113 protein-coding genes and 1 riboswitch (1 of these 114 running past the window's edge) are annotated in these 112,329 nt (G+C 73.2%); of the genes, 46 read left to right on the forward strand and 67 right to left on the reverse strand.

Annotation, left to right across the window (positions count from 1 at the left end; genetic code table 11):
- Nucleotides 1-10: 10 nt before the first annotated feature.
- Both E8D34_RS02805 and ybaK read left to right on the forward strand, forming a co-directional pair.
- Nucleotides 11-676, forward strand: a complete 666-nt coding sequence (locus E8D34_RS02805; RefSeq protein WP_136593076.1) for an LON peptidase substrate-binding domain-containing protein — start codon at nt 11-13, stop codon at nt 674-676.
- Nucleotides 677-741: 65 nt separating this feature from the next.
- Nucleotides 742-1,233, forward strand: a complete 492-nt coding sequence (gene ybaK / locus E8D34_RS02810; RefSeq protein ID WP_136593363.1) for a Cys-tRNA(Pro) deacylase — start codon at nt 742-744, stop codon at nt 1,231-1,233.
- On the opposite strand, the gene E8D34_RS02815 is transcribed toward ybaK, so the two are convergent.
- From E8D34_RS02815 to mraZ, 25 genes are all read right to left on the reverse strand, one after another.
- Nucleotides 1,196-1,948: a hypothetical protein gene (locus E8D34_RS02815; RefSeq protein ID WP_136593077.1), complete on the reverse strand. Its 753-nt coding sequence runs from the start codon at nt 1,946-1,948 to the stop codon at nt 1,196-1,198. The genes ybaK and E8D34_RS02815 overlap by 38 nt on opposite strands.
- An 11-nt stretch (nt 1,949-1,959) precedes the next feature.
- Nucleotides 1,960-5,526 carry a DNA polymerase III subunit alpha gene (gene dnaE, locus E8D34_RS02820; protein ID WP_136593078.1) on the reverse strand — a complete coding sequence of 1,189 codons (3,567 nt, stop codon included), beginning with the start codon at nt 5,524-5,526 and terminating at the stop codon, nt 1,960-1,962.
- Nucleotides 5,527-5,714: 188 nt separating this feature from the next.
- Nucleotides 5,715-6,260, reverse strand: a complete 546-nt coding sequence (locus tag E8D34_RS02825; protein ID WP_136593079.1) for a GNAT family N-acetyltransferase — start codon at nt 6,258-6,260, stop codon at nt 5,715-5,717.
- Nucleotides 6,247-7,167, reverse strand: coding sequence for an RluA family pseudouridine synthase (locus E8D34_RS02830; protein WP_206056550.1), 921 nt, complete (start codon nt 7,165-7,167; stop codon nt 6,247-6,249). The genes E8D34_RS02825 and E8D34_RS02830 overlap by 14 nt, the downstream gene beginning before the upstream one ends.
- An 8-nt stretch (nt 7,168-7,175) precedes the next feature.
- Nucleotides 7,176-7,787 carry a signal peptidase II gene (gene lspA / locus E8D34_RS02835; RefSeq protein ID WP_136593080.1) on the reverse strand — a complete coding sequence of 204 codons (612 nt, stop codon included), beginning with the start codon at nt 7,785-7,787 and terminating at the stop codon, nt 7,176-7,178.
- Nucleotides 7,760-8,395, reverse strand: a complete 636-nt coding sequence (locus E8D34_RS02840; protein ID WP_136593081.1) for a TraR/DksA C4-type zinc finger protein — start codon at nt 8,393-8,395, stop codon at nt 7,760-7,762. Before E8D34_RS02840 ends, lspA begins: the two co-directional genes overlap by 28 nt.
- A 289-nt stretch (nt 8,396-8,684) precedes the next feature.
- A complete protein-coding gene (locus E8D34_RS02845; protein ID WP_136593082.1) occupies nt 8,685-9,443 on the reverse strand; it encodes a DivIVA domain-containing protein in 759 nt (252 codons plus the stop codon).
- A 183-nt stretch (nt 9,444-9,626) separates the two neighbouring features.
- The gene (locus E8D34_RS02850) at nt 9,627-9,917 is read right to left on the reverse strand and encodes a YggT family protein (RefSeq protein ID WP_136593083.1); all 291 of its coding nucleotides are present in this window, start codon (nt 9,915-9,917) and stop codon (nt 9,627-9,629) included.
- A gap of 67 nt (nt 9,918-9,984) precedes the next feature.
- A complete protein-coding gene (gene sepF / locus E8D34_RS02855; RefSeq protein WP_136593084.1) occupies nt 9,985-10,476 on the reverse strand; it encodes a cell division protein SepF in 492 nt (163 codons plus the stop codon).
- A gap of 51 nt (nt 10,477-10,527) precedes the next feature.
- Nucleotides 10,528-11,241, reverse strand: coding sequence for a YggS family pyridoxal phosphate-dependent enzyme (locus tag E8D34_RS02860; protein WP_346763603.1), 714 nt, complete (start codon nt 11,239-11,241; stop codon nt 10,528-10,530).
- Nucleotides 11,232-11,927: a polyphenol oxidase family protein gene (locus tag E8D34_RS02865; protein WP_136593085.1), complete on the reverse strand. Its 696-nt coding sequence runs from the start codon at nt 11,925-11,927 to the stop codon at nt 11,232-11,234. Before E8D34_RS02865 ends, E8D34_RS02860 begins: the two co-directional genes overlap by 10 nt.
- 3 nt (nt 11,928-11,930) lie before the next feature.
- Nucleotides 11,931-13,151 (reverse strand): cell division protein FtsZ, encoded by a 1,221-nt coding sequence (gene ftsZ / locus E8D34_RS02870; RefSeq protein WP_136593086.1) that lies wholly within the window; start codon nt 13,149-13,151, stop codon nt 11,931-11,933.
- A 266-nt stretch (nt 13,152-13,417) separates the two neighbouring features.
- A complete protein-coding gene (locus E8D34_RS02875; protein ID WP_136593087.1) occupies nt 13,418-14,167 on the reverse strand; it encodes an FtsQ-type POTRA domain-containing protein in 750 nt (249 codons plus the stop codon).
- Complete coding sequence (murC, locus tag E8D34_RS02880; protein WP_136593088.1) at nt 14,160-15,605, reverse strand: UDP-N-acetylmuramate--L-alanine ligase; 1,446 nt, start codon at nt 15,603-15,605, stop codon at nt 14,160-14,162. Before murC ends, E8D34_RS02875 begins: the two co-directional genes overlap by 8 nt.
- On the reverse strand, nt 15,602-16,699 hold the full coding sequence (gene murG, locus E8D34_RS02885) for an undecaprenyldiphospho-muramoylpentapeptide beta-N-acetylglucosaminyltransferase (protein WP_136593089.1): 1,098 nt from the start codon (nt 16,697-16,699) through the stop codon (nt 15,602-15,604). Before murG ends, murC begins: the two co-directional genes overlap by 4 nt.
- Nucleotides 16,700-16,805: 106 nt before the next feature.
- Nucleotides 16,806-18,176 (reverse strand): putative lipid II flippase FtsW, encoded by a 1,371-nt coding sequence (gene ftsW, locus E8D34_RS02890; protein ID WP_276606570.1) that lies wholly within the window; start codon nt 18,174-18,176, stop codon nt 16,806-16,808.
- Nucleotides 18,115-19,647: a UDP-N-acetylmuramoyl-L-alanine--D-glutamate ligase gene (gene murD, locus E8D34_RS02895; protein WP_136593090.1), complete on the reverse strand. Its 1,533-nt coding sequence runs from the start codon at nt 19,645-19,647 to the stop codon at nt 18,115-18,117. The genes ftsW and murD overlap by 62 nt, the downstream gene beginning before the upstream one ends.
- A complete protein-coding gene (gene mraY, locus E8D34_RS02900) occupies nt 19,629-20,699 on the reverse strand; it encodes a phospho-N-acetylmuramoyl-pentapeptide-transferase (RefSeq protein ID WP_136593091.1) in 1,071 nt (356 codons plus the stop codon). The genes murD and mraY overlap by 19 nt, the downstream gene beginning before the upstream one ends.
- Entirely contained in the window at nt 20,696-22,162 is a 1,467-nt protein-coding gene (gene murF, locus E8D34_RS02905; protein ID WP_240771059.1) for a UDP-N-acetylmuramoyl-tripeptide--D-alanyl-D-alanine ligase, read from the reverse strand. The genes mraY and murF overlap by 4 nt, the downstream gene beginning before the upstream one ends.
- Before the next feature lie 5 nt (nt 22,163-22,167).
- Entirely contained in the window at nt 22,168-23,682 is a 1,515-nt protein-coding gene (locus E8D34_RS02910) for a UDP-N-acetylmuramoyl-L-alanyl-D-glutamate--2,6-diaminopimelate ligase (protein ID WP_240771092.1), read from the reverse strand.
- A 92-nt stretch (nt 23,683-23,774) separates the two neighbouring features.
- Entirely contained in the window at nt 23,775-25,571 is a 1,797-nt protein-coding gene (locus E8D34_RS02915) for a penicillin-binding protein 2 (protein WP_240771060.1), read from the reverse strand.
- 22 nt (nt 25,572-25,593) lie between these two features.
- The gene (locus tag E8D34_RS02920) at nt 25,594-26,169 is read right to left on the reverse strand and encodes a hypothetical protein (RefSeq protein WP_136593094.1); all 576 of its coding nucleotides are present in this window, start codon (nt 26,167-26,169) and stop codon (nt 25,594-25,596) included.
- On the reverse strand, nt 26,169-27,164 hold the full coding sequence (rsmH, locus tag E8D34_RS02925) for a 16S rRNA (cytosine(1402)-N(4))-methyltransferase RsmH (RefSeq protein ID WP_136593095.1): 996 nt from the start codon (nt 27,162-27,164) through the stop codon (nt 26,169-26,171). Before rsmH ends, E8D34_RS02920 begins: the two co-directional genes overlap by 1 nt.
- 7 nt (nt 27,165-27,171) lie before the next feature.
- A complete protein-coding gene (locus tag E8D34_RS02930; RefSeq protein ID WP_136593096.1) occupies nt 27,172-27,363 on the reverse strand; it encodes a hypothetical protein in 192 nt (63 codons plus the stop codon).
- A 337-nt stretch (nt 27,364-27,700) separates the two neighbouring features.
- The gene (gene mraZ, locus E8D34_RS02935) at nt 27,701-28,126 is read right to left on the reverse strand and encodes a division/cell wall cluster transcriptional repressor MraZ (RefSeq protein WP_136593097.1); all 426 of its coding nucleotides are present in this window, start codon (nt 28,124-28,126) and stop codon (nt 27,701-27,703) included.
- A gap of 552 nt (nt 28,127-28,678) precedes the next feature.
- Here mraZ and E8D34_RS02945 point away from each other — a divergent pair.
- From E8D34_RS02945 to E8D34_RS02955, 3 genes are read left to right on the forward strand one after another with little or no spacing between them, the layout of a single operon-like run.
- Entirely contained in the window at nt 28,679-29,650 is a 972-nt protein-coding gene (locus E8D34_RS02945) for a MoxR family ATPase (protein ID WP_136593368.1), read from the forward strand.
- A 48-nt stretch (nt 29,651-29,698) separates the two neighbouring features.
- Nucleotides 29,699-30,949, forward strand: coding sequence for a DUF58 domain-containing protein (locus tag E8D34_RS02950; RefSeq protein WP_136593099.1), 1,251 nt, complete (start codon nt 29,699-29,701; stop codon nt 30,947-30,949).
- Complete coding sequence (locus E8D34_RS02955) at nt 30,949-33,258, forward strand: DUF3488 and transglutaminase-like domain-containing protein (RefSeq protein WP_136593100.1); 2,310 nt, start codon at nt 30,949-30,951, stop codon at nt 33,256-33,258. Before E8D34_RS02950 ends, E8D34_RS02955 begins: the two co-directional genes overlap by 1 nt.
- 91 nt (nt 33,259-33,349) lie before the next feature.
- Here E8D34_RS02955 and E8D34_RS02960 read toward each other — a convergent pair whose 3' ends face one another.
- From E8D34_RS02960 to E8D34_RS02980, 5 genes are all read right to left on the reverse strand, one after another.
- A complete protein-coding gene (locus tag E8D34_RS02960; RefSeq protein WP_136593101.1) occupies nt 33,350-33,796 on the reverse strand; it encodes a DUF3040 domain-containing protein in 447 nt (148 codons plus the stop codon).
- Nucleotides 33,797-33,900: 104 nt separating this feature from the next.
- The gene (gene dinB, locus E8D34_RS02965) at nt 33,901-35,106 is read right to left on the reverse strand and encodes a DNA polymerase IV (protein WP_240771061.1); all 1,206 of its coding nucleotides are present in this window, start codon (nt 35,104-35,106) and stop codon (nt 33,901-33,903) included.
- A gap of 108 nt (nt 35,107-35,214) precedes the next feature.
- Complete coding sequence (locus E8D34_RS02970) at nt 35,215-35,934, reverse strand: methyltransferase domain-containing protein (protein ID WP_136593102.1); 720 nt, start codon at nt 35,932-35,934, stop codon at nt 35,215-35,217.
- Between the two features lie 42 nt (nt 35,935-35,976).
- Nucleotides 35,977-36,465, reverse strand: coding sequence for an SAV_6107 family HEPN domain-containing protein (locus E8D34_RS02975; RefSeq protein ID WP_168929313.1), 489 nt, complete (start codon nt 36,463-36,465; stop codon nt 35,977-35,979).
- A 205-nt stretch (nt 36,466-36,670) separates the two neighbouring features.
- Nucleotides 36,671-37,105, reverse strand: a complete 435-nt coding sequence (locus E8D34_RS02980; protein ID WP_136593103.1) for a hypothetical protein — start codon at nt 37,103-37,105, stop codon at nt 36,671-36,673.
- Between the two features lie 47 nt (nt 37,106-37,152).
- Here E8D34_RS02980 and E8D34_RS02985 point away from each other — a divergent pair, with 47 nt between their 5' ends.
- On the forward strand, nt 37,153-37,623 hold the full coding sequence (locus E8D34_RS02985) for a YbaK/EbsC family protein (protein WP_136593104.1): 471 nt from the start codon (nt 37,153-37,155) through the stop codon (nt 37,621-37,623).
- A 4-nt stretch (nt 37,624-37,627) separates the two neighbouring features.
- Nucleotides 37,628-38,956 (forward strand): FAD-dependent oxidoreductase, encoded by a 1,329-nt coding sequence (locus E8D34_RS02990; RefSeq protein WP_136593105.1) that lies wholly within the window; start codon nt 37,628-37,630, stop codon nt 38,954-38,956.
- 39 nt (nt 38,957-38,995) lie between these two features.
- On the opposite strand, the gene E8D34_RS02995 is transcribed toward E8D34_RS02990, so the two are convergent.
- Nucleotides 38,996-39,877, reverse strand: coding sequence for a hypothetical protein (locus tag E8D34_RS02995; protein ID WP_136593106.1), 882 nt, complete (start codon nt 39,875-39,877; stop codon nt 38,996-38,998).
- Nucleotides 39,878-39,957: 80 nt separating this feature from the next.
- On the opposite strand from E8D34_RS02995, the gene E8D34_RS03000 reads away from it, so the two are divergent.
- The gene (locus E8D34_RS03000) at nt 39,958-40,650 is read left to right on the forward strand and encodes a hypothetical protein (protein ID WP_136593107.1); all 693 of its coding nucleotides are present in this window, start codon (nt 39,958-39,960) and stop codon (nt 40,648-40,650) included.
- A gap of 22 nt (nt 40,651-40,672) precedes the next feature.
- Here the strand turns inward: E8D34_RS03000 and metF are convergent, their stop codons facing one another.
- On the reverse strand, nt 40,673-41,560 hold the full coding sequence (gene metF, locus E8D34_RS03005; protein WP_136593108.1) for a methylenetetrahydrofolate reductase [NAD(P)H]: 888 nt from the start codon (nt 41,558-41,560) through the stop codon (nt 40,673-40,675).
- A gap of 37 nt (nt 41,561-41,597) precedes the next feature.
- Between metF and E8D34_RS03010 the strand changes: the two genes are divergently transcribed.
- Entirely contained in the window at nt 41,598-42,686 is a 1,089-nt protein-coding gene (locus E8D34_RS03010; RefSeq protein WP_240771062.1) for a polyprenyl synthetase family protein, read from the forward strand.
- Nucleotides 42,687-42,738: 52 nt separating this feature from the next.
- Nucleotides 42,739-43,134 (forward strand): VOC family protein, encoded by a 396-nt coding sequence (locus tag E8D34_RS03015; RefSeq protein WP_136593110.1) that lies wholly within the window; start codon nt 42,739-42,741, stop codon nt 43,132-43,134.
- Between the two features lie 176 nt (nt 43,135-43,310).
- Here E8D34_RS03015 and E8D34_RS03020 read toward each other — a convergent pair whose 3' ends face one another.
- The 3 genes from E8D34_RS03020 to E8D34_RS03030 are packed head-to-tail and all read right to left on the reverse strand — an operon-like array spanning nt 43,311 to nt 44,600.
- The gene (locus tag E8D34_RS03020; RefSeq protein ID WP_136593111.1) at nt 43,311-43,727 is read right to left on the reverse strand and encodes a barstar family protein; all 417 of its coding nucleotides are present in this window, start codon (nt 43,725-43,727) and stop codon (nt 43,311-43,313) included.
- The gene (locus E8D34_RS03025) at nt 43,724-44,218 is read right to left on the reverse strand and encodes a ribonuclease domain-containing protein (protein ID WP_168929314.1); all 495 of its coding nucleotides are present in this window, start codon (nt 44,216-44,218) and stop codon (nt 43,724-43,726) included. Before E8D34_RS03025 ends, E8D34_RS03020 begins: the two co-directional genes overlap by 4 nt.
- Before the next feature lie 7 nt (nt 44,219-44,225).
- The gene (locus tag E8D34_RS03030; RefSeq protein ID WP_136593112.1) at nt 44,226-44,600 is read right to left on the reverse strand and encodes an Rv2175c family DNA-binding protein; all 375 of its coding nucleotides are present in this window, start codon (nt 44,598-44,600) and stop codon (nt 44,226-44,228) included.
- Nucleotides 44,601-44,837: 237 nt separating this feature from the next.
- Between E8D34_RS03030 and pknB the strand changes: the two genes are divergently transcribed.
- The 5 genes from pknB (at nt 44,838) to E8D34_RS03055 (ending at nt 51,318) form a co-directional block, all read left to right on the forward strand.
- The gene (gene pknB / locus E8D34_RS03035; RefSeq protein ID WP_136593113.1) at nt 44,838-46,982 is read left to right on the forward strand and encodes a Stk1 family PASTA domain-containing Ser/Thr kinase; all 2,145 of its coding nucleotides are present in this window, start codon (nt 44,838-44,840) and stop codon (nt 46,980-46,982) included.
- Nucleotides 46,983-47,118: 136 nt separating this feature from the next.
- A complete protein-coding gene (locus E8D34_RS03040; protein ID WP_136593114.1) occupies nt 47,119-48,000 on the forward strand; it encodes a deoxyribonuclease IV in 882 nt (293 codons plus the stop codon).
- A complete protein-coding gene (locus E8D34_RS03045; RefSeq protein WP_136593115.1) occupies nt 47,993-48,895 on the forward strand; it encodes a DMT family transporter in 903 nt (300 codons plus the stop codon). The genes E8D34_RS03040 and E8D34_RS03045 overlap by 8 nt, the downstream gene beginning before the upstream one ends.
- A 130-nt stretch (nt 48,896-49,025) precedes the next feature.
- Nucleotides 49,026-50,090 carry a 3-deoxy-7-phosphoheptulonate synthase gene (aroF, locus tag E8D34_RS03050; RefSeq protein WP_136593116.1) on the forward strand — a complete coding sequence of 355 codons (1,065 nt, stop codon included), beginning with the start codon at nt 49,026-49,028 and terminating at the stop codon, nt 50,088-50,090.
- 505 nt (nt 50,091-50,595) lie between these two features.
- A complete protein-coding gene (locus E8D34_RS03055; protein WP_136593117.1) occupies nt 50,596-51,318 on the forward strand; it encodes a hypothetical protein in 723 nt (240 codons plus the stop codon).
- A 52-nt stretch (nt 51,319-51,370) separates the two neighbouring features.
- Here the strand turns inward: E8D34_RS03055 and E8D34_RS03060 are convergent, their stop codons facing one another.
- The 3 genes from E8D34_RS03060 to E8D34_RS03070 form a co-directional block, all read right to left on the reverse strand.
- Entirely contained in the window at nt 51,371-52,708 is a 1,338-nt protein-coding gene (locus E8D34_RS03060) for a 3-deoxy-7-phosphoheptulonate synthase class II (RefSeq protein WP_136593118.1), read from the reverse strand.
- 93 nt (nt 52,709-52,801) lie between these two features.
- Nucleotides 52,802-53,827 (reverse strand): 6-phosphofructokinase, encoded by a 1,026-nt coding sequence (locus E8D34_RS03065; RefSeq protein ID WP_136593119.1) that lies wholly within the window; start codon nt 53,825-53,827, stop codon nt 52,802-52,804.
- 134 nt (nt 53,828-53,961) lie between these two features.
- Nucleotides 53,962-54,882 (reverse strand): hypothetical protein, encoded by a 921-nt coding sequence (locus E8D34_RS03070; RefSeq protein WP_136593120.1) that lies wholly within the window; start codon nt 54,880-54,882, stop codon nt 53,962-53,964.
- A gap of 184 nt (nt 54,883-55,066) precedes the next feature.
- On the opposite strand from E8D34_RS03070, the gene E8D34_RS03075 reads away from it, so the two are divergent.
- Nucleotides 55,067-56,302 (forward strand): oxygenase MpaB family protein, encoded by a 1,236-nt coding sequence (locus tag E8D34_RS03075; RefSeq protein WP_136593121.1) that lies wholly within the window; start codon nt 55,067-55,069, stop codon nt 56,300-56,302.
- 21 nt (nt 56,303-56,323) lie between these two features.
- On the opposite strand, the gene E8D34_RS03080 is transcribed toward E8D34_RS03075, so the two are convergent.
- Nucleotides 56,324-56,836, reverse strand: a complete 513-nt coding sequence (locus E8D34_RS03080) for a flavin reductase (RefSeq protein WP_136593122.1) — start codon at nt 56,834-56,836, stop codon at nt 56,324-56,326.
- Nucleotides 56,837-56,866: 30 nt separating this feature from the next.
- Nucleotides 56,867-57,571 carry a lysophospholipid acyltransferase family protein gene (locus E8D34_RS03085; RefSeq protein WP_136593123.1) on the reverse strand — a complete coding sequence of 235 codons (705 nt, stop codon included), beginning with the start codon at nt 57,569-57,571 and terminating at the stop codon, nt 56,867-56,869.
- 121 nt (nt 57,572-57,692) lie between these two features.
- On the opposite strand from E8D34_RS03085, the gene E8D34_RS03090 reads away from it, so the two are divergent.
- Nucleotides 57,693-58,469 carry an alpha/beta fold hydrolase gene (locus E8D34_RS03090; protein ID WP_206056528.1) on the forward strand — a complete coding sequence of 259 codons (777 nt, stop codon included), beginning with the start codon at nt 57,693-57,695 and terminating at the stop codon, nt 58,467-58,469.
- Between the two features lie 9 nt (nt 58,470-58,478).
- Complete coding sequence (locus E8D34_RS03095; protein ID WP_136593124.1) at nt 58,479-58,961, forward strand: hypothetical protein; 483 nt, start codon at nt 58,479-58,481, stop codon at nt 58,959-58,961.
- 221 nt (nt 58,962-59,182) lie between these two features.
- Here the strand turns inward: E8D34_RS03095 and E8D34_RS03100 are convergent, their stop codons facing one another.
- The 5 genes from E8D34_RS03100 to E8D34_RS03120 are packed head-to-tail and all read right to left on the reverse strand — an operon-like array spanning nt 59,183 to nt 63,232.
- Nucleotides 59,183-60,091: an ROK family protein gene (locus E8D34_RS03100; protein WP_136593125.1), complete on the reverse strand. Its 909-nt coding sequence runs from the start codon at nt 60,089-60,091 to the stop codon at nt 59,183-59,185.
- Nucleotides 60,092-60,104: 13 nt separating this feature from the next.
- On the reverse strand, nt 60,105-61,055 hold the full coding sequence (locus tag E8D34_RS03105) for an ROK family glucokinase (protein ID WP_136593126.1): 951 nt from the start codon (nt 61,053-61,055) through the stop codon (nt 60,105-60,107).
- Nucleotides 61,052-61,540, reverse strand: a complete 489-nt coding sequence (locus E8D34_RS03110) for a hypothetical protein (RefSeq protein ID WP_136593127.1) — start codon at nt 61,538-61,540, stop codon at nt 61,052-61,054. Before E8D34_RS03110 ends, E8D34_RS03105 begins: the two co-directional genes overlap by 4 nt.
- Nucleotides 61,537-62,736 (reverse strand): ArsA family ATPase, encoded by a 1,200-nt coding sequence (locus E8D34_RS03115; RefSeq protein WP_136593128.1) that lies wholly within the window; start codon nt 62,734-62,736, stop codon nt 61,537-61,539. Before E8D34_RS03115 ends, E8D34_RS03110 begins: the two co-directional genes overlap by 4 nt.
- Before the next feature lie 37 nt (nt 62,737-62,773).
- Nucleotides 62,774-63,232: an SRPBCC family protein gene (locus tag E8D34_RS03120; RefSeq protein ID WP_136593129.1), complete on the reverse strand. Its 459-nt coding sequence runs from the start codon at nt 63,230-63,232 to the stop codon at nt 62,774-62,776.
- Between the two features lie 100 nt (nt 63,233-63,332).
- On the opposite strand from E8D34_RS03120, the gene E8D34_RS03125 reads away from it, so the two are divergent.
- The 9 genes from E8D34_RS03125 (at nt 63,333) to E8D34_RS03165 (ending at nt 73,604) form a co-directional block, all read left to right on the forward strand.
- Nucleotides 63,333-65,126, forward strand: coding sequence for an AMP-dependent synthetase/ligase (locus E8D34_RS03125; protein WP_136593130.1), 1,794 nt, complete (start codon nt 63,333-63,335; stop codon nt 65,124-65,126).
- A gap of 253 nt (nt 65,127-65,379) precedes the next feature.
- Entirely contained in the window at nt 65,380-66,096 is a 717-nt protein-coding gene (gene cpaB / locus E8D34_RS03130) for a Flp pilus assembly protein CpaB (RefSeq protein ID WP_136593131.1), read from the forward strand.
- A gap of 10 nt (nt 66,097-66,106) precedes the next feature.
- Nucleotides 66,107-67,285: an AAA family ATPase gene (locus tag E8D34_RS03135; protein WP_136593132.1), complete on the forward strand. Its 1,179-nt coding sequence runs from the start codon at nt 66,107-66,109 to the stop codon at nt 67,283-67,285.
- A complete protein-coding gene (locus E8D34_RS03140) occupies nt 67,285-69,015 on the forward strand; it encodes a CpaF family protein (RefSeq protein ID WP_136593133.1) in 1,731 nt (576 codons plus the stop codon). Before E8D34_RS03135 ends, E8D34_RS03140 begins: the two co-directional genes overlap by 1 nt.
- Nucleotides 69,015-70,091, forward strand: a complete 1,077-nt coding sequence (locus E8D34_RS03145) for a type II secretion system F family protein (RefSeq protein WP_136593134.1) — start codon at nt 69,015-69,017, stop codon at nt 70,089-70,091. Before E8D34_RS03140 ends, E8D34_RS03145 begins: the two co-directional genes overlap by 1 nt.
- Entirely contained in the window at nt 70,091-71,014 is a 924-nt protein-coding gene (locus E8D34_RS03150; RefSeq protein ID WP_136593135.1) for a type II secretion system F family protein, read from the forward strand. The genes E8D34_RS03145 and E8D34_RS03150 overlap by 1 nt, the downstream gene beginning before the upstream one ends.
- Nucleotides 71,015-71,018: 4 nt before the next feature.
- Nucleotides 71,019-72,551: a sensor histidine kinase gene (locus tag E8D34_RS03155; RefSeq protein ID WP_136593136.1), complete on the forward strand. Its 1,533-nt coding sequence runs from the start codon at nt 71,019-71,021 to the stop codon at nt 72,549-72,551.
- A gap of 25 nt (nt 72,552-72,576) precedes the next feature.
- Nucleotides 72,577-73,230 (forward strand): response regulator transcription factor, encoded by a 654-nt coding sequence (locus tag E8D34_RS03160; RefSeq protein ID WP_136593137.1) that lies wholly within the window; start codon nt 72,577-72,579, stop codon nt 73,228-73,230.
- Nucleotides 73,231-73,412: 182 nt separating this feature from the next.
- A complete protein-coding gene (locus E8D34_RS03165) occupies nt 73,413-73,604 on the forward strand; it encodes a Flp family type IVb pilin (RefSeq protein ID WP_136593138.1) in 192 nt (63 codons plus the stop codon).
- 42 nt (nt 73,605-73,646) lie between these two features.
- Here E8D34_RS03165 and E8D34_RS03170 read toward each other — a convergent pair whose 3' ends face one another.
- The 5 genes from E8D34_RS03170 to E8D34_RS03190 form a co-directional block, all read right to left on the reverse strand.
- Entirely contained in the window at nt 73,647-74,975 is a 1,329-nt protein-coding gene (locus E8D34_RS03170; RefSeq protein WP_240771063.1) for a M48 family metallopeptidase, read from the reverse strand.
- A gap of 4 nt (nt 74,976-74,979) precedes the next feature.
- Nucleotides 74,980-76,203, reverse strand: coding sequence for a hypothetical protein (locus E8D34_RS03175; RefSeq protein ID WP_136593139.1), 1,224 nt, complete (start codon nt 76,201-76,203; stop codon nt 74,980-74,982).
- A 67-nt stretch (nt 76,204-76,270) separates the two neighbouring features.
- On the reverse strand, nt 76,271-77,272 hold the full coding sequence (locus E8D34_RS03180; protein WP_240771064.1) for a C40 family peptidase: 1,002 nt from the start codon (nt 77,270-77,272) through the stop codon (nt 76,271-76,273).
- Nucleotides 77,273-77,296: 24 nt separating this feature from the next.
- Nucleotides 77,297-77,446, reverse strand: a riboswitch (cyclic di-AMP (ydaO/yuaA leader).
- Between the two features lie 150 nt (nt 77,447-77,596).
- On the reverse strand, nt 77,597-77,800 hold the full coding sequence (locus E8D34_RS03185; RefSeq protein WP_136593140.1) for a hypothetical protein: 204 nt from the start codon (nt 77,798-77,800) through the stop codon (nt 77,597-77,599).
- Between the two features lie 67 nt (nt 77,801-77,867).
- Nucleotides 77,868-78,098 (reverse strand): hypothetical protein, encoded by a 231-nt coding sequence (locus E8D34_RS03190; protein WP_136593141.1) that lies wholly within the window; start codon nt 78,096-78,098, stop codon nt 77,868-77,870.
- 55 nt (nt 78,099-78,153) lie between these two features.
- On the opposite strand from E8D34_RS03190, the gene E8D34_RS03195 reads away from it, so the two are divergent.
- The 3 genes from E8D34_RS03195 (at nt 78,154) to E8D34_RS03205 (ending at nt 81,735) form a co-directional block, all read left to right on the forward strand.
- On the forward strand, nt 78,154-79,902 hold the full coding sequence (locus tag E8D34_RS03195) for a DEDD exonuclease domain-containing protein (protein WP_136593142.1): 1,749 nt from the start codon (nt 78,154-78,156) through the stop codon (nt 79,900-79,902).
- Nucleotides 79,903-79,992: 90 nt separating this feature from the next.
- The gene (locus E8D34_RS03200; protein ID WP_136593143.1) at nt 79,993-80,271 is read left to right on the forward strand and encodes an Lrp/AsnC ligand binding domain-containing protein; all 279 of its coding nucleotides are present in this window, start codon (nt 79,993-79,995) and stop codon (nt 80,269-80,271) included.
- A 6-nt stretch (nt 80,272-80,277) separates the two neighbouring features.
- Nucleotides 80,278-81,735 carry a hypothetical protein gene (locus E8D34_RS03205; RefSeq protein ID WP_136593144.1) on the forward strand — a complete coding sequence of 486 codons (1,458 nt, stop codon included), beginning with the start codon at nt 80,278-80,280 and terminating at the stop codon, nt 81,733-81,735.
- Between the two features lie 79 nt (nt 81,736-81,814).
- Here the strand turns inward: E8D34_RS03205 and trpD are convergent, their stop codons facing one another.
- Entirely contained in the window at nt 81,815-82,864 is a 1,050-nt protein-coding gene (trpD, locus tag E8D34_RS03210) for an anthranilate phosphoribosyltransferase (RefSeq protein ID WP_240771065.1), read from the reverse strand.
- Nucleotides 82,861-83,262: a hypothetical protein gene (locus E8D34_RS03215; RefSeq protein ID WP_206056529.1), complete on the reverse strand. Its 402-nt coding sequence runs from the start codon at nt 83,260-83,262 to the stop codon at nt 82,861-82,863. Before E8D34_RS03215 ends, trpD begins: the two co-directional genes overlap by 4 nt.
- Nucleotides 83,263-83,422: 160 nt before the next feature.
- Here E8D34_RS03215 and E8D34_RS03220 point away from each other — a divergent pair, with 160 nt between their 5' ends.
- From E8D34_RS03220 to E8D34_RS03235, 4 genes are read left to right on the forward strand one after another with little or no spacing between them, the layout of a single operon-like run.
- Nucleotides 83,423-84,076, forward strand: a complete 654-nt coding sequence (locus E8D34_RS03220) for a heme-copper oxidase subunit III (protein ID WP_136593145.1) — start codon at nt 83,423-83,425, stop codon at nt 84,074-84,076.
- Nucleotides 84,077-84,122: 46 nt separating this feature from the next.
- Nucleotides 84,123-85,004 carry a cytochrome c gene (locus tag E8D34_RS03225; protein ID WP_136593146.1) on the forward strand — a complete coding sequence of 294 codons (882 nt, stop codon included), beginning with the start codon at nt 84,123-84,125 and terminating at the stop codon, nt 85,002-85,004.
- Nucleotides 85,001-86,125, forward strand: coding sequence for a Rieske 2Fe-2S domain-containing protein (locus E8D34_RS03230; protein WP_136593147.1), 1,125 nt, complete (start codon nt 85,001-85,003; stop codon nt 86,123-86,125). The genes E8D34_RS03225 and E8D34_RS03230 overlap by 4 nt, the downstream gene beginning before the upstream one ends.
- A 40-nt stretch (nt 86,126-86,165) precedes the next feature.
- Nucleotides 86,166-87,821, forward strand: a complete 1,656-nt coding sequence (locus tag E8D34_RS03235) for a ubiquinol-cytochrome c reductase cytochrome b subunit (RefSeq protein WP_240771094.1) — start codon at nt 86,166-86,168, stop codon at nt 87,819-87,821.
- A gap of 565 nt (nt 87,822-88,386) precedes the next feature.
- Here E8D34_RS03235 and E8D34_RS03240 read toward each other — a convergent pair.
- The 4 genes from E8D34_RS03240 to coxB all read right to left on the reverse strand — a co-directional run bounded on the left by E8D34_RS03240 (nt 88,387) and on the right by coxB (nt 92,627).
- Entirely contained in the window at nt 88,387-89,598 is a 1,212-nt protein-coding gene (locus E8D34_RS03240) for an Ig-like domain-containing protein (protein ID WP_206056530.1), read from the reverse strand.
- A gap of 124 nt (nt 89,599-89,722) precedes the next feature.
- Nucleotides 89,723-90,139: a cytochrome c oxidase subunit 4 gene (locus tag E8D34_RS03245; protein ID WP_136593149.1), complete on the reverse strand. Its 417-nt coding sequence runs from the start codon at nt 90,137-90,139 to the stop codon at nt 89,723-89,725.
- On the reverse strand, nt 90,139-91,821 hold the full coding sequence (gene ctaD, locus E8D34_RS03250; RefSeq protein WP_136593378.1) for a cytochrome c oxidase subunit I: 1,683 nt from the start codon (nt 91,819-91,821) through the stop codon (nt 90,139-90,141). Before ctaD ends, E8D34_RS03245 begins: the two co-directional genes overlap by 1 nt.
- A 68-nt stretch (nt 91,822-91,889) precedes the next feature.
- Entirely contained in the window at nt 91,890-92,627 is a 738-nt protein-coding gene (coxB, locus tag E8D34_RS21005; protein ID WP_136593150.1) for a cytochrome c oxidase subunit II, read from the reverse strand.
- Between the two features lie 292 nt (nt 92,628-92,919).
- On the opposite strand from coxB, the gene E8D34_RS03260 reads away from it, so the two are divergent.
- The gene (locus tag E8D34_RS03260; RefSeq protein ID WP_240771066.1) at nt 92,920-94,062 is read left to right on the forward strand and encodes an aminotransferase class V-fold PLP-dependent enzyme; all 1,143 of its coding nucleotides are present in this window, start codon (nt 92,920-92,922) and stop codon (nt 94,060-94,062) included.
- Nucleotides 94,059-94,292, forward strand: coding sequence for a sulfurtransferase TusA family protein (locus E8D34_RS03265; protein WP_136593152.1), 234 nt, complete (start codon nt 94,059-94,061; stop codon nt 94,290-94,292). Before E8D34_RS03260 ends, E8D34_RS03265 begins: the two co-directional genes overlap by 4 nt.
- Before the next feature lie 19 nt (nt 94,293-94,311).
- Here E8D34_RS03265 and E8D34_RS03270 read toward each other — a convergent pair whose 3' ends face one another.
- A complete protein-coding gene (locus tag E8D34_RS03270; RefSeq protein ID WP_240771095.1) occupies nt 94,312-95,244 on the reverse strand; it encodes a carbohydrate kinase family protein in 933 nt (310 codons plus the stop codon).
- Nucleotides 95,245-95,374: 130 nt separating this feature from the next.
- Between E8D34_RS03270 and E8D34_RS03275 the strand changes: the two genes are divergently transcribed.
- The gene (locus E8D34_RS03275) at nt 95,375-95,587 is read left to right on the forward strand and encodes a hypothetical protein (protein ID WP_136593154.1); all 213 of its coding nucleotides are present in this window, start codon (nt 95,375-95,377) and stop codon (nt 95,585-95,587) included.
- A gap of 118 nt (nt 95,588-95,705) precedes the next feature.
- On the opposite strand, the gene erpA is transcribed toward E8D34_RS03275, so the two are convergent.
- The 4 genes from erpA to E8D34_RS03295 all read right to left on the reverse strand — a co-directional run bounded on the left by erpA (nt 95,706) and on the right by E8D34_RS03295 (nt 99,067).
- Complete coding sequence (erpA, locus tag E8D34_RS03280) at nt 95,706-96,131, reverse strand: iron-sulfur cluster insertion protein ErpA (protein ID WP_240771067.1); 426 nt, start codon at nt 96,129-96,131, stop codon at nt 95,706-95,708.
- Nucleotides 96,132-96,260: 129 nt separating this feature from the next.
- Nucleotides 96,261-97,367, reverse strand: coding sequence for an NAD(P)-dependent alcohol dehydrogenase (locus E8D34_RS03285; protein WP_136593155.1), 1,107 nt, complete (start codon nt 97,365-97,367; stop codon nt 96,261-96,263).
- A gap of 52 nt (nt 97,368-97,419) precedes the next feature.
- Complete coding sequence (locus E8D34_RS03290) at nt 97,420-97,887, reverse strand: DUF4334 domain-containing protein (protein ID WP_136593156.1); 468 nt, start codon at nt 97,885-97,887, stop codon at nt 97,420-97,422.
- A gap of 94 nt (nt 97,888-97,981) precedes the next feature.
- Complete coding sequence (locus E8D34_RS03295) at nt 97,982-99,067, reverse strand: glycerate kinase (RefSeq protein WP_136593157.1); 1,086 nt, start codon at nt 99,065-99,067, stop codon at nt 97,982-97,984.
- Between the two features lie 41 nt (nt 99,068-99,108).
- Here E8D34_RS03295 and E8D34_RS03300 point away from each other — a divergent pair, with 41 nt between their 5' ends.
- The 4 genes from E8D34_RS03300 (at nt 99,109) to E8D34_RS03315 (ending at nt 102,628) form a co-directional block, all read left to right on the forward strand.
- Complete coding sequence (locus tag E8D34_RS03300) at nt 99,109-99,987, forward strand: GNAT family N-acetyltransferase (RefSeq protein ID WP_136593158.1); 879 nt, start codon at nt 99,109-99,111, stop codon at nt 99,985-99,987.
- 92 nt (nt 99,988-100,079) lie between these two features.
- Complete coding sequence (gene nadA, locus E8D34_RS03305; RefSeq protein ID WP_136593159.1) at nt 100,080-101,255, forward strand: quinolinate synthase NadA; 1,176 nt, start codon at nt 100,080-100,082, stop codon at nt 101,253-101,255.
- A gap of 64 nt (nt 101,256-101,319) precedes the next feature.
- Nucleotides 101,320-101,904: a DUF3043 domain-containing protein gene (locus E8D34_RS03310; RefSeq protein WP_136593160.1), complete on the forward strand. Its 585-nt coding sequence runs from the start codon at nt 101,320-101,322 to the stop codon at nt 101,902-101,904.
- Nucleotides 101,905-101,953: 49 nt separating this feature from the next.
- Nucleotides 101,954-102,628: an EthD domain-containing protein gene (locus tag E8D34_RS03315; protein WP_136593161.1), complete on the forward strand. Its 675-nt coding sequence runs from the start codon at nt 101,954-101,956 to the stop codon at nt 102,626-102,628.
- A 42-nt stretch (nt 102,629-102,670) separates the two neighbouring features.
- On the opposite strand, the gene E8D34_RS03320 is transcribed toward E8D34_RS03315, so the two are convergent.
- Nucleotides 102,671-103,681, reverse strand: a complete 1,011-nt coding sequence (locus tag E8D34_RS03320; RefSeq protein ID WP_136593162.1) for an aldo/keto reductase family protein — start codon at nt 103,679-103,681, stop codon at nt 102,671-102,673.
- Between the two features lie 53 nt (nt 103,682-103,734).
- On the opposite strand from E8D34_RS03320, the gene E8D34_RS03325 reads away from it, so the two are divergent.
- The 4 genes from E8D34_RS03325 to E8D34_RS03340 all read left to right on the forward strand — a co-directional run bounded on the left by E8D34_RS03325 (nt 103,735) and on the right by E8D34_RS03340 (nt 106,020).
- Nucleotides 103,735-104,268, forward strand: coding sequence for a GNAT family N-acetyltransferase (locus E8D34_RS03325; protein ID WP_136593163.1), 534 nt, complete (start codon nt 103,735-103,737; stop codon nt 104,266-104,268).
- Between the two features lie 26 nt (nt 104,269-104,294).
- The gene (locus tag E8D34_RS21010; RefSeq protein ID WP_136593164.1) at nt 104,295-104,996 is read left to right on the forward strand and encodes an AzlC family ABC transporter permease; all 702 of its coding nucleotides are present in this window, start codon (nt 104,295-104,297) and stop codon (nt 104,994-104,996) included.
- Complete coding sequence (locus E8D34_RS21015; RefSeq protein ID WP_206056532.1) at nt 104,993-105,313, forward strand: AzlD domain-containing protein; 321 nt, start codon at nt 104,993-104,995, stop codon at nt 105,311-105,313. The genes E8D34_RS21010 and E8D34_RS21015 overlap by 4 nt, the downstream gene beginning before the upstream one ends.
- 428 nt (nt 105,314-105,741) lie before the next feature.
- On the forward strand, nt 105,742-106,020 hold the full coding sequence (locus tag E8D34_RS03340) for an antibiotic biosynthesis monooxygenase (RefSeq protein WP_206056533.1): 279 nt from the start codon (nt 105,742-105,744) through the stop codon (nt 106,018-106,020).
- Nucleotides 106,021-106,051: 31 nt separating this feature from the next.
- Here E8D34_RS03340 and E8D34_RS03345 read toward each other — a convergent pair whose 3' ends face one another.
- Together E8D34_RS03345 and dapB are read right to left on the reverse strand one after the other, a co-directional pair.
- A complete protein-coding gene (locus E8D34_RS03345) occupies nt 106,052-106,414 on the reverse strand; it encodes a hypothetical protein (protein ID WP_136593165.1) in 363 nt (120 codons plus the stop codon).
- Between the two features lie 7 nt (nt 106,415-106,421).
- Nucleotides 106,422-107,165 (reverse strand): 4-hydroxy-tetrahydrodipicolinate reductase, encoded by a 744-nt coding sequence (gene dapB, locus E8D34_RS03350; RefSeq protein ID WP_240771096.1) that lies wholly within the window; start codon nt 107,163-107,165, stop codon nt 106,422-106,424.
- A gap of 139 nt (nt 107,166-107,304) precedes the next feature.
- On the opposite strand from dapB, the gene E8D34_RS03355 reads away from it, so the two are divergent.
- The gene (locus E8D34_RS03355; RefSeq protein WP_136593167.1) at nt 107,305-107,823 is read left to right on the forward strand and encodes a class I SAM-dependent methyltransferase; all 519 of its coding nucleotides are present in this window, start codon (nt 107,305-107,307) and stop codon (nt 107,821-107,823) included.
- Here the strand turns inward: E8D34_RS03355 and E8D34_RS03360 are convergent.
- The 3 genes from E8D34_RS03360 to E8D34_RS03370 all read right to left on the reverse strand — a co-directional run.
- Nucleotides 107,807-109,510: a BCCT family transporter gene (locus E8D34_RS03360; RefSeq protein WP_206056534.1), complete on the reverse strand. Its 1,704-nt coding sequence runs from the start codon at nt 109,508-109,510 to the stop codon at nt 107,807-107,809. The two genes, E8D34_RS03355 and E8D34_RS03360, sit on opposite strands and share 17 nt — an antisense overlap.
- A 158-nt stretch (nt 109,511-109,668) precedes the next feature.
- The gene (locus E8D34_RS03365) at nt 109,669-111,057 is read right to left on the reverse strand and encodes a pitrilysin family protein (RefSeq protein WP_136593169.1); all 1,389 of its coding nucleotides are present in this window, start codon (nt 111,055-111,057) and stop codon (nt 109,669-109,671) included.
- 7 nt (nt 111,058-111,064) lie between these two features.
- Nucleotides 111,065-112,329, reverse strand: the 3' portion of a protein-coding gene (locus E8D34_RS03370; protein WP_206056535.1) for a polyribonucleotide nucleotidyltransferase. It continues 955 nt past the right edge of the window; only the last 1,265 of its 2,220 coding nucleotides appear in the window; its start codon lies off the right edge, out of view; its stop codon occupies nt 111,065-111,067.

Below are 112,329 nucleotides of genomic sequence, written 5' to 3' on the forward strand. Positions count from 1 at the left end.
GCCTCGGTGCGTGACCGACGAGCTCCCGATGTTCCCGCTGAACGCGGTGCTGTTCCCCGGGATCAGCCTGCCGCTGCGGGTCTTCGAGGACCGCTACCGGGCACTGGTCCGGCACCTGCTGACGATCGAGGACCCCGCCGAGCGGCTGTTCGGCTCGGTCGCGATCCGGGAGGGCTACGAGGTCGGTGACCACGGGGCCCAGTCCCTGTTCCGGACCGGCGTGCGCCTGCAGCTCACCGAGGTCGAGGAGAACCCCGACGGCACCTTCGACGTGATCGCCGTCGGTCGCGACCGGATCCAGCTCGACGGCCTCCGGGCCGGCAGCGACTACCCGGTCGGCCAGGTCACCGTGCTCACGGAGCCGCGGGCGCAGGTCACCCCCGAGGTGGCGGCGCGTGCCCGCGCCACCTTCACCGCCTACCGCGCGATGGTGAGCGAGATCGCCGAGGACCCGCTCTCCGGCGACCTGCCCAGCGACCCGGAGTTCCTGGCCTGGACCCTGTCGGCGGTGGCGCCGCTGCCGATGGCCGAGCGCCAGCAGCTGCTGGAGGCCACCGACGCCGAGGAGCGCCTGGTCCTCGTCACCGACCTGCTGCGCGGCGAGCTGGAGGCGATGAACGTGATCTCCTCGCTGCCTGCCACCGAGGTGGCCCGCACCCGCTGGTCCCCCAACTGATCCGCCCAGGCCCTCCACGCCAGCAGCGCCCACCAGCCCGCACCGACATGAGAGTCCCGAGCACGATGGCGAAGAAGAAGTCCCCCGGCGGCACGCCGGCGACCAGCGCGGTGACCAGCGCGGGGGTGCCGTTCGTGCTGCACAGCTACGACCACGACCCGCGGTCGACGTCGTACGGCGAGGAGGCGGCCGAGGCGCTCGGGATCCCCGTGGAGAGGGTCTTCAAGACGCTGCTGGCCGACGTGGACGGGGCGCTGACGGTGGCGGTGGTGCCGGTCTCGGGCCAGCTGGACCTCAAGGCGCTGGCGAAGGCGGTCGGCGGCCGGAAGGCGGTGATGGCCGACCCGCGCGACGCCGAGCGCGCGACCGGCTACGTCGTCGGCGGGATCTCGCCGCTGGGCCAGAAGCGGCGCCACCCGACCGTGGTCGACGAGAGCGCGCTGGGGCATCCGACGGTCAACGTCTCCGCCGGGCGCCGCGGGCTGGAGCTCGAGCTCGCGCCGGGCGACCTGGTCGCGCTCACGGGTGCGGTGACGGCTCCGATCGGTCGGGGCTGACCCCCGACTCCCCCGGCTCGCCCGGCTCCCCCGGCTCCCCCGCCGGAGTCTCGATCGGCGCCTCGGCCTCGACGTCCGCGGCGCTGCCGCTCGCGCCGCCGGTCTCGTCGCCGACGGCCCCGCCGTCGACCGCCCGCCGGTGGGCGGCGCGGTCGGAGGACATCGTCGAGACCATCACCACCAGGAACCCGAACAGCGCGCCGACCGGCCAGGCCAGGTAGGGCGTCCACCCCGACACCTGGAGGTGACCGGGCAGCTGGTCGCCGGCGGCGGCGTCACCGAGGAGCGTGGCCGGGTCGGCAGGGCTGGCCGCGATGCCGGTGCGGTAGGTGATCACCAGCCCCAGCAGGCTGCCGACCACCACCGCGACGAGGCCGAAGATCGCCCTCTGGCGAGTGACCAGGCCACCGAGAAGGCCGAGCAGCAGGCCCGCGGCGAAGCCGATCACCACGAACTGCGCGGTGCCGCTGAACACGTGGGCGAAGCCGGGGTCCAGCGGGTCCGGGTACCAGGCCAGGCCGTCGACGGTGTCGTAGACGCGCCCCGGCATCGCCGGCGACCACCAGGCCCACCACAGCCGTCCGGCGACCACGCCGAGGATGAGCGCCACCGCGAGCAGTCCGACCGCGGCGCGCGTCGCCGCCAGCACCGCGCCGCGGCGGCGGGCGGGCCGCTCGACGGTCCCCTCCGCGCGGGTCTCCGGTCCGGTCTCCATGCGGGGCCCCCTCAGGTCAGGCACCCCGGGCCGAGCAGCTGTTTCAGATCGGCGAAGAGCGCAGAGCTCGGCGTGACCCGCAGACGGTCGTCCAGCTTCATCAACTTGACGGAATCACGCGTGAGCAACCGTAGCCGCACCTCGGTCAGACCCGGGTGGGTGCCCAGCACCTCGCGCAGCTGGGCCACGACCGGCCCCGTGCACCGGGTGGACGGCAGGCTGATCACCACGGGGCCGTCGGCGGCGACGTCCAGGTCGGGGACGGTCACCTCCTGGCCGCGCAGCTGGGCGGTCTCGCGGTCCTTGTCGAGCTGGCCGCGGACGCGGATGATGGCGTCCTCCGTGAGGTAGGGCGAGGCCAGCCGGTAGGAGCTCGGGAAGAGGAGCACCTCGACGGCGCCCTCCAGGTCCTCCAGCGTGACCGTCGCCCACGGGTCGCCGTTCTTGGTGATCTTGCGCTGCACCGACGTGACCAGCCCCGAGACCGTCACCGTCGAGCCGTGCGGCCGGTCCTCGTCGGTGACCAGCTGGCCGATCGTGCAGTCGGTGCCGGTGGAGAGCACGTGCTCGAGGCCGAACAGCGGGTGGTCGGAGACGTAGAGGCCGAGCATGTCGCGCTCGTGCCCGAGCAGCGTCATCTTGTCCCACTCGTCGAGCTCGGGGATCGCCACCGTGACGCCGAACCCACCGCCGCCACCGTCGCCGTCGTCGAGGCCGGCGAAGAGCGAGTCCTGGCCGATCGCCTCGTTGCGCTTGATGTCGACGTACTGGTCCACCGCGGTCTCATGGATCGCGACCAGCGCCCGGCGCCGGTGCTTCATGTCGTCGAAGGCGCCGGCCTTGATCAGCGAGTCGATCACCCGCTTGTTGCAGACCTGCGCGGGCACCTTGCCCAGGAAGTCGTTGAAGTCGGCGTACCGGCCCTTCTCCTCCCGGGCCGCCACGATGCCCGCGACGACGTTGCCGCCGACGTTGCGGATCGCGGTGAGGCCGAACCGGATGTCGCGACCCACGGCGGTGAAGTTGCTCGCCGACTCGTTGACGTCCGGCGGCAGCACCTGGATCTTCATCCGGCGACACTCGTTGAGGTAGATCGCCATCTTGTCCTTGTCGTCCTTGACGGACGTCAGGAGGGCGGCCATGTACTCGGTCGGGTAGTTCGCCTTGAGGTACGCCGTCCAGTAGGTGATGACGCCGTAGGCGGCCGAGTGCGACTTGTTGAAGGCGTAGTCGGAGAACGGGAGCAGGATCTCCCACAGCGTGCTGATCGCGGCCTGCGGGTAGCCGCGCTCGAGCATGCCGGCCTGGAAGCCGGCGTACTGCTTGTCCAGCTCCTCCTTCTTCTTCTTGCCCATCGCGCGGCGCAGGTTGTCCGCGGCACCCAGGGTGAAGCCGGCCAGGACCTGGGCGATCGCCATCACCTGCTCCTGGTAGACGATCAGGCCGTAGGTCTCGCCGAGGACCGGCTCGAGGGCCTCCTCCAGGGCGGGGTGGATCGGCTCGATCGGCTCCCGGCCGTTCTTGCGGCGCGCGTACTTGTTGTGCGAGTCCGCGCCCATCGGGCCCGGCCGGTACAGCGCGGAGACCGCGGTGATGTCGGCGAACTTGTCCGGCTGCATCGAGCGGAGCAGCGCGCGCATGCCGCCGCCATCGAGCTGGAACACGCCGAGGGTGTCGCCCCGGCCCATCAGCTCGTAGGTCGCCCGGTCGTCGAAGGGCAGCTCCTCGAGGACGACGTCCTCGCCGCGGTTGGCCTTGATGTTGACCAGCGCGTCCTCGAGGATGCGCAGGTTGGACAGGCCCAGGAAGTCCATCTTGACCAGCCCGAGCGACTCGCACATCGGGTAGTCGAACTGGGTGATCACGGCGCCGTCGGCCGGACGGCTCATGATCGGCACGACGTCGATCAGCGGCTCGCTGGACATGATCACACCGGCGGCGTGCACGCCCCAGTTGCGGATCTGCCCCTCGAGGCCGAGGGCGGTCTCGTAGATGGTGCGGACGTCCGGGTCGGAGTCGTGCAGTGCCCGGAACTCGCCGCCCTCGCCGTACCGCTTGTGCTCGGGGTTGAAGAGCTCCTTCAGCGGGACGCCCTTGCCCATCACGTCGGCCGGCAGGGCCTTGGTGATCTTGTCGCCGATGGCGAAGCCGTGGTCGAGCACGCGGGCGGCGTCCTTGATCGCAGCCTTGGCCTTGAGCCGACCGAAGGTCGCGATCTGGCAGACGCGCTCGGCGCCGTACTTCTCGGTGACGTACTGGATCACCTCGCCACGGCGGGCGTCGTCGAAGTCGATGTCGAAGTCGGGCATCGACGGACGCTCGGGGTTGAGGAACCGCTCGAAGAAGAGGCCGTGCTCCAGCGGGCACAGGTCGGTGATGCTCAGCGCGTACGCCGCGATCGAGCCCGCACCGGAGCCTCGACCCGGGCCGACCCGGATGCCGTTGCGCTTGGACCACTGGATGAAGTCGGCGACCACCAGGTAGTAGCCGCAGTAGCCCTTCTGCGAGATGACCGCGAGCTCCATCTCGACGCGGTCCTTGACCGCCTGGTCGAGCCGGTCGCCCGGGTAGCGCGCCTCGATCCCGCGCCAGACCTCCTTGCGGAACCAGGACTCCTCGGTCTCGCCGGCCGGCACGTCGGCACGTGCCATGTAGCCGCCGGTGGACTCGGTGAAGGAGACGTCGCAGCGCTCGGCGATGGCCAGGGTGTTGTCGCAGGCCTCGGGCATCCCCCACTGGCCGGCCCACAGCTCGCGCATCTCGGCGGCCGACTTGATGTAGTAGCCGCCGCCGTCGAACTTGAGCCGGTTGGTGTCCGAGAGCCGCTTGCCGGAGGCGACGCAGATCAGGGCGTCGTGGGCGGCGGCGTCCTCGGGGTTGTTGTAGTGCGAGTCGTTGGTGGCCAGCGGCGGGATGCCGAGCTGCTTGCCCAGGCGGAGCAGGTCGTCGCGGACCCGCTTCTCGACCGAGATGCCGTGGTCCATCAGCTCCAGGAAGACGCTGTCGGCGCCGTAGATGTCCTGCAGCTCGCCGGCCTCCTGGACCGCCTCGTCCCACTGCCCGAGGCGGAGCCGGGTCTGGATGGCGCCGCTGGGGCAGCCGGTCGAGACGATGATGCCCTCGCTGTGCTCGGCGAGGATCTCCTTGTCCATCCGCGGCTTGAAGTAGTAGCCCTCGAGGCTGGAGCGCGAGGTGAGCCGGAACAGGTTGTGCATGCCGGCGTTGTTCTCGGCCCACATCGTCATGTGGGTGTAGGCGCCGCCACCGGCGACGTCGTCGCCGCCCTCCTCGGCGGCGTCGCCCTTGCCCCAGCGGACCCGGCGGCGCTCGCCGCGCGCGGTGCCCGGCGTGATGTAGGCCTCGATGCCAATGATCGGCCGGACGCCGTACTTCTTGGCCTTGCTGTAGAAGTCGTAGGCGCCGTGCATGTTGCCGTGGTCGGTCATCGCGATCGACGACATGCCCAGGTCTGCGGTGCGCTGGAACAGCCCGTCCAGCAGGGACGCCCCGTCGAGCATCGAGTACTCGGTATGCACGTGGAGGTGGGCGAAGTCCCCGCCCGATCCGGCTGCGGCCATCGGTTGCTACTGACTCCTCGCGGCGATGGTGGACGGACGGGTGGGCGTGCTCACCGCGGACCGGAGGGCCGGCCGCCGAGCAACGCCGGGGAAGGCCCTCAGCCTACGCGACGGCTCCGACGGATCGTCGAACCCCCACCGCCTGTCCGGCAGGTTCGCGACCGGTTCGCGACCGGTTCGCGGCAGCCTCAGGGCTCGCCCGCGGCGGCGCCGCGGACGGCTGCCCGGGCGCCCCGCCACACGACGTGGATGTCGGGTGACCGCTCCTCGTTGTCGGAACCGTCCGTGCGCTCGACCTCGACCAGCCCGTGCCGGGCGTAGAACCTCCTGGCCGGGGCGTTGGACTCGAACACCCAGAGCCCGAACCCACGCGGGCGCAGCCCCTGGACGAGGCCGAGCAGGGCCGACCCCACGCCCTCGGACTGCGCCTCCGGGCGCACGTAGAGGTGCTCGAGCCAGTCCTCGCGCACGACGGCGAAGCCGACCAGGCCCCGGTCGTCCTCGGCGACCCACGCCTCCACGCCGGGGGCGGCGAGGTCTAGCGCGGCGAAGTGCGCGATCACCTCGGCGCGCGGGTGGGCCGGCGGCGGCATCGTCGGCACCGCGGCGACGCGCGCGGCCCAGTGCAGCTCGCCGAGCTCGGTCAGGTCGCCGGAGTACGCCGGCCGCAGCACGACGTCGAGCTCGCGCCCGTGTGCCCGCCCGGGGTCGCGACCGGGGTCAGTGGAGGTCACGCACGACGTCCAGGGCGTGCTGGAGGTCGTCGGGATAGGGCGACTCGAACTCGACGTACTCGCCGGTATCGGGGTGCTCGAAACCGAGCTTGACCGCGTGCAGCCACTGCCGGGTCAGCCCCAGCCGGCGGGCGAGCACCGGGTCGGCGCCGTAGGTCAGGTCACCGGCACAGGGGTGCTTGAGCGCGGACATGTGGACCCGGATCTGGTGGGTCCGTCCGGTCTCCAGGTGGATCTCCAGCAGGCTGGCGAAGCGGTGCGCCTCGAGCGTCTCGTAGTGGGTGACGCTCGGCCGCCCGCCGTCGACGACCGCGAACTTGTAGTCGGCCCCCGGGTGCCGCCCCAGCGGCGCGTCCACCGTGCCCACGAGCGGGTCCGGGTGTCCCTGGACCAGCGCGTGGTAGGTCTTGTCCACCGTACGGCGGCGGAAGGCGTTCTTGAGCACCGAGTAGGCGTGCTCGGACTTGCAGACCACCATCACGCCGGAGGTGCCCACGTCCAGGCGCTGCACGATGCCCTCGCGCTCCTTGGCGCCGGAGGTGGAGATCCGGAAGCCGGCGCCGGCCAGGTGTCCGACGACCGTCGGGCCACGCCAGCCCGGCGAGGGGTGCACGGCGACGCCCACCGGCTTGTCGATCACCACGATCGACTCGTCGTCGTAGATGATCCCGATGCCCTCGACGATCTCGGGGACCACCTCGAGCGGGTCGACCTCCTGCGGGATCTCGACCTCGAGCACCGCGCCGGAGAGGACCCGCTCGCTCTTGGCGACGACGGAGCCGTCGAGCCGGACCCGGTCGCCCGCGATCAGGTCCGCGGCCTTGCTCCGGGAGACGCCGAAGAGCTGGGCCATCGCGACGTCAACGCGCTCGCCGTCGAGGCTGTCGGGAACCGGCAGCGTGCGCAGGTCCACGCTCACTGCTTCGGATCCTCGTCGCGCCTGGCGTCCAGCGCCTCGTCGCCCGTCGCGCGCGAGCCGTCGAGACCGACCCCACGGAAGACCTGGACCAGCACGAGCGCGGCACCGAGGTTGATGCAGATGTCGGCCACGTTGAAGATCGGCCAGTTCGGCAGCATCAGGAAGTCCACGACGTGACCGTGGAACGCCTGCGGCTCGCGCAGCAGCCGGTCGGTGAGGTTGCCGGCGATGCCGGCCAGCAGCAGGCCGAGCGCGACCGCCCAGACCCGGTCACGCAGCCGCAGGCTGATCACCAGCACCGTCACGGTCGCCACCACCGCGAGGCAGGTGATCGCCACGGTCAGGTCGGTGCCCAGGCTGAACGCCGCGCCGGGGTTGTAGGTCAGGCGCAGCTGCAGCAGCTCACCGATCAGCGGCTTGTCCGGGGCGCCGTCGAGGTGCTCCACGGCGAGGTACTTGGTGAGCTGGTCCGCTCCGTACATCGCGGCCGCGACCAGCACGAAGAGCAGCCACGGGCCGCGCCGACCGCGTCGGGCCACCTCCGGCGCCTGCTCGCTGTCGGGACGGCCGCTGTCCTCGCCTACCGGCGTTCCTCGCGCTGCTTGCATGTCATGCACAGTGTGGCACGGGGGAATGCCATGAGCCGCATCTTGCCGATCGGGTTGCCGCACGACTCGCACACGCCGTAGCTACCCGCCTCGATCCGGGCGAGGGCGCGGTCGATCTGAGCCACCTTCTCCCGCTCGTGGTTGACCACCGTGAGCTCGTGGTCCCGTTCGAAGCTGGTGGCGCCGACGTCGGCCTGGTCGTGGCCCGCCCCGTCACCCGCGTCCCGCAGCAGGCCGGAGAGGTCCGCCTCCTGGTCGGCCAGGATCGCCGAGCTGTGTCCGCGCTGCTCGTGCAGCTCCGTGACGACCTCGGCCAGCTCCTCGGCGGTCCACGGCTCCTCGCCGTCGCGGACCACGAGCTCGGCGGAGGTGAGGCGCGCGGTGGCCTTGCGCACCGCCGCCCGCTCGGCCGCGGTGGCCTTCCTGGCAGTGGCCTTCTTGGCGGCGGTCCGCTTCGCCGGCGCCTTCTTGGCCGGCGCCTTCTTGGCCGCGGGGGCGACCGGGGCGGCCTTCTCGGCCGTCGCCTTCAGGGACGGCGCCTGCGCGGCGGGCGGGTTCTTGGCTGGGGCGGGCTTCTTGACCACCGGGGCGGCCTCCTCCGTCGTCATGGCTTCCTCCATCAGCGCGGCACTTCCGGACGACACCGGAGCCTCCGCCGGGTCAGCATCCGCCCTCGCGCGGGGCCTGATCACCCGACGCGCGGTGGTGGCGGCCTGACCGGCCAGCGACTTCTTCGGTATCCGAGCCATGGGCGACGTCTCCTCCGGATCCCCGTCGCCGAGCCGACGGGCTGGGACGGAGGTTAGCCGCTGTGCGCAAGGTCACCAAGGACAAAACACCGGCCGACCCGAATCGGGTCGGCCGGTGTCGGCGTCGATCGAGCGCTGACGGCTCGGATCAGCCCTCCTCGCCGAGGATGGAACGGAGCCGCTTGGGCGCCGGCGCCTCCTCGTTCGGGGCGATGGTGTCGCCCGGCGTCTTGAGGGCCTCGAGCTGCTGGTTGAAGTAGCTCTTGAGGCGGGAGCGGTACTCGCGCTCGAAGGAGCGCAGGTTCTCCACCTCGACACTCAGCTTGTCGCGCTGCACCTCGAGCTCGCCGAAGAGCTGCGTACGACGCTCGGCGGTCTCGCTGTCCAGCATCTCGGCGCGGGTCCGGGCGTCGGACTCGAGGCGGTCCGCCTTGCCCTTCGCCTCGTTCTCCAGACGCTCGGCCTTGGTCTTCGCCTCGCCGATGATCTTGTCGGCCTCGTTCTTGGCGTCCTCGACCAGCTCGTCGGCGTTGCGCGTCGCGATCTCCAGCAGGCGCGCCGCGGCGTTGGACGCCTCGGGCACCGTCTCGACGCGGATCGTCTCCACGCCGCCCGCAGCGATGGGCGTGGGCGCCGGGGTCACCGCGACGGGCGCAGGAGCGGGGGCCGGGGCCGGGGTCGGCTCAGGCACCGGAACCGGAGCCAGCGTCGGCGCCTCGAAGGCCGCCGGGGAACCGGACTGGGCAGCGGCGAGCTTGGCGCGCAGGTCGTCGTTCTCCTGCGTGAGCCGCGCGAGCTCGGCCTCGACCTCGTCCAGGAACTGGTCGACCTCACCCATGTCGTACCCCTCACGGAGCCGGACGGGAGTAAAGCGCTTGTTGCTCACGTCCTCGGGCGTCAGCGGCATGACCTCACCTATCTTTAACGAGCGGATGGTCCTATCTCAGCGAACTTTAGCGCCTGCCCCACCAGTACCGTGACTCGCCAACCGACACGGGGCGCTCCCACGCCTGACAGCGGCGTGTCGTGGGCCCTCCGGCACCGCCTCACGGGCCCCTCGCGACCCGCTGACGCGGCATCGCGACCGGGCTCAGAGCAGGTAGGAGCGGTTCACCCAGAGCAGCACGTAGGCCAGGATCATCACCAGGATGAAGCTGAGGTCCAGCGCCACGCTGCCGATCCGGATGGGGCGGATCACCTTGCGCAGCGCCCGGATCGGCGGATCCGTGACGGTGTAGGTGATCTCGAGCAGCACCAGGATCACTCCCGAGGGCTCCCAGGAGCGGGCGAACACCTGCACCCAGTCGGCGATGAACCGGACCCAGAGCAGTGCGATGAAGGTGAAGAGGAAAGCCTCGATGATCCAGCCGACAGTCGTCACGCGGCCAACCTAGCGTCGGCCTTCGCGCCGCCGCGCACCGACCTCGCCACTGCTCGCCGCCCCGGGGTCAGCTCTGGTTGAAGAAGCCGCCGTCGGCGATCCGCTGCTTGTCCTCGGCGGCGACGGTCACGTTCTGGGGCGAGAGCAGGAAGACCTTGTTGGTCACCCGCTCGATGCTGCCGCGGGTCGCGAAGATCAGCCCGGCCGCGAAGTCGACGAGCCGCTTGGCGTCGGCGTCGTCCATCTCCGAGAGGTTCATGATCACCGGAGTGCCGTCGCGGTACTGCTCGCCCACCGTGCGCGCCTCGTTGTAGGTGCGGGGGTGCAACGTGGTGATCCGGGACAGCTCGGCCACCGTGGACGTGGCGGCCGTCGGCGCGGGGGCCGGGGCCACCGCGCGGCGGCGCTCGCTGATGTCGGCGACGGAGGCCTCGCGGACCGGCCGGGCCGCGCGCTGACGCACCGGCTCGTGCACGACGGTCTCGTCGTCGTACTCGTCGTAGCTGGTGTCCTCGAGCAGGCCGAGGTACTCACCGATCCTGCGCATCGCACCGCTCATGGGACTTGCCTCCGGTTCTGGGCCCTGGGGCCGCTGATCGTGATCTGGACACTACTGGACTGAGGGCCTCGAACCGAGGACCGCGGTGCCGACGCGCACGTGTGTCGCGCCGGCCGCCACGGCCTGCTCGAGGTCGCCGCTCATCCCCGCGGAGAGGACGGTGGCATCGGGGTGGTGGGCGAGGAACGCGGAACGGATCCCGGCGAGCCGCGCGAACGCCGCCGCGGGCTCCTCCCCCAGCGGCGCGACGGCCATCAGGCCCCGCAGCCGCAGGTGCTCGGCATCGGCCACGCGGTCGGCCAACGCGTCGAGATCCGCCGGGTCGGCGCCCGCGCGCTGCTCCCGGCCCGGCGGGTCGAGGCTGACCTGGAGCAGTACGTCGAGCGGTCGGCCCCGCTCGGCGGCGCCGCGGTCGAGCGGGCCGACCAGCTTGGCCCGGTCGACCGACTCGACCTCGTCGGCCCAGCGCGCCACGGCGCCGGCCTTGTTGCTCTGCAGGCCGCCGATGAAGTGCCAGCGCAGGCCGGACGCGCCGGCGGCGTCGCACTCCTCGCGCTTGGCGGCGGCCTCCTGGTGCCGGTTCTCCCCCACCTCGGTCACACCGAGGCGGGCCAGCGCCTGGACGTCGGAGGCCGGGAAGTACTTGGTGACCACGACCAGCGCCACGTCGGCGGGGTCCCGCCCCGCCGCACGGGCCGCGGCGTCGATCCGCTCGTGGACGCCGGCCAGGTTCGCGCGCAGCTGCGCCTCGCGGGTCACGTCCACCACACCAGCCCCGCCATCCGACCGGCACGCTCCCCGTCGCGCCGGTGGGAGTGGAACCGCTGCTCCTCCAGGGTGCAGCCGGGCACGACGGTCGCCGGCACCCCGGCGTCCGCGAGCTGGGCGGCGACCCCGGCACCGAGGTCGAGCGCCGGCGTCCCCCACCGGGTGACGGCGTGGGCGGCGGGCACGGCGGCGGCCACCTCGGCGCGCATCGCCTCGGGGACCTCGTAGCAGCCGCCGCACACGTGCGGACCGACCCAGGCCCTGATGTCGGTCGCGCCACGCTCGCGCATCCGGGCGACCGCGGCCGGGACGACGCCGCGGGCGGTGCCGAGACGGCCGGCGTGCACCGCGGCAACGACGCCCGTGGCCGGGTCGGCCAGGAGCACCGGCACGCAGTCGGCGACACGGACCATCAGGCCGGTGCCCCGCTCGCCGGTGACCACGGCATCCGCGGTCGGCGGCTCGTCGGCGGCGCCGGACGCCGGTCCGTCGACGTCGCACACGTCGACGCCGTGCACCTGGCGCATCCGGGCGAACCGGACGCCGGTCTCGGCCTCGAGGAGCGCGAGCGCCGCGTCATAGCCGGGCGCCCCCTCCGCGAGATCGACGGAGGCGTCCGTGAACGCGACCTCGACCCGAGGGGCACCCGGGCCGAGGTCGCACTGGTCACGAAAGGCGAACACGCGTCACTTCAGGAAGTCCGGGACGTCCAGGTCGTCGTCGTCGAACTGCATCGGCTGGGGCGTCGGGCGGATGCCGACCGGCTGGGGCGCCGGCGCCGCGGGCTGGGCCGGCGGGGCGGGCGGCGCCGCCGGGGCCGGGGCGGACTGCTCGGGGGCGCGGCGCGGCGCCTCCTCGCGACGGGAGGCCACCGCACCGGCGGCGGCGCGGGTCTCCTCCGGTGCCGCGGCCGGACGGGACTCGCGACGCAGCCCGGAACCCTCCTCACGACGCTTCGGCGTACCGCCGTCGAAGCCGGCGGCGATGACGGTCACGCGGACCTCGTCGCCGAGGGCGTCGTCGATGATCGTGCCGAAGATGATGTTGGCCTCGGCGTGCACGGCGTCGGCCACCATCGCGGCCGCCTCGTTGATCTCGAAGATGCCGAGGTCCGAGCCGCCCGCGATGGAGAGCAGCACGCCGTGGGCGCCGTCGATCGAGGCCTCCAGCAGCGGGCTGCTGACGGCCATCTCGGCGGCCGCGACCGCGCGGTCCTCGCCGCGCGCGGAGCCGATGCCCATCAGCGCCGAGCCGGCGTTGCTCATCACGGCCTTGACGTCGGCGAAGTCGACGTTGATCAGACCGGGCGTGGTGATCAGGTCGGTGATGCCCGAGACACCCTGCAGGAGCACCTGGTCGGCCTGGCGGAAGGCGTCCATCACCGAGACGTTGCGGTCGGAGATCTGCAGCAGCCGGTCGTTCGGGATCACGATGAGGGTGTCGACCTCCTCGCGGAGCCGCTCGATGCCCTCGTCGGCCGACTTCTTCCGGCGCGCGCCCTCGAACTGGAAGGGCCGGGTGACGACACCGATGGTCAGCGCGCCCAGCGAACGGGCGATCCGGGCCACGACCGGCGCGCCGCCGGTGCCCGTGCCGCCGCCCTCGCCGGCCGTCACGAAGACCATGTCGGCGCCCTTGAGCACCTCCTCGATCTCCTCGGCGTGGTCCTCGGCGGCCTTGGCGCCCACGTCGGGGTTGGCGCCGGCACCGAGGCCGCGGGTCAGCTCGCGGCCGATGTCGAGCTTCACGTCGGCGTCGCTCATCAGCAGCGCCTGGGCGTCGGTGTTGATGGCGATGAACTCGACGCCCTTGAGGCCGACCTCGATCATCCGGTTGACGGCGTTGACCCCGCCGCCACCGATGCCCACCACCTTGATGATGGCCAGGTAGTTCTGTGCAGCTGCCACGGCGGCTCCACCTCTCGTGTCTTGCGGGTGCGTGTGGGGTTCGGGCTTGAAATCTGTGGTGCGGCACCCGGGGTGCCGCTGAACGGGAGCGAGGAGCTCAACCCTGACCCTCAACCTGAGGGTTATAGTTATGTCAACCTCGTCCTGATGAAGACAGTAGGCAGACGCCGGGGCCAATCGGCGCCGACACGCCGCGCCACACCCGCAAGGTAAAAATCGCGCGGGTCGGCAGACCTGCCTGCCGACCCGTGCCCTCCTCGGCGGCGCTACCTGACCGTGGGCAGTCCGGGGACGGAGACGTCGTACACCTTGGCCTTCGTCGCCAGCAGGGCGAGCAGCACCTCGGCCTTCTTGCCCGACTGCTCCGCGCTCCCCCACCGGACCTGGCGGCCGTCGCGCAGCTCGAGCTCGATCTGGTCGACCGAGTCCACCTCGACGTGGTCCACCAGACGGGAGATCATCGTGTCGAGGGCCGCCACCACGGCGGCGCCCTCGGCCATCGCGTTGTCGTCGGCGCCGGCGCGGAGCACGATCAGCGGCAGGTCGTCGGGCAGTGCCCGGACGACGCCGAAGATGTGGCCGCCGGCGTCCACCATGCGCAGCCCGACGCCCGCGTCGACCACCGCGACGGGGGTCCTCTCCACCACGTCGATGCGCACGTCGTGCGGCCAGGCCCGGGTCACGTCGACCGACTCCACCGTGGCCAGGGAGCCCACCCGCGTGGCGATCGCATCCAGGTCCACCCGTGCCAGCGGCCCGCCGACCGGCACCTCGGCAGCCGTGAGCACCTCGCGCTCGGTCAGCTGGCCGGTGCCGTTGACCTGGACGCCCTCGGTGCGCAGCCACGGCGAGAAGTACGTCGCGTAGACGCCGAATCCGATCAGGCCGACCACGAGCAGGCCGACGACCACGTACCGCCAGGTCAGCCAGCGCCGGGCCCACTGCCGGCGCTGGAACCGGCGCCGGGCGCGATCCTGCGGCGTGCCCTCGCGGCGCGCGGTGGCGGTCCTAGGCATCGGCGTACCGCTCCCGGAGCGCGTCGACGAGGATCGGGGCGAGCTGCGTCACGTCCCCGGCGCCGAGCGTCAGCACCACGTCGCCCGGGCGGGCTCGAGCGAGGAGCTCGGGCACCGCGTCGGCCCGGTCGGGCACGAAGGCGACCCGATCCGCCGGCAGCGGCACCGCCGCTGCGACCAGCGCACCGGTGACCGCGGGGTCGGGGTCCTCGCGGGCCACGTAGACGTCGAGGACCACGACCTCGTCGGCCGCCCCCAGCTCCTCGCCCATCCCGGCGCCGAACAGCCGGGTCCGCGAGACCAGGTGCGGCTGGAAGCACGCGACGACGCGACCGCCGTCGCCGGCCAGGGCGCGGGCGGCCTCCAGGTCACCGCGGATCTCGCTGGGGTGGTGGGCGTAGCTGTCGTAGACCCGGATCTCCCCGGTGCCAGGGCCGGTCTCCACGGCGCCCTTGAGCTCCATCCGGCGTCCGGTGCCGACGAAGGTGCCGAGGCCGGCCGCGAGGTCGGCGAAGGGCAGGCCGATCTCGAGCCCCATGGCGAGCGCGGCCAGCGCGTCGACCACGTAGTGGCGTCCCGGGATCCGCAGCGCGACCTCGCCCAGCGCGGTGCCGTCGCGCTCCACGCGGAACGTGGTGCCGCCGCCGACCACACGGAGGTCGACCGCGCGCAGGTCCGCGGGGGCGTCCACCGCGACGGTGACCACCCGGCGGCCGGCCGAGCGCTGCCGGTCGGCCAGCGCCGCACCACCGGCGTCGTCGACGGCGCAGATCAGGAAGCCCTCGGGGTCGATGCCGTCGGCGAACTCCTCGAACGCCGCGGCGTAGGCCTCCGGCGTGCCCCAGACGTCGAGGTGGTCGGCGTCGACGTTGAGCACGATCGCGGCGTGCGTGTCGTAGACCAGGAAGGCGCCGTCGCTCTCGTCGGCCTCGGCGACGAAGTAGCCACCGGCCCCCAGGTCCGCGTTGCGTCCGGTGGCGTTGAGCACCCCGCCCACGGCGTACGACGGGTCGGCGCCGGCGTGGATCAGCGCCACCGACAGCAGCGACGTGGTGGTGGTCTTCCCGTGCGTGCCCGCCACCGCGAGCACCCGCTGCCCGTGCATCACCGAGGCCAGCCCGGCCGAGCGCGGCAGCAGCCGCAGCCCACGGGACCGGGCCTCGAGCACCTCGGGGTTGTCCTCCCGGGCCGCGGTGGTCACCACCAGCGTGTCGGCGTCGCCGACGTGCTCCGCGGCGTAGCCGAGGGTGATCGGCACGTCGAGCTCGCGCAGCGACCCGAGGAAGGCGGTGTCGTTGTCGTCGCTGCCGGTCACCGGGATGCCGCGGCGCGCCATGATCCGGGCGATGCCCGACAGGCCGGCACCGCCGATGCCGACGAAGTGGACCCGCCCGAGCTCCTCGGCCGGATCGATGCTGTCGGGGACCGGGAGCCTCATCGCGGACCGCCCGCGGCGACCTCGCGGATGATCGCGGCGAACCGCTCGTCGGCGTCGCGCGGCACCAGGCGTGCCGCCGCCTCCCCCATCCGGGCCAGCCGGGCCGGGTCGCCGAGCAGGCCGGGGACGGCGTCGGCGACGTAGTCGGCGGTGAACGCCGCGTCCTCGACCAGCAGCGCGCCGCCGGCGTCGACGACGGGACGGGCGTTGCGGGCCTGCTCGCCGTTGCCGATCGGCAACGGCACGAAGATCGCCGGCACGCCGGAGGCGGCCGCCTCGACCACGCTGTTCGCACCGGCGCGGCAGACCATCAGGTCCGCCGCGGCCAGGGCGTAGTCCATCCGGTCCACGTAGGGCACCACGACGTAGGGCAGACCGGTCTCGACCGGGTCCTGCCAGGTCGGGTCGTCCGTGCCCTTCGGGCCGGCCACGTGGAGCACCTGGACGCCGGCGCCGCCGAGCGCGGCGGCGGACCGGGTGATCGCCTGGTTCAGGCGGCGCGCCCCCTGGGAGCCACCGGTCACCACCAGGGTCGGCAGCTCCGGGTCGAGCCCGAAGAAGGCGCGGGCCTCGGCCCGCAGGGCCGGACGGTCGAGGGTGGCCACCATCCGCCGCAGCGGCAGGCCGACGTACTCGGCCTTCGGCAGCGGGGTGTCGGGGAAGCTGACGCCGACGCGGGTGGCCAACCGGGCACCGAGCTTGTTGGCGATCCCGGGCAGGGCGTTCTGCTCGTGCACGACCAACGGCACCTTGCGCCGCCGCGCAGCGGCGTAGGCCGGCACGGAGACGTAGCCGCCGTAGCCGACGATCACGTCGGGCCGTACCCGGTCCACGACCTCGAGCGCCGCGTTGACGGCACCGCGCAGGCGCGCCGGCACCATCGCCAGGTCCTTGCCGGGCTTGCGCGGCAGGGGTACCGGCGGCACCAGCTCCAACGGGTAGCCCGCCTCGGGCACCACCCGGTTCTCCAGGCCGCGCGGCGTGCCCAGGCAGGTGATCTCCACGCTCGCGTCGAGCCGGCGCAGCGCGTCGGCCGTCGCCAGCAGCGGTGAGGTGTGTCCGGCCGTCCCGCCGCCCGCCAGCAACACCTTCATCGAGACACCAACATCTGGGCGGTTCCGCCTTCCTGCTCCTACCGGGTCCCCGCGCGCCGCTCGTCCTCGAGCGCCCGCACCGCGGGATGCATGTGCGGGGAAGACGCTACCGGCGGGCCGACAGCCCGGCCGAACGGGCGCGCCGTCGCTGCGCCAGCGCCCGGGCCGCGGCCGGCTCGCGCCGGGCGAAGCCGATCACCATGCCCAGCGCCGCCAGCGTCGGCACCAGGCTCGATCCGCCGTAGGAGACCAGCGGCAGCGGGATGCCGATCACCGGCAGCACGGCCAGCACCATGCCGACGTTGATGATCATCTGGCCGAGCAGCCAGATCACCACGCCGAAGCTGGCGTAGCGCACGAACGGCTCGGTGGTCTGCCGCGCGACCCGGATGATCGCGAAGGCGATGGTCAGGAACAGCGCGAGCACCAGCAGCGTGCCGACCAGTCCGAGCTCCTCGCCGAGGACCGCGAAGATGAAGTCGGTGTGCGCCTCGGGCAGCCGCCCCCACTTCTGCTGGCTGTGCCCGATGCCCTCGCCGAAGACGCCGCCGCTGGCCATCGCGTACAGCCCGTGCGCCGGCTGCCACCCGGTGCCGGCGTAGTCCTTGAACGGGTCGGCGAAGTTGGTGATCCGGGCCAGCCGCTCGGGGTCGGTCGCGGCCAGTGCCAGGGCGACCGTGCTCACCCCGAGCAGGGCCAGCAGGAAGAGCCGGGTCGGCGCTCCGACCACCCACAGCATCCCGATCATGATCGCGAAGAAGACCAGGGCCGTGCCGAGGTCGTGGCCGACCACGACCAGGGTGGTCGCGAGCATCATCCCCGGGACCACCGGGATCAGCACGTGGTGCAGGCTGTCGAGCCTGCGCTCCTTGTGCGCGTAGATGTGCGCGGCCCAGATGATCAGCGACAGCTTGGCGATCTCCGAGGGCTGGATCTGGATCGGCCCGACGGCCAGCCAGTTGGTGTTGCCGTTGACCTCGACGCCGACCATCGCGGTCGCGCCCAGCAGCAGCAGCGAGACCAGGTAGCCCGGGAAGGCCAGGCTGCGGATCAGCCGCAGCGGGACCCGGGAAGCGACCCACGCGGCCGGCAGGCCCAGGCCGACCCACATCAGCTGCCGCCGGACGACGGCGTAGGAGTCGCCCAGGTTCTGGTAGGAGTACACGCTCGACGCGCTGAGCACCATGATCAGGCCGATCGTCAGCAACAGCGCGACCGAGCCGACCAGCAGGTAGTAGGTGGTCAGCGGTCGGTCGACGGCCTCGCGGACGCCGGCGAGCCACCCCGGACGGTCGCCGCTGCCGGCCCGCGGACGGCGAAGGGCGCCCCAGCCCGACGGGAGCCGGCGCCGGGACTGCTCGGGCTGCGCGGTGGTGATGGCGACCCTCCTGGTCCCGGTTCGGCTCTGTCTGGTGCTAGTGGTCGGTGTCCTTCTGGTCGATGCTGGCCCGCACCGCCGCCGCGAAGGCGTCCCCACGGGCCGCGTAGCTGGCGAACTGGTCCATCGAGGCGCAGCCGGGAGCCAGCAGCACCGTGTCCCCGGGGCGGGCGAGGCCTGCGGCCGCCTCGACGACGCGGTCCATCAGGGCCCGGGGGTCCGTCGGATCAGCACCATCTACCCCGTCAGTGTCACCGCTGTCGACGACGATCACCGGCACATCGGGAGCGTGTCGCGAAAGCGCGTCGGCGATCACCTGGCGGTCGCGACCGATCAGCACGGCACCGCGGATCCGGCTCCCCCAGCGGGCGGCGAGCTCGTCGAAGGCCGCCCCCTTGGCCAGCCCGCCGGCGATCCAGACCACCGACTCGTACGCCGCCAGCGAGGACGCCGCTGCGTGCGGGTTGGTCGCCTTGGAGTCGTCGACCCAGGCGATCTCGCCGTGCTCGGCGACCAGCTCGATGCGGTGGCCGTCGGGCCGGAAGGCGCGGAGCCCGTCGCGGACCGCGCTGCGGCTGACCCCGTGGGCACGCGCCAGTGCCGCCGCCGCGAGCGCGTTGGCGACGAAGTGCGGGGCCGGCGAGGCGAGGTCGGCGATCGTGCACAGCTCGGCGGCCGAGGTCGCCCGCTCCTCCACGAAGGCGCGGTCCACCAGGATGTCGTCGACCACGCCGAGCATCCCGACGCTCGGGGTGCCCAGCGTGAAGCCGATGGCCCGGGCACCCTCGACCACGTCGGCCTCGCGGACCAGGTGCTCGGTGACCGGGTCGGCCACGTTGTAGACGCAGGCGCCGGAGACGTGCTCGTAGATCCGGCCCTTGTCCGCGGCGTAGCCGTCCATGCCGCCCAGGCCGGCCGCGTCGTCGTACCAGTCGAGGTGGTCCTCGGCGACGTTGAGGACCGCGGCGGACTCGGCCGCCATCGTGTCGACGTAGTGCAGCTGGAAGCTGGAGAGCTCGACGGCGATCACGTCGTACGGCTCGGGGTCCATCACGGCCTCGGTGAGCGCCAGCCCGACGTTGCCGGCGGCGACGCTGCGCAGCCCGGCGGCGCGCAGGATCGAGTCCAGCATCTGCACCGTGGTGGTCTTGCCGTTGGTGCCGGTGACGCACAGCCACGGCGCGGGGCTCTCCGGGTCGCGCAGCCGCCAGGCCAGCTCGACCTCGCCCCAGACCGGGACGCCGCGCTCACGGGCCTGCACGATCAGCGGCGCATCGGGCCGGAAGCCCGGGGAGACCACGAGGAGGTCGGTGCCCTCGGGCAGCCGCTCGGTGGCGCCGGCATGCAGCTCGATCCGGGCGCCGAGGGTCTCCAGGAGCTCGGCGCGCTCGAGGATCGCCGGGGAGGCGCCCTCGGCGAGCGCGGTCACCTGCGCACCGAGGAAGAGCAGGTTGTCGACGGCGGCGGCGCCGCTGGTGCCGAAGCCGGCGACGACGGCGCGCACCCCGTCCCAGGCGTCGTGGCGACCGAGCGTCGTCGGGTCCGGGGCGGTCACAGTCGGGAGACCCATTCCGCGTAGAAGATGCCGAGACCGGAGGCCACGCACAGCCCGGTGATGATCCAGAACCGGATCACCACGGTGACCTGCTCCCAGCCGAGCATCTCGAAGTGGTGGTGGATCGGCGCCATCCGGAAGATCCGGCGGCCCTTGGTCAGCTTGAAGAAGCCCACCTGCAGCATCACCGAGACGGTCTCCAGCACGAAGATGCCGCCCAGCAGGATCAGCAGCAGCTCGGTGCGGGTCAGGATCGCCAGGCCGGCCAGCGCCGCGCCCAGCGACAGCGAGCCGGTGTCGCCCATGAAGATCCGAGCCGGCGAGGCGTTCCACCACAGGAAGCCGAAGCAGGAGCCGGTGATCGCCGCGGCGACGATGGCGAGGTCGAGCGGATCTCGGACGTTGTAGCAGGTGAGGGTCGACTCGTCCTGGCAGAACTGGTTGTTCTGCCAGATGTTGACCAGCGCGTAGGCGCCGAAGACCATCACGCTCGCGCCGGCGGCCAGGCCGTCCAGGCCGTCGGTCAGGTTGACCGCGTTGCTGAAGCCGGTGACCAGCAGCCAGATCAGCAGCAGCGCGAGGGCCGTCGGCAGCGCCAGCCAGCCGATCTCCCGCAGGAACGAGACCTTCTCCGAGGCGGGCGTGCGCCCGTTCTCGTCCTCCAGCCACGGCGAGAGCGCGAGCGCTCCGAAGACCAGGGCGATCACGGTCTGGCCGATCATCTTGGCCTTGCTGCGCAGGCCCAGGTTCCGCTGCTTGTAGATCTTGATGAAGTCGTCGAGGAAGCCGACCACGCCCATCCCCACGAAGAGGAAGAGCAGCAGCAGCGCCGAGGCGCTGGGCGTGCTCAGGGTGATCAGCTTGGCCGCGAAGTACCCGACGACCGCGGCGAGGATGATCACCACGCCGCCCATGGTCGGCGTGCCGCGCTTCGTGTGGTGGCTGGTCGGGCCGTCCTCGCGGATCTCCTGGCCGTAGCCCCACCGGGTGAAGTACGAGATCGCGGTCCGGGTCCCGAGCAAGGAGATCAGCAGAGCGATGCCGCCCCCGAGCAGGATCGCTCTCACGTGGTCGACCCCTCCTGTCCGAGATTCTTTCCGAGGTCCGCCGGCGCCAGCAGGGCGGCGGCAATCCGTTCCAGTCGGGCGCCTCGCGACGCCTTGACGAGGACGACGTCCTCCGGCCCCGCATTCTGCCGCAACCACTCCAGGGCGGCGTCATGACCCACCGCCGTGGCCACCTCCGGGCCCCCGGTCGACCCGTCCGCGGACTCCTGGGCGGGCGCCTGCGCGGCCCCGTCGGCGATCCCGCGCGCGGCCTCGCCGACGACCAGGACCACGTCGACGCCCAGCGCGACGGCCGCCGCGCCGACCGCGCGGTGTCCCTCCTCGTGGGAGGCGCCGAGCTCCTTCATCTCGCCCAGCACCGCGACGGTACGGCGGCCGCTGCCCGCACCGATCGCGACCAGCGCCTCCAGCGCGGCCCGCATCGACTCGGGGTTGGCGTTGTAGGCGTCGTTGACCACCACCAGCCCGTCGGGCCGCTCGGTGACCTCCATCCGCCACCGGGAGGCGGGCGCGACGTCGCCGAGCGCGCGGGCGAAGGCGGCGAACGGCACTCCGGCGCCGACCGCGAGGGCGGCTGCGGCCGCGGCGTTGGCGACCTGGTGCGCACCGGGCTGGCGGAGCGTCACGGCCTGCTCGAGGCGAGCGGTGCCCTCCGCTCCCTCGGCCCCCTGGTCCAGGACCAGGGTGAACGACGGGCGGCCGAGTGCGTCCAGGGTGAGGTCGCGCCAGCTGAGGGCGCCGCGCTCGCCGAACGTGAGCACGCGGGCGGCGGTGCGCTCGGCCATCGCCGCGGTCAGCGGGTCGTCGGCGTTGAGCACGGCCACGCCGCCCGCCGCCCCGTCCGGGAGCGCCTCGACGATCTCGCCCTTCGCGACCGCGATCGCCTCGCGGCTGCCGAACTCGCCGATGTGGGCGGTGCCGACGTTGATCACCGCGGCGACCCTCGGCGGAGCGATGCGGCACAGGTAGGCGATGTGCCCCACCCCGCGGGCGCCCATCTCGACCACGACGTACCGGGTCTCCCGGCGCGCCCGCAGCACGGTGAGCGGCACGCCGAGCTCGTTGTTGTTGTTGGCGGCCGTCGCCACCACGGCGTCGGCGCCGGCGACCGCGGCCAGCGCCCCCGCCAGGTAGTCCTTGGTGCCGGTCTTGCCCTGGGAGCCGGTGAGCGCGATCAGGGTGGCGTCGAGGCGGCCCAGCAGCTCGCGGGCCAGCAGCCCGAGCGCCGCCACCGGGTCCTCGACGACGACCGTGGGTGCGACGGTCGGCCGCGATCCGAGCACGGCGTGGGCGCCGGCGGCGTAGTCGTGCCCGTCCACCCGCTCCCCCGCGATCGCGACGAACAGGCCGCCGGGCACCGGGGTGCGGCTGTCGAGGTACGCCTCACCGGAGACCACCAGACCGGCGTCGGCCGGGTCGGCGACCGAGCCGCCGGCCACCTCCGCGATCTCGGCGAGCGTCATCGCGATCAACGGTCCGCCTCCCCCGTGCTGCTTCCCGGAGCGCCGGCGACCCGCTGCGCGAGCAGCGCGGCCACCACCTCCCGGTCGTCGAAGGGGTGCACCACTCCGGCGATCTCCTGTCCTGTCTCGTGACCCTTGCCGGCCACCACCACCACGTCGCCGGCCTCGGCCCGCTCGATGGCGACCTCGATCGCCCGCTGGCGCCCGGCGACCTCGAGCACCTCGGCGCCGGAGGTCGCGGCGGCCGGCCGGGCGCCGGCCAGCATCGCCGCCCGGATCAGCGCCGGATCCTCGCTGCGGGGGTTGTCGTCGGTGACGATCACCAGGTCCGCGGTGGTCGCGGCGATCTCCCCCATCAGCGGGCGCTTGCCGGTGTCGCGGTCCCCGCCGGCGCCGATCACGATGCTGAGCCGGCCCGCGGTGACCGGGCGCAGCGTGCGCAGCACCGCGGCCACGGCGTCCGGCTTGTGGGCGTAGTCGACCACCACGGTGAAGCCGGGGTCCGGACCGTCCGCGGGCGCCGGCACCCGCTCCAGCCGCCCGGGTACGCCCGGGCCGGCCGCGATGCCGGCGGCGACCGCCGCGCCGTCGAACCCCGCCTCCTCGGCGGCCGCGATCGCGGCCAGGGCGTTCGCCACGTTGAAGTCCCCGGCCAGCGGGACGCCCGCGGGCAGGCGGCGCCCGTCCGGGGTGAGCACGGCGAAGGTGGAGCCGTCGGGTCCGGTCTCGATGTCCACCGCACGCCAGTCGGCCTCGCTGCCACGCGCCGAGAGGGTGCGGATCGGGATCCCCCCGCCCGCCCCGTGCGCCTGCGCCTCGGCCACCAGTCGGCGGCCGTGCTCGTCGTCGACGTCGACCAGCCCGAGCCGGGCCCGCTCGGGCGTGAACAGCGACGCCTTGGCCCGGTAGTAGTCCTCGACGTCGCTGTGGAAGTCCAGGTGGTCACGCCCGAGGTTGAGGAAGACGGCGACGTCGAAGACCACGCCGTCCACCCGGCCGAGCACCAGGGCATGGCTGGAGACCTCCATCGCGCACGCCGTCACGTCCTGCTCGCGCATCGCGGCGAACAGCCCGTGCAGGTCGGGCGCCTCGGGCGTTGTCAGGGCCGTCTTCACGTCGCGGCCGGCGATCCGCGTGCCGACCGTGCCGATCACCGCCGAGCGGACCCCGGCCCCGGCCAGGCCGGCGTCCAGGAGCCGGGTGACGGTGGTCTTGCCCTGCGTGCCGGTGACGCCGATCGTGCGCAGCGCGGCGGCGGGCCGACCGTAGACGCCTGCCGCGACCGCGCCCAGCACCCGTCGCGGCTCGGCCACCACGACCACCGGCAGCCCGGCGTCGCGAGCGGCGGGCAGTCCGTCGGGGTCGGTCAGCACCGCGACCGCACCGGCCGCCGCGGCCTGCGGCACGAAGCGCGCGCCGTGCACGGTCGCGCCGGGCAGCGCGGCGTACAGATCGCCGGGGAGCACCCGGCGCGAGTCCAGGCAGACCCCGGTGACGGCGACGTCAGCCGTCCCGGTCAGCTCGCCGCCCGCCCAGGCGACGACGTCTGCCAGCGGGACGGGGACCACGGCCCCCGGGCGGTTCGGGGGGCGGTCGGCATCGGCTGCGGGGGTCACCACTCGACGGGGATCCGGTTGGGCTGCTTGCCGGTCGGGGGGACCCCGTACCGGCGCAGGGCGTAGCTCATCAGCTGGGAGAAGGCCGGGCCGGCGACCGAGCCGCCGCCGCTGCCGGCGCGCGGATCGTGCACCACCACGTAGACAGTGAAGCGCGGATCGTCGGCCGGCGCGAAACCGGCGAACGAGACCGTGGTGGAGCCGTCGTAGCAGGCGCACTCCGACCCGACCCGCTGCGCGGTGCCGGTCTTGCCGGCCACCCGGTAGCCGGGCACCTGCGCCCCCGGCGCGACGCCGGCGTCGGGATCCACGACGCGCTCCATCATCAGCATCGTGCCGTGTGCGGCGCGCTCGCTGACCACCCGCCGCTCGGTGACGTCGGCGGTGCCGATGGACGTGCCGTTGTCGAGGGTGGCCGAGCCCATCACCAGGCTCGGGTCGATCCGGACCCCGCCGTTGGCGATGGTGTTGATCGCCGCGGCCATCTGGATCGCGTTCACCGACAGGGACTGGCCGAAGGCGATCCGGTCGCCGACCTGCGACGTCCACGCCGCCCCCTTCGGCAGGATGCCGCGGGTCTCGCCGCCGAGGCCCACGCCGGTGCGCTTGCCCAGCCCGAACGCGGACAGGTACTTCCGCAGCTGACCGGGCTTGAACTCGTCGGCGGCGAGCACGGTGCCGACGTTGGAGGACTTGGCGAGCACGCCGGCCAGCGTGAGCCGCAACGTGTCGTGGTCCCAGTAGTCGCCGATGGGGCGATCCTGGCGGTAGAGCTTGCCCGGCACCTTCAGCCGGGTCCGGGGCGTGGCCAACCCGGCGTCGATCAGGGAGCTGAGGGTGAGCACCTTCTCGACCGAGCCGGGCTCGTAGACGTCGGTGAGGGCGCTGGACTTGTACAGGTCCGGGGAGTACTCCTCCGGGTCCGCCGCGTCGTAGGTCGGGTAGTCGGCCAGTGCGAGCACCTGCCCGGTCCGGCTGTCCATCACCACCGCGATCCCCGACTCGCCGGCGGCACCCTCCACCGTCTGCTGCAGGACCCGCTGGGCGTACCACTGCAGGTCCCGGTCGAGCGTGGTGCGCAGGTCGTTGCCGTTGACCGCCGGCGTCACCGTGTGGTCGCCCAGCGGGATCTGGCTGCCCGCGCCCATCTCGTAGCGGGCCGCTCCGTCGGTGCCCGAGAGGAAGTCGTTGAACCGGCTCTCCAACCCGGCCAGCGGCTGTGCGGAGCCGTCGGACTTCGGCGTGCCCAGGAAGCCGACGAGGTTGGCCGCCACGTCGCCGTTGGGGTAGATCCGCAGCGGGTCGTTCTGCGTGAACAGGCCGCGGAAGCCCTCGTCCTCGGCGTCGGCGACCACGTCCTTCGCCTTGCTCGTGGGCACCTGGCGCGCGATGTACTGGAACCGGCTGCCCTCGGCACGCAGCGCCTCGAGCGTGTCGGCGTAGTCGAGATCCAGCCGGTGGGCCAGGAACCGGGCCAGCGCCGGCGCCTCGTCGGCGGTCAGCGCCGGGTCCGCGACGATCATGGTGCCGTCCACGGACTCCGCGAGGGGATCGCCGTTGCGGTCGGTGATCTCGCCCCGGGCGGCCGGGAGCGTGACGTCGACGGTGCCCTCGGCCGCGGCGCGCAGCGCCAGCGAGTCGGGGTCCACGCCCTGCAGCTGGATCAGCCGGGCCGCGAACATCGACAGCACGAAGGCGATGATCAGGAAGCCGAACCCCATCCGACGTTGCGGGGAGGCTCGACGTGCTCCGGCACCGCCACGGGGGCCGGCACCGACGGGGGTACGACTCACTGCTCCAACCTAGGCGGGAGGGTCATCCCCGCGTCCGCGGCGCGCCGGCCCGGCGGGCGTTGCCGGTGTCGGCTCGGCCACGACCGGTCGACGTCGCCGCCGAGGTGCTGCGCGACGTGCTCGTGACGGTCGGCGGGTCGAGCAGGCTCGGCCGCTTGGCCGGCGGCGGCGTCAGCGGCAGCGGAGCGCCGTCGGCCGGCACCGCCGCGCCGCTCACCCTGCCGGTGCCCAGGTCGAGGATCCCCGCCGAGGTGGGGATCACCATGCCCTGCCGCTGTGCGGCGCTAGCGATCCGGGCCGGGGAGCGCAGCGCCTGGAGGTCGAGCTCGAGCGCCTCCTGCCGGGCACCGAGGTCGCTGGCCTGCCGCTGGAGCGCGGTGGCCTGGAAGGAGGCCTGCTGCATCGAGGTGTTGAACATCAGCAGTCCGACGACCCCGCCGAGCAGGATCACGCTGACCAGCGTCACGAACGGCACCCGGGGTGCGCGGGTGCGGACGCGGGGGACGACGCTGAGCCGTGCCCGCTGGACGGCCGCCTGCGCCGCGCGCGGGGTCACCCGCGGGAGCCGGCTGCGGACCTGGGCTGCCGTGCTGCTCATCAGGCGACTCCTCGCGGGTGGGGACGGGACGGGGTGGAGGACGGGCCTCCGGGGCGGACGCGCTCGATGGCCCGTAGCCGGACCGAGGCGGCTCGCGGGTTGTCGGCCCGCTCCTCCTCCGGCGCCTGCTCCGAGCCGCGGGTGACCAGGCGCAGCGCCGGCTCCTGCCCCTCGGGCACGAACGGCAGATCGACGGGGACGTCGGAGCGGGTCGCGGCGGCGAACGCGCGCTTGACCATCCGGTCCTCCAGCGAGTGGTAGGACTCCACGACCACGCGGCCGCCGACCTCGATGGCGTCCACGGCTGCCGGCAGGGCGCGCTCGAGGACCCGCAGCTCGTCGTTGACCTCCATCCGCAGCGCCTGGAACGTGCGCTTCGCGGGGTGTCCCCCGGTCCGCCGCGCCGGAGCCGGGATCACGTCGTACAGCAGGGCCACCAGCCGCGCCGAGGTGGTGAACGGCTCGCGCTGGCGCTCGGCGACGATCCGGTCGGCGATCCGCCGGGCGAACCTCTCCTCGCCGTAGTCGCGCAGGATCCGGGTGATGTCGGCGGCGCCGTAGGTGTTGAGGACGTCCGCGGCGGTCTGACCGGTGGTGGAGTCCATCCGCATGTCCAGCGGCGCGTCCACCGCGTAGGCGAACCCGCGCTCGGCCAGGTCCAGCTGCATCGAGGAGACCCCGAGGTCGAAGAGGAAGCCGGAGACCGCCGGCAGCCCGAGCCCGTCGAGCACGTCCGGGATCTCGTCGTAGACCGCGTGCACGCCGCGGAACCTGTCACCGTACGGCGCCAGCCGCTCGCTGGCGCGGCGCAGGGCCTCGGGGTCGCGGTCGATGCCGACCACCCGGGCCCGGGGGCAGCGCTCGAGCACGGCCTCGCTGTGGCCGCCGAGACCCAGGGTGCAGTCGACCAGCACGGCACCGTCGTGGTCGAGCGCGGGCGTGAGCAGCTCGACGACGCGGTCCAGCATGACCGGAACGTGGCGGGGCGTGGTCATCGAGGCCTCAGCGCCAGGTTCCCGAGCCGACCAGCAGCACCAGCGCCAGGCCCAGGGACACGGCGGCGGAGAAGCCCATCACGGTGAGCGCGTCGCGTGCCCGCTCCCGGACCCGCGGCTCGCGGCCGTGCGGGCGCAGGGCGGCGGGGACCGCGCTGCCCCCGTGGACCCGGTGCGTACCGACCCGCATGACGCTCATGACTCGACCCTCGACCTCGTGTGCCCGCTCCGCGGGGGGATGACTGCTCTGACTCGTGCTGGACGTGGTGTGCGAAGGGATCCGTAGAGCCAGGTCTCAGCCCGCTCCATGTCGGTGGCCATCTGATGCCGGGGAAGGTGCCCAGATGACGTCGCGAGTGCTCTGGCGCCGGGGAAGGTGCTCCAGAGCTCTCTCGGGCTGCCTGGCGCCGGGGAAGGTGCCCCAGGTGGCCCGTGGTCCCCCCGGGAGCGGGCGGAGACCTGGCTCTACGGATCCACTGTTCTGTTCTGGAGCGGCGCCTGGCCGCGGTGCTGCTCGTCGCTGTTGCTCGTCGCTGCTACTCGTCGTCGTCCTCGTCGAGGTCGGCGAAGTCCGCCAGGGCGGCGGCCTGGAACTCCCGCCACTTCTCGGGGTTCCAGATCTCGAGCCGGTCCCGGACACCGATCACGACGACGTCGCGATCGAGTGCGGCGTACTCGCGCAGGTGGGTCGGGATGCCGATCCGGCCCTGCTTGTCCGGCTTCCCCTCGTCGCCACCGGCGAAGAGGATCCGGGCGTAGCTGCGGGCCGCACGGCTGGTCATCGGCCGGGCCGCGGCGCGGTCGGCCTCCTCGGCGAAGACGTCGGAGGGCCAGACAACGAGGCAGTTCTCCTGTCCCTGCGTCACCACGAGCCCCTCCGCGAGTCGATCCCTGAACTTGGCCGGAAGGAACAGGCGGCCCTTCTCATCGAGCTTCGGGGTGTAGGTGCCCATGAAGAGCATCGGGCCACCCCCTCGATTCCGCCCTCCTCCACTTTCCACCACTTTACGCCACTTTGCTCCACCGTCAACCACATCGACGTCGTGTCGGCGGGGGCCCGGGCCAATCCGGCGCGGTCTCGAGCGACCTGCACCACCGGCGCGGACCCCGGCCCGACGCGGGCGCCGGCGCGCCGGGAGCGGACGCCGCGACCACTCCCCCGGCCGCCCCCGGGATCACAGAAACCGCAGGTCAGGGGCCAGAACGCCGAGCCTCGGCCGGGCGCCGGGCGGCCACCGCCGGCCAGCGCTCCACCACCCCACCGACCGCGGCGCGGGCGTCGCCGGGGTGCGTGGTGGAGCGTGGTGGAGTGGAACGTGGGGGAAGTGGAGCGCCGGTGGGGCGCGTCGGCGGGTCGAGTGGAGCGGAGCGGAGGCGGCGGGGCACGTCACCGACCCGAAATCGGGCCGCTCGCCCACCGGCGACCCCCTAGGGTGGGATTCCGCCGCGGCGTACCGTTGGCGTGCAACAGGACATTGCGGACGGGAGACACAGTGGTGGAGTCGCCGACCTCCGTGCAGCCGGGCAGCCCCGGGGCCGACGTCGCCAGCGTGGCCCGGGTGGCCGCGCGCATCCGAGAGAACGTCGAGCGGGCGATCACCGGCAAGACGGAGGTCGTGACCTCGGCCCTCGTGGTGCTCTTCGCGGAGGGACACCTGCTCCTCGAGGACGTGCCCGGCGTCGGCAAGACGATGCTCAGCAAGGCACTGGCCCGCAGCATCGACTCCTCGGTGCGCCGGATCCAGTTCACGCCCGACCTGCTGCCCTCCGACGTGACCGGAGTGTCGATCTACAACCAGTCGACGCGGGAGTTCGAGTTCCGCCCCGGCGGCGTCTTCGCCAACCTGGTGATCGGCGACGAGATCAACCGGGCCTCGCCCAAGACCCAGTCGGCCCTCCTGGAGTGCATGGAGGAACGTCAGGTCACCGTCGACAGCGTGACGTACCACCTCGAGGCGCCGTTCATGGTGATCGCCACCCAGAACCCGGTCGAGATGGAGGGCACCTACCCGCTGCCCGAGGCCCAGCGCGACCGCTTCATGGCCCGCGTCTCGATCGGCTACCCGGTGCCCGCCGCGGAGATCGCGATGCTCGGCGCGCACGCCTCCCTCAACCCGCTGGACGACCTCGAGCCGGTCACGGACGGCACCGAGATCCGCAAGCTCTGCGGGATCGTCACCCAGGTCCACGTCTCCGAGGCGGTCCAGCGCTACGCGGTGGCACTGGTGGCCGCGACCCGCGAGTCGCCCGAGGTGCTCCTCGGCGCCTCGCCGCGCGCCACGCTGCACCTGGTCCGCGCCGCCAAGGCGTACGCCGCGCTCCGCGAGCGCGACTTCGTCCTCCCCGACGACGTCCGCGCCCTGGTGCAGCCGGTGCTCGCGCACCGGATCCTCCCCAGCGCCGAGGCGGCGGTGGGCGGGCGGGCCTCGGCCAGCATCCTCGAGGCGATCGCCGAGCGGGTCCCGGTCCCCGACCCGCGCGGGTGAGCGGCGCGGGGCGCAGCGACCAGCGGCCGAGAGGGGCGGTGAACCGGAGTGGCCACGACGCGTGAGGCGCTGTCCGGACTCACTCTGCGCGGCCGCGCCTTCCTGGCCGCCGGGGCGACCGCGATCGTCTGCTCGGTCCTGCTCGGCCAGCCCGCGCTGACCCGGATCGGCGTGCTGGTGCTCGCGCTGCCCCTGTTGGCCGCGGTGGCGGTGGGACGCCGGCGGTACGCCGTGACCGTCCACCGCGAGCTCGCCCCGCGACTGGTCACCGCCGGGCAGACCGCGAACGTGACCCTGACGCTCAGCAACGCCGGCCAGCGCAGCGCCGGCGCCCTGCTCGTGGAGGACCGGCTCCCCTACGCACTGGGCCACAGCGCGCACTTCGCCCTCCAGGGACTGCGGCGACGCTGGGAGCGCACGGTCGACTACCAGGTCCGCGCGGACACGCGCGGCCAGTACGAGATCGGCCCGCTGACCACCCGCGCCATCGACCCCTTCGGCCTGGTCGAGGTGCGCCGCACCCACCCGGCGACCCTCGCCCTCACCGTGACGCCCCGCACGATCTCCCTGCCGACGATCGGGCTCACCGGGGGCTGGAGCGGCAGCGGGGAGCACCGGCCGCAGGCCTTCGCCGCCGGCTCCGCCGAGGACGTGAGCGTCCGCGAGTACCGCCGCGGCGACGAGCTCCGCCGTGTGCACTGGCGCAGCTCTGCCCGGCTCGGCGACCTGATGGTGCGCAAGGAGGAGCAGCCCTGGGAGGCCCGGGCGACGGTGTTCCTCGACAACCGTCGCCTCGCCCACCACGGCAAGGGCGCCACGTCGACCTTCGAGGCGGCCGTCACGGTCGCCGCCTCGGTGGCGGTCCACCTCGACCTGCACGGCTACACCGTGCGGCTGATCTCGGCCCAGGGCATCGGCACCGGCCCGGGTGAGCCGCTGGCCGCCGTCCTCGAGCACCTCGCACTGATCCAGCTCACCAGCCAGCCGCGGATCGACCTCTCCTGGTGCGGTGAGCAGACCCACGGCGGGCTCGTGGTCGGCGTGCTCGGTCGACTGACGGCGGCCGACATCCCCGCGCTGCGCCGGCTGCGGCACGACGCCGCGACCGCGATGTCGATCGAGCTGGACCTCGCCCGGTGGGCCGAGGCGGCCGGGACGACGGCCGTCACGGCCTCCGGGCAGGACGCCGTCACCGCGGCGTCCCTCGGCTGGCGCTCGGTGAGCATCGGCCCCCACGACCGACTGGAGGGTGCCTGGCGAGATCTCGGCCGCCGGCGCGACCGGGGGGCGGGCGCCTGATGTCCGTCGTACGCCGCCCGCTGGCCGTCGACGCACCGATGGCGCTGGTCGCCGCCGCGACCGCCTGGGCCACCCTCACCGCCTGGAGCGGCTTCATCACCGCCCCGCGGGACCTCCTGGTCCCCGCCGCGCTGCTCGCCCTCGCGATAGCCGTGAGCGGAGTGCTGCTGCGCTGGGCCGGTGCGCCGCGACTCGTGACGCTGCTCGGCCAGCTGGCGGTCGCGACGTGCGGCGTCAGCCTGGTCGTCACCGGGGATCCACTGCCGTTGGGCGGTGCCCTCGTGGAGCTCTCCGACGCGCTGGCCACGGCGGTCGACTCCGCGCAGCGGTACGCGGCGCCGATCGGCGCGGACCTGCCCCCGGTCACTCCGCTCCTGGTCGCCGGCGCCGCACTCTTCGCGCTGCTCTTCGACGCCGTCGCCTGCACGCTGCGGCGCGTCCCGGTCGCCGGCCTGGTGCTGCTCGCCATCTACGCGATCCCGGCCGGCCTCGCCAGCACCGGCGCCGGTTGGGTCTCCTTCGTCCTGGCCGCGGTCGGGTTCCTCACGCTGCTGCACCTGGACGCCCGGTCGGAGCTGCTGCGCTGGGGCAGGGCGGTCGGCCACGACGCGCACAGCCCGTGGGCCGAGGCGAACCCGCTCGCCGGCGCGCTGAGGGCCGGCGCGGGCGCCATCGGCGTGGGGGCGATCGCGCTCGCCCTGGTCATCCCGCCCTTCGTGCCGGTGCTCGAGCTGGACGCGCTCGGGTTCGGCGATGGCGCCGGCAAGAACCAGATCACGATCCGCAACCCGCGGGCGGACCTGCGCCGCGACCTCGAGCAGGGCGATGACGTCCCGCTGGTGCAGGTCCGGACCAACGACCCGGCACCGAGCTACCTACGGATCGCCGTGCTCAACCGATTCACCGGTGACGAGTGGAGCAGCGGGGACCGGGACGTGGCCAGCAGCGCCACCGCGAACCGGAAGCTCCCGCCGCCGTCCGGTCTCTCGGAGGAGGTCCCGCGCCGTTCCTACGAGTACGACGTCACGGTGGCCCCGGCCTTCGACTCGACGTGGCTGCCCACGCAGTTCCCGATCAGCGCGATCCACGCGGAGGGCGACTGGCGCTACGACGAGGACACCTACGACTTCCTCGCGGCGGGCGACGAGACGACCGCCGGCATGGAGTACACGATGCGCAGCATCGTGCCCGCCTACGGCACCGACGGCCGGTTCTTCGCCGACGCGGTGGCCTCCTCGGTCACGGCCGAGGTGCTGGAGATCCCCGGTGGGCTGCCGAGCAGCGTGCGCACCTACGCCGAGCAGGTGACCGCCGGCGCCCGGAACGACTACGAGCGGGCGCGGCTGCTGCAGGCCTGGTTCCGCATCGACGGCGGCTTCCGCTACAGCCTGGCGAAGGCACCCGGGGGTTCGATCGGGCAGAGCCTGGCCACCTTCCTCTCCGACGCCCCGGGCGGCCGCATCGGCTACTGCGAGCAGTTCGCCGCGGCGATGGCGATCATGGCCCGGATCGCGGGCATCCCGGCGCGCGTCGCCGTCGGCTTCCTGACCCCGACGGCCGTGGAGCCGCGGGTATGGCAGTACAGCTCGCACGACCTGCACGCCTGGCCGGAGCTGTACTTCTCCGGGGCGGGCTGGGTGCGGTTCGAGCCCACGCCGGGGCGCCGTGCCCCCGACGCGCCCGCCTACAGCACGGTGCCGGTGATCACCGACAGCCTGGACCCGGGCGACGACCCGAGCACGGCCGCCGACGGCGAGATCGGACCGGAGGACCAGCCCGGCCGCGACCAGCCGAGCCGCGCGCCCGAGGAGTCCGCAGCGACGACGGAGGAGGCCGCCGGCGGCAGCGGCGGGGGCGGGCTGCCCCTGTGGCCGCTGGTGATGGCGGCGGCGCTGGCGGTCGCGGGCACCCTGGTCCCGCGGTTGCTGCGCTCCCGGCAGCGGCAGCGCCGGCTGGCCGGGAGCCCCGAGGACCTCTGGGACGAGCTGCGAGCCACGGCCTTCGACCTCGGGATCGCGTGGCCCGAGGGTCGGTCACCACGCGAGAGCGCCGCGATCCTGGCCGGCCGGCTCAGCGCCACCGCGGGCGCCGCCGAGGCGATGGACCGGCTGGTCGCCGAGCTGGAGCGGCACCGCTACGCGCGCCCGGCGGAGGCCGCGCGCGGTGGTGGCGCCACGGCCGTGCTCGAGGCGCCCACGGTCGCGCGCGACGACGCCGTCCTGGTCTGCACCGCGCTCGTGGCCAGCCGTCCCGCCCGGTCGGTGCGGCGTGCGGCCTGGCTGCCGCGCTCCTCCTGGCAGCGCGACTGAGCGCGACTCGGCTGACACCGAGACGCAAGTCGTCGAGAACCTCACGCCGACTCGCGTGGGTGCGTGTCAGTCCCCGCCGACTCGCGGAGGGTCAGAAGCCGCCCTGGTCGCGGCGGCGACGCCACCGCGCACGGAGCGTGTCCATGAACGAGTGTCCGGACCCGCCGCCGGACCTGCCGCCGCCGGACTTGCTGCGACCGCGGCGAGCACGCCCGCCGTCGATCACTCCCAGGCCGGAGGGGTGGGCCGTCATCGCCTCGCTGCCGGCGCGGTGGCCGCGCAGCGCGGTCAGCCCGACGGTCGCCGAGAGCAGCATGACCACGAAGCCGACGATCCCGATCTGCCAGTAGCCGCTGATCGCGCCGGTCATCAGCACCGCGACGCCGATGGCGAAGACGAGGCTCGCGAGGATCGCGCGGCGCCGAGCCGCTTGACGAAGCGTGGTGCCACGCAGGGTGGAGGCGAACTTGGGGTCCTCCTCGACGAGCGCGCGCTCCATCTGCTCGAGCAGTCGCAGCTCCTCTTCGGAAAGTGGCACCGGATCCTCCGCGCATCCTGGGCGGTTCGCCCGCCGATAGACCTCGGACCAAGTGTAGGCAGGCAGCGTTCGTCCCGGTAGGCCGACGTCACAAAATCTGCTCATCAGAGGGATCCCAGCAGGCTCGCCCGGCGTACGGCGTCCCGCCCGAAGCGCCCGCTGACGCGATCCACGGCGCGGTCCGCGGCCGTCCATCCCGGCAACCGCTCCCCCAGGACGAGCTGGCGGCTCTCGCCCGCGCGGATCCCGCGGAGTCCCTGCAGGGCCACGCCGAGCAGCCGCACCCTCCGCCCGGGGTGGTGGCCGAGGACGGTCAGCAGCAGGTCGAGCGCCACGACGTAGAGGTCCTGCGTGACGTCGGTCGGCTCGTCCAGGGTGCGCGACCGGGACAGCGTCGCGAAGTCGGCGAACCGGACGGTCAGCATCACCGTCCGCCCCACCTTCGCCGCGGCCCGGACCCGCGCGGCGACGCGCGCAGCGAGCGACAGCAGCTCCCGGGCCAGGCGGTCGGTGTCGACGACGTCGACGGCGAGCGTGTGCTGCGCGCCCATGCTCCCCTCGGGCGTGCCCTCCCCGAAGCCGAAGACGCCGGCGCCGCCGGGGCGCAGCTCGGAGCGGTCGAGTCCGTGGGCCAGCGCGTGCAGCCGTTCACCCAGGTGGTCGCCGAGGACGCGACGCAGCTCGGCGCGCTCGAGGGCGGCGACGTCGCCCACCGTCACCAGGCCGAGCCGGTGCAGCCGCTCCCGCGTCGCCGGCCCGACGCCGTACAGCTCACCGACGTCGAGCGGGTGCACCCGGTCGACGAAGACGTCGGGCCCCAGCACGAGGACCCCGTCGGGCTTGGCGCGGCGGCTGGCCAGCTTGGCGACCGAGATCGTGGCCGCGATGCCGACCGAGCAGGCGATCCCCTGCTCCGCCCGCACCCGGGCACGGATCGCCTCGGCGATCTGCTCCGGGCCTCCGAACAGCCGCCGCGCGCCGCGCACGTCCAGGAAGGCCTCGTCCAGCGACATCACCTCGACGACCGGGGTGAAGGACCGGAACGTCTCCATGATCGCCCGCGAGACGGGTCGCAGGATGGCGAAGTCGGGCGCCACCGACACCGCGCGCGGGCACAGCCGCCGGGCCTCGACGCCGGACATCCCGGACCGCACGCCGTAGCGCCGGGCGGGGTAGTTCGCCGACAGGACGACACCCCGGTGGCCGCCACCGACGATCACTGGGACGTCCTGGAGCTCGGGGCGGTCCCGGGTCATCACCGACGCGTAGAACGCGTCCATGTCGACGTGCAGCAGCCCCGGGACGCTCACCGGCGCCCTCCGGCCGGGTCGGCGCCGGCGGCGTCAGGAGCAGCGGCGTCAGGAGCAGGGGCGTCAGGAGCAGGGGCGTCAGGAGCAGCGGCGTCAGGAGCAGCGGCGTCAGGAGCAGAGCAGGTGAAGCTGCGTCGCGAGCGGCAGGTACTCCGGTCGTTGGGCCGCGGCCCGCTCGAGCTCGACCAGGGCCGCGGCCGCGCCGGGCTCCACGTCCACCAGACGGGCCGGGACGTGGTCGGCGAAGACCCGGATCCCGTGCACGGAGTCGACGGAGAAGCCGGCCGCCGCGAGCAGGTCGCGCAGATCGCCCAGGTCGAACCGGTGGCCGCGACGCCCCTCCTCCGGGTGGGCACCCTCCATGAGGTCGCGGGCCTGGACGAAGTGGCCGGCCATCGCACGCGCCAGGACCGCGGCGCTGCGCTGGGAGACCAGCAGGCTGAGCACGCCACCGGGGCGCAGCACGGAGCGGATCGCGGCCAGCGCCGCCGCGGGATCGACGACCTCGAGCACGCCGTGGCAGAGCACGACGTCGGCGCTGTCCGCCCCGACCAGGTCGACCAGGCCGGCGACGTCACCCTGGTGGCCGGCGACCGCGACACCCGCGTCGTCGGCGCGGCGGGCCAGGGCCGCCAGCGCGTCGGGGCTGGGGTCGACGACCGAGACCCGGTGCCCGGCCTCCGCGAGCCGGACCGCGGAGCCGCCTGTGCCGCCGCCGATGTCGACGACCTCGCGCGGCGGGCCCGCCAACGCGGCGTCCAGCACGTCCCACACCACCACGGTGCGGATCGAGCCCCGGCGTTCGGTCGTCTGGTTGTCCTGGACCATGGCCCGAACCCTACGACGTCGCGGTCCTCCACCGGACAGGACTCAGCCCGCGGCACGGCCGGCGAGCCGGTCGCCGACCGTCGGGTGGGCGACGAGGCCGAGCGCGCGCTCGACGACAGCGAGGAACCGGTCGGCGTCGCGGACCAGGTCGTCGGCCTCCCGCTCGCTCGCGGCGTGCTGCGAGCCGGCCTCCGCCGCGGCCCGCTTGGCCGCGCCGGCGGCGAAGAAGGTCGCCCACTCGCCCAGCTCCGGTGCGACCTGGGCGAGCAGCACCCATGCGTTCTGCTGGCGTCGGCGCCGCCCGGGCGCCGGCCGGGCCCGCGCGGCGAGCAGCGCCGCTGCGGCGCGCAGCGCGGCCACGTGGGCACACGCGTAGCGGGTCGCGGCGTCGGTGGCGCCGACCGCCTCGCTCAGCGACTCCGCCGAGCGCAGCAGGTAGGAGTGGGTGGTCGCCGGCAGCAGGTGCGGCTGCCACGGTGCCTCGTCCCGGAGGTCACCGTCGTCGGTGCCGCTGATCGCCTCGCTCGCCATGGTCGCTTCCCTTCGTCGCCGGGGGCTCCGGGCGGGGCGGGACCACGCCACCCCGGAGCAGTGTTCGAACATCTGTTCGAACACTGCCGAAGGTACACCCGCGGTCCGTCACAACGTCAAGAGATGCGACGCGAGCCGCGGCGCCGGCCCGACAGGCCCGGCCCGGGGATCCGTGCGCCCGGTCAGCGACGCGTGCGCGCCCCGGTCAGGAGCCCTCAGCGCTCCGGATGAACCGCGACGTCTCGGGGTGCCACACGAAGACCACGGCCACGGCGGCGACGACCCCGGCGGCGCCCGCGCCGACGAGCACCAGGAACGGAGAGTCGGTGCGCATCACCGCCAGCGTGCCGACGAGGATGCCCAGCGCGAAGCAGGCCAGCCCGTGCTGGGCCCAGAGGTGCCGGTGCCGGAACAGCTGGATCATCGTCAGCATCGTCACCGCGATGACGCCGTAGAGGACGAGGACCACCGGGACGAACTCGGTCGGCTGGACGGTGGTGTCGCCCGCCTCCATCGGCGACCAGACCCGGTCCAGGTCGCCGCGGAAGACCACGACCGCCACCGACATCACCAGGCCCGCCGCGACCAGGGTCCACAGCAGCCAGCTCGCGAGGTCGACCGTCACCGGTCGCTTCATCATCGTTCCTCCTCCAGAGCCCGCCGCACGGGCCGGATAGGGTCGCCCGCATGGCGGACGACCATCCCACGATCAGCCGGTTCCGTGAGGAGCACCATCGTCGTGGTGGCGCCGGCGAGATCGTCATTCTGCCCGACGCGGTGCACACCGCCGCGCTCGCCGCCGCCGCCTTGGGCTGCGAGGTCGGCGCGATCGCGAACAGCCTGCTGTTCTCCGCCGACGACGCACCGGTGCTGATCCTCACCTCCGGCGCCCACCGGGTCGACACCGCCGCGACCGGCGAGGCACTCGGCGTGCGCCTGCGCCGGGCCTCCCCCGACTTCGTCCGCGAGCACACCGGGCAGGTCATCGGCGGCGTCTCCCCGATCGGTCACCCGGCCCCGATCCCGACGTACCTGGACCCGTGGCTGGCCCGCCACCCCGTCATCTGGGCCGCGGCCGGCCACCCCGCAGCCGTCTTCTCCACCACGTACGACGAGCTGCTGGCCCTGACCGGCGCGACCCCGCTCGAGGTGGGGTGACCCGATGAGCGCGATCGTCGTCGTCGGCGGCGGGCTGGGCGGGATGGCCGCCGCCGCCCGCCTCGCCAAGCTCGGCCACCAGGTCACCCTGGTGGAGGCCGATGCCGACCTGGGCGGCGCCCTGCGCACGCTCGAGCAGGACGGGTTCGTCTGGGAGGGCGGCCCGGCCGCCACCCTGCTGCCGGCCGCGCTGCGCGACCTCTTCCGCAAGTCCGGCAGGCCGCTGGAGGCCGAGCTCAAGGCCGACCTCGAGCCGGTGCCGATCATCCGCGAGCACCGCTTCGAGGACCGGACCAGCGTGCGCCTCCCCGGCGGCTCCCGCGCGGCCCAGCTGCACGCCTTCGACGAGCTCGGCGCCGGCCTGGGCCGTGCCTGGGTCGAGCACGTCGACGCCTACGGCGAGGTCTGGGAGGTGCTGCGCCGGCACTACGCGGAGGTGCCCTGGGACCCCGCCGCTCGGGGCAGCACGCCACAGGAGCTCGACCGGCTGTTCCGCGACCGGGAGACCCTGCACAAGCGGCTGCGCCGCCGCCTGCGCGACGACCGGCTCGCACTGGTCGCGGGCTACGACGCCACGTTCGGCGGCCACGACCTGCGCAACGTCCCGGCGTGGGTCGGCGTCACCAGCTACCTCGAGCAGTGCTTCGGCGCCTGGCAGGTGCCCGGCGGCATGGGTCGGCTCGCCGACGTGCTGACCGGGCGCCTGCGCACCCGCAAGGTCGAGGTGCTGACGTCGACCACCGCGCGCGACCTCGTCGTCGAGTCCGGCCGGGTCGTGGCGGTGCGCACCGAGCACGGCACGCTCGACGCCGACCACGCGGTGGTCGCGATCGACCCGCGCCGCCTGCCCACCCTGCGCCCCCTGGTCGAGCGCACCATGCCCGCCGTACCGCCGGTGGTCACCCACCTCGGCCTCGACGGCCCCGGCCCGGACCAGCTTCGCGACGTGGCCCACGAGGTGGTGATCCACGCCGACCCGATGCTCGTGCTCCGCCGCGGCACCGGCGCCCCGGACGGTGGCAGCGCCTGGACCGTGCTCGCCCGCGGGCGCATCGCCGAGGACCCGGTGACCGCCCTCGCGCGGCACGGGGTCGACCTGCGCGAGCAGGTCGTCACCCGGCTCGACCTGAGCCCGCGCGAGCAGGTCGACCGGCTCCACGGCTCCCCGTTCGGCGTGCTCTGGCAGGGCCGCGGCACGGTACGCCGGCGCCTGGGGCCGACCACGCCGATCGCCGGCGTCCACGTCGCCGGCGCGCACGGCGCCCCCGGTGCGGGGGTCGCGTTCGTCACGCTGTCGGGCGCCCTGGTCGCGCAGGCGGTCGGCCCGGCCTGATCCCTCGGCCGGGACCGGCGGGCCCGCGCGTCGCGACGACTACCGGACCGGATCCAGCCGGTAGTGGAGCCTGACCGCCGTGGCGGACCAGAGGCGGAGCTGGTGGTCGGCGCGGAGCACGCCCTCGTCGTCGAGGTACAGGTGGAAGCTCTCCCGGATGGGCGCGCTGGCGGCGTAGGTGGCGCCGCGGTCGTCGGCGACGACGTACGCGCCGTCCTGCCCGAACCGACCGCCGGGCGAGCGCAGGAAGAACGAGCCGTTCGGACCGTGCTCGGGCCGCAGGAAGACCTGGACGTTGCCCGACTCCAGCGGGAACGCGGCGTGCACGCTGCGGCGGCGCGCGCCGGGCAGCAGGCGCGTCGAGTACGAGCCGCTGAACGCCCGGTCGCCGGTGGAGCGGACCGTCCGGGTCCAGGCCGCGGCGCGCTGGACGCCCTCGTCGTCGACGATCAACGACACCTCGCTGTCCATGCCCCGCGCCACGTCCAGCGACCGGGTCGGCAGCGCCAGCTGGTCCAGGCGCCGCCCGAAGAGGCGTGAGATCAGCTCACCGCCGGGCCAGAACACCGGCGACCACCCGACCCAGACCTCCATCCGCCAGCCGCTGGTCCGCTCGTAGAAGTCCCTGATCCGCGGGTGGACGAGCGCCGCGGAGAAGCCCGGCCCGTCGAGCTCGGCGAGGTCGCGCAGCAGCCCGGATCCCGCCCGGCCCCGCACCACCGAGCCCCCGAGGCGGGCCGCCTCGGCCTCCAGCCAGTCGTCGGTCACCGGTCCCCGACCACTCGTGGGACCGCGCAGCCAGGACTCCGCACCGTCCAGGTCGACCCGACGCCCGGCCGCGCGCCAGAACTTCCGGGTGCCGAGGTCGACCGTCCGCCACGCGCGGTGCCCCTCGGCGGTCGTCGGACCGGCACTCGTCATGGCGAGGATGCTAGGGCGTGGGCCACCGGCCGGCGTGGGACCGACCCGCCCGGCCGTCGGGGCCGCTACCGTCTGCGCCGATGTTCAGCTATCACCTCGCGGAGCTGCCCGCTCGGACGACCGCGCGCGCCATGGCCCGGCCACCCCGACCCGGGCAGGTGCCGGGCCTGCGCCATGCCGAGGTCCTCGCCTTCATGCAGCTCGGCGCCCCCACCGCGTCGCTCGAGCGGATGCAGCTGCGGCGCGTGGCGGTGTTCGCCCGCTGGGAGGAGGAGGGCGCGCTGGACCGCTTCCTCGAGCACCACCCCCTGGGCATCGCACTGTCCACCGGGTGGCACGTGCGGATGGAGTTCCTGCGCCGCTACGGCACGCTCGCCTGCCTCCCCGACCTGCCGACGAAGGCCGGCGACTGGGACCGCGGCGAGCCCGTCGTGGCCGTGACCCTCGCCCGCCTGCAGCTGCCGCAGCTCCCCCGCTTCCTGAAGTGGGGGAAGCCCGTGGAGCGGCTCGTGGTGTCGCACCCCGGGGCCACCATCGCCCTGGCCGCCATGCGGCCGCCTCGGCACTTCTCCACCTTCTCGATCTGGCGATCGGTCGAGGAGATGACCGCGATGGTCCACGGCCACAGCGACGTCGAGAACCGCGAGGTCCACGCCGCGGCCATGCGCGAGCAGGCCCGCCGCGACTTCCACCACGAGTCCGCCTTCATGCGCTTCCGGCCGCTCGCGGAGCACGGGCGGTGGCAGGGCCGGGACCGGCTCCTGCCCGGCTGAGTCCGGAGAGCGGTCGGGGTGGTCAGACGGTGATCCGCAGCGCCTCGAAGATCTCCAGCGTCGCCTTGGACCGGTTCAGCGTGTAGAAGTGCAGGCCCGGCGCCCCACCGGCGAGCAGGTCGTCGCAGAGCTCGGCGGCGAGCCGGATGCCCGCCGCACGCACCGCGGCCCGGTCCTCGCCGGCGGCGGTGATCCGGGCGACCACGTCGTCGGGGACGCTGGTGCCGATCAGCTCGCCCTGCCGGCGGATCGCGGCCAGGTTCAGGATCGGCATGATCCCGGGCAGGATCGGGATGTCGACGCCCCGGGCACGGACCCGCTCCACCAGCGAGAAGTAGTCCTCGGCGCGGAAGAACATCTGGGTGACCGCGAACTCCGCCCCCGCCCGCGCCTTCGCCACGAGCACGTCGGCGTCGACGTCCAGGGACTCCGCGGAGGGGTGCCCCTCCGGGAACGCGGCGACGCCGACCCGGAAGCCACGGGCGTGCGCCAGCTCGACCAGGTCCAGCGCGTGGTTGAGGCCGCCCGGCGTCGGCGTCCACTCGGCGCGCGGACCCTCCCGCGGGTCGCCGCGCAGCGCCATCACGTGGCTGACGCCCTCGGCGACGTAGGCGTCGAGGATGCCCTCCAGCTCGGCGCGGGTGTGGCCGACGCAGGTCAGGTGCGCCATCGGCACCAGGTCGGTCTCGCGGGCGATCCGGCCGGTGATCGCGACGGTCTTGTCGCGGGTGGTGCCGCCGGCACCGTAGGTGACGGAGACGAACGTCGGGCGGTAGGGCTCCAGCGCCCGGATCGCCGACCACAGCTGCTGTTCGCCGACCTCGTCCTTCGGGGGGAAGAACTCGAAGGAGAACGAGCGCTCACCGGCGCTGATCAGCTCGCCGAGCGAGCGTCCGGGACCGACAGCCATGCGGGCGAGTCTAGGGCGACCACTAGGGTGTGCTGACGTGACGGACGAGGGATGGGATCCGGCGGCATTCCGCGCCGGGATCCAAGACGAGCTGGACCGCTTCCTCGACCGGCAGGCCACCCGGTTGGCCCCGCTGGGCCCGGACGCCGATCGGCTGATGACCGAGGCGCGGGCGGTGGTCTCGGGCGGCAAGCGCTTCCGCGCCGCGTTCTGCTTCTGGGGGTTCGCGGCCGTCGCCGGCGTCCCCACCGGCGAGCAGGCGGGCGCCGTCCGGCGGGCCGCGGCGGCGCTGGAGCTGCTGCACGCCTCGGCGCTGGTGCACGACGACCTGATGGACGCCTCCGACACCCGGCGTGGGCGCCCGGCCACCCACCGTGGCTTCGAGGCCGACCACCGTGGCCAGCGCTGGCGCGGCGACGCCGAGCAGTACGGCGCCGCGGCGGCGATCCTCCTCGGCGACCTGCTGCTCTCCTGGGCCGACGAGCTGCTGCGCACCTGCGGGCTCGGCTGGGAGCGCACCGGACCGGCGCTGGACATGCTCGACCTGTGCCGCTCCGAGGTGATCGCCGGCCAGTTCCTCGACGTGTCGGTGCAGGCGCGCGGCCGGGCCGACGTCGACGACGCGATGACGGTGCTGCGCTACAAGTCCGCCAAGTACTCCATCGAGCGACCCCTCCACATCGGCGCCGCCCTGGCCGGCGCCGACGAGGCCACCCACGACCTGCTGACCGGGTTCGGGCTCCCGCTGGGCGAGGCGTTCCAGCTCCGCGACGACCTGCTCGGCGTCTTCGGCGACCCGGCGACCACCGGCAAGCCGGCCGGCGACGACCTGGTCGAGGGCAAGCGGACGGTGCTGGTCGCGCACGCGCTCGCCGCCGCCGGCGCGGCCGACGCAGAGCGGCTGGACGCCGCCCTCGGTGGCCCGCTGAGTGACGCCGAGGTCGACGAGCTGCGCGCGATCATCGCCGGCAGCGGAGCACTCGACCGGGTCGAGGAGACGATCGCCGCCCTGGGCGACCGGGCGCTCGACGCGCTCGCGCACGGCCGCGCGGAGGCCGGTTGGGACCCGACCGCGTGCGACGTCCTGGCCGGGCTGGCCTCGGCGGCGACCCAGCGCAGTCACTGACGGGTCGGCGTACCGGGTTCCGTCCGTCGGCGGCCGGTGCGACGATCGCGGGATGATCGACCACTTCGGCATCAACTGCGCCGACTGGGACGCCTCCCGGTCCTTCTACGACGCCGTGCTGAGCACCCTGGGGCACGCCCGGGTGATGGACTTCGGGGTGGCCGTCGGCTACGGCAGCGACGGCAACCCGGTCTTCTGGATCTCGGACGCGAGCAAGGGCGAGGACGTCGACGGGCCGAACCGCGAGGTGCACATCGCCTTCGCCGCCAACGGGATCGAGCAGGTGCAGGCGTTCTACGACGCGGCGCTGGCGGCCGGCGCCGAGTCGCTGCACGCGCCCCGACTGTGGCCGGAGTACCACCCCGGCTACTACGGCGCCTTCGTCCGCGACCCCGAGGGCAACAACGTGGAGGCGGTCTTCCACGGGGCGGCGCCCGCGGGGGGCTGAGCCGGGTCGTGTGCCTGAGGACCCGAGCCGGGTCGTGTGCCTGAGGACCCCTCATTCAGGGGTCCCAGGCACACGAGGCACCATCCGCCCGCGGCGCACCTGCCTCGTGTGCCTCACACCCCGGCATACCGATGCCTGGGGCACACGACCCCGCGCCACCGGCACCCCGAGGAGCCTCAGACCAGCAGCGGCGCGGCGTCCTCGGGCCCGGCACCGGCCAGCAGCACCTCGAGCGCGGCACCCGGACCGCGGGCACCGAGCACGCGCACCACCGCGGCAAACGCCCGCGGCTCGGCCAGCGCCGGGGTCCCCCACCCCCGCCAGAGCAGCAGCGTCGGCTCGGCGAGGTCGCGCAGGCAGTCGTGCAGCGCGTCCAGGTTGCGGCCGTAGTGGGCGGGCAGCTCCAGGGCAGTGCCGAGGTCGGCGAGCACGCCCGCGCGGTCCTCCACCGCGGAGGTGTCCAGGTACGCGAGGCGCCATCCGTGGGCGTCGCAGGCGGCCCGGAGCTCGCCGTCGTCGGCTCGATCGTCCGGGTCCCAGCGGTGCACGCCCGCCGGGGCGCTGCCGCGCAGGATCGACGCCATGCCGCTCATCGATCGATGACCGCGAACGAGGCGTAGTGGTCCTCGGTCCAGTACAGCTCGCCACCGTCTCCGGCCACGATCCGGCGCGCGCCGCGGTCCGGCGAGCCGGGAGTCTCGACGGTGTACTCGGCGTAGTAGCCGTCGTCGCGCTCGGGCAGGATCCCCTCGTAGTTGCCGAACCTGCTGCCGTCGGAGTCCGGGTACGGGAACGGCCCGCCGGCATCGATCAGCGCCAGCGTCTCGGCGGCCTCGGGCGGCAGGTCGGCCAGCGCCACCACCGGCAACCCGCTCTCGGGGTCGACCGCCTGCCCGTCCGCCTGCCCGTCCGCCTGCTCGTCCGCCTGCTCGCCACCGTCTCCGGCCACGATCCGGTCGCTCGGCGAGGACGGGGCCGGCTCGTCGCCGGACTGCATCCACCACAGACCGCCGCTCAGCACGGCCACGACCACCGCGACCGACGCCAGGGCGCTCCGCCCGCGTGACCCCGCCCGCCCCGCCATCAGCGGCTCAGAAGCCGAGCGCCTGGGCGCGCCGCTTGACCTCCGAGCCGCGGTTCTCCCGCAGCGCGTCGATCGGGCGGCCCGGCAGGTCGGCGTCCAGGAAGATCCAGGCGATGCACTCGCGGTCGTCGAACCCGGCGTCGTGCAGCACCGTCAGCAGCCCGGGCAGCCCCTTGACCGGCAGGCCCTCGTCGTCGAGGAAGGCCGCGGGCACCTTCGGCCCCTTGCCCGGCACCGGTACGGCGGCGGCGAGCTGGTGCTCGCGCACCAGGGTGCGCACCTTGGCCGGCGTGACCCCCATCAGCTGGGCGGCCGCATCCCAGTCCAGCCACTCGTCCACGAGGGCGGCCAGGTCGTGCTCGGAGAGTCGCGAATCGCTCATTCCCCCATCCTCCCCCACGAGCGGCCCGGTCCGTCCACCCAAGGCGCACCCGAGGCCCACCCGAGGCCCACCCGAGGCCCGCGCGGGGCCCGCCCGGGGTCCGCCGGGGCCCGCCCGGCAGCCGGCCAGCGGGCGCGGCGATCCGGCGTGCCTGCCGACCTGACCGGCGGCGCGCCGTACGATAGGCGACCCGGACACTTCCCCACCGGGGTCCCGAGCGCGCACAGGAGGGTCGCTGTGCACGAACCGCAGGCCGGCGGCGCCGACAAGCCGCCCGTTCGCGACCCCAATACCGGTCGAGTGCTCGACGGTCGCTACCGGATCGGCCCCCGGGTCGCCCGCGGCGGCATGGCCAGTGTGTACGAGGCGACCGACCTGCGCCTGGACCGCACCGTGGCGATCAAGATCATGCACACCGGTCTCGGTGACGCCACCTCGGGCGACGAGGCGTTCGCGGCCCGGTTCGTCCGGGAGGCCCGCGCGGCCGCCGGGCTCTCCCATCCCAACGTCGTCGCCATCTACGACCAGGGGCAGGACGCCGACGGCACGCTCTACATGGCGATGGAGCTGGTCCCCGGGCACACCCTGCGGGACACCATCACCAAGGAGTCCCCGATGGCCCCCGAGCGCGCCCTGGCGCTGCTCGACCCGGTGCTCTCGGCGCTGGCCGCGGCCCACCGCGCCGGCCTGGTCCACCGCGACGTGAAGCCGGAGAACGTGCTGATCGCCGACGACGGCCGGATCAAGGTCGCGGACTTCGGCCTGGCGAAGGCGGTCAGCGCGGACACCCAGCACACGGCCACGCAGGGGGTGCTGATCGGCACCGTCTCCTACCTGGCGCCCGAGCTGGTCGTCGACGGCCTGGCCGACGCCCGAGCGGACGTGTACGCCGCCGGCGTGATGCTCTTCGAGCTGCTCACCGGCGAGAAGCCGCACAGCGGCGAGACCCCGATCCAGGTCGCCTACCGCCACGTGCACCACGACGTGCCGGCGCCGTCGAGCCTGGTCCCCGGCCTGCCGGCGTACGTCGACGCGCTGGTCGCGCGGGCGACCACCCGCGACCGGACGCTGCGACCGGCCGACGCCTCGGTGCTCCTGCACCACCTGCGCCGGGTGCAGGCGGCGCTGCGCGAGGGCCTCGCCGAGGACCCCGACCTGGTCGCCGACCTGATGCCGAGCAGCCGTACGGCGCCGGCGGCGGAGTCGGCCGCCGTCGCCAGCTCCACCACGCCGGACGCGCTCGAGAGCCTGTGGGACGCTGAGGAGGCCGAGGCACTCCTGGGCGCGGCGCCGCCCGCGAGGACCTCGCGCGGCGGGCCGGCCGGCACGGCCACCGACCGCACCCGGTCCGCCGGCGCGACCGCGACCGCGGTCCACCCGATCGCCCGCACCCCGGAGCGCACCGAGGTGATCACCCCGCACGGTCCCGGCGACGCCGGCACGGGCGCCGGGCGCCGCGGCGGCCGGCCCGCACGCCCGCGGCGGCGCCGGCGCGGACTGGTCACCCTGGTCCTGCTGCTGCTCCTGGCCGTCGCGGTCGGCGGCGGCGCCTACTGGTACGGCTGGGCCCGCTACACCACCGCTCCCGCGGTTCTCGGCCTGAAGGACGCCAAGGCCGTGACGGCGCTCGAGGACGCCGGCCTGGAGGTCGACCACGCCGACGCGGTGCACTCCGACACCGTCGGCGCGGGCAAGGTGATCTCGGCCTCCCCCGGCGCCGGCAGCCGGATCCTGCCCGGCGACACCGTCACGCTGGTGGTCTCCCTCGGCCCCGAGGTGCACGACGTGCCCGACGTGGCCGGGATGACCGTCGAGGAGGCCACCGAGGCGCTGGCCGACGTCAAGCTCGTCGTCGGCCGGATCGAGCGGCGCTTCTCCGAGACCGTGGCCGAGGGCGTCGTGCTGCGCACGGACCCGGGGTTCGGCTCGAAGAAGTCGAAGAGCCTGCCCGTCGACACCGCCGTCCGGCTCGTGGTCAGCAAGGGCCGCCAGCCGATCGCCGTCCGCGACTGGGTCGGCAAGGAGGCCGACGCGGCCCGCGACTACTGGGCGGGGCGCGGCCTGGAGGTCCAGGAGTCCGGCAAGGAGTACAGCGACGACGTGCCCGAGGGGCACATCATCAGCCAGAGCCCGCCCGGCGGCACGCTCTTCCGCGGCGACACGGTCTCCTACACCGTCTCCCAGGGCCCCGAGCTGGTCCGGGTGCCGTCGGTCTTCTACGAGCCCACCGAGGACGCCGTGCGCAAGCTGGAGGCGCTCGGCCTGAAGGTCGTCACCGCCCACGCCGCGATCTACTTCAACGGCTCCCGCGCCTACTCCACCGACCCGGGCGCGGGGACCATGGTGCGCAAGGGCAGCACCATCACCGTCCTGGTGGTCTGACCCCTCCTCCGGCCCACGGGCCGCCGGCCCGGCAGGGCGTTCGGCAGGGCGTTCGGCAGGGCGTTCGGCAGGGCGTTCAGCGGGGTGCTCGCCGGCTGCGGGAAGCGGGCCTCCACCCACTACGGTGCTCCCCGAGATGAGCACTTCCCTGCGCCCGGTCGGCACCCACGTCCCCGTCGGCAAGAACCTCGTGGCGGGCGCCCTGCGCAACGCCGTGGACCTCGGCTGCGAGTCCTTCCAGGTCTTCGCCGGCAACCCGCGCGGCTGGGCGCACTCGGCCGGTGACCCGGCCGTGGACGCCGAGTTCCGCACCCGCACCGCCGAGCTGGGCATCCCGGTCTTCATCCACGCCCCGTACCTGGTCAACCTCGGCTCGCCGACCCCGGCGACGTACGAGAAGTCCGTCGCCGTGGTCGCACACAACCTGCGACGCGCGGTCGAGATCGGCGCCGAGGGCGTGGTCGTGCACACCGGCTCCTACGTCGACCCCGAGGGCGGCGAGGAGCGGTACGCCGCGGCGATGCGCCAGGTCCGCGACGGCCTGCTGCCGGTCCTGGAGACCCTCGACGACCTCGGCGAGGACGCCCCCTGGCTGCTGCTGGAGCCCACCGCCGGCCAGGGCCGGTCCCTGTGCGCCGGCGTCGACGACCTCGCGGCGTACCTCGGCGCGCTGGATCACCACCCGCGGGCGGGGGTCTGTCTCGACACCTGCCACGTCTTCGCCGCGGGAGCGCCGCTCGACGAGCCCGGCGGGGCCACCGCGACCGTCGACCGCGTCGTCGAGATCGCGGGCCCCGGCCGCCTCCGGCTGATCCACGCCAACGACTCCAAGGACGTGCGCGGCGCGTTCAAGGACCGCCACGAGAAGATCGGCGCCGGCCACATCGGGGCCGACGCCTTCGGCGAGCTCTTCGCCCACCCCGCCACCGCCGGCGTCCCGTTCATCCTGGAGACGCCCGGATCCCGCGACGCCGACGACCCCGACCTGGCGCTGCTCAAGGCGCTGCGCGATGGGTGAGCGGCGCACGTCGCTGCTGGCGACGGCGGCGCTGCTGGGCATGACCGCCGCCTGGGGCTCGTCGTTCTACCTGACCAAGGACCTGCTCGAGCACGTCCCGGCGATCGACTTCCTGGCGGTCCGCTTCGCGCTCGCCGGCCTCGTCCTGCTCGCGGTGGCGCCGCGCGCGGTCGGCCGGCTCTCGCTGGAGGTCCGCCGGCGGGCGTTCGTGCTCGGCCTGGTCTACGGCGCGGCGCAGCTGATGCAGACCGTCGGCCTGGCGCACACCGCGGCCAGCGTCTCCGGGTTCGTCACCGGGCTGTACGTCGTGCTCACCCCGCTGCTGGCGGCCGTGGTCCTCGGCACCCGGATCACCGGCGCGACCTGGGGAGCCGTCCTGCTGGCCACCACCGGCCTCGGCGTGCTCACCCTGGACGGGCTCTCGATCGGGTACGGCGAGGCGGTGACGCTGGTCGGCGCGGTGCTCTACGCGGTCCACATCGTCGGGCTCGCGGCCTGGTCCTCGGCCGCCGACGCCCTGGGCATGACCATCGTCCAGGTGCTGGTGATCGCCGGGACCTGCCTGGCCGGGGCGCTGCTCACCGGCAGGATCGGCGAGGTGGTGCTGCCGCAGCACGCCGGCGACTGGGTCTCCCTGGTGTACATGGCGCTGATCCCCGGTGCGGCCGCGATGCTCGCCCAGACCTGGGCCCAGGCCCACCTGCCGGCCACCCGCAGCGCGATCATCATGAGCTCCGAGCCGGTCTTCGCCACCGTGTTCGCCGTGCTGCTCGGCGGGGAGTCGACGACGTCGCGGATGCTGCTGGGTGGGGCACTGGTGCTGGTCGCGATGGTCGTCACCGAGCTGACGCCGCGGCGCCGCGTGGAGGCCGAGGTCACCCACCTGACGGTCTGACCCGGGCGCCCGGACGCCACGCGACCGGGCGGGCCCACGCGTGAGACGGCCGTCCACATGCTGGTTCCGGCGCCATCGTTTGCCACGCTGACCTACTGTCCGGAGCGCAGGAGGAGGACGGAGGGCCCGCATGGTCGTCGTGATGGCCGCCACGGCCACCCCCGAGGACATCGCGCACGTCGTGCGCAAGGTCGAGGCGGCCGGCGGCAAGGCCAGCGTCTCCCACGGCGTCAGCCGCACCGTGATCGGCCTGGTCGGCGACGTCGACGCCTTCCACGGGCTCAACCTGCGGGCGATGTCCGGGGTGGCCGCCGTGCACCGGGTCTCCGACCCCTACAAGCTCGTCAGCCTCCAGCACCACCCGGAGCGATCGACCGTCTGGGTCGGTCACGGCGCCGCCCGGGCGCCGATCGGGCCCGACACCTTCACGCTGCTCGCCGGCCCGTGCGCGGTGGAATCCACCCGGCAGACCCTGGAGGCCGCCACCATGGTGAAGGCGGCGGGGGCGACCATCCTCCGCGGTGGCGTGTTCATGCCGCGGACGTCGCCGTACGCGTTCCAGGGCCTGGGCCTCGACGGGCTCCGGATCCTCGCGCAGGTCGGCGCGGAGGTGACCCTGCCGGTGGCCACCGAGGTGACCGAGGCGCACGACGTCGAGACCGTCGCCGAGCACGTCGACATGATCCAGGTCGGCACCCGCAACGCCCACAACTTCGGGCTGCTGCAGGCCGTCGGCGAGGCCGGCAAGCCCGTCCTCCTCGAGCGCGGGCAGAGCTCCACGATCGAGGAGTGGCTGCTCGCCGCGGAGTACATCGCCCAGCGCGGCAACCTCGACATCGTGCTCTGCGAGCGCGGCATCCGGACCTTCGAGCCGGCCACCCGGAGCACGCTCGACATCTCGGCCGTGCCGGTGGTCCAGGCGGCCAGTCACCTGCCGGTGGTCGTCGATCCGTCGCACGCCGCGGGGCGCCGCGACCTCGTCGTCCCGCTGGCCCGCGCCGCCATCGCCGCCGGCGCCGACGGAGTCGTCGTCGACGTCCACCCGCACCCGGAGGACGCCTTGTGCGACGGTCCTCAGGCGCTCCTCGGCCCCGATCTGCGGGCGCTGGCCCGCGCGGTGCGCCAGATGCCGGGGCTGGTCGGCCGCACCACCACGACCCCCGGCCACAGCCAGGCCGGACCGGCCGCCGGCTGACCCGGCAACGGCACCGACCAGCGCACCCACCAACGCACCGCCGGCCGCACCGGCACGACCGCTCGGCGCACGACGGGCGTCGCCGAGGCGGCTCTGCGCGGGTGCGTGGGGCACACTGGAGAACCGGGGCGGGGGCCGACGCAACGACCGCAGCGCCGGTCGCGCAGCGTGGTCCTTCGCCTGGGCAGCCGATTCCGGGAGCGAGATGATCCACTGCACCACCTGCGGGAACGACGTCGCGGAGGCGAACTTCTGTCCCCGCTGCGGCCGGCCGACCGCGGGCGGCCGCGAGCCCGACCGCTCCCCGGAGCCGCCCCTGGTGCCGCCCCTCGTGCCGCCCCTCGTGCCGCGGAGCGCAGCCACGACCTCGGTGTCGATCCCGGCGATCTCCCCGGTCAGCAGCGTCCGGGCGGTGCCACCCGGGCCGGTCGTGCCGCCGCCCACGGGGCCGCTCCCGCCGGCGCCGCGGTACCCCCTCTACGCGGAGGCCGCCGTACCCGGGCCGATGCCCGCCCCACCCGCCTCCGCGCCCTCGCACTCCCCCTCGACGAGCACCGCACGACTGGCACCGGTCCGAGCACGGCGCCCACGGACCTGGCTCCTCGGCGCCGCCGCCCTCGTCCTCGTCGCCGGCGCCGGGACCTTCGCGGCGGTCCGGTTGATCGGGCTCGACGGCGACTCCGCACCGCTCGGTGCCGCCGCCGGGGTCCGCGGCGACACCGACGACCCGGCCGGTCGCTCCGGGCCGACCGCGGACCTGGGCGGGGAGGTGCGCACGGTCCGGGTGCCCGGCACCGCTCCTGACAGCACCGACGCGACGACCGGCGCCCGGGTCACGTTCGGCGCCCAGAACCTGACCGACGGTGACCGGACGACCGCTTGGCGCGTCGCCGGCGACGCGTCGGGAACCGCGCTGACGATCGACTTCGCCGGCCCGGTCGAGCTGCGCGAGGTCGGGCTGATCAACGGCTACGCGAAGCGGTATCCCGGCTACGACGGGTACCGCTCGAACCGGCGCATCCTCGCCGTCCGCTGGACCTTCGACGACGGCAGCAGCGCGGTCCAGCGGCTCGGCTACTCCCGCACCGTGCAGGCGCTCGACCTCGACGCGATCGAGACCGAGCAGGTCCTCCTGGAGATCCTGCGGACCGCGGCCCCCGAACGCGGTTCGCGCGGACGCGACTTCACCGCGATCAGCGACCTGCGACTGGGCGGCGTCGCCGGCTGACCGGCGACGCGAAGGGTCGGCAGCGTCACTCGGCCGACCCGCGGGTGCCGGATCAGGCCCGTCGGAGCATCTCCGCGACGAGGAAGGCCATCTCCAGCGACTGCACGCGGTTCAGGCGCGGGTCGACCACCGACTCGTAGCGGTGGGCCAGCCGGTGCTCGTCGATCTCCTCACCGCCGCCGATGCACTCGGTGACGTCGTCCCCGGTCATCTCGACCAGGATGCCGCCGGGCCAGGTCCCCAGCGCGCGGTGCACGTCGAAGAAGCCCTGGACCTCCCCGACCACGTCCTCGAAGCGCCGGGTCTTGTAGCCGGTGCTCGACTCGAACGTGTTGCCGTGCATCGGGTCGCAGACCCAGGCCACCTGCAGGCCCGCGGCGGTCACCTTCTCGACCAGGTTGGGCAGGCCGTCGCGGATCTTGTCGGCGCCGAACCGGGTGATGAAGGTGAGCCGTCCCGGCGTGTTCTCCGGGTTGAGCTTCTCGGCCAGCGCGATCGCGTCGTCAGCGGTCGCGGTCGGGCCGAGCTTGCAGCCGATCGGGTTCGCGATGCTGCGGAAGTACTCCACGTGGGCGCCGTCGATCTGGCGGGTGCGCTCACCGATCCAGACGAAGTGACCCGAGACGTTGTACTGCTTGCCCGTGCGCGAGTCGATCCGCGTCAGCGCGTGCTCGTACTCCATCAGCAGCGCCTCGTGGCTGGAGTGGAAGTCGACCCGCTTGAGCTCCTCGGCGTCCACGCCGATCGCCTTCATGAACTGCAGCGCCTTGTCGATCTCCGAGGCCAAGGCCTCGTAGCGCTGACCGGCCGAGGAGCTCCGCACGAAGTCGGTGTTCCAGGTGTGCACCTGGCGCAGGTCGGCGTACCCGCCGGTGACGAAGGCGCGCACCAGGTTCAGCGTGGCCGCCGAGGCGTTGTAGACGTCGAGCAGCCGGTTCGGGTCCGGGATCCGCGACTCCGGGGTGAACTCGAAGCCGTTGACCGCGTCACCGCGGTAGGCCGGCAGCGTCACGCCGTCGCGGGTCTCGGTGTCGGAGGAGCGCGGCTTCGCGTACTGGCCGGCCAGCCGACCGAGCTTGACCACCGGCACGGAGCCGGCGTAGGTGAGCACGACCGCCATCTGCAGCAGCACCCGGAGCTTGTTGCTCACGTTGTCCGCTCCGACGTCGGCCAGCGTCTCCGCGCAGTCGCCGCCCTGGAGCAGGAAGGCCTCGCCACGACTCACCGCGGCCAGGCGCGAGGTGAGGTCGTCGCACTCGCCCGCAAAGACCAGCGGGGGCCTCTTGCGCAGCCGCTCCACGACATCCGCCAGGGCGGCCGGGTCGTCGTAGGTGGGCTGCTGGACGGCTCCGATGGCGTGCAGCTGCTCGAGGGTGGGAATGACGCTCACCACCCCAGGGTACGGCCGGCCGGGTGCCGACGCCGACTTCGTGCGGTGGGTGGACAGCCGAGCAGCGGTCGAGACTCGGCCCGCCGCGGTCGCTCAGCCGAAGAAGACCTGCGCCTCGGCGTACTCCTCCGGGCTGACCACCTTGAGCTCGTCGGTGCCCTCCGACATGGGAACCCGCACGATCCGGGTGCCGCGCAACGCCACCATCACCCCGAACTCGCGGTCGGCGACGGCGTCGATGGCCTGCAGGCCGAACCGGGTCGCCAGCCACCGGTCGAACGCCGTCGGCGTGCCGCCGCGCTGCACGTGCCCGAGCACGACCGCGCGGGCCTCCTCGCCGGTGCGCGCCTCGATCTCCTTGGCCAGCCAGTCGCCGATCCCGCCCAGCCGGACGTGCCCGAACGCATCCCGGTCGACGTCCTGGGTGGTCAGGCTGCCGTCGGTGGGCTTGGCGCCCTCGGAGACCACGATGATCGGGGCGTACTCGCTCTCGAAGCGGGTCTTGACGTCCTCGCAGACCTTCTCGATATCGAAGGGCACCTCGGGGATCAGCACCTCCGAGGCACCGCCGGCGATCCCGCTGTGCAACGCGATCCAGCCCGCGTGCCGCCCCATCACCTCCACCACCAGCACCCGGTGGTGGCTCTCCGCGGTGGTGTGCAGGCGGTCGATCGCCTCGGTGGCGATGTTCACCGCGGTGTCGAAGCCGAAGGTGAAGTCGGTCCCGGACAGGTCGTTGTCGATCGTCTTCGGTACGCCGACCACGGGCACGCCCATCGCGACCAGCCGGTTGGCGACGCCGAGGGTGTCCTCGCCACCGATCGCGACCAGCGCGTCGATGCCCAGCTCGGCGAGGTTGGCGATGATCCGCTCCGCGCCGCCCTCGACGGCGAAGGGGTTGGTCCGCGAGGAGCCCAGGATGGTGCCACCCCGCGGCAGGATCCCCCGGCACTCCTCGACGCCCAGGGGCACGGTCAACCCGTCGATCGGGCCGCGCCAGCCGTCGCGCAGGCCGACGAAGTCGAACCCGTGCGTGCGCACCCCCTTGCGCACGATCGCCCGGATCACCGCGTTCAGTCCGGGGCAGTCGCCGCCGCCGGTCAGGACTCCCACACGCATGCCGACTCCCCTTGCTGGACTCGCTGGCTGGTTGGCTGGGTTGATCGCTGTGCCTGGTCGTGGAGCCGGCCTGCGGGCGGGCGCCCGCCGCCGTCGCGCTCCGCCGCGAGCCTAGCCACCACCGGCGGCCGGGGTCACCCGAACCGCAGCCGAACCCGTTCCAGTGCCTCGCGCGCCGAGGCTCGATCGGCATCGGCCCGCCGCAGCGCCGCCGCCGCCTCGTCGCGCTCCTCGGCCACCTCCGCGGCCTCCTCGTCGACCTCGTCGCTCTCGGCCTCCAGCTCGGCAGCCCGGCGGCGCAGCTCCTCGAGCTCGGCCTGGAGCTGCAGCGAGCGCGCCGCCAGCCGGCTCCGCTCGGCCTCGGCGCCGGCAAGGGCCTCCGCCGCCTCCCGGTGCGCCTCCTCCGCCTCGGCCAGCCGGGCCTCCGCCGCGCTGATCGCCTTGGCGGCCGCGTCCGGGTCGGGGACCACGTGCAGGTCGGCCCGTGGCGGTACCGGGGCCTCCCGGGGCGCGGCGGCGAAGCCCAGCGCGTCCGGAGCCGCCAGCGCGCCGGCCAGCGCCGCGGGCTCCATCGGCGCCACCCCGGTGGTGCTCAGCGGCGCCACCAGCAGGCCGCTGCGCAGCGCCCGTCCGCAGTCGGCGTCCACCATCGCCGCGGTGAGGGTGCCCTCGACCTGGGCCGCGACCGCCTCGGTCACCCGCAGCCCCTCGTCGGCGGCCAGCGAGCGGGCCTGCTGGGCCAGCGCGGTCGTCAGCTGGCGCCGTTGCCGGGTCAGCGCGCGGAGCTCGCCGGCCTCCATCGCGGCCTGCGCCTCCCGCAGCGCGGCGCCCACCGCGAGCACCTGGTCCACCTGGCCGGCCTCGCGGCGTACCAGCAGGTTGGCGACCCAGGCCGCCGTCGACGGCTTGCGCAGAGCCTTGACCGCCGCGGCCAGGTCGACCTCGCCGTCCGCGCGGAGCGCCCTGGCCCGGGCGTCGCGGGCCGCGGTGAAGGCGGCCAGCGGTTCGGCGTACAGCTCGTCGGCGATGTCGAGCAGGGCGGTGGAGGCGGGCACGGGGTCAGGATAGGGAGCCGGGCGGGAATCACCGGTCGACCGGTGATTCCCTCGCCTGACGGGCACTGCAATGCCCGTCAGGCAACCGAACTGCCCGTCCGCCGTGACGCCAGTGGCCAGAGTGATCGCCCTCGATCCACCCAACCCCTGGAAAACGATGGATTGCTCGCTTTAGCCTCGGATCATGACGCTCGACGAGGCCGCCACCGACGCCACGCCCGTCCCCACCAGCCTGCGCCGCGTCGACGAGGCGCGGTCCAGGTTCGGCGCCTTCACCGAGCCCTACCTGGAGGCGATGTGGCGCGGCGACGCGGCCGCGGACGCCTTCGTCGCCGACTTCCCGCGGCTCGGCCACGGCCGCGCGATGCGGATGCTGCGCACGGCCTGCCGCGAGGGCATCGACGCCGTGGCGGACGCCCCCGAGTCGCTGCGCGCCCTCTTCGCCGAGCTGGACGCGGTCCCCGAGTGGTTCGACCTGGCCGCGATCGAGGCGGCGACCCGGCACACGTCCCGCTACTCGCGCGCCTCCGGGATCGCGCTCGGCGCAGCCTCCCTGGTCAGCGGCTACGCCAACTCCGCCGCGTCGCGACCCCTGGAGATGACCGGCCGCTACATCGAGAACGCCGGCGCCCGGACCGTCGAGGTGGGGGCCTGGCTCAAGTCGGTCAGCGACCCCGGCGGGCTCGCCCGGTACGGCGAGGGGTTCGAGCTCACCGTCCGGGTCAGGATCATCCACGCCCTGGTCCGCGCGAGCCTGGCCGACCGACCGGACTGGGACACCGCGGCCTGGGGCGTCCCGATCTGCCAGGCCTACCTGGCCTACACGCTCGTCGAGTTCACCCTGATCCCGATCCGCGCCATGGGCCTGATCGGCGCCCCGTACCGGCCCGAGGAGCAGGCCGGCGCCTACGCGCGCTGGCGCTACATCGGCCACCTGCTCGGCATCGAGGAGGCGCTGCTGCCGCGCGACGCCGCCGAGCAGCAGCGTCTGGAGGAGATCTACCTGCTCACCCGGCCCGAGGTCGACGACTACTGCCGCTCCCTGGTGGCGAGCATCAACCGGGAGTTCCTGGTCCCCGAGATCGAGGGCGTGCTGCCCCGCTTCCTGCACCCGCGGGCTCCCGAGGTGGTCCACGCGCTGGAACGGATCTTCCTCGGCGCCGAGATCGCCGACGACCTGGCCATCCCGCCCACCCGGCTCGTCGGTGCGGTGCTCGCCGGTGGGCGGGTGCTGAGCGGCGTCAACCGCCTCCGGGACCGGGTGCCCGGCTCCATGGCGGCCCGGAGCCGGCGCGGCAAGCGGTTCGAGGCCGTCCAGGAGGCGCGACTGCGACGCGACTGGGGCGTGCAGCACGACCTGGTCGACGACTCCCCCGGCGGCGGCCGGCCGCACCCGGCCCGCGGCGACATGCCGGCCTAGCGCCGCTCCAGCACGGGATCCTCAGGGCGCCGGCGGACGCACGTACCGCCCGCGCCGGTGCAGCAGCGGCTGGTCGTCCTCGCCGATCTCGACGCGCTCCAGCTCGGCGGTCACCTCCACCGACCAGCCGACCGGCCGTTCGCCGACCAGCCGTACGGCGGCCCAGGTCGACGCCGAGGTCAGGCGCGGACCGTGCTCTGTCTGCTCCCACGAGGCCTGGCGGAACGGTCCGCCGGGCGCGGGCGCGGTGCCGGCGAACACCTCTGCGAGGCCTCGGTCGGGCCAGGCGAGCAGCTGGACCACGCCCCGGCCGGTGGCGCGCAGCTCGGCCACCAGGTCGGAGTCGGGGTCGAGCAGCGCCAGCAGCGCGGGGCGCGGACCGAGCGCCACCAGCAGCGAGCTCACCGTCAGCCCCGCTCGATCGGCACCGGCGCCGGCGGTCCACACCGTGATCGCACCGCCCAACCGCCCCCGGAAGCGCCGCGCCGGGTCCGGATCGGGGTCCGCGAACGGGTGGCTGGTGTGGATGGTCACGTGATCGCCTGATCGGCTGCGGCCGCCGGGCTAGGCGGCCGGGCGCTCCCCGTCCGACTTCTTGGCCAGCTCCTTCGCCTTCGCGGCGTACACGTCGACGTACTCCTGGCCGGAGAGCCGCATGATCTCGTACATGATCTCGTCGGTCACCGAGCGGAGGATGAAACGGTCGTTCTCCAGGCCGGCGTACCGCGAGAAGTCCAGCGGCTCCCCGAAGCGGACCGACGGACGCGTCCAGCGGCCGAAGACCTTGCCCGGCGGCGCCACCACGTCGGTTCCGATCACCGCGACCGGGATCACCGGCACACCGGTCTCCAGCGCGAGTCGGGCGATGCCGGTCTTGCCGCGGTAGAGGCGCCCGTCGTGCGAGCGGGTCCCCTCGGGGTAGATCCCGAAGATCTCACCCGCCGAGAGCACACGCTTGGCCGAGAGCAGGGCGCCCGCGGCGGCGTCGGCCCCGGAGCGATCGATCGGGATGTTGCCGGTGCCGCTGAAGAAGGTCTTCTTCAGCCAGCCGGTGATGCCAGGCGCGGTGAAGTACTCCGCCTTGGCCACGAAGCTCACCTTGCGCGGGACGACCAACGGCATGAACAGCCAGTCGGCGTACGACAGATGGTTGCTGGCGATGATCGCCGGCCCCTCGGTCGGAACGTTCTCCACCCCGGACGCCTTGGGCCGGAAGATCACCTTGAGCAGTGGGCCGAGCGCCACGAACTTGAGGAACCAGTAGAACAACGCTGCACACCTTTCCCCGGCGCTGCCGGGCCGCCCGCGGCCCCGGAGCCCGGACCGACGAGGTGCAGCGTAGTCCCTCGAGGGCGCCTCGACGCCAGGCCACCGGTGGCACAATCGCCGCGTGCCCTCCCCCACGCCGAGCCCCGACGCCCACCCGCTGACCCTTCCGGCACGCCCGGACCTGACCGGCGGCCGGCGGATCGGGGTGCTGCTCAGCCACGGCTTCACCGGGTCGCCGTACTCGATCCGGCCGTGGGCCGAGCACCTGGCCGAGCTCGGGTACGGCGTGAGCGTGCCGCGGCTGCCCGGACACGGGACCAGCTGGCAGGACCTCAACACCCGGCGCTGGGACGACTGGGTCGCCGAGCTCACCGGCGCCCTCGACGCACTGCGCGCCGAGCACGACGCGGTCGTGGTCGGCGGGCTCTCGATGGGCGGGGCGCTGGCGCTGCGGCTGGCCGCGGACCGCCCCGACGAGGTGGCCGGCGTGATCGTGGTCAATCCGGCGCTGGCCAGCAAGCGGCTCGACCTGAAGCTGCTCCCCGTGCTCAAGCACCTCGTGGGCAGCTTCCCGGGCATCACCGACGACATCAAGAAGCCCGGGATGAGCGAGCGTGGCTACACCCGGACGCCGCTGAAGGCCGTCCACTCCTTCGCGCAGGCCTGGCCCGGCCTGGTGGCCGACCTGCCGCGGATCACCGCTCCCCTGCTCTACTTCCGCTCGGACGTCGACCACGTGGTCGACGGAGCCAGCGAGCCGCTGATCCTCTCCCGGATCGGCAGCGCGGACGTCGAGCGGGTGGCCCTGCCGGACTCCTACCACGTGGCCACCCTGGACAACGACGCCCCGACGATCTTCGCCACCTCCGCGGACTTCATCGCCCGGGTGACGAAGTAGCCTGGGCCCGTGCAGCGCGAGGACGGGACCGATGGCCGGGCCGAGGACGCCGCCTGGCGGGAGATCGTCGAGAACTACGGCGAACGGGCCACGCTCGACCCCACGGAGGACCTGCCGGCACGGTCGGCCGACCAGACTCCGCAGCCCGAGCGCAGCGGCGACCACCCGTCCGCCCCGCCGCGGGACGAGACGCGGGCCGACGACGACGAGACGGCCCGCGGTCCCGCGGAGGAGCCGCAGGAGGACCGGGAGGACCGGTTCGTGCCGCCCGAGCCGCCACCGGTCCCGATCCCCTCGCCGGACCGGCTCGCCGCCTGGGTCGGCGTCCTCGGGTCCCCGGCCACGTTGCTGGTCTGCCTGATCGCCGGCATCGCGATCCCGACCTGGCTGGGCTGGCTGATGGTCGCCGGCTTCATCGGCGGCTTCTGCTACCTCGTGCTCAAGATGCCCGGCTCCCCCCGCGACCCCTGGGACGACGGCGCCCAAGTCTGAGCCGGATGGCGCGAGCGCGTCTCGCTTCGCTTCGCCGCGCTGCCGCGCACGCGGTCGAGGTTCGCTCGGTGCCAGGTGGCCGAGCGCCTCACCGCGGCTGCCCGCGGAGAAGCTCGCTCGCGGCCTCCGGTCGCTCGTTCCTCGCTCCCTCCGGACCGCTTGCTCGCGTTCCCCGCGACAGCAGCCGTCAGGGAGCCCAACGGTCAGGACGCGAGGGCGAGCTATCGACCGTCGCGGGCGAGGAGGGCCGCGCCGATCGCGCCCGCCTCCGGACCGAACGCCGCCGGCACCAGCTCCGGCACCACCCGGTAGCCCGCCCCCTGCAACGACTCGGCCATCGCGGCCCGGGCGGGGTCCAGCAGCAGGTCCCCGACGGCCGACACTCCCCCGCCGACGATCACCACCTCCGGGTCGAACGCCGAGACCAGGCCAGCGGCACCGACACCGAGCCAGGTCCCCACCGAGGCGATGCTGCGCACGGCCACCTCGTCGCCCCCGCGGGCCAGCGCCGTCACCTGGGGGCCGTCGTAGTGCCGCCCGACGGCGACCCGCATCACGCGCTCGAGCGCCCGGCCGCTGCAGTACTGCTCCCAACATCCCCGCAGGCCGCACTCGCAGGCCAGCCCGTCCGGCACCACCTGCACGTGGCCGAACTCGCCCGCGGCGCCGTTGGCCCCGCGGTGCAGCCGACCGCCGAGCACCAGCGCACCGCCGATCCCGGTGCCGACGGTGATCAGGACCGCCGAGTCCACCCCGCGCGCGGCGCCGCCGACGATCTCGGCGTACGCCGCGCAGTTCGCGTCGTTGTCCAGCGTCGCCGGGACACCCAGCAGCCCCTCCAGGCGGGACCGCACCGGGGCGTCGCGCCAGGGCAGGTGAGCGGCGAACCGGACCCGCTCACCGGCCGCGTCGACCAGCCCCGCGCCGGAGATGCCCACCCCGCGGACGGTCCCGGTCCCGGTCGCGACGGCGCGCGCCGCGCGCGCCATGGCGTGCTCGATCTCCGCCTCCGGCGCCGCCCGACCGGGCATCGGCACCGTCACCGAGCCGATCACCTCGATCCCGGGGCCGCGGTCCTGGATCGCGACGGCCAGCACCTTGGTGCCGCCCACGTCGACGCCGACGTACACCGATCCTCCGCCCTCAGGTCCGGGCCAGGTCGGCGGCGCCGATCACGCCCGCCCGGTTGCCCAGCTCGGCGGTGCGGATCTCGGCCACGGAGCGGTAGCCGCGGCCCACCAGCCGCTGCTCGAAGCTGCTCCGCAGCGGGTCGAGCAGCAGGCTGCCGGCATCGCTCACGCCGCCGCCGATCACGACCACCGCGGGGTCGAGCACCTCGACCAGCGACGCGATCCCGTGGCCCAGCCAGTGGCCGAGCTGCTCGAAGAGCCCGATCGCGAAGCGATCGCCCTCCCGAGCCGCGGTCGTCACCATCGGACCGGTGATCGCCATCGGGTCGCCGCCGGCGCGCTCGCGCAGCCCGGCGGCGAGCCGGGAGCCACCGCCGGCCGTGGAGCGGGCGTCGCGGACCAGCGCGCTCCCGCTGCCGTACTGCTCCAGACAGCCTCGGTTGCCGCAGCCGCACAGCACCCCGTCGGGTACGACGCACAGGTGACCGATCTCGCCGGCAGCACCGAACGCGCCCCGCAGCAGCCGGCCACCGCTGATGATGCCGCCACCGACACCGGTGCCGACGGTGACCATCAGCTGGTCGTCGACGTCGCGTCCGGCCCCGAACCGGAACTCGCCCCACGCCGCGGCGTTGGCGTCGTTCTCGATCACCACCGGCAGGCCGGTCATCGCCGTCAGGTCAGCACCGAGCGGCTCGTCGCGCCAGGCGATGTTGGGCGCGAACAGCACGTTCGCTCGGGCCGCGTCGACGTACCCGGCGGCGCCCACGCCGACGGCCTGGACCTCCACGCCGGTCGCCAGGCTCGCGACCAGCCCGGCCACCGCGCTCTCGATGGCGGCCGGCTCGGTCGCCGGGGAGACGACCCGGTCCGTCGCCAGGACCTCGCCCTCCACGTCGACGAGGGCGCCGGCGATCTTGGTGCCGCCGATGTCGATCCCAATAGCCAAGGGTCCTGCGGTCACCACTCGCCTCCCGACTCCGATCCGTCTCCCAGGTCGATCCGCTCGACCTCGGGGCCCCGCGGGTGCGGATCCCCGCTTCCCTCGCCCGCGCTCGACACCGCCTGGTCGAGCAGCCCCGCCGCCGCCTGCAGCAGCGAGGAGGCCGCGCTCGCCAGGTGCGCGCGCACCTCGGGCGAGGTCTCCCGCACCACGTGGACCGCGCGGCAGACCGGACAGTAGCGACACTCGGCGGCGTCGGTGGCGAGGTGGTCGTTGACCTCACGGGCGAACGACGCGGCCTGGCCGGCCATCGCCCCCAGGCCCTCGCCGAGACCCTCGCCCAGCCCGCCGGCGCCGTGCTCGCGCGCGAGGTCGGCGAACGCGCCGAACAGCTTGGCCGCCTCCTCCGCGACGCTGCCGACCTCCTCCGCGTCCGGCCGGTCCCGGCGCCGATCGTCCTCGGCGTTGCCGCTGGAGCTGCCGCGGGAGCCGTCGCGCTCGGTCATCGTGCCCCTCCCATCGCCCGATCGGGCGCGGCGAAGCGCACCTGGAGCTCACCCTCGTGCACCCGTGCCCCGGCGACGTCCAGCCGCGCCAGCCCCGGGGGCAGCGTGAGCAACCGGCGCGCCGAGCCGACCGTGACCACCAGCTCGTCGCCGTTGCGGGCCAGGTCGACCTCGGCACGCGAGACGAACGGCAGGGCGAGGTGGAGCACGGCGTCACCGCCGTCGGCGCGGGTCACGCGGAAGGGCCCGTCGCCGCCGGGCACCTCCAGCGGGTCGGCGTCCGCGTACAGCGAGGCGGCGAAGCCGCGCAGCGCCGGCACCCCGAGCGGCTCGGCGGGCTGGTACTCCGAGCGCCAGACCGGAAGCCCGGCGAACGACTGGTGGACGCGACCGAGCACCTCGTCCTGCGCCTGCACCCACCCGGCGCGCCAGCTGTCGTCGCTGCCCTGGGGGAACACCCGGTTCGCGACCACACCGTCGACGCGGTAGCCGTAGAGGCAGAGGCTGGTGTAGGCCCGGCGCGCCTCGGCGAGCACCACGTTCTCCGGCGTCAGCACCAGCCGCACGGTCGACTCGGGCGCGGCCAGGAGCTCGTGGACCTCGTCCAGCTCGGCGTGCAGTCGGTTGACCGCGTCGAACACCGAGTCGCCCGGCATCGGCACGCCGGCCGCGCGGTTGAGCACCGGGCGCAGTGCCTTGACCAGTCGACGCTGGATCGGCAGCAGCCGCTCGATGTACCACCCGAGCGCCTCGGGCAGCGCGAGCAGCCGCAACGTCTCGGCCGTCGGCGCGCAGTCGACCACGATCACGTCCCACCGCCCGGAGCGCGCGTGCAGCCGCAGCTCGAGGAGTGCGAGCACCTCCTCGGCACCCGGGATCACCGTCATCTCCTCCGCGGCGACCGGGTCCATGCCGGCAGCGTCGAGCACCGAGAGCAGGTACCGCTGGACGTCGGCCCAGGACTGCTGGAACCTCAGCTGCGCGTCGACCTGCTGGAGGTGGAGCCGCGGCGCGACCTCGACCGGGTCCGCAGCCACGACGCCCTCGGGTACGCCGTACGCGTCGGCCAGGGAGTGCGCGGCGTCCGTGGAGAGCACCAGCGTGCGCAGCCCGCGCTCGGCCGCCAAGGCGGCCGTGCCGGCGGCCACGGTCGACTTGCCGACACCGCCCTTGCCGGTGAACAGAAGGATCCTCACGGTGCGGCGTGCTCCGACTTCCCCGACCCCGGGCGCCTCAGGCGCCGGTCTCCACGCGCTTCTTGAGCCCCTTCAGCGCGGTGTCGATCAGGATCTTCTCGCCCTTGCGCTTGAGCATGCCGATCAGCGGGATCGACACGTCCAGGGCCAGCCGGTAGGTGACCTCGGTGGCGCCGGCCGCGGTCTCGCGCAGCAGGTAGGCGCCCTCCAGCGAGCGCAGCATCTTGCCCTCCACCAGGTGCCAGGTGACCGAACGGTCACCCTCCCACTGGTAGCGCAGGGTGTACTCGTCCTTGATCGGCGAGACGTCGAGGGAGAAGAAGACGTCGCGGGCCCGGCCCTGTGCGGCGGGGTCGTCGTCGTCGAAGCTCGAGCGGACCTCGGCGACCATGACGCCCTTCGCCCACCTCGGGTAGGCGGGGAAGTCAGCGATCACTGCCATCACATCCGCAGCGGGCGCCTCGATGTGGATCGACGAAGACGTCTGCTCGGCCATGGCCGCAGGCTACCGGACCCGGTACCGGTCCGTGGCCTTGGTCGGCACCGGCGGTAGCCTCCCCTCGGGGCCCCGGCCGTCCAGCATCACAGGAGGAACCGTGCGCGAGTACTCGACGCCACCGACCGTCAGCATCGCCGCGACGGGAAACCTGACCGACGACGTCCTCCGCAACGCCGACGAGGTGCCCGACGCCCCGCTGTTCAGCCGGCCCCTCCGCGACGTCGACGAGTGGGAGGACGTCACCGCCGCCGAGTTCCGCGACGAGGTGGTCGCGCTCGCCCGCGGCCTGGTCGCGGCCGGCCTGGAGCCCGGCGATCGGATCGGCATCCTGTCGCGCACCCGCTACGAGTGGACGCTGCTCGACTACGCCGTGTGGTTCGCCGGCGCGGTCTCGGTGCCGATCTACGAGAGCTCCTCGGCCGAGCAGATCTCCTGGATCCTCGGCGACTCGGGCGCCCGTGCCGTCGTGGTCGAGGACGCGGGCCACGAGGCCCGAGTCGCATCGGTCCGCGACGCCCTCCCGCGCCTCGAGCACGTGTGGTCGATCGAGGGCGGCGCGGTCGCCACGCTCTCCACCCTGGGCGCGGTCGTCGCCCCCGAGGAGATCGAGCGGCGGCGGGCCGCCGCGGGCCCCGACGACCTGGCCACGCTGATCTACACCTCCGGCACCACCGGTCGCCCGAAGGGCTGCATGCTCACGCACGGCAACTTCGAGACCGAGCTGGCCGTGGCGGTCGACGAGCTCCACGAGCTGTTCGAGGGGGACGACACCTCGACGCTGCTCTTCCTGCCGCTCGCCCACGTGTTCGCCCGGATCATCCAGATCGGCGCCGTGAAGTCGCGCACCCGACTCGGCCACAGCGCCGACATCAAGAACCTGCTCGCGTCGCTGGACGCCTTCCGGCCGACCTTCGTGCTCGGCGTGCCCCGGGTCTTCGAGAAGGTCTTCAACACCGCCTCGCAGCGTGCCGCGGCGGACGGCAGGGGACGGATCTTCGACCGGGCCGCCGAGGTGGCGATCGCCTACTCGCGCAGCCTGGACCACGGCCGGGTCCCGATCCGCGTCCGCGCCCAGCACGCGCTCTTCTCACGGTTGGTCTACCGCAAGCTGCTCGCCGCACTCGGCGGCCGGTGCCGGTTCGTGATCTCCGGTGGCGCCCCGCTCGGCGAGCGGCTCGGCCACTTCTACCGCGGGATCGGCCTGACCATCCTCGAGGGCTACGGACTGACCGAGACCACCGGCGCCCTGACGGTGAACGTCGTCGGCGCCCAGCGGGTCGGCAGCGTGGGGCGCCCGTTGCCGGGCACCGCCGCGCGGGTCAGCGACGACGGCGAGCTGCTGTTCCGCGGTGGCCAGGTCTTCGCCGGCTACTGGAACGACCCCGAGGCGACGGCGGCGGTGATCGGCCCCGACGGCTGGTTCCACACCGGCGACGTCGGCGAGATCGACGACGAGGGCTTCGTCCGGATCACCGGCCGCAAGAAGGAGATCATCGTGACAGCGGGCGGGAAGAACGTCGCCCCCGCGGTGCTCGAGGACCGCGTGCGGGGCCACCATCTGGTGAGCCAGTGCCTCGTCGTCGGCGACGGTCAGCCCTTCATCGCCGCACTGGTCACGGTGGACGAGGAGGCCTTCGAGGCCTGGGCCGCCCAGCACGACCTGTCCGGCCCGGTGGCCGCACACGTGGACGACCCGGCGCTGCGAGCGGAGATCCAGGCCGCGGTGGACGACGCCAACCTCGCAGTGTCCAAGGCCGAGTCGATCCGGAAGTTCGCGGTCCTGCCCGAGGACTGGACCGAGGAGGCCGGCCAGATCACCCCCAGCCTGAAGCTGAAGCGCAACGTGGTCATGCGCGAGTGCCGGGACGAGATCGCCGCGCTCTACCTCTAGGGCGCTCCCCCGCCACAGCGGTCACCAGCAGTCACCAGCGGCCAGCAGGCCCCACCAGATACCAACGGACTCAGCAGACGCCTAGCGCATCGCCCGCCCCTTTTCTCAATTTGCGTCACCGTGGGCACCGCCACGGGTTAGCCTCGCCGTGCGTCGCCGGGAGGGGCGGCGCATTCACACCCTTTCTGATGGGTGCAAGGGGGGCAGCGCGGGCGTCACGCCCGTGCGGTCATGGGGAGCGGGGAGGGCTCTGATGGACCGTCGAAGGTTGCTGTTGATAGTCGCTGCGGTGGTTGCCGCGTGCGGCGTGTCGCTGGTCTTCGTGTACGCGCAGGGCGCCGACGCGCGGGCTGCGGAGAAGTACGACACCGTCGAGGTGCTCACGGCGGCGGAGAGGATCCTGCCGGGCGAGAGCCTCGACGACGCGCTGGAGGCCGGCAAGGTCGTCCTCTCGGAGGTCGCCCAGGGCCAGGTGCTCGCCGACGCGAGCTCGTCGGCGGACGGTCTCAGCGGCACGGTGGCGCTCACCACCGTCTACCCCGGCGAGCAGCTGATCCCGCTGAAGTTCGGCGGCGCCGACGAGGTCGAGGCCGCCGCCAGCCTGCCGATCCCGGACGGCAAGCTCGCCATCTCGATCGCCGTCGAGGACGCCGCCCGCGTGGGCGACTTCATCCGACCCGGCGCCGAGGTGACGGTCTTCCTGACCCGGCCCGCGCTCTCCACCCGGCTGCTGTTGGACCGGGTGACGGTGCTGGCCTTCGGCACCGCGACCACGGTGCCGAACGAGGGCGGCGAGACCCCCGAGGCCCGCGACGGGCTGCACTCGCTGCTGACCGTCGCGGTCTCGCAGCGGGAGGCGGAGAAGGTGCGGTACGCCGAGTCGATCGGCAGCCTCTCCGTCGCGCTGCTCAACGACGGCAGCAAGACCGAGCCCGACGAGGGCGTCGACGACGCCAACCTCTTCGACTGAGGAGTCACAGATGCCCGTCATCGTCGAGGCCGACTCGGCCGTCGTTCCCCAGCTCCAACGGGCGCTGCCCGCCGGATCCCACGTCGTCGCCACCGTCGACGGCATGCTCGCCTGGCTCGACCAGCGCACGGACGAGTACGGCGTGGTCCTCGGCCCGTCCGTCGGCCTGGAGGTCGCCTTCTCGGTCGCCGAGCTGCTCCGGATCACCCGCCCCGCGGTGAGCGTGGTCCTGGTCCGCCAGACCGTCGACACCACGGTCCTCACCCGGTCGATGCAGGCCGGCGTCCGCGACGTGGTGACCACCGAGGACCACGCCGTCCTCGCCGGCGCCATCGAGCGAGCCCACCAGCTGCACCGCGCGCTGCGCGGGATCACCGACGACGCCGAGCGCGGCAAGATCGTCACCGTCTTCTCGCCCAAGGGCGGGGTCGGCAAGACCACCTCGTCGGTCAACCTGGCCCTGACCCTCGCCGACGACGGGGCCCGCAAGGTCTGCCTGGTGGACCTCGACCTCGCGTTCGGCGACGTCGCGATCACCATGCAGATGTTCCCCAGCAACTCCATCGAGCAGGCGATCGGCTCCGAGAACTCCGTCGACCTGTCCATGCTGGAGGGCCTGCTCACGCCGCACCCGAGCGGACTCGCGGTGCTCGCCGCACCGGCGCACCCCGACGTCCGGGAGCGGATCTCACCGCTCCTCATCGCGCGCATCCTGCGCACGCTGCGCGACGGCTTCGACTTCGTGGTGGTCGACACCTCACCGTCCTTCGACGACGCCACGCTGACGGCGCTGGACGAGACCGACGAGTGCGTCATCGTCGCCACGCTCGACGTGCCGACCCTGAAGAACGTCAAGGTGGCGCTGGAGACGATGGACATGCTCAGCATCGCCCGCGGCCACCGACACCTGCTGCTGAACCGCGCCGACGACGCGGTCGGCATCACCGTCGAGAAGGTCGAGTCGATCCTGGACATGCCGGTCAGCGCACAGATCGCCACGGCCGTCGACGTCGCCGCGGCGACGAACGCCGGCACCCCGATCGTGGCCCAGAAGCCGCAGCACCAGGCCAGCCAGGCCTACCTGAACCTCGCCACGAGCCTGATCGGAGAGCCGTTGACCGGCGTCGGCGTCGGCGTCGGCGGCGGGGACGCGCGGTCGCGCAGCCTGTTCCGCCGCGGGAGGAACTGATGTCGACCCTCTCCGAGCGCCTCGAGGCGGCGCGCCGCAGCGTCGCCGGCAAGCACGCGGACACGCCGTCGGACCCGAGCCCGAGCGGCGGCGACGCCGCGCCGACCGCCACCCGCCCCTCGCACGCGGCAGCGACCGCAACGGTCGGTGGCTCGGCCGCGCCGACCGCACCGACCGCACCGGCCGCACCGCCGGCCGCGGCAGCGCCGGCCGTGGCAGCGCCGACCGTGGCAGCGCGGTCCGCCGTGGCAGTCACACCGGCCACACCGGCCGCGCGCCCGGCACAGCCGCAGACCCCGCCGTCCAGCACGGCGGGGCCGCTGTCCTCCCGCATGGCCCCGTCGCCCGGGCCGGTCGCCCCGGCGCCCGGTCCGCTCTCCTCGCGCACCGCCGCGGCGGCGCACGGCGGCAGCGAGAACCGACCGGCGCAGCTGCGCGCCCTCGCCGGCCAGGAGCCGGACCGGATCGAGGAGCTGAAGGCCAGCGTCCACGCCACGCTGCTCGCGCAGCTCGGGGCGCAGCTCTACGACCAGGACCTGGACCAGTCCGAGCTGGACAGCCGGGTGCGGAGCGTCCTCGGCAGCGTCCTCGCCGCCCAGGACCAGCCGCTCAGCAACGCCGACCGGGCCCGCCTGACCAGCGAGATCACCGACGACATCCTCGGCTACGGACCGATCGACCCCTACCTCCGCGACCCGGAGGTCTCCGAGGTCATGGTCAACGGCCACGACGACGTGTGGCTCGAACGGCGCGGTCGGCTGGTCAAGGCCGAGGCCCGGTTCGCCGACGAGGCGCACCTGCGGCGCACGATCGACAAGATCGTCTCCCGGGTCGGCCGCCGCATCGACGAGTCGAGCCCCATGGTCGACGCCCGCCTCCCCGACGGCAGTCGCGTCAACGCCGTCGTGCCGCCGCTGGCGCTCGACGGCTCGGCCCTCACGATCCGCAAGTTCTCCGCCGACGCGCTCACCGTCCACGACCTGCTCGCCACGGGGGCGTTGAGCCCCGAGGCCGCCGACTTCCTGCACGCCTGCGTGCGGGGCCGGCTGAACATCGTGGTCTCGGGGGGCACCGGGGCCGGCAAGACCACGACGCTGAACGTGCTCTCCTCCTTCATCCCGCCCGACGAGCGGATCGTCACGATCGAGGATGCCGCCGAGCTGCAGCTCTCCCAGGGCCACGTGGTGCGGCTGGAGGCGCGGCCGTCCAACATCGAGGGCAAGGGCGCGGTGACCATCCGCGACCTGGTCCGCAACAGCCTGCGGATGCGCCCCGACCGGGTGATCGTCGGCGAGGTCCGTGACGCCTCCGCGCTGGACATGCTGCAGGCGATGAACACCGGCCACGACGGCTCCATCTGCACCCTGCACTCCAACGGCCCCCGCGACACGCTCTCCCGGATGGAGACGATGGTGCTGATGGCCGGCATGGACCTGCCGGTCCGGGTGATCCGGGAGCAGATGGCCTCCGCCGTCGACCTGATCGTCCACCAGGCCCGGTTCAAGGACGGCACCCGGCGCATCACGCACATCACCGAGGTCGAGCGGATGGAGGGCGAGATCATCACCCTCCAGGACATCTTCCGCTTCGACAGCAGCGCGGGGTACGACGAGTCGGGGCGCTCGCTCGGGCGGCTCCGCTCCACCAACCTGCGACCGAAGTTCCTCGACAAGCTGGCGGCGGCCAACGTCAGCGTGGACCCCGCCCTGTTCGCGGCGGATCCCTTCTGATGCGGCGCCTCGTCCTCGCCGCGGGCCTCACCGGCTGGCTCGGCGCGCTCCTCGGGCTCGGCCTGGCCGCACCCGCCTCCGCGTCGGTGACCGACCTCGTCGCCCCCGCCTCCGGGGCGCACGACTGGATGCTCCTCGCGGGCACCGGGATCCTCGGTCTCGGCGCGATCGCGACGGCGGTCCTGCTCGTTCCCCGGCGGGCGACCACGCTGACCGTGGAGGACCGCATCTCGGCGTACTCCACCGCGTCGGCGGTGGGGGCCGAGGGCGGTCCCGCGACCGGGCGGGCGCACGCCGCCGCCGCCGGGCTGCTCCGGCGCAACCCGAAGCTCGAGGACCGGATCACCCGGCGGCTGAAGGCCGCGGGCAGCGAGCTGCAGAGCACGGAGTGGCTGCTGATCAACGCGGGCTCGGTGGTGGCCGCACTCGCGCTGGGCCTGCTGGTCGGACGGGGGGCCGTCGCCCCGGTCCTGCTCTTCGTCGTGGCCGGAGCCGTGCTGCCGACGGCCCTCATGCGGATGCGCGCGGGTCGCCGCGGCAAGGCCTTCCAGGCCGCGCTGCCCGAGACCCTGCAGCTGATGGCCAGCGCGCTCTCGGCCGGGCTCTCCCTGGCTCAGGCCGTGGACACCATCGTGCGCGAGGGCCCCGAGCCCATCGCGTCGGAGTTCCAGCGGGTGCTGATGGAGAACCGGATCGGCATCAGCCTCGAGGACGCCTTCGACGGCGTCGCGCAGCGGTTCGAGAGCCGGGACTTCGCCTGGGTGGTGATGGCGATCCGGATCCAGCGCCAGGTCGGCGGCAACCTCAGCGAGCTGCTCACCACCGTGGCCGAGACGATGCGGGAGCGCGAGTACCTCCGCAGGCAGGTGCACGCCCTGGCCGCGGAGGGCCGCTACTCGGCCTACGTCCTGGTCGGGCTGCCCGTCGGTTTCTTCCTCTTCCAGTGCTTCGCCCAGCGTGACTACATCGCGACGATGTGGACCGACCCGATCGGCATCGTGGTTCTCCTCGGCGCGGCGGTGTGGCTGATGGTCGGGACGTTCTGGATGCGTCGCATGGTCCGGGTGGAGGTCTGATGACGATGATGATGGCCGCCGCGACGCTCCTCGGCGTGGCCGTGGTCCTGTCCCTCGGCGCGATCGTGCTGCCGCGCCGCGTCGACCCCGTCACTCGCGCCCTCGACGCGCTGGAGCGCACGTCGCCGAACGCCGAGTCGCTCCGCCGGGAGGCCGAGCGCCCGTTCGTGGAGCGGGTCGTGGCGCCGGTCCACGAGCGCGCGAGCCGGATCGGTCGCCGGATCACCGGAGCCGACAAGGCCGACCGCCTCCAGCGCCGGCTCGACGTGGCCGGCAACCCGCACGACTGGGGCGTCGACCACATCCTGGCGTTCAAGGTCGTCGGCGCCACCGCGCTGCCGCCACTCGCGCTCGCCTACTGCACGCTGCTCGGCTTCGGCCTGACCACCACGGCCGTGGCCGCGGCCGCGGCGGTGGCCGTCGGGTTCTTCGCCGCCGACATGTACGTCTACCACCTCGGCTACGAGCGGAGTGCCGCGATCCGCGGCACCCTGGCCGACGCCGTCGACCTGTTGGCGATCAGCGTCGAAGCCGGCCTGGGCTTCGACGCCGCGCTGCAGCAGGTCGCCACCAACACCACGGGCCCGTTCGCCGAGGAGCTCGCGCGGCTGCTGCGCGAGATGCAGCTGGGGCGCGGGCGCGCGGAGGCGCTGCGTCGACTGGGCGAGCGCACCGACCTGCCGGAGCTGAAGTCGTTCGTCAGCGCGATGGTCCAGGCGGATGCGTTCGGCGTCTCGGTGGCCTCCGTGCTGCGAAGCCAGGCCGGCGAGATGCGCCTCAAGCGGCGTCAGTATGCTGAGGCGAAGGCCCGTCAGGTGCCTGTGAAGATGATGGTGCCGCTGGTGCTGTGCATCCTGCCGTGCCTCCTGATCGTGGTCATCGGACCTGCCGCCATCGAGATGTACCGGACCCTGGACCTCTAGCCACATGCCGACCCACCAGACGTCCGTCGTCATCGCGGCGTCGCGCCTCTTCACGCTCCTGGCGATCAGCGCCCAGGTGGTCGGCGCGCCGCACTCCGACGCGCTCCCGGCGATCGCGGGCCTCGGCATCATGTGGCTCTACCAGGTGCTGGCGCAGGCCGTGGGCAGACCGCGCCTGGCGCTCGGTCCGACCACCGAGGCCGCCGCCGTCGGCGCGCTGTGCGCCCTCGGCATGGAGTCGTCGCCGGCCGTGCTGGCGGCGCTGCTCGTGCCGCCCCTGTGCGCCACGATGTCGCACGGACTGCAGGCGATGGCCCGCACCGCCCTGGTCGAGGTCGTCACCGTCGTCGCGCTCGGTGCCCTGTGGTGGCACACCATCACGCCCGACCAGGGCGTGGCCATCTTCACCTGGGTCGCCGCCGGCATCGGGCTCAGCCTGGTCGCGGGCGCCACCGTCGCCGGTGAGCCCGGCCTGCCGGACCCGCTGCGGCCCTACCGCGACGCCCAGCACCTGATCCGTCAGCTCATCGGGCTGTCGGGCAACCTGAGCTCCGGACTCGACACCGGGGCGCTCGGCGGCGGCCTGCTGGCCGACCTCGGCGACCTCGTGCCGACGCGAGCGCGCTTCCTCTACGTGCCGCGCGGCGAGGACCTCACGCCGGTGGCGGCGAGCCCCAGTGCCACCCCGGAGGACTCCGCCGCCTGCGAGGAGCTGGCCCGCCAGGCACGGCTCCTCTCCCGGACGGTGATCTCCCCGGCCGGCTTCGCGTTCCCCATCGGCGACCACGCAGTGCTCGCCGCACTGCTCACCGAGGACACCGAGATCGGGCAGGACCAGAACAGCCTGGACAAGGTGCGCGCGGGCCTCGCCCCGGCAGCCGTGCGCCTCGACACCGCTCTGCTGTTCACCCAGTTCCGGGACGCCGCGACCGCCGACGAGCGCAAGCGGCTGGCGCGCGAGATGCACGACGGCGTAGCCCAGGACATCGCCTCCATCGGCTACATCGTCGACGCGCTCGCGGCGCGCCCCGCCGACGACACCCAGGCGACCCAGCTCAACGCACTGCGCGACCGGGTGACCAAGGTGGTCGCCGAGGTACGGCAGTCGGTCACCAACCTGCGCACCAGCATCGGCGAGAACGAGAGCCTGGGCGCCGCGATCAGCGGAGTCGCGCGGCACCTCTCCGAGGCCTCCGGCATCGCGATCCAGGTCCGGCTGGACGAGCAGCCCGCGCGGCTGCGCCCGGAGGTCGAGGCCGAGCTGTTCCGCATCACCCAGGAGGCGATCAACAACGCCGTGAAGCACTCCCGGGCGAACCGCATCGACGTGCTGTGCCACGTCTCTCCCCCGCACGCCCGGATCACGGTGACCGACGACGGGGTCGGCCTGCAGACGGGTCGGACCGACTCGCACGGGCTGACGATCATGCGCGAGCGGGCGAAATTAATCGGCGCTGACCTCAGCGTCCGGGACAATGCCAGCAGGGGCCTGACGGTCTCCGTGACGCTGCGGCCGCAGCCCGTCACCGCCGGATGACGCTGAGCACAGGGGGACACCACGGATGAGCGACCGACCGACCAAGGTACTGCTCATCGACGACCACGAGCTGATCCGCAACGGACTGGGCGTCGTCCTCGACCTCGAGCCGGACATGGAGGTCGTCGCCACCGTCGCCACGGTCGCCGAGGGCATCGCCGCCGCCCACGAGCTCCGGCCCGACGTGGTGGTCACCGATCTCCAGCTCCAGGACGGCACCGGGCTCGACGTGGTCCGCACCCTGCGCGCGGCCAGCGACACCCTCGGCCTCGTGGTGCTCACCATGCACTCGGGCGACGAGCAGATCTTCGCGGCCATGCAGGCCGGCGCGTCCGGCTTCGTCGGCAAGGACGCCCCCGCCACCGAGGTGATCAAGGCGACGCGGCACGCCGCCGTCTCCCCTCGCGCCTTCGTCTGCGCCGGGCTCGTCGGCGCGATGATCCGCCGTCAGTCCGCCGAGTCGACCGCGCTGACCGAGCGTGAGCACGAGGTGCTGCTGCTGCTCGCGGAGGGGCTCAACGCCGCCGCGATCGGGCAGCACCTCTACCTGTCGGAGTCCTCCACCAAGTCGCACATCGCGCGGATCTACCAGAAGCTGGGCGCCGCGAACCGCGCGCAGGCACTGGTCACCGCGATGCGGATCGGCCTGCTCTCCACGGTCCAGCCCTCCGCCCGCTGACGCGCCTCGTCCCGCGCGGCGACGACCCTCGCGTCGCGGACCCCGGCCCGGCCTCCTTAGTCACAACGGACTAGGAATCCGGAGACGAACTCCCGATTCGCCGAGAGGGTCGCTTGCAGCAGAGTGGTAGGCGTCGGGGAACGATCACCCCCCGGGGACAACGATCACTCTAGGAGTCACCAATGGTGCAGTACCTTCACGCACTTCTCATCTCGCGCTTCGTGCGCACCGAGCGCGGAGCTTCCGCCGTCGAGTACGGCCTCCTGGTCGCGCTCATCGCGCTCGCGCTGATCGCCGGCGCGACGGCGCTCGGCGGCGGGTTGGACAAGATCTTCACCAATTCGGCCAGCAAGCTCAGCAGCGCGGCCGGCTGAGTCTCGATCCCGGCCACCGCGGCGACGCCGGGGAAGCCGTCGTCACGGCACACGTGACGCCAGCGCCACCCGCTGCAGCACCGTCGGGTGCGAACCGAACCACCACTGGGAGAGCCTGGGCGGAGTCGGATCCGCCAGGCTCGTGAGGGCCAGCTCCTTCTGCAACGCGACGAAGGAGCTGGCCCTTCCCGTTGTCTCCAGGGCCACCACGTCCGCGCGGGTCTCCACCCGCCGGCTGATCCCGTTCTCCAGCGGCGACGCCAGCAGGCCGCCGAAGGCGAGCAGCGCGAGCACCACCGGCACCACCGTGCCGTCGCGCAGCCATGCCGATCCTTCTCGCGATCGCGCCGCGCCCTCTCGCCGCGGCGTCGCGCCGCGGCGCCGTGTCCGCAGCAGCACCAGCGCCATCAGCCCCGAGGCGGCCACCGCTCCCGCCATCCCGAGCAGCGTTCCGACGAGCACGTCGTCGTACTTCGCGTGCGCGAGCTCGTGGGCGACCACGGCCAACGCCTCGTCCTCCGGCAGGTCGCGCACCAGGTTGTCGTAGAGCACCACGCGCCGCGTGCTGCCGAAGCCGGACACGTAGGCGTTCAGGGTGCTCGTGCGCCGGGAGGCGTCGGAGACCAGGACGTCGTCCACCCCGACCTGCTCGCGGTCCGCCAGGTCCAGGATCTCCGAGCGCAGCTGCCCCTGCGGGAGCGGCTCGAAGGAGTTGAAGAGCGGCTCCACCAGCACCGGGTAGACGTAGGAGCCCAGCAGCACCGCCGTCGCAGCCCCGCCGGCCACCACGGCCGGCCAGGAACGCCGCCAACGGCGCGCACAGGCGGTCGCCAGCACGAGCGCCACCGCGGTCACCACGATCGAGAGCAGCAGGGACACCGCCTGGTCCCTGGCCCACCCGGCCCACGACGAGGTGGCGAGCCCTTCGTGCAGCAGCAGCCGGCGATAGCCGATCCGCGTCGGCAGCGTGACCAGGCGGACCGCCAGGGAGACGAGCGCCACCAGGATCACCGCTCGACTCCACCACGGCCCCGGGACGGCGGCCGCCCACCGGCGCCCGGTCCGGCTGAAGCCGAGCCACCCGACGAGCGCCAGCGAGATCGCCAGCGTGCTCCAGCTCCAGACCCGCGCCCAGGTCGCGAACTCCTCGGCACGCTGGATCTGCGCGGCGCTGAACAGCGACTCCGCCGCGGCCGGGTCCGGCGCGCCGCCCGGGACCGGGGACCAGGGCACCAACCAGGCCGCGAGCCCGACGAGGACGGCCACGCCGACGGCGAGAGACGCCGCCGCGACCCTGATCGCCACGCGGTCGGCGGAGCCGCCCCTGTCCGTCACGTCGCCGTCGGCGGCAAGGGAGTCGTCGGTCTGCACGGACCTACTGTGACAGGCCCGCCACGGTGGCGATCCGGGCCCGCCACTCCCTCGTGAGCTCCTCGACGGTCCACCCGGCCCGGCGGCGCAGGGCGGCGTCGAGGTCGGCACCGGTCAGCACGTCGTCGTAGAGCGCGATCAGGGCGGCCTCGCCGGCGCGGTCGGCGATCACCACGCAGGCGAGCCACGCGGCCTCGTACTGCGCCCCGAGGTGCTCGGCGGAGGTGTTGAAGGCGGCCTGCTCCGGCAGCCGATCCGGGACCCCGTTGCGCCGCGCCTGGGCGCTGATCTGTCCCGCGGTCCGAGTGGTCGGAAGGTCGACCTCGCGCAGCGCCACGTAGTCGGCGAAGCCCTCCACCAGCCACAGCGGTGCCCCGACGGCCAGCGGTGCGCGCGTCACGGCGTGCACCGTCTCGTGGGTGACCACGACCTGTGCGGCGACCCGGTCGAGCGGATCGAACTCCCCCGGGTTGATCAGGACGTGGACCGGTGCGTCGTCGGCGACCGACCCGTCGACCGGCGCGGTGACGGCGGCCACCGCGTCGTACTGGTGCGCGCCGGCCGCCAGCGCGCGGTGCAGCTCAGCGGCGCTCCGCGGCGCCTCGAGCACGACGCTCGGCGCGCCGCCGAGGGTCGCGCCGACCGAGTCCACCGCGGCGCGGGCCAGGCGCGCGAGCCGCTCGGTGCGGGCGGCACCGCCCCGGGAGACCACCAGGTAGCGCGGTCCCCGCGCGACGGCGACGGGTCCGGCGGCCCAGATGGGGGTGGCGGCCCCGCCACCGCCGAGGCGCGCGACGCTCTCACCGTCCGCCGTGAACGCCACCTCGACCTCGCGCCGTGCGACGCCGTCGTCGTACCCGGCGTAGCGCCAGCTCAGCTCCGCCGATGCGGTCCACTCGCCGTCACCACGCTGCGCGCCGGTGCTGGCGAGGTAGCGCAGCCGTATGTCGACCAGTCGCACCCGCCGCACGTTGGTCGCGGCCGCGGCCAGCTGTCGTCGCACCCGGTCGTCGGCCGCGAGGGAGCCCGCACCGTCGGCGTCGCCCGCGCTCAGCGCACGCTCGAGGGCGACCAGCGTCGACGCGGCCGCGGACTCGTCGCGGGTCGTCGCCGGTGCCGAGGGCCGCGGCGCGACGTACGGCTCGGAGCACCCGGTCGCCATCAGGGCGACCACCAGCGCACCGCCGAGCGCCGAGCGGAGCCGGGGTCGCGGCGAAGGGGCCTGCACCCGACGATTCTCGCCTACCGGTCGCGCGGCGACGGACGCGGGCCGACCGCGAGGCCGGTCCCGGGACTCAGCCCGGGCGGACCGCACCCACGTACGGCATCGAGTGCAGCGGCGAGGTCGTGACGCCGGCTCCCGGGTTGGCCGCGTGCACGATCATGCCGTTGCCGATGTAGATGCCGACATGGCTGATCGGGCTGTAGTAGAAAACGAGGTCGCCGGGCCGGAGCTGGCTCTCGGAGACGCGGGCTCCGGAGCTGAACTGGGCGCTGGAGGAGTGCGGCAGCGAGACGCCGGCCTGCGCCCAGGCCATCATCGTCAGGCCCGAGCAGTCGAAGGCGCTCGGGCCGGCGGCGCCGTAGACGTAGGCCTTGCCCACCTGGCCCATGGCGTAGGAGAGGGCCGATCCGGATCGGCCGGAGGCGGGAACGGCGGTGGTGGTGGTCGGCACCGTGCGCTCGGCGTCGCGGGAGAGGACGGCCTGACGCTCCTCCTCCTCGAGCTCGTCGAGAAGGTCCTCGGCGTCGGCGAGCTTGGAGTCGGCGGTCGCCTTCTCGTCCTTCAGCTGCTGCTCGATCGACTTGATCCGGTCGCGCCGGTCAGCGGTCTGGTCGCGCCGGATGTTGTAGGCCTTGAGCTCGTCGCCGTACTGGGAGAGCAGCGAGTCCTGGAGGTCGTTGACCGTCGACAGGGTGGAGAGCTGGGTCAGGAAGCCCTCGGAGTCGGACTCCAACAGCTCACCGGCGGCACCGAGGGTCTGGCCCTGGTACTGGGAGATCATCGCCTCGCGCACGTCGCTGCGGACACCCGCGAGCACGGAGCCCTGACGCTTCTGGTCGGCCTTGAGGGAGCCCAGCTCGGCGTTGAGCTCGTCGAGCTCGATCTTCGCGTCGTTGTAGCGCTCCGAGGCCTGCTCGGCCTGGTGCAGGAGCGTCTCGACGCGGTCGCGGACGGTCTCGATGTCGGGGTCAGCCTGCGCCGAGGTCTGCGTGCCGGCGACGGCGATGCCGACGGATCCGGACACCGCGAGAGCGGCGATCGCTGCGGTGATGCGGTTGCGGCCGTTCAGCACGAGCTGGCGGTCCCCTTCGTGTCGTACGCCTACCGGGTGAGCTGACGGATTCGGGCACGACTTGCCCTACCCGCACTCCACGCCCTGGTTCTCACCGTGGCGCTCTCGTGCGGGACTCACCCCAGAGGTGGTGTGGTTCCCCGGCTCCGGACCGCTGGCGGCCCGGACTCAGCGCGGTGCCCGCGCGGGTCGGTTGACCCACTTCCACGAACACCTGAGACCGCACAATAGCCAGCGCCACGGCGCTCGCCCAAGACGACGCAGCAAATTGGGTCACTCCATTGTGAGACGCATCTCACACTCGCGGGTGTGCTCCACCCGGACTCAGGCCGACTCGACCTCGGGACCGGCGACCGGGCGCACCAGGCGCAAGGGCGGCACCAGGCCCGAGTCGGCCAGGACGTCGAGCGCGCGCAGCTCGTCGTCGTCGATGGTCAGCTCGGGCGGAGGGCCCAGCAGCACGGTCACGACGCAGTCGTGACAAGCCAGGCCTCGCACCACACACGTGTCGCAGTCGATCTTGGTCATGGACACAGGCTGCGCGCCCCCTCCGACACAACGGCGGGGGCTGCCCCGGCGACTCGGGGGCCGGAGGTCAGGCGTCGGCGCGGGCGACCAGCTCGATGGCGTCGTCGCGACCGCACCAGCGGCACCGAACGCTCTCCACCGTCTCGGCGAGCACCTCCGCCTCCTCGACCTTCGGCTCCCCCGGCAGGTCGAGGTGCCAGAACTCGGCCGTACGGCGGGTGCGGGTGACGTCGAAGCGCGTCAGGTTGCCGCAGCCCCCGCAGCGCCACCGGTGCGACTCGTCGGGAAGTTCAGGCATGCGCGCAGTCTAGGGGCCCCGGGGTTGTGTCGTGCGCGCGGCCTAGGTTGGCGCCATGACCACCGAGGCACCCGAGCTCGTCCGTCCCACCAGGTGGGAGGCCCAGCGCGGGTTCGACGACCTCGGGCGCCCACTGCACGGGGTGACCTTCTGCGTGGTCGACCTGGAGACGACCGGCGGCTCGGTGCGCGACGGCGACCGGATCACCGAGATCGGCGCCGTGAAGGTCCGCGGCGGCGAGGTGCTCGGCGAGTTCCAGACGCTGGTCAACCCCCATCAGCCGATCCCGCCGTTCATCGCGGTGCTGACCGGGATCACGACCGCGATGGTCGCGGACGCGCCGCGCATCGACAGCGCGCTGCCGGCGTTCCTCGAGTTCGCGGCCGGCAGCGTGCTGGTCGCCCACAACGCGCGGTTCGACGTCGGCTTCCTGCGCCACTTCGCCGCCGACCAGGAACTGGTCTGGCCCGACTTCGAGGTGCTCGACACCGTGAAGCTCGCGCGCCACGTCGTCAGCCGCGAGGAGTCGCGCGACCACAAGCTCTCCTCGCTCGCGCGTGTCTTCGGCGCCACGACCACGCCGAACCACCGGGCCCTGGCCGACGCCCGGGCCACGGTCGACGTGCTGCACGGGCTGATCGGCCGCCTCGGAGGCCTCGGCGTGCACACCCTCGAGGACCTCCAGTCCTACTCCGCCAAGGTCGCCGCGCCGCAGCGGCGCAAGCGTCACCTGGCCGACCACCTGCCCCACGCCCCCGGCGTCTACCTGTTCAAGGACTCCGGCGACCGGGTGCTCTACGTCGGCACCTCGAAGGACCTGCGCAAGCGCGTCCGCTCCTACTTCACCGCCTCCGAGACCCGGACGCGGATCGGAGAGATGGTCCGGATCGCCGAGGCCGTCACCGGGCTCACCTGCGCCACGCCGTTGGAGGCCGAGGTCCGCGAGCTGCGGCTGATCGCCGAGCACAAGCCGCCCTACAACCGCCGATCGCGCCATCCGGAGAAGGTGAGCTACCTCAAGCTCACCCGGGAGGCGTGGCCCCGACTCTCGGTGGTGCGTCGGGTCGCCGACGACCAGGCCGACTACCTCGGTCCGTTCTCCTCCCGCAGTGCCGCCGAGGCCAGCCTGGCCGCGCTCCACGAGGTCTTCCCGCTCCGACAGTGCACCGACCGCCTGGGGCGCACCACCCATCGCTCCCCCTGCGCCCTGGCCGAGCTCGGCCGCTGCCTCTCCCCCTGCGACGGCAGTGTCGACGAGCTGACCTACGGGGCCGTCGTGCGCCAGGTCCGCGACGCTCTCGTGGCCCGTCCCGAGCAGGTGGTGGAGGCGATCGAGCACAAGCTGAGCGCCCTCGCCGCCGAGGAGCGCTTCGAGGAGGCGGCAGCACACCGCGACCGACTCGCCGCGTTCGTCCGCGCCGCGGCGCGGACCCAGCGCCTCGGACCCCTGGTCGAGTGCCCCGAGATCGTCGCCGCCCGGCGCGAGGACGACGGACGCTGGGCGGTCCACGTGGTCCGCCACGGACGCCTCGCCGCGGCCGGCGTGATTCCCAGCGGCATGGACGCCACCCGCTACGTCGAGGACCTGCGGGCGAGCGCCGAGACGGTGCCGTCGGGGACGAAGCCGCCGGCGACCGCCGAGGAGTCCGAGCGGATCCTGGCGTGGCTCGAGCGCCCGGGCGTCCGGCTGGTCGAGGTCGAGGGCGCCTGGACCTGCCCGGTCACCGGCGCTGGTCGCCACCTCGAGCGGTGGGCGGCACCGGCGCTCGGCCGCGACCCCGCTGCCGCGACCGGGAGGTCCTGACCGGTCCGCCCGCGGAACGCCCCGCGGAGAGCGCGGTGCAATGCGGCGCGCTCCCGGCCGGATCGCGACGCGACCTCATAGAGTGTCGCCATGATCACCGCCATCGTGTTCGTGAAAGCCGAGACCGCCCGGATCCCCGAGGTGGCGGAGGCGATCGCGGCGCTCGAGGGCGTGAGCGAGGTCTACTCCGTGACCGGCCAGATCGACCTGATCGCGCTCGTCCGGGTGCGCCGGCACGAGGACATCGCCGTCGTGGTCTCCGACCAGCTCAACAAGGTCTCCGGCGTGGTGGACACCGAGACCCACATCGCCTACCGGGCCTACTCGCGGCACGACCTGGAGTCGGCCTTCTCCCTCGGTCTCGACTGAGCACCGGTGGACGCGTCCGCCGCGACCGAGAGCGCGACAGCGCCCACGCCGGGGCCCGTCACTGCGCCCGGCGCCAGGTTCCCGCTGCTCGCCCGGGTCGCCCCCTTCCTGCTCGGAGGCGTCCTCGTCGCCGTCCTGGTCGGCATCCGGATGTCGGCCTTCGGCAGCTGGGACACCTACTTCCACCTCCGGTTCGGCGCCGAGTTCCTCGGCGCGTGGGAGATCCGCTCCCCCGGGCACGTCGGTCCCGGCCAGTCCGCATCCTGGATCCCGACCCAGTGGCTCAGCCAGGTGGCGATGACGTGGACCCACCAGCACCTGGGGGACGCCGCCTTCGGTGCGCTGTTCCTGGGGCTCTGCGCCGCCCTGCTGTCCGGCGTCTACCTGCTCGCGCGCTCCCGCGCCGGCTCCCTGACCGCGCTGCTGCTCACGGCCGTCGCCGCCATCGGGCTCCAGCCCTGGCTGACGATGCGTCCGCAGATGATCAGCTTCCTGCTCACCGTGGCCGTCGTCGCCGGGTGGCAGCGCGCGGCGCGGCTCCGCACCGTGCCCTGGTGGCTGATCCCCCTCGGGTGGCTCTGGGCTCAGTGCCACGGAATGTGGGCGGTGGGGGTCCTGATCAGCCTCGCGGCCGCGATCGGCACGATCGCCCAGACCCGTCCCGACCGGCGCCGGCGCGCGGCACTGCTCGCGGTGCCGGCGGGCATGGCGCTCGCCGCCCTGGCGACGCCGGTCGGCCCACGGGTCGCCGCGGCACTGTGGGCGGCGACCTCCCGGGCCCCGCACTTCGGCGAGTGGGGCGCGCCCGACTACGCCTCACCCGAGATGTGGCCGATCACCGCGCTGGTGCTGCTGACGATCGCACTGGTGGCCCGGCAACGTGGCCTGGCGCCGTTCGACCTGGTGCTGCTGGTCACCGGCTGCGGGCTCGCGCTCTACTCCCAGCGCACGATCCCGCTGGCCGTGGTGGTGCTGACGCCCGTGGCGGCAGCAGCCATCAACCGGGCGACCGGGCGCCGTCGCGCACCGGTGAACAGGCTCGAGCGCGGCTGCCTCACGGCCGCGGCGCTCACCGTGATCGCCGCCGGCACCGTGTCGGGCAGCGCGACCGCCCCCGGCATCACCGCCGACGTCGACCCGTTCCAGCAGCGGCTGGTCGGGCTCGCACCGCACACCGCCGTGCTCACCGACAGGGGGCTCGGCAGCGCCCTGCTGTGGACCAATCCTGGCCTCGAGATCCCGGTGCACGGCTACGGCGACCTCTACGCCGACGCCGAGCTCGACGCGCTGGACGCGATGGTCCGGGTCGAGCCCGGCTGGGACGCGACGGTACGCCGCCTCGGCGCCGACGTGGCGCTCCTCCCCTCCGACAGCCCGCTCTCGGACGCGCTGCGCCGGGCGGGCTGGGCGCCGGCCCAGGAGACGGAGCGGACGGTGCTGCTCCTGCGCACCGACGCGGGCTGACGCCCGCCGAGCCCAGCACCGCCCCGGCACGGCCCGACACACGGCCTTCGCCGTGCCTCAGCCGGCCCTCAGCCGCCCCTCAGGCGCCGCCGGCCGCAGCGACCCATCGCTCGAGCGCGGAGGCCGCAGCGCCGGAGTCGACGGCCTTCGCCGCGCGCTCCAGGCCGCGGCCCAACGCGTCGGTCACCGGAGCGCCGGGCTCGTCGTAGACGGCCAGCGCGGCGCCCGCGTTGAGCAGCACCGCGTCCCGCACGGGCCCCGACTCGCCGGCCAGGACCCGACGCACCACCTCGGCGTTGTGGGCGGCGTCGCCGCCGCGCAGGTCCTCCGGGGTGGCCGGTGCGATCCCCAGGTCGGCGGGGTCGACCACGGCGGTCGTCACCTGGCCGCCGTGGGCGACCCAGACCCGTGAGGTCGTCGTGGTGGTCAGCTCGTCCAGCCCGTCGTCGCCCCGGAACACCCAGGCGTCGACGCCGCGTCGAGCGAAGACGCCCGCCATCACCGGCGCCATCCGCGCGTCGGCGCAGCCGATCGCCTGCGCCTGGGGGGCGGCCGGGTTGGAGAGCGGGCCGAGGAAGTTGAAGGTCGTCCCGATCCCGAGCTCGCGGCGAACGGTCGCCGCGTGGCGCATCGCGGGGTGGAAGGCAGCCGCGAAGCAGAACGTGATCCCGGCCTCGGTGGCGACCTCGCCGACCCGGCGGGGCGCGAGGTCGAGGCGGACGCCCAGCTGCTCGAGCACGTCCGCGGAGCCGGACTTCGAGGAGGCGGAACGGTTGCCGTGCTTCACGACGGTCGCGCCGGCGCCGGCCGCGACGATCGCGGCCATCGTCGAGATGTTGACCGAGAACGAGCGGTCACCGCCGGTGCCGACGACATCGAGCAAGCGCCCGGGCACGGTGATCGCGTGCCCCGCCGCGTGCATCGCCTCGACGATGCCGGTGAGCTCCTCGATCGACTCGCCCTTGGCGCGCAGCCCGACCGCGAAGCCGGCGATCTGCGCCTCGGTGGCGGCTCCCGCGAGGATCTCGCCCATCGCCCAGGTCGCCTGCTCGGCGCCGAGGTCCGCGCCGGCCACGAGCGTGGCGAGCACGTCCGCCCAGGTCACCGGCGCCAGGTCGGCGCCGCTCACGCGGGCACGCGGTCGCTGAGCAGCGCCGCGACGGCCTCGGCCAGACGAATCGGGTCGAGCGGGTGCGGGACGGCGGCGTCGGCGCGAGACCACGTCGCCAACCAGGCGTCCTGCGGGCGGCCGGTGAGCACCAGGATCGGCGGGCAGTCAGCGATCTCGTCCTTGAGCTGCTTGGCGATGCCCATGCCGCCGGCGGGCACGGCCTCGCCGTCCAGGATGGCCAGCGCCAGGCCACCGGCATCCATGTTCGCGATCACGACCGGCTCGGTCGCCACCTCGACGTACTCGACCTCGGGGAGGTCGGGATGCGGGCGACGGCCCAGCGCCAGGATGACCTGCTCACGGGTGTGCACGTCGTCGCTGTAGACGAGCACCTTCAGCGGCTTCGGGGAGGACACGCGCCGGATGCTACTTGTCCCGGGCCTCCGGCGGAACCGTGACAATCAGCACGACCTGGGACTTTTCCACGCGTGGGGGCCTCGTTCAGGCGTCCCACAGGTTGCTCTCAGGCCACGTTTGGAGGGGGGTGGGGTGCCGCCGGTCGCGTGTACCGCCATAATGAGGCACGTGGCGACCTCAGCAACGGCTTCTCTTCCCGCATCGCGGCTCTACGGCCAGCACGACCGACCGAGCATGGTCGCGGTCGGCACCATCATCTGGCTGTCGAGCGAGCTGATGTTCTTCGCGGCGCTCTTCGCGTCGTACTTCACGATCCGCTCGGTGAGCGAGGACATGTGGGCGGCGAACACCGCGCTCCTGAACGTCCCGTTCGCCCTGGCCAACACCACGATCCTGGTGCTGTCCTCGCTGACCTGCCAGCTGGGCGTCTTCGCCGCGGAGCGCGGCCAGGTCGGTCGCAGCGGCTCGCTCCTGCAGGTCGGCAAGTGGGGCCTGCGCGAGTGGTTCATCCTCACCTACGTCATGGGCGCGGTCTTCATCGGCGGCCAGGCGCTGGAGTACACCGAGCTCATCCACGAGGGCGTGACCATCCCGCACGACGCGTACGGGACGATGTTCTACCTCACCACCGGGTTCCACGGTCTCCACGTGACCGGCGGTCTGATCGCCTTCCTCTTCGTCCTCGGCCGCACCTACATCGCGCGCCGCTTCACCCACGAGCAGGCCGTCAGCGCCATCGTCGTGTCGTACTACTGGCACTTCGTCGACGTCGTCTGGATCGGCCTGTTCGCCACCATCTACCTCGTCAAGTGACGACCCTCTTCCGCCCCGCCCCGACACGGACACGCAAGGACTGAACGTGCGTCTTCTGAACCGCTCCGCCGGTCGCCTGTCACGGCATCGCCGTGGCCCGATCGCCGGACTGATGGTGCTGCTCCTCGGCCTGCTGACGATGGGCGGCCTCTACGCCGCCTTCTCGCCGGCGCAGGCCGACTCCAGCCCGGTCGCCGCGGACGAGCAGCTCATCCAGGAGGGCCGCGAGCTCTTCCTGATCGGCTGCGCGTTCTGCCACGGCCAGAACGGAGAGGGTGTGCTCACCCAGGGCGGCAGCCAGTACGGCCCGGCCCTGACCGACGTGGGCGCCGCCGCCGTCGACTTCCAGGTCGGCACCGGCCGGATGCCGATGGCCCAGCCCGGCGTCCAGGCCCCCCGCAAGGAGGTCGTCTACTCCGACCAGGAGATCGAGGCGCTCTCCGCGTTCGTCGGCTCGCTCGGCACCGGCCCGGCGATCCCCGACGAGGAGCTGTACTCGACCGAGGGCCTGAGCGAGGACGAGCTCAACGAGCTCGTCGTCCGCGGCGGCCAGATCTTCCTGGCCAACTGCACCGCCTGCCACAACTTCGAGGGCTCCGGCGGCGCCATGCCCCGCGGTGGCTACGCCCCGAAGATCCGCGGCGTCGACTCCAAGCACATCTACGAGGCCATGCTGACCGGCCCGCAGTCGATGGACACCTTCTCCGACGGCAACATCCCGCCGGAGGACAAGAAGGCCGTCATCGCCTACCTCGAGACCCTGGACGAGCAGCCCGGGTTCGGTGGATTCAGCTTCGGCAGCCTCGGCCCGGTGAGCGAGGGCATCACCGCCTGGCTCGTCGGCCTCGGCATCCCGGTCGCGTTCGCGGTCTGGATCGCCGCCCACACCACACGCTCGAGCAAGAAGAAGGACGAGGCGCAGGCGTGACCGACGTACACGACACCCACGCGGACGCCACCGGCGCCGAACTGGCGGTGGCGGAGCCGATCGCGGATCCGGGTCTCCCGGAGCACCAGTGGCGTCCCACGGACGTCGACGAGAAGGCCGAGAAGCGGGCCGAGCGACAGGTGGCCGGCTTCTTCGCCGCGTCCGCCGCGTTCACGATCCTCTTCCTGGTCGCGTATTTCACCCTCGACATCGAGGACGACTGGACGATCATCGCGGGCTTCGGCGCCTCGACGATGGCGCTGGGCTTCTCGCTCGGCCTGGCGCTGATGTGCATCGGCGTCGGCATCATCCACTGGGCCCGCAAGCTCATGGCGGACGTCGAGCTGGTCGAGATGCGCCACCCGGCCCGGTCCTCCGACGAGGACCGCGAGGCGTCCCTGGAGGCGCTCAACGCCGGTCTCGCCGAGTCGGGCATCGGCCGCCGGCCGCTGGTCCGCAACTCGCTGCTGGGCGCCGTGGGCCTGCTGGGCCTGCCCGCCGTGGTGATGCTGCGCGACCTCGGCCCGCTGCCGGGCGACAAGCTCGAGCACACGATCTGGGGCCAGGGCGGCAAGACGGTCGACGGCAGGAAGGTCCCGCTGATGCGGGTCTCCCGCGACGCGATCGGCACCCCGATCCTCGCCTCCGACCTGGAGATCGGCGACCTGGTCAACGCCCAGCCCGACGTGTTCTGGAACCCGGAGCGCTACGGCATGGACGAGGCCGACGTCGAGGGCGTCAACCTCCAGGTCGAGAAGGCCAAGTCCTCCCTGATCCTGCTCCGGATGGACCCGGCCGACATCAAGCCCGGCAAGGCCGCCGACGGCAGCAGCCGGGAGAACTGGTCGGTCAACGGCATCGTGGCGTACTCCAAGATCTGCACCCACGTGGGCTGCCCGATCTCGCTGAACGAGCGGACGACGCACCACCTGCTCTGCCCCTGCCACCAGTCCACCTTCGACCTCGCCGACTCCGGCAAGGTCGTGTTCGGCCCCGCCGGACGTCCGCTGCCCCAGCTGCCGCTGGCCGTGGACGACGAGGGATACCTGGTCGCGCAGAGCGACTTCGACGAGCCGGTCGGCCCGAGCTACTGGGAGCGTGACTACTATGACCGCTGGTGACATGAGCAAGGTCGCCGCGACCAACGGCACCGAGCCGGCGATGCCCGGCAAGAGCAGCCAGCGGGCCGGCGTCGTCGCCAACTGGGCCGACGAGCGTCTGGGCCTCGGCTCGGCGATGAAGAAGAACCTGCGCAAGGTCTTCCCCGACCACTGGTCGTTCATGCTCGGCGAGGTGGCTCTGTGGAGCTTCGTCGTCCTGCTGCTCAGCGGCGTCTTCCTGACGCTGTGGTTCGACCCGAGCATGGCCGAGGTGCAGTACAACGGCACCTACGACCCGCTGCGCGGGGTCCACATGTCGGCGGCGTTCGCCTCGACGCTGGACATCTCGTTCGACGTCCGCGGTGGTCTGCTCATGCGGCAGATGCACCACTGGGCGGCGATGATCTTCATCGCCTCGATGATGATCCACCTGATGCGGGTCTACCTCACCGGCGCGTTCCGCAAGCCGCGCGAGGTCAACTGGCTGATCGGCTGCCTGCTGCTGCTGCTCGGCACCATCGAGGGCTTCACCGGCTACTCGCTCCCCGACGACCTGCTCTCGGGCACCGGCGTCCGGGCCGCGGACGGCTTCATGAAGGCGACCCCGGTGGTCGGCACCTACATGTCGTTCTTCCTCTTCGGCGGCGAGTTCCCGGGTGACTCGATCATCCCGCGCTTCTACGTCATGCACATCCTGCTCATCCCGGGCCTGCTGCTGGCGCTGATCGCTGCCCACATGCTGCTGCTCGTGTACCACAAGCACACCCAGTGGCCTGGTCCCGGCCGGACGCAGGAGAACGTCGTCGGCTACCCGATGCTCCCCGTCTACGCCGCCAAGGCCGGTGGCTTCTTCTTCATCGTGTTCGGCGTGACCGCCCTGATGGGTGGCCTGTTCTCGATCAACAACGTGTGGAAGCTCGGTCCCTACGACCCGTCCAAGGTGACCGCCGGCTCGCAGCCCGACTGGTACATGGGCTGGCCCGACGGCCTGCTGCGGATCATCCCGGCGTGGGAGACCCACCTGTGGGGCTTCACCGTGTCGTGGAACATCATGCTGCCGATCCTGGTGGCGCCGCCGCTGCTGCTGATCATCCTGATGCTGCTGCCGTTCATCGAGTCCTGGGTGACCGGCGACAAGCGGGAGCACCACCTCCTGCAGCGGCCGCGGAACGCTCCGACCCGCACCGCGGTGCTGGTGGCGCTGATGACCTTCTACGGCCTCTCCTGGGCCGCGGGCGGCAACGACATCATCGCGATCAAGTTCCACCTGAGCATCAACCAGATCACCTACTTCATGAGGGCCGCGGTCTTCATCGGCCCGGTGATCGCCTTCTTCATCACGCGTCGCTGGTGCATCTCGCTGCAGCGTCACGACAACGAGAAGCTGCTGCACGGCTACGAGTCCGGTGTGCTGGTCCGCTCCCCCGATGGCGGGTACGCCGAGAAGCACCTGCCGCTTCCGGAGGCCAAGGCCTACACGCTCACGGCTCGTGACCGCGACCCGGAGGTCGAGGAGGTCGACGAGACGCTGACCGGTCGCGAGGGTCGCAAGGCCCGCCTGCGCAACCGGCTGCAGAAGCTGTACTTCGCCGACAACCAGCAGAAGCCGTCCGCCGAGGAGCTGCACGACGCGCAGCACCACGCCGAGCACGAGCTGCACGAGCTCGAGTCGCAGATCGCCGCCGGGCCGAACCGGCACGGTCCGGCCGAGCACTGAGCCTCACGGCTCCGGCACGACGAAGCGGGCCCGCTCCCCTCGGGGGGGGCGGGCCCGCTTCGTCGTTTCAGTGCGCCCGTCGACGGGCGGCAGCAGCCAGGATGATCACGCCCCTTAGTGCCGCGCGCCCGGCGCCGATCGGGCCTGGTGCCGCGCTCCCGGCGCCGATCGGGCCTGGTGCCGCGCTCCCGGCGCCGGTCGGGCCTGGCGCCGCGCTCCCGGCGCCGATCGGGCCTGGTGGCGTGCCCCCGGCGCCGATCGGGCCTGGTGGCGTGCCCCCGGCGCCGATCGGGCCTGGTGGCGTGCCCCGAATGCCGGGCTCCTGGTGGCGCTGGCCCGGTGCCGCCGCGCGCGACCGCCGCCGGCTGCCGCCCGCTGCGCCACCCGGCGCCGACCGCCATCTCACGCGGTCGGTGTCTTAGCCGGCCGCACTCCCCCACCACACGCCCGGGAGGGACTCGTCGAGGTGGGTGTCACCCACGCAGGGCTGCAGGGCCTCAGAACGGCCGTGCTGGAGCCGTGCGGGCGCGATGGGAGGAGACCCTCGCGGGCCATCCCCCGCCGCTCAGAGTGCGGAGTCCGCCTTGTAGTCGCGGTAGTCGATGTTCCAGTCGCCGTAGCCGTTCGTCGGCTCCATCGGGCGGTCGGTGCCGGTGTACTCGACGACATCGCCGCGGCGGCTCATCGCGTAGAGCCAGCCGGCGTTCTCGGTGCTCATGCCGGTGCAGCCGTGCGACACGTTGGCGTAGCCCTGCGACCCGACCGACCAGGGCGCGGCGTGGATGAACTCGCCGGAGTAGGTGAGCCGCATCGCCCACTTCACGTCGTCGATGTCGTAGGCCTCCGCGCTGTCGGCGGGGATGCCGACGGTCTCGGAGTTCATCCGCTTCTCGGCGAACTTCTCGATGATCACCTTCGTGCCGGAGCGGGTGGTGAAGCCGGCCTTGCCGGTGGTGATCGGGATGGTGCGCAGCAGGTCGCCGTTGGAGAAGACCTTCATCTGGTGGGTCCGGGCATCGACCTTGTAGACGTGGGCGTCGCCGACGGTGAAGTCGACCACCCGGTCCTCCTGGCCGTAGATGCCGCCGCCGGCGTCCACGCCGTTGACGTCGGCCTCGACGTGGACCTGGGTGCCCGCCTGCCAGTACGTCCTGGGGCGCCAGTGCACCTCGTTGTCGCTGATCCAGTGCCAACTGCCGGCCTGGGCCGGCGTGGACGTGACGGAGAGGTGCTGCTCGATGGAGGCGCGGTCGGTGACCGCGACGTCGAAGGTGACGATGACGGGCATGCCCACGCCCACCGTCTCCCCGTCCAGCGGCGCGACCGAGGGGTAGGTCTGCTGGTCCAGGGTCAGCGCCTGCGTGGTGAACGAGGTGGTGCGTCGCGTCCGCGTGCCCTCGGCGCCACGGGCGACCGCGGTGACCGTGTAGGTCTGGCCCGGCTCGAGGCGGTCCTCGGCCGTCCACGTCGTCCCGTCCTGCGACAGGCTGCCGGGGAGCTCACCGTCGGCGTAGCCGGCCGTGACCTTGGTCAGGCTTCCCCGCTTGGCGCCGACGGTGACCAGGGTCGAGACCGGGACGTCGGTGGCGCCCCGCGCGATGTTGGTGCGCACGACTGGGGCGGCCGGCGCCGCCGAGGTCTCGGCGACGGACGGTTCGTCGCCCGGCCCCAGGGCGCCGATGCCGGCGCTCGCGTCGCAGCCCGCCAGCCCGAGCAGGGCCAGCGCCGCCACCAGGGCGGCGCCGCGGGCACGAAGGGAGCGGGCGGAGTTCGTCACGCACCGAGGATAACGAGCCGGAGGTGATAGGCCGGCATCCACGGCTCCGGGCGCGTGGCGCTGCGCGAAAAGCAACCGAGGCCGCCCCGTGCGGGGCGGCCTCGGCCGGTGGAGCGGGCACGCCTCAGTGGGCGTGCTCACCCCGGTAGTACTCGAAGATCCAACCGGCCAGCGCCAGCGTGCCGAGCGCGAGGCCGATGATGAACAGCCACCAGGCCAGCATCGCCAGGGCGAAGACGATGATGCCCAGCGTGGCGGCGCACCACAGCGGCCACCAGGAGTACGGCGGGAAGAAGCCGAGCTCGCCGGCGCCGTCCGCGATCTCGCCGTCCTTGCGGTCCTCCGGCCGGGCGTCCATCCGCTTGGCGTGGAATCCCAGGTAGAGGGTGACCATCGCGCCCAGGAGGGCGGTCATCGCCAGCGCCGAGGTGCCGGTCCAGTCGGCGCCGGTGGAGCCGGCGTCCGTGACGAACCAGTAGGCGGGGGCGACCAGGACCAGGAAGATCGTGGTCATCCCGAAGATCCAGGCTTCGACCTTCATCAGGCGTCACCATCCTTCTTCTCGGCCTGCTCGCTCAGGTGCGCGGCGCGACCCTCCGTGTCCGGGAGGTCGGCCGGGGCGCCCGAGGTGGCGAACTCGGCGGGGTTGTCGTCCATCTCGATCGCGGCGATCTCGGGGTGGTGCAGGTCGAACGCCGGCGACTCCGACCGGATCCGCGGGATCGAGTGGAAGTTGTGACGCGGCGGCGGGCAGCTGGTCGCCCACTCCAGGGACCGTCCCCAGCCCCACGGGTCGTCGGTGTTGACCAGCGGCGACTTCCGCGACGCCCACACGTTGTAGAAGAACGGGAGCATCGAGGTGGCCAGGACGAACGAGCCGATGGTGGAGAGCTGGTTCAGCGCGGTGAAGCCGTCGCCGGGCAGGTAGTCGGCGTACCGACGCGGCATGCCCTCGATGCCCAGCCAGTGCTGCACCAGGAAGGTGGTGTGGAAGCCGATGAACAGCAGCCAGAAGTGGATCTTGCCGAGGCGCTCGTCCAGCATCCGACCGGTGAACTTGGGCCACCAGAAGTAGAAGCCGGCGAACATCGCGAACACGACCGTGCCGAACACCGTGTAGTGGAAGTGGGCCACCACGAAGTAGGAGTCCGAGACGTGGAAGTCGAGCGGCGGGCTGGCCAGGATGATGCCGGTCAGACCACCGAACAGGAACGTCGTGAGGAAGCCGATCGACCACAGCATCGGGGTGTCCAGGCGGATCGAGCCGCCCCACATCGTGCCGATCCAGTTGAAGAACTTCACACCGGTCGGGACCGCGATCAGGAACGTCATGCCGGAGAAGAACGGCAGGTTGACCGCACCCGTGACGAACATGTGGTGCGCCCACACCGCGACCGAGAGGATCGCGATGCCGAGCGTCGCGGCGACCAGGCCGACGTAGCCGAAGATCGGCTTGCGGCTGAAGACCGGCAGGATCTCGGAGACGATGCCGAAGAACGGCAGCGCGATGATGTACACCTCGGGGTGACCGAAGAACCAGAACAGGTGCTGCCACAGGATCGCCCCGCCGTGCGAGGTGTCGAACACGTGGGCGCCGATGGCGCGGTCGGCCTCGAGCGAGAGCAGCGCGCCGGCCAGGATCGGGAACGCGATGAGCACCAGGATGCCGGTGATCAGCACGGTCCACACGAAGATCGGCATCCGGAACATGGTCATGCCGGGGGCGCGCATGCAGATGATCGTGGTGATGAAGTTGACCGCACCCAGGATGGTGCCCAGACCACCCATCCACAGACCCATGATCCACAGGTCACCGCCGACGCCGGGGCTGTTCACCGAGTCCGACAGCGGGGTGTAGGCGAACCAGCCGAAGGAGGCCGCGCCCTGCGGGGTGAGGAAGCCGGCGGCGGCGATCAGTCCACCGAACAGGTACAGCCAGTAGCTGAACATGTTCAGGCGCGGGAACGCGACGTCGGGCGCACCGATCTGCAGCGGCATGATCGCGTTGCCGAAGCCGAAGAACAGCGGCGTCGCGAACAGCAGCAGCATGATCGTGCCGTGCATGGTGAAGAGCTGGTTGTACAGCTCCTCGTTGACCAGCTGGCTACCCGGGTAGGCCAGCTCGGAGCGGATCAGCAGCGCCATCACGCCGCCGACCACGAACCAGAACAGCGCGGTGATGAAGTACAGGTTGCCGATCAGCTTGTGATCGGTCGTGGTCATCGCCCGCACCAGGAGCTTGCCCAGGGGCTTGCGCTCCGTGAGCTCCGCGGAACGTGCTGCGGTGGCGGTCACGAGTGCTCTCCCTCGGTGTCGAGGCCGTTGAGGTACGGCTGGGTGGAGTAGGCGCCGCCGAGCACCGGCTCGTCGGCGACGTGGTCGGGATCCTGGGCCAGCTCGGCGAGGTACGCGTCGTAGTCCTCGGGGGTGACGACCTCGACGTTGAACAGCATCCGCGAGTGGTAGGCGCCGCACAGCTCGTAGCACTTGCCGACGTACTCGCCGACCTCGGTCGGCGTCACCTGGTAGGCGTTGTTCTCGCCGGGGATGACGTCCATCCGCATCGCGAAGGCGGGGATGCCGAAGTTGTGGATCACGTCGGGGCTGTAGAGGTCGAACTGGACCGTCTCGTCGACCGGGATGACCAGCGTCGGGATGTCCTCACCGGTGCCCGAGACGAAGACGTACCCGTCCTCGTAGGGGTGGTTGAACGTCCACGACCACTTCTGGCCGACCACGTCCACGACGACGTCGGGGTCGTCGACCAGCTCGGTAGCGATGTTCTGCACCCGCACGGTGTGCGAGAAGAACGCGATCACCATGATGATCGGGAAGATCGTGTAGAAGATCTCCACCGGCAGGTTGTACCGGGTCTGGACGGGGACCTCGTCGTCACTGCGACGGCGGAACCAGAACAGCGGACCCAGGATCAGCGCCCAGGTGACCACACCGGTGATCAGCGCCGCGATCCAGGCCCCCTGCCACAGGGACAGGATGTGCTCGCCCTGCTCGGACTTGATCTCCGGCATGCCGAACCGCTCCCACTGGGTGTCGGTGGCGCAGCCGGAGAGTGCGAGCGCGAGTACAGCGAAACCGGCGAACGGGAGCGTCCGACGCAGAGTGCGCCGACCCCGCGTGCGCTCGGGATGCCACAAGCCCACGAACGAGCCTTCCTCTCGAGGGTCAGATCTGACGAAAACCTTAGCGGAGCCTGAGATTCGGCGCCCCCCGGGGTGGTCCCGCGAGAGGCTCCCGGGGTCGCACCGGGTCGCACCGTGGTCGGGCCCGAGTCTTCTGAAGCGACATCCTAGGGTCTGTGGTGTGCACAGCGCCCCGACCCCTGGAGGGAGCCACGGCGAAGCGACCGCCGCGGTCTACCTCGACGCCGCCTCCTCGACCGCCCTCCACCCGGCGGCGCGGGACGTGCTGACCGCGGCACTCGAGCGCGGGTACGGCGACCCCCGCCGGCTGCACCGCACCGGGCGCGACGCCCGTCTCCTGCTGGACAACGCGCGCGCGGTGGTGGCCGAGTGCCTCGGGATCCGCCCCGACGAGGTCGCGTTCACGGCGTCCGGCACCGAGGCCGTGCAGCGCGGCCTGCTCGGCCTGGTCGAGGCCAGCACGCGGGACGGCATCGCGCACACCACCGTCGAGCACTCCTCGGTGCTGCACGCGGTCGCCTGGCGCCCCGGCGCCCACGTCGCCCTCCCGGTCGACGGGCACGGCCGGGTCGCCCCGGCCGACGTCGCCGAGGCAGCGCGGCGCCCCGGCACGGCAGCGGTCGCGGTGCAGGCCGCCAACCAGGAGATCGGCACCCGCCAGCCCGTCGACGACCTCGACCTGCCCGTCGGCGTACCGCTGCTCGTGGACGCGGCCGCTGCCCTCGGGCACGGCCCGCTGCCGCGGCGCTGGGACGCGCTCACCGCGTCGGCGCACACCTGGGGCGGCCCGGCCGGCGTGGGCGTGCTGGCGCTGCGCCACGGCACCCGGTGGCACAACCCGTTCCCCGGCGAGGACCGACCCGAACCGGACGGCTTCCCGAACGTGCCGGCGGCGCTGGCCGCGGCAGCGGCGCTGCAGGCGACGCTGGCCGAGGAGGCGGAGGTGTCGCGGCGCCAGCACGCACTCGTGGACCGGATCCGGACCGCCGCGTCGGCGCTGCCCGACACCGAGGTGGTCGGCGACCCCGAGGACCGCCTGCCCCACCTGGTCACCTTCTCCTGCCTCTACCTGGCCGGCGACGAGCTGGTCACCGAGCTGGACCGGCAGGGCTTCGGCGTGGCCAGCGGCTCGGCGTGCACCGCCTCCACGCTGGAGCCGAGCCACGTGCTCGCCGCGATCGGGGCGCTGACCCACGGCAACGTCCGGGTCTCGCTCACCCGCGAGACCACCGCCGAGCAGGTCGACGCCTTCTGCCGCGCGCTCACCGCCACGGTCAGCCGGCTCCGCGAGGGACTCCTGTGAGCGCCCCGGTCGAGCTCGACTGCCGGGACCTCCCCTGCCCGCGGCCGATCATCGAGCTGGCCCGAGCGCTGCCCGACGTCGCGGTCGGCGAGACGCTCGCGGTGCTCGCGCGCGACCCGGCGGCGCGCCACGACGTGCCGGCTTGGTGCCGGATGCGCGGCCAGGAGTACGTCGGCGAGGAGACCGCCGAGGACGGGACGCCGCGCTACGTCGTACGGCGGCTCTCCTGACCGCGCGGGGCGTCGGCCCTCAGACGAGGTACGGGGCGACGTCGTCGGCCGCCTCGTCGCCGTAGGAGTCGCGGACGCGCTCGAGGAACTCCCCGTGGGTGAAGTCGTACTCCTGGGTGCCCACGGTCTCGACCACGTAGGCGGCGAGCACGCAGCCGACCTCGCAGGCCCGCTCGAGCGTGACGCCCCAGGCCAGCGCGGCCAGGAAGCCGGCGCGGAAGGCATCGCCGACCCCGGTGGGCTCGACCGCCCCGACGTCCTTGGCGGCCGGCACCTCGATCAGCAGGCCGTGGCGGTCACGGACCCGGACGCCGTCCTTGCCCAGCGTGGTGACCTGGAAGCCGACCCGGTCGAGGATCTCGTCCTCGGTCCAGCCGGTCTTCTTCTCGATCACGTGCGACTCGTACTCGTTCGAGAACAGCAGCGCGGCACCGTCGATCAGGTCCCGGATCAGCTCCCCGTCGCCGAACGCGAGCTGCTGGGAGCAGTCGGCGATGAAGCGGTAGCCGCGCTGGCGGCACTCCTCGGTGTGGCGGCGCATCGCGTCGGGGTCGTCGGCCCCGATCAGCACGTAGGCCGGGTCACCCACCCGAGCCACGATCGGGGCCAGCTCGATCAGCCGGGCCTCGCTCATCGCGCCGGGGTAGAACGACGCGAACTGCGCCATCGTGGTGTCGGTGGTGCACACGAACCGGGCGGTGTGCTTGCTCTCGGAGATGTGCACCGACTCGCAGTCGACGCCGTGCCGCTCCAACCAGGAGCGGTAGTCGGCGAAGTCCTCCCCCGCCGCACCGACCAGCACCGGCCGCAGGCCCAGCCGGCCGAGGCCGAAGCACATGTTCGGCGCCACCCCGCCGCGCCGGATCTCGAGGTCCTCGACGAGGAACGAGACCGACAGCTTGTCCAGCTGGTCGACCACGAGCGAGTCGGAGAACCGTCCCCCGAACGTCATCAGGTGGTCGGTGGCGATGGAGCCGGCGATGAGCAGCGAGCCCGAGGCGTCTGGTGCGGGAGTCACGTCGACCCACACTACCGATCGGTACCGGTGGGTGTACGCCGGAGTAACGCCTAGCGTCGACAGCATGACGCCGTACGAGGAGATCCAGGCTCCCTCCGACCTCCGCGCCGACTGCGAGGCGGTCCACCGCCGGCTCGCCCAGGCCGAGGTCCGGATGGTCCGCCCCGCACCCAGCATCCACTTCGACGAGTACCCGCGCGAGGTCCGCAAGCGGGAGATCCGCATCGACGAGGCGGCCCAGCGCCTCGCCAACGCCTTGGAGCTCCACCTCGACTGAGGTCGGCCGGGCCAGCTCCGCCGAGGCAGGTCCGCCGACATCCGACCCCGAACGCCAGAAGGCCACCCCGGAGACCCGGGGTGGCCTTCTGCTCAGCGCGTGACGCGCCGCGGAGGACTCAGTGGAACGAGTCGCCGCAGGCGCAGGAGCCGGTCGCGTTGGGGTTGTCGATCGTGAAGCCCTGCTTCTCGATCGTGTCGACGAAGTCGATCACCGCGCCGTTGAGGTAGGGAACGCTCATCCGGTCGACGACGACGGCCACACCGTCGAAGTCGGTGACGACGTCGCCGTCGAGGCTGCGCTCGTCGAAGAAGAGCTGGTAGCGCAGGCCGGAGCAGCCGCCGGGCTGCACGGAGATCCGCAGGGACAGGTCGTCGCGGCCCTCCTGCTCGAGCAGGCTCTTCACCTTGGTCGCAGCCACCGGGCTGAGGTTGATCTGGTCCTCACGGCGGTCCGTGATCACCGGGGCGGCGACCGTCTGGGTCGCGCCGGCGGTCTCGTGACCGTGACCGTGGCCGCTACCGCAGCCGCATCCGTCGCTCATACTCACTCCCGCAAGTCGTTGTCGTCGGCGGCACCTCGCGGGCCGCCCGCAGGTTCAATGGTGACACACCCCGGGATATTCCCCGTGATCGAACGCCCCGACCGGACCTGCCGACCGAGCGGCCCGCGGTCACCAGACCAGGACCGGCTTGATCACCTTCCCCGCCGCGGCGTCCGCGATCGCGTCGGCGATCCGGTCGAACGGGTAGGTGGTCACCAGCGGGTCGACGTCGAGCTTCCCCGCCTCGCGCAGCGCGATCAGCTCCGGGATCGTGACCAGCGGGTCCGACTCGCCCTCGATCGAGGACCGGATCGTCTTGCCCGACTGGAGCAGGTCCAGCGCGTCGATCGTGTACTCCGCCGGTCCGAGGCCCAGCGCCACCAGCGTCCCCTGCGGCCGCAGCGACCGCTGCGCCTGGAGCACCACCGCGGGGATCGCGGTGGTGTCGATCGCGTAGCGCGCCCCGCCCCCGGTGTGCGCCTTCACCTGGTCCTCGACGCTGGGCGCGTCGTCGGCGCCGGCGTCGGTCGGGTCGACGGCGAACGCACCGTAGCCCTCGGCGATCGCACGCCGGTCGGCGTTCGGATCGACGGCGACGATCGTCCCGACCCCGGCGCCCGCAGCGGCGGCGATCGCGGCCAGACCGACCGCGCCGGCACCGAAGACGACCAGGCTGTCCTCCGGCCCGGGCTGCAGCAGGTTGAGCACGGTGCCGGCACCGGTCTGGAAGCCGCAGGCGAACGGGGCCAGCCGGGTCAGGTCGAGCTCCTTGTCCACGACGACGCAGTTGTCGGCGTAGGCCAGGGCGTGCCGGGCCAGGCTGGACTGGCCGAAGAAGGAGCCGAAGACGGTCTGCTCACCGCGGCGCATCGTGGTCGAGCCGTCGCCGCGCATCCCCATGTAGTTGAGCAGCAGCGACTGCTCGCAGTAGCCGACGTCGCCGTCGAGGCACGGACCGCAGGCCCGGCAGGAGCGGAACGAGAGGACGACGTGGTCACCGACCTCGATCCCGGCGACCTGGGCGCCGACGGCCTCCACGACGCCGGTGCCCTCGTGCCCCATCACCGTCGGGAACATCTCCGCCGGCAGCATCGTCGGCACGGTCAGGTCGGTGTGGCACACGCCGGTGGCCACGATCCGCACCAGCACCTCGTCCGGGCGCGGCTCCTCGAGCTCCACCTCGGAGAGCGTGAACTCCCCACCCGGCTCCTCGATCAGCGCAACGGTCGTCCTCATCGACATTCCTCTCGGTGTGCTCGGGCCGCCGGCCGCGGGTCGCGCCCGCGCCTCACCGGTCCCGCTCCAGCCAGAACCAGTACAGGTCCGGCACGCCGAAGTACGGCGCCAGCTTTCCGTTCATCACGCCGATCAGCGTGTCCGCGTCGACCGACTTGAAGTGGTCGAGGACCGGCATCCGGTCGTAGACCATCGTCGCGGTGACCTCGCCGCGGAACGACACGTCCCACAGCGATGCCTCGCCGCCGCCGGCCGCGTCGGTGTTCGACTGCAGTGCGCCGTCGGCGCCGCGACAGATCAGCGGCTTCGCGGCCATCGGGTCGGTGAAGTCCTTGCCGTGCCAGGCCAGCTTCGACAGCAACCGGCTGGCCGGGTGGCCGCACGCGAAGTCCCCGCCGCGCCACGGGCCGAGGATGTCGGCCACCTCCACGGTCGGGAGCTCGCCCCAGAGGGCCTCCACCTCCGCGGGATCGACCGTCTCGGCGGAGCGGAGCCTCTCGAACTCGGTACGGGCGTCCATGGCGGCCGAATCTAGAACAGGTTCTGGGCGACCGCCAGGGATCTTGCGGAAGGGGACGGCACCGGCCCTCGGGCCGGGGCTCGGGCCGGGGCCCTCAGCGGCTCCAGGTCCGCGCGACCCGCTCGGCGGTGTCCGCCAGCGCGCCGGACGGATCGGCCAGGGCGCGCTCCTCCCCCACCAGGTCGACCAGCGCGTAGGCGGCGTCCATGCCGAGCGCCCGCATCTCCCTCGAGCCGACCAGCACCCGCCCGGCGATGGCCACGCAGGGACGCAGCGCCGCGGAGGCGAGCGCGGCCACACCGTAGGGCACCTTGCCGGCGCGGCTGCTGAAGTCGAAGGCGCCCTCCCCGGTCACCACCAGGTCCGCCGCGCGGGCCCGGCCGGCGAGGCCGACCGCCTCGGCGACGTACTCCACGCCGGGCACGCGGGTGGCGCCGAGCAGCATCAGCGCATGTCCCAGCCCGCCGGCCGCCCCGGCGCCCGCCTCCAGCGCGGTCCGGCGGTCGGTGGCGGCGGCGAAGCCCTCCAGCACGGCATCCAGGTGCGGAAGGTCGGCCTCCGCGACGCCCTTCTGCGGCCCGAACGTCTTCGTGGCGCCGAAGAGGCCGGTCAGGGGCGAGTCCACGTCGGTGGCGATCACCAGCTCCACGCCGGCGGTCAGGCGCCGCGCGGGTGCCAGGTCGACGGTCGTGACCCCCTCCAGCGCCGCGCCGCCGCGGTCCAACGGGCGGTCGGCGGTGGCGCCGAGCGCGCCGAGCAGTCCCGCGCCGCCGTCGTTGGTGCCCGAGCCCCCCAGGCCGACCACGATCCGCCGCGCGCCGGCGTCGACGGCGGCGGCGACCAGATCGCCCACGCCCGCCGACGTCGCCTCCGCGCCGCCCCGGCCCCCGGTCAGGTGCACCCCGCATGCCTGGGCGGCCTCGACGTACGCGGTCCCCCCGGCCATCAGCACGGCAGCCGGCACCGGCGCGCCGACCGGCCCCGGGACGGTCGCCGCCAGCAGGTCGCCGCCGCGGGCCGCGTGCAGGACGTCGAGGAAGCCCGGCCCGCCGTCCGACATCGGGGCCAGGTCCAGCTGGTCGCCCGGGGCGTGGCGTCGCCACCCCGTCGCGATCGCCTGCGCGGCCTCGACCGCGGTCAGGGTGCCGGCGAACTTGTCGGGGGCCACGAGCACGCGCATGGGCCCATCCTGACGCCACCGGGAGTCACTAGGTTGGCGCCATGCAGACAGCACCGGCGCGGATCCGTCCGATGCGCGCCGCGGACGTGCCCGCCGCGGAGCGGGTCTGCGACGACGCGTTCTACGCGCTGGACCTGGCCACGACCCCGCCGTCCTTGCCGGCACCGAGCCGCCGTACGCCGGAGCGCTCGGCGACCTGGATCACCCGCACGACGCGACTGGTGGAGTCCGACCCCGGCGGCACCTGGGTCGCCGAGGACGAGAACGGGCTGCTCGGCCTGGCGACGAGCCTGCGCCGCGAGGACGTGTGGTGCCTGGCCTCCTACGCGGTGGCGCCGGGCCGCCAGGGAGCCGGGATCGGCGCGGCGCTCCTGGCCGCGGCGCTCACGCACGCCGAGGGCTGCTCACGTCGGATGGTCTCGGCCTCGACCGACCCGCGGGCGCTGCGCCGCTACCACCGCGCGGGGTTCGCACTGCACCCGCAGGTGCACCTCTCCGGCGAGGTCGACCGGGATCGACTGCCGCGGGTGGCCGGCGTGCGTCCGGGCACGGCGGCGGACCGGCCCTGGATGGACGACGTGGACCGCCACCACCGGGGTGGGGCGCACGCCGGGGACCACGTCAGCCTGGCCGAGCGCGGCGACCTGGTGGTCCTCGACGACCGGGGCGGCTACGCCTACGCCTCGCCCGGCGGCGTCGCACTGCTCGCGGCGACCGACGTCGACCGGGCCCGAACCCTGCTGCTGGCCTGCCTGGCCGGGGCCGAGGGCACCTTCGAGATCGGGCACGTCACCGACGCCAACCAGTGGGCCGTCCGGGTCGGGCTGGACGCCGGGCTGGCGCCGTACCAGTCGGGCTTCCTCGGCGTGGCCGGCATGGCGCCCCCGTCGCCGTACCTGCACGACGGTGCGCTGCTCTGAGCCGAGCGCACCGGTCGCCCGGAGGCGGGGGGCGCCCGTGATGAAGGACACCGAATCGGGTGGTGGCGGGGCCGCGGCCTAGAATCCAGGTCATGACGACCGTGGACCTCCCGCTGCTGCCGCTGGGCCGAGGCACCGACCCGCTCTCCGAGCGCGGCGTGGAGTGCCCGGGCGACCTGCCGCCGGCCTCGGACCCCGACCTGGTCGCCCGCGCCGAGGCCGCGAAGGCCGCGCTGGGCGAGAAGCTGTTCGTGCTGGGCCATCACTACCAGCGCGACGAGGTGATCCGGTTCGCCGACGTCACCGGCGACTCCTTCAAGCTGGCCCGCGACGCCGCGGCCCGCCCCGAGGCGGAGTACATCGTCTTCTGCGGCGTGCACTTCATGGCCGAGTCGGCCGACATCCTGACCACGCCCGACCAGCAGGTGATCCTGCCGGACCTGGCCGCCGGCTGCTCCATGGCCGACATGGCCCGCCTGGCCCAGGTCGAGCGCGCCTGGGAGGCGCTGGCGGAGGCCGGCGTCCAGGACAAGGTCGTCCCGGTCACCTACATGAACTCCAGCGCCGACATCAAGGCGTTCTGCGGCCGCAACGGCGGCGTGGTCTGCACCTCCTCCAACGCCGAGGTCGCCCTGGAGTGGGCCTTCGAGCAGCACGGCCCCGACACCAAGGTGCTCTTCCTGCCCGACCAGCACCTGGGCCGCAACACCGCCGTCCTGCAGCTGGGCCTCGACCTCGACGACTGCGTGGTGTGGAACCCGCTGAAGCCGGGCGGCGGCCTGAGCGCCGAGGAGCTCGCCGACGCGAAGATGATCCTGTGGAAGGGCCACTGCTCGGTCCACGGCCGGTTCTCCCCGGACGTCATCGACGAGCTGCGCGCCAAGGTCCCCGACCTCAACGTGCTCGTCCACCCCGAGTGCCAGCACGAGGTCGTGGTCAAGGCCGACCTGGTCGGCTCCACCGAGTTCATCATCAAGACCATCGAGGCCGCGCCGGCCGGCTCGAGCTGGGCGATCGGCACCGAGCTGAACCTCGTGCAGCGGCTCGCGAACGCGCACCCGGACAAGAACATCATGTTCTTGGACCGCAACGTCTGCTACTGCTCGACGATGAACCGGATCGACCTGCCCCACTTCGTGTGGGCGCTGGAGAACCTGGTCAACGGCGTCGTCGTCAACCGGATCGAGGTCGACGAGAAGACCGAGGCCGAGGCCCTGGTCGCGCTGCAGCGGATGCTCGACCTGCCCGGCAGGACCGCGCGCGACTGACCCGCGACCGACCGCAGCCCGCCAACCGACGTACCCACCGCACCACCCGAGGGAAACAGAGCCGATGTTCAAGCGGACCAAGTCCGAGCCCGTCGCCACCGCGCCGACCGCCACCAAGGAGGGCGGCAAGGGACGGCCCACGCCGACCCGCAAGGAGGCGGAGGCGGCTGCCAAGGCGCGCGCTCGCGCCCCGCGGGACCGCAAGGAGCTGGCCAAGCGCGACCGCGCCGCCCGCGCCGAGCGGAGCGCGAAGGTCCGCGAGGCGATGAAGACCGGCGACGAGCGCTACTTCCTGCAGCGCGACAAGGGCCCCGTCCGCCGGTTCATCCGGGACTTCGTCGACGTCCGGTTCTCCGTCATCGAGCTGATGATCCCGCTGCTCATCCTGTCGATGGTGCTCGGCTACACCGGCAACCCGGCGCTGATGAGCGCCAGCTCGCTGATCCTGATGGTGACGCTGGCCGCGATCGTCATCGAGCTGTTCCTGCTGCGCTTCAAGCTGCGCCGCCAGCTGGCCCGCCGGTTCCCCGACGAGCCGCTGAAGGGCACCACCTACTACGCCCTGACCCGCGCCATGCAGATGAAGTTCATGCGGATGCCGAAGGCGCGGGTGAAGATCGGGCAGGACCTGCCCGAGGACTACCGCTGAGCGGACCAAGCACCTCTCGCTTCACCCCGGCACGCACTAGCGTGCCGGGGTGAAGTGCATCCTGGCCCTGCATCGCGACCCGTCCACCGGCCTCGACGCCGAGCTGCTCGGCCCCGGGTTCCGCGCGGCGCTCGCCGCGGCCGGGGCGACCCGGCTCCAGGTGAACCTCGACGACGCCGACGTGGCGCCGGCGATGCGGTTCGGGCCCGGGGCGCGGATCACCGCCGTGGTCAGCGTGTGGGCCGACGAGACGGTCGCCGGACCGATCGTCGACGTCGTACGGCGGCTCGACCCGAGCGCGGACGGCTGGTCGGTCGAGGAGCGTCGCCCCCTCCCGGGGCCGGAGGTCGCGGACGGCGACCGCACCGACGCCCTGGCCAACGTCGCGTTCCTGCGCCGCCCGGACGCGATGCCGCGCGCGGAGTGGCTGGCCGACTGGCTGGAGCGGCACACGCCGGTGGCGATCGCGACGCAGGGCACCTTCGGGTACGTCCAGAACCCGGTGCTGGAGGCGTTGACACCGGGGGCGCCGCCGGTCGCCGGCATCGTCGAGGAGCTGTTCCCGATGGACGCGATCACCGACCAGCACGCCTTCTACGGCAGCGACGGTGACGAGGCCGAGCTGCGGCGCAGGTTCGCGACCCTGATGGAGAGCTGCGCGCGGTTCGGCGCCGACACCGGCCTGGACCTGGTGCCGACCAGCCGCTACCGGTTCACGCTCTGACCCGCGAGCCGGCAGGTTGTCCCTGCCGACTCGCGGAGAGTCTCAGCCGAGCACCTCGGAGCGGCGCGGCGACACCGTCAGCGCGGGGTCGGTGATCACCGCGTCGCCGAGCACCTCGTCGATCGCCGACAGCACGTCGTCGCCCAGCGTCACGCCGGCGGCCTTGACGTTCTCGGTGACCTGCTCGGGTCGGCTGGCGCCGATGATCGCGCAGGAGACGTTCTGGTTCTGCAGCACCCACGCCACCGCCAGCTGGGCCAGCGACAGGTCCACGCCCTCGGCGATCGGCTTGAGGCGCTGGACGCGCTCCAGCACGTCGTCGGTCATCCACTTCTCGATGAAGCCGGCGCCGCCCTTGTCGTCGGTGGCCCGCGAGCCCGCCGGCGGCGGCTGGCCCGGCAGGTACTTGCCGGTCAGCACGCCCTGGGCGATCGGCGACCAGACCACCTGGCCGAGGCCGAGCTCGCGGCAGGTCGGGTCGACCTCGGACTCGATCACCCGCCACAGCATCGAGTACTGCGGCTGGTTGGAGACCAGCGGCACCCGCAGCTCCTTGGCCAGCTCGTGCGCCGCGCGGATCTCCTCCGCACGCCACTCCGAGACGCCGATGTAGAGCGCCTTGCCGGCACGCACCACGTCGGCGAAGGCGAGCATCGTCTCCTCCAGCGGCGTCTCGTGGTCGTAGCGATGCGCCTGGTAGAGGTCGACGTAGTCGGTGCCGAGCCGCTTCAGCGACCCGTCGATCGACTCCATGATGTGCTTGCGCGACAGGCCGTGGTCGTTGTGCTCGCCGGGGCCGGTGGGCCAGAAGACCTTCGTGAAGATCTCCAGCCCCTCGCGCCGCTCGCCGGCCAGCGCCCGGCCGAGCACCGACTCCGCCGCGGTGTTGGCGTAGACGTCGGCCGTGTCGAAGGTGGTGATCCCCTCGTCGAGGGCCTGTCGCACGCAGGCCGAGGCCGCGTCCTCCTCGACCTGCGAACCGTGGGTGAGCCAGTTGCCGTAGGCGATGGCCGAGATCCTCAGGCCGCTCGCTCCGAGATTCCGAAACTCCATGGCAACGACCCTAGCGACAACGCCGTGAGGTGGCCCCTGCCACACTGGTCCACATGGTCGTTGCAGACGTCTCGGTCCGGGTCGCCTGGCCGGCCGACGCCGCCGGCATCGCCGGCATCCAGCTCCGCTCCTGGCAGCGCCGCTACGCCTCCGCCGCGGGCCAGTTCGGCTCCGAGGTCGCCGCCGAGCTCGAGGAGGCCTGGCGCACCAGCCTGGCCAGGCCGCCCGCGGCGCGCCACCGGGCCCTGGTCGCGCTCGAGGCCGAGCGGGTGGTGGGCTTCGCGCTCACCGTGCCGGCCACCGACCCCGACAGCGAGGACGCCGCCGACGGCGAGGTCGCCGAGTTCACCGTCGACCCGGACCGCCTCGGCCACGGTCACGGCTCACGACTGCTCCAGGCCTGCGTCGACACCCTCGTCGCGGACCGGTTCCAGCGCGCCCTCTGCTGGGTGGACAGCACCGACGACGGCCTGCGCGCCTTCCTGTCCGGCGCCGGCTGGGCCGCCGACGGTGCCAGCCGGGAGTTGGCCGGCGAGCACGGCTCCGGCTCGGTCCGGCAGGTGCGGCTGCACTGCTCGATCGGCTGAGCACCGCGTCGGTGGGCACCGGGTCGGTGAGCGCGCGCGGGCAGCGGCGCGGCGTCGTACGCGACAGCGTCGGGGTGGCCGTCGCGACGGGCCTGTACGGCGCCAGCTTCGGCGCCGTGGCCGTCGGCTCCGGGCTGACCGTGGCGCAGACCTGCGCGCTCTCGCTGCTGATGTTCACCGGCGCCTCCCAGTTCGCCCTGGTCGGCGTGGTGGGCGCCGGCGGCGCCCCGCTGGCGGGCACCGCCGCGGCCCTGCTGCTCGGCGCCCGGAACACGCTGTACGGGCTGCGGCTGGCTCCCCTGCTCGGTTGGCGCGGATGGCGGCGGGCCGCCGCCGCGCAGGTGCTGATCGACGAGTCCACCGCGATGGCCGTCAACCGCCCGGACCGCGAGCTGGCCCGGGTCGGCTTCCTGACCACCGGCGTCGGGATCCTGGTGCTCTGGAACGCGTTCACGCTGCTCGGTGCCCTGGCCGGCGAGGCGATCGGCGACCCGCGGAACTTCGGGCTCGACGCCGCGGTCGGCGCCGCGTTCCTGGCTCTGCTGTGGCCGCGCCTGCGCGAGCCCGGCCATGCCCGGATCGCGCTGCTCGCCGCGACGCTGGCCGCGCTGGCCGTCCCGTTCACCCCGGCCGGGCTGCCGGTGCTGCTGGCCGGAGGCGTCGCGATCCTCGTCGGCGCCCTGCTCGCGGGCCGCGCCCACACCCCGCCGCCGGAGGTCGCGCCGTGATCTGGTGGGCCGTCATCGTCGGCAGCATCGGCTGCTACCTGCTGAAGCTGGCCGGCCTCGCAGTACCCGAGTCGGTGCTTGCCCGGCCCTGGGTGGCCCGGGTGGTCGACCTCATCCCGGTGGCGCTGCTGGCGGCGCTGGTCGCCGTGCAGGTGCTCTCCGCGCCGGACCCGTCCGGCGGGCAGCAGCTGTCCTTCGACGCGCGGGTGGCCGGGCTGGGCGCCGCGGTGGTGCTGCTGGTGCTGCGCGCGCCGTTCCTGGTCGTGGTGGTGGGGTCCGCGCTGGTGGCGGCGGGGCTGCGAGCCATCGTGGCGTGACGGGCTCGACCCGCGCCGAGGTAGCCCACGCGGGGGTCGGCATCGCCCGTGTCTGCCGCGAGCCTGCGGCGCGCCGGCTGGGTGCGGCTCTCGGCACGCTGGGGTGCTGGGGTGCTGGGGTGCTGGGGTGCTGGGGTGCTGGGGTGCTGGCGCGAGGCGGGTCGTGTGCCTGAGAACCCGCTATGCCGGGGTGTGGGGCACACGACCCGATTCCGGGCTGCACCGCCGCGCGGAGGGGCCATCTAACACGCTGCCCGGCCCCCGGAAACCGATCGGCGAGTGGGACGCCTGAGGCGCAGGGGCGGGGTCGGCCGACTTGCACGACTCAGAAGCCATCGAGCGATGTCGGCACCCCACGCGCGACCAGGAGGAGCCCTCCGACCGTCACACCCGCCGGACGGGGCCCGCTCGCTTGCTACCCTGCCGCGGTGGTGGTGCACCTGAGCGGCACGCTGGTCTGTCGCGACCTGTCGGAGGTCCAGGTCGTTCGCGAGATGCTGCCGCGTCACATCGAGCTGACGCTGCTGGAGCCGGGGTGCCTGGACTTCCTGGTCGAGCAGACCGACGACCCGCTGGTGTGGCGGGTCGAGGAGCGGTTCGCCGGGTCCGACGCGTTCCGCGCGCACCAGGCCCGGGTCGCGTCCAGCGACTGGGGCGCCGCGACGGCCGGCATCGAGCGCTTCTACGAAGTCGAGGGACTCGACTGAGCCGCACGCCGACCGTGGGCCGCGGCCACGGTCAAGCGGACCGGAGCAGGGCGGTACCGCCGACCACGAGCACCGAGCACGCCACCGCCGCGCACAGGCGCACGGACGTCCGGCGATGCCATGGGACGAGCGCCGCAGGAAACGCACCCACCAGCACCGCCAGGCCCAGGTAGGCGACGCCGCCGGACACATCGCGCTCCGCCCCGTACCCGGCGCCGGAGCAGCCGCCCACCCCGCAGAGGCTCAGGCCGGCCACCCCCACCAGCATCCACGCGATCGTGACGCACCCCACGGCAACCGAGCCGACCACGATCCCTCGCAGCGCGCGCTCCGACCGGTCGGGCCCGGGCACCCCGTCCCCCGCCTCGGGCACCCCGTCCCCCGCCTCGGCCACCTCGGCCTCAGTCGAGGTCGAGCAGGTGCTCCAGGCCCACGGTCAGGCCCGGGTACTCGGCGATCTTGCGCACACCGGCCAGCACCCCCGGCGTGAACGACGCCCGGTCGAGCGAGTCGTGGCGGATGGTCAGCGTCTCCCCCAGGCCGCCGAGGACCACCTCCTGGTGCGCGACCAGGCCGCGGATCCGCAGCGCGTGCACGTGGATCCCGTCGACGACCGCGCCGCGGGCGCCCTCCAGCGCCGTGGACGTGGCGTCCGGGACCGGCCCGGAGCCGGCGGCCTCGCGGGCCGCGGCGATCAGCTCCGCCGTACGACGGGCGGTGCCGCTGGGTGCGTCGGCCTTGGTCGGGTGGTGCAGCTCGACGACCTCGACCGACTCGTAGAACGGGGCCGCCTGCGCGGCGAAGCGCATCATCAGGATCGCGCCGATGGAGAAGTTCGGGGCGATCAGCACACCGACGTGGGGGCGCCCGGCGAGCTGGCCGCGCAGCGTGGCGAGCCGCGACTCGTCGAAGCCGGTGGTACCGACCACGGCGTGGATGCCGTGCTCGATGCAGAACGCGAGGTTGTCCATCACCACGTCGGGGTGCGTGAAGTCGACCACCACCTGGGTGCCGGTCTCGACCAGCGTCTCGATCGGGTCGCCCGCGTCCACCGCGGCGGACAGCTCGACCCCGTCCGCGACCTGCACGGCCTTGACCACCTCGGAGCCGACCTTGCCCCGCGCGCCGACGACTCCGACCCGGATCGGCGTCGTGCTGGGCCCGTTCAACGTCGCGTTCGTCACGAGAGCCCAGCCTAGGCGGTCGCCGGCCGGCACGGGACACACCCTCGGTGAGGTGGACCTGTGCTGCCACGATCCTCGATCGTCTGGCAGGCTGGCCCCCATGGCAGCACAGCAGATCCCGGCCCGGATCCGGTGGGCGGTGGATTTCATGGACGTCCAGCCCCAGGACCACGTGCTGGAGGTCGGTTGCGGATCGGGGGCCGCCGCGGACCTGATCTGCCGGCGCCTCGAGGGCAAGGGCAAGATGTTCGCGATCGACCGCGCCGAGGCGGGCGTCGACCGGACCAAGCAGCGGTGCGCCCCGCACATCGAGGCCGGCCGGCTCACGGTGCGTCAGATCGACCTGGCCACCCTCCGCGTCCCCGTGAAGCGCCTGACCAAGGTGTTCGCCTTCGACGTGAACCTGTTCTGGGTCCGCGAGTGCAAGGACGAGCTCGCGCTGCTGCACGAGCGGGTCCTGCCGGGCGGCTCGGTGAACCTCTTCTTCTCCACCACCCGCCCCGAGCAGGTGCCCGAGATCCTCGCCAAGTCCTCGGCGGCCCTCACCGAGGCCGGCTTCCGGGTCTACATCGTGGACTCGAAGCAGCCGCCGGTGATCGGCATCATCGGTCGCCGCTGACCCCGTCGGCATCGTCGCTCGGCTCGCTGCCATTGCTCCCGGAGCGGCCGGCACGCCACGAGCCGCGGGTCCACGACGGCCGCGACGGCCGCGACGGGACCGCCGAGCCACGGCGCACCTCCCGGGCGACGTGGTCGGTCAGCTGCTGCGCGAGCAGGCGTCGCTCCTCGCGGCGGATCACCCGAATCTCGGCCAGCATCTCCCGGGCGGTGGCGATGCACATCGCGACCATCACCAGGCTGAACGGCAGCGCCAGCAGGATCGCCATCGTCTGCAGCGCCCCGAGCGGGTTGACGCTCGGGTCGGTCTCCTGCGCCTGGATCCCGACGTAGAGCAGCACGCCCGCGACGGCCCCCTCCATCGCCGCCCAGAACGCCCGGCTCCACACCGGCGGGTTCTGGTTGCCACCGGAGGCGAGCATGTCGACCACGAAGGACCCGGAGTCCGAGCTGGTGACGAAGAAGACCACGATCAGCAGGAGCGCCACCCCGCTGAGGAACGCCGAGCCCGGCAGCAGGTCGAACATCTGGAACAGGGCCGTGTCCGTCGAGACCGAGCCGTCCTCGGCGACCAGCCCGCCCGCACCGAAGATCTGCTCGTAGAGCGCGGTGCCGCCCATCACGGAGAACCACAGGAAGGTGACCAGCGTCGGCACGGCCAGCACGCCGACGACGAACTCCCGCACCGTCCGCCCGCGTGAGATCCGGGCGATGAAGACGCCGACGAACGGCGCCCAGCTCATCCACCAGCCCCAGTAGAAGGTCGTCCAGTCCCCCAGCCACGCCTTGCCGTCCTCCTGGAAGGGCCGCGCGTTGAAGGACATCTCGAAGAAGCGCTGGATGTAGGAGCCGACCTGGGTGACGAAGTCGCTGAAGATGAAGAACGTCGGACCGAGCAGGACCACCGCCAGCATCAGCGCGACCGCGACGCCCATGTTGATGTTCGACAGGTAGCGGATGCCCTTGTCCACGCCGGTGACCACGGAGACCAGTGCGATCGAGGTGATCACCACGATCAGCGCGATCAGCAGGAACGTGGTCGGCTCGTCGACCACGCCCAGGTAGGCCAGCCCGGCGCTGATCTGGCTCACGCCGAGGCCGAGCGACGTGGCCACGCCGAACAGCGTGCCCAGCACCGCCGTCACGTCGATCACGTCGCCCCAGAAGCCGTGGACCCGGTGTCCGAGCAGCGGCTCGATCGCCCAGCGGATGGAGACCGGGTTGCCGCGCCGGTGCACCGAGTAGGCGATGGAGACGCCGACCACCACGTAGATCGCCCACGCGTGCAGCCCCCAGTGCAGGAACGTGGTGTCCATCGCAGTGCGGGCGTTGAGCGCCGGCGTGCCGGCCGGCGAGCCCGGCGGCGGCGAGGCGAAGTGACTGAGCGGCTCCGCGACGCCCCAGAAGACCAGGCCGATGCCCATCCCGGCCGCGAAGAGCATCGCGAACCAGGAGCCCAGCCCGAACTCCGGCTCGTCGTCGTCCTTGCCGAGCACGATGTCGCCGAGCCGCGACGCCGCGAGCCAGACGGCGAAGAAGACGAACGACGTCACCGCGGCGATGTACCACCAGCCGAGGTCCTCGACGACCGAGTCGTTGACCTTCGCCAGGAAGTCCCCGGTCTCCTTCGGGAAAGCGGCCGTGACCAGCACGAACGCGACGAGCAGGCCCGCGGCTGGCAGGAACACCCGTGGATGGGTGATCAGCCCCGTGAACCGCGACGGAGGGCGTTGAGGGGTCTCCTCCCGGACCGAGGTCGGCGCGGCCACGGCTCCACCTCCTGGGGTCGACGCTGGCTGCCAGGACTCTCCACGCTAGCCGGTCGGGGTGCACCACGCACCCGGCGTCAGGCGGGCCCGACCACCGCCAGCACCTCGGGCCGACTGAACACCTCGGAGGCGATGTGGCGCACGTCCTCCAGCGTCACCGCGTCGATCCGCGCCATCACCTCGTCGATCCCGAGCACCTCGGTGTGCACCAGCTCGGCCTTGCCCAGCCGCATCATCCGGGCACCGGAGTCCTCCAGGCCGAGCACCAGTCCTCCGGTGAGCTGCCCCTTGCCGCGGGCCAGCTCCTCGGCCGTGATGCCGTGCGCGGCGATCTCCGCCAGCTGCTGGCGCACCACCGTCAGCACCTCGTCGGTGCGGTCGGGCAGGCAGCCGACCGCCACCCCGACCAGGCCGGAGTCGGCGTAGTGGCTGGCGAAGGAGTAGACCGAGTACGCCAGACCGCGCCGCTCCCGGATCTCCTGGAAGAGCCGGCTGGAGGTGCCGCCACCGAGTGCGGTGTTGAGTACGCCGAGCGCGAACCGCTCGTCGTCGTCGCGGGCCGGCCCCTCCATCCCGAGCACCAGGTTCACCTGCTCGAACGGCCGCGCCACGCGGCGCTCGCCGCCGGCGATCCGCGGCCGGTGGGTGCCACCCCGGCACGGGCGCGGCGTCGCCGTGCCCGCCAGGAAGTCGTGCTGCGCGAAGGCCCGCTGCACCGCACGGACGACCTCGCCGTGCTCGAGTGCCCCGGCCACCGAGATCACCATGTTGTCCGGCGTGTAGTGGTGCCGGTAGAAGCGCTGGATCTGCTCCTGGGTCATCGCGCCGATCGAGTCGACCGTGCCCGCGATGGGACGCCCGAGCGGCGACTCGGAGCCCCATGCGACCTCCGCCAGGAGGTTGTGCACCACGTCGTCCGGGTCGTCCTCGTGCATCGCGATCTCGTCGAGGATCACGTCACGCTCGGCGTCGACGTCGTGGCCGTCGAGCAGCGAGCCGGTGATCATGTCGCCCAGGACGTCGACCGCCAACGGCAGGTCCTCGCCGAGCACCCGGGCGTGGAAGCAGGTGTACTCCTTGGCCGTGAAGGCGTTGAACTCGCCGCCGACCGCGTCCAGGGCGATCGAGATGTCGAACGCGCTGCGCTGCGAGGTGCCCTTGAACAGCAGGTGCTCGAGGAAGTGGGAGCCGCCGTGGGTGGCGCCCTGCTCATCGCGGGAGCCGACGCCGATCCAGACCCCGATCGAGGCCGACCGGGCGCCGGCCATCTGCTCGGTGACGATCCGCAGGCCCGAGGGCAGCTGCGTCCGCCGTACCTGGGAGGTGATCTGGCCGGCCGCGTCACGGACCGTCTCCAGCGTTCGGGTGCTGGCGCGGCCGGCCCCGACGACGACCTCGGGCTCGTCGGGGAAGGCCGACGGCCGGCCAGCGTGGTGCTGGCCGGCCGTCTGTGAAACCGAGTTCACGAACCGATCACGCCTCGTCGTCCGCGTCGTCGGCGCCCTCGGCGCTCTCCTCGACGACGGGCACCAGCGACAGCTTGCCGCGGTCGTCGATCTCGGCGATCTCGACCTGCAGCTTCTGACCGACCGAGACCACGTCCTCGACGCTGTCGACGCGCTTGCCACCGGCCAGCGAGCGCAGCTTGCTGATGTGCAGCAGGCCGTCCTTGCCCGGCATCAGCGCCACGAACGCACCGAAGTTGGTGGTCTTGACGACGGTGCCGAGGTAGCGCTCGCCGACCTCCGGCATGGTCGGGTTCGCGATCGCGTTGACCGCGGCCCGGGCCGCCTCGGCGGCCTCGCCGTTGGTGGCGCCGATGTACACGGTGCCGTCGTCCTCGATGGACACGCTCGCGCCGGTGTCCTCCTGGATCTGGTTGATCACCTTGCCCTTCGGGCCGATGACCTCGCCGATCTTGTCCACGGGCACCTTGACGGTGATGATCCGCGGCGCGGTCGGGGACATCTCGCCGGGCACGTCGATGGCCTCGGCCATGACCTCGAGGATCGCCAGGCGGGCGTCCTTGGCCTGGTTCAGGGCCTGGGCCAGGACCTCGGCGGGGATGCCGTCGAGCTTGGTGTCCAGCTGCAGGGCGGTGACGAACTCCTTGGTGCCGGCGACCTTGAAGTCCATGTCGCCGAAGGCGTCCTCGGCGCCGAGGATGTCGGTCAGCGCGACGTACTGGGTCTCGCCGTCGATCTCGCCGGAGATCAGGCCCATCGCGATGCCCGCGACCGGCGCCTTCAGCGGCACGCCGGCCTGCATCAGGGCGAGCGAGGAGGCGCAGACCGAGCCCATCGAGGTGGAGCCGTTGGAGCCCATCGCCTCGGAGAGCTGACGGATCGCGTAGGGGAACTCCTCGCGGGTCGGCAGCACCGGCAGCAGCGCGCGGCGGGCCAGCGCGCCGTGGCCGATCTCGCGACGCTTCGGGGAGCCGACGCGGCCGGTCTCGCCGGTCGAGAACGGCGGGAAGATGTACTTGTGCATGTAGCGGCGCGAGGTCTCCGGGGAGAGCGTGTCGAGCTGCTGCTCCATCTTGAGCATGTCCAGGGTGGTGACGCCCAGGATCTGGGTCTCGCCACGCTCGAACAGCGAGGAGCCGTGCACCCGCGGGATCACGTCGACCTCGGCGTGCAGCGGACGGATGTCGGCCAGGCCGCGACCGTCGATGCGGATCTTGTCGCGCAGCACGCGCTCGCGCACGACCTGCTTGTTGACCGAGCGGAACGCCGCGC

Source organism: Nocardioides sp. GY 10113, assembly GCF_004919105.1.
Taxonomy (GTDB): domain Bacteria; phylum Actinomycetota; class Actinomycetes; order Propionibacteriales; family Nocardioidaceae; genus Nocardioides.

Coding starts and splice junctions, on each gene's coding strand:
- ybaK (WP_136593363.1), top strand. CDS start 742: ATGGCGAAGAAGAAGTCCCCCGGCGGCACGCCGGCGACCAGCGCGGTG.
- E8D34_RS02815 (WP_136593077.1), bottom strand. CDS start 1,948: ATGGAGACCGGACCGGAGACCCGCGCGGAGGGGACCGTCGAGCGGCCC.
- dnaE (WP_136593078.1), bottom strand. CDS start 5,526: ATGGCCGCAGCCGGATCGGGCGGGGACTTCGCCCACCTCCACGTGCAT.
- lspA (WP_136593080.1), bottom strand. CDS start 7,787: ATGCAAGCAGCGCGAGGAACGCCGGTAGGCGAGGACAGCGGCCGTCCC.
- E8D34_RS02840 (WP_136593081.1), bottom strand. CDS start 8,395: ATGACGACGGAGGAGGCCGCCCCGGTGGTCAAGAAGCCCGCCCCAGCC.
- E8D34_RS02845 (WP_136593082.1), bottom strand. CDS start 9,443: ATGCCGCTGACGCCCGAGGACGTGAGCAACAAGCGCTTTACTCCCGTC.
- sepF (WP_136593084.1), bottom strand. CDS start 10,476: ATGAGCGGTGCGATGCGCAGGATCGGTGAGTACCTCGGCCTGCTCGAG.
- E8D34_RS02875 (WP_136593087.1), bottom strand. CDS start 14,167: ATGCCTAGGACCGCCACCGCGCGCCGCGAGGGCACGCCGCAGGATCGC.
- murC (WP_136593088.1), bottom strand. CDS start 15,605: ATGAGGCTCCCGGTCCCCGACAGCATCGATCCGGCCGAGGAGCTCGGG.
- murG (WP_136593089.1), bottom strand. CDS start 16,699: ATGAAGGTGTTGCTGGCGGGCGGCGGGACGGCCGGACACACCTCACCG.
- murD (WP_136593090.1), bottom strand. CDS start 19,647: ATGGGTCTCCCGACTGTGACCGCCCCGGACCCGACGACGCTCGGTCGC.
- murF (WP_240771059.1), bottom strand. CDS start 22,162: ATGACGCTCGCCGAGATCGCGGAGGTGGCCGGCGGCTCGGTCGCCGAC.
- E8D34_RS02920 (WP_136593094.1), bottom strand. CDS start 26,169: ATGAGCAGCACGGCAGCCCAGGTCCGCAGCCGGCTCCCGCGGGTGACC.
- rsmH (WP_136593095.1), bottom strand. CDS start 27,164: ATGACCACGCCCCGCCACGTTCCGGTCATGCTGGACCGCGTCGTCGAG.
- E8D34_RS02930 (WP_136593096.1), bottom strand. CDS start 27,363: ATGAGCGTCATGCGGGTCGGTACGCACCGGGTCCACGGGGGCAGCGCG.
- mraZ (WP_136593097.1), bottom strand. CDS start 28,126: ATGCTCTTCATGGGCACCTACACCCCGAAGCTCGATGAGAAGGGCCGC.
- E8D34_RS02955 (WP_136593100.1), top strand. CDS start 30,949: ATGTCCGTCGTACGCCGCCCGCTGGCCGTCGACGCACCGATGGCGCTG.
- E8D34_RS02970 (WP_136593102.1), bottom strand. CDS start 35,934: ATGGTCCAGGACAACCAGACGACCGAACGCCGGGGCTCGATCCGCACC.
- E8D34_RS02975 (WP_168929313.1), bottom strand. CDS start 36,465: ATGGCGAGCGAGGCGATCAGCGGCACCGACGACGGTGACCTCCGGGAC.
- E8D34_RS02980 (WP_136593103.1), bottom strand. CDS start 37,105: ATGATGAAGCGACCGGTGACGGTCGACCTCGCGAGCTGGCTGCTGTGG.
- E8D34_RS02985 (WP_136593104.1), top strand. CDS start 37,153: ATGGCGGACGACCATCCCACGATCAGCCGGTTCCGTGAGGAGCACCAT.
- E8D34_RS02990 (WP_136593105.1), top strand. CDS start 37,628: ATGAGCGCGATCGTCGTCGTCGGCGGCGGGCTGGGCGGGATGGCCGCC.
- E8D34_RS02995 (WP_136593106.1), bottom strand. CDS start 39,877: ATGACGAGTGCCGGTCCGACGACCGCCGAGGGGCACCGCGCGTGGCGG.
- E8D34_RS03000 (WP_136593107.1), top strand. CDS start 39,958: ATGTTCAGCTATCACCTCGCGGAGCTGCCCGCTCGGACGACCGCGCGC.
- metF (WP_136593108.1), bottom strand. CDS start 41,560: ATGGCTGTCGGTCCCGGACGCTCGCTCGGCGAGCTGATCAGCGCCGGT.
- E8D34_RS03015 (WP_136593110.1), top strand. CDS start 42,739: ATGATCGACCACTTCGGCATCAACTGCGCCGACTGGGACGCCTCCCGG.
- E8D34_RS03020 (WP_136593111.1), bottom strand. CDS start 43,727: ATGAGCGGCATGGCGTCGATCCTGCGCGGCAGCGCCCCGGCGGGCGTG.
- E8D34_RS03025 (WP_168929314.1), bottom strand. CDS start 44,218: ATGGCGGGGCGGGCGGGGTCACGCGGGCGGAGCGCCCTGGCGTCGGTC.
- E8D34_RS03030 (WP_136593112.1), bottom strand. CDS start 44,600: ATGAGCGATTCGCGACTCTCCGAGCACGACCTGGCCGCCCTCGTGGAC.
- E8D34_RS03040 (WP_136593114.1), top strand. CDS start 47,119: ATGAGCACTTCCCTGCGCCCGGTCGGCACCCACGTCCCCGTCGGCAAG.
- E8D34_RS03045 (WP_136593115.1), top strand. CDS start 47,993: ATGGGTGAGCGGCGCACGTCGCTGCTGGCGACGGCGGCGCTGCTGGGC.
- aroF (WP_136593116.1), top strand. CDS start 49,026: ATGGTCGTCGTGATGGCCGCCACGGCCACCCCCGAGGACATCGCGCAC.
- E8D34_RS03055 (WP_136593117.1), top strand. CDS start 50,596: ATGCCCGCCCCACCCGCCTCCGCGCCCTCGCACTCCCCCTCGACGAGC.
- E8D34_RS03065 (WP_136593119.1), bottom strand. CDS start 53,827: ATGCGTGTGGGAGTCCTGACCGGCGGCGGCGACTGCCCCGGACTGAAC.
- E8D34_RS03075 (WP_136593121.1), top strand. CDS start 55,067: ATGACGCTCGACGAGGCCGCCACCGACGCCACGCCCGTCCCCACCAGC.
- E8D34_RS03110 (WP_136593127.1), bottom strand. CDS start 61,540: ATGACCGAGCGCGACGGCTCCCGCGGCAGCTCCAGCGGCAACGCCGAG.
- E8D34_RS03120 (WP_136593129.1), bottom strand. CDS start 63,232: ATGGCCGAGCAGACGTCTTCGTCGATCCACATCGAGGCGCCCGCTGCG.
- cpaB (WP_136593131.1), top strand. CDS start 65,380: ATGGACCGTCGAAGGTTGCTGTTGATAGTCGCTGCGGTGGTTGCCGCG.
- E8D34_RS03135 (WP_136593132.1), top strand. CDS start 66,107: ATGCCCGTCATCGTCGAGGCCGACTCGGCCGTCGTTCCCCAGCTCCAA.
- E8D34_RS03140 (WP_136593133.1), top strand. CDS start 67,285: ATGTCGACCCTCTCCGAGCGCCTCGAGGCGGCGCGCCGCAGCGTCGCC.
- E8D34_RS03145 (WP_136593134.1), top strand. CDS start 69,015: ATGCGGCGCCTCGTCCTCGCCGCGGGCCTCACCGGCTGGCTCGGCGCG.
- E8D34_RS03150 (WP_136593135.1), top strand. CDS start 70,091: ATGACGATGATGATGGCCGCCGCGACGCTCCTCGGCGTGGCCGTGGTC.
- E8D34_RS03155 (WP_136593136.1), top strand. CDS start 71,019: ATGCCGACCCACCAGACGTCCGTCGTCATCGCGGCGTCGCGCCTCTTC.
- E8D34_RS03160 (WP_136593137.1), top strand. CDS start 72,577: ATGAGCGACCGACCGACCAAGGTACTGCTCATCGACGACCACGAGCTG.
- E8D34_RS03165 (WP_136593138.1), top strand. CDS start 73,413: ATGGTGCAGTACCTTCACGCACTTCTCATCTCGCGCTTCGTGCGCACC.
- E8D34_RS03185 (WP_136593140.1), bottom strand. CDS start 77,800: ATGACCAAGATCGACTGCGACACGTGTGTGGTGCGAGGCCTGGCTTGT.
- E8D34_RS03190 (WP_136593141.1), bottom strand. CDS start 78,098: ATGCCTGAACTTCCCGACGAGTCGCACCGGTGGCGCTGCGGGGGCTGC.
- E8D34_RS03195 (WP_136593142.1), top strand. CDS start 78,154: ATGACCACCGAGGCACCCGAGCTCGTCCGTCCCACCAGGTGGGAGGCC.
- E8D34_RS03200 (WP_136593143.1), top strand. CDS start 79,993: ATGATCACCGCCATCGTGTTCGTGAAAGCCGAGACCGCCCGGATCCCC.
- E8D34_RS03220 (WP_136593145.1), top strand. CDS start 83,423: ATGAGGCACGTGGCGACCTCAGCAACGGCTTCTCTTCCCGCATCGCGG.
- E8D34_RS03235 (WP_240771094.1), top strand. CDS start 86,166: ATGCCCGGCAAGAGCAGCCAGCGGGCCGGCGTCGTCGCCAACTGGGCC.
- E8D34_RS03245 (WP_136593149.1), bottom strand. CDS start 90,139: ATGAAGGTCGAAGCCTGGATCTTCGGGATGACCACGATCTTCCTGGTC.
- ctaD (WP_136593378.1), bottom strand. CDS start 91,821: ATGACCACGACCGATCACAAGCTGATCGGCAACCTGTACTTCATCACC.
- coxB (WP_136593150.1), bottom strand. CDS start 92,627: ATGCCGGAGATCAAGTCCGAGCAGGGCGAGCACATCCTGTCCCTGTGG.
- E8D34_RS03270 (WP_240771095.1), bottom strand. CDS start 95,244: ATGACGTTCGGGGGACGGTTCTCCGACTCGCTCGTGGTCGACCAGCTG.
- E8D34_RS03275 (WP_136593154.1), top strand. CDS start 95,375: ATGACGCCGTACGAGGAGATCCAGGCTCCCTCCGACCTCCGCGCCGAC.
- erpA (WP_240771067.1), bottom strand. CDS start 96,131: ATGAGCGACGGATGCGGCTGCGGTAGCGGCCACGGTCACGGTCACGAG.
- E8D34_RS03285 (WP_136593155.1), bottom strand. CDS start 97,367: ATGAGGACGACCGTTGCGCTGATCGAGGAGCCGGGTGGGGAGTTCACG.
- E8D34_RS03290 (WP_136593156.1), bottom strand. CDS start 97,887: ATGGACGCCCGTACCGAGTTCGAGAGGCTCCGCTCCGCCGAGACGGTC.
- E8D34_RS03295 (WP_136593157.1), bottom strand. CDS start 99,067: ATGCGCGTGCTCGTGGCCCCCGACAAGTTCGCCGGCACCCTGACCGCG.
- E8D34_RS03300 (WP_136593158.1), top strand. CDS start 99,109: ATGCAGACAGCACCGGCGCGGATCCGTCCGATGCGCGCCGCGGACGTG.
- nadA (WP_136593159.1), top strand. CDS start 100,080: ATGACGACCGTGGACCTCCCGCTGCTGCCGCTGGGCCGAGGCACCGAC.
- E8D34_RS03310 (WP_136593160.1), top strand. CDS start 101,320: ATGTTCAAGCGGACCAAGTCCGAGCCCGTCGCCACCGCGCCGACCGCC.
- E8D34_RS03320 (WP_136593162.1), bottom strand. CDS start 103,681: ATGGAGTTTCGGAATCTCGGAGCGAGCGGCCTGAGGATCTCGGCCATC.
- E8D34_RS03325 (WP_136593163.1), top strand. CDS start 103,735: ATGGTCGTTGCAGACGTCTCGGTCCGGGTCGCCTGGCCGGCCGACGCC.
- E8D34_RS03355 (WP_136593167.1), top strand. CDS start 107,305: ATGGCAGCACAGCAGATCCCGGCCCGGATCCGGTGGGCGGTGGATTTC.